Annotated in this window: 101 protein-coding genes, 1 tRNA gene, 1 pseudogene and 1 other annotated feature (1 of these 104 cut by a window edge); of the genes and pseudogenes, 58 read left to right on the plus strand and 45 right to left on the minus strand. The window is 49.6% G+C overall.

The features are described from left to right. The first annotated feature begins 6 nt into the window (after positions 1–6). Positions 7–2,403 (plus strand): DNA polymerase III subunit gamma/tau, encoded by a 2,397-nt coding sequence (locus H6F68_RS03160; RefSeq protein WP_190556386.1) that lies wholly within the window; start codon positions 7–9, stop codon positions 2,401–2,403. 81 nt (positions 2,404–2,484) lie between these two features. Here H6F68_RS03160 and H6F68_RS03165 read toward each other — a convergent pair whose 3' ends face one another. Further along, complete coding sequence (locus tag H6F68_RS03165) at positions 2,485–3,951, minus strand: glycosyltransferase family 2 protein (protein WP_190556388.1); 1,467 nt, start codon at positions 3,949–3,951, stop codon at positions 2,485–2,487. Continuing rightward, complete coding sequence (locus H6F68_RS03170; RefSeq protein ID WP_190431276.1) at positions 3,905–4,879, minus strand: radical SAM protein; 975 nt, start codon at positions 4,877–4,879, stop codon at positions 3,905–3,907. Before H6F68_RS03170 ends, H6F68_RS03165 begins: the two co-directional genes overlap by 47 nt. Before the next feature lie 367 nt (positions 4,880–5,246). Here H6F68_RS03170 and ebsA point away from each other — a divergent pair, with 367 nt between their 5' ends. Further along, positions 5,247–5,621: a type IV pilus biogenesis protein EbsA gene (ebsA, locus tag H6F68_RS03175; protein WP_190431275.1), complete on the plus strand. Its 375-nt coding sequence runs from the start codon at positions 5,247–5,249 to the stop codon at positions 5,619–5,621. 86 nt (positions 5,622–5,707) lie between these two features. Continuing rightward, entirely contained in the window at positions 5,708–6,799 is a 1,092-nt protein-coding gene (locus tag H6F68_RS03180) for a DRTGG domain-containing protein (RefSeq protein ID WP_190556390.1), read from the plus strand. 7 nt (positions 6,800–6,806) lie between these two features. Here H6F68_RS03180 and H6F68_RS03185 read toward each other — a convergent pair whose 3' ends face one another. Further along, complete coding sequence (locus H6F68_RS03185) at positions 6,807–8,267, minus strand: carotenoid oxygenase family protein (RefSeq protein WP_190556392.1); 1,461 nt, start codon at positions 8,265–8,267, stop codon at positions 6,807–6,809. A gap of 132 nt (positions 8,268–8,399) precedes the next feature. Between H6F68_RS03185 and H6F68_RS03190 the strand changes: the two genes are divergently transcribed. The 4 genes from H6F68_RS03190 to H6F68_RS03205 all read left to right on the plus strand — a co-directional run bounded on the left by H6F68_RS03190 (position 8,400) and on the right by H6F68_RS03205 (position 10,477). After that, positions 8,400–8,930: a PadR family transcriptional regulator gene (locus tag H6F68_RS03190; RefSeq protein WP_190556394.1), complete on the plus strand. Its 531-nt coding sequence runs from the start codon at positions 8,400–8,402 to the stop codon at positions 8,928–8,930. An 83-nt stretch (positions 8,931–9,013) separates the two neighbouring features. Then, positions 9,014–9,517 carry a DNA recombination-mediator protein A gene (locus H6F68_RS03195; RefSeq protein WP_190431271.1) on the plus strand — a complete coding sequence of 168 codons (504 nt, stop codon included), beginning with the start codon at positions 9,014–9,016 and terminating at the stop codon, positions 9,515–9,517. Between the two features lie 19 nt (positions 9,518–9,536). Continuing rightward, positions 9,537–9,950: an MAPEG family protein gene (locus tag H6F68_RS03200; RefSeq protein ID WP_190556396.1), complete on the plus strand. Its 414-nt coding sequence runs from the start codon at positions 9,537–9,539 to the stop codon at positions 9,948–9,950. A gap of 35 nt (positions 9,951–9,985) precedes the next feature. Further along, the gene (locus tag H6F68_RS03205; RefSeq protein WP_190556398.1) at positions 9,986–10,477 is read left to right on the plus strand and encodes a YajQ family cyclic di-GMP-binding protein; all 492 of its coding nucleotides are present in this window, start codon (positions 9,986–9,988) and stop codon (positions 10,475–10,477) included. Positions 10,478–10,601: 124 nt separating this feature from the next. On the opposite strand, the gene H6F68_RS03210 is transcribed toward H6F68_RS03205, so the two are convergent. Then, the gene (locus tag H6F68_RS03210; RefSeq protein WP_190556400.1) at positions 10,602–11,459 is read right to left on the minus strand and encodes a slipin family protein; all 858 of its coding nucleotides are present in this window, start codon (positions 11,457–11,459) and stop codon (positions 10,602–10,604) included. A 126-nt stretch (positions 11,460–11,585) separates the two neighbouring features. Here H6F68_RS03210 and H6F68_RS29730 point away from each other — a divergent pair, with 126 nt between their 5' ends. After that, the gene (locus tag H6F68_RS29730) at positions 11,586–11,714 is read left to right on the plus strand and encodes a VOC family protein (protein WP_399312666.1); all 129 of its coding nucleotides are present in this window, start codon (positions 11,586–11,588) and stop codon (positions 11,712–11,714) included. Continuing rightward, positions 11,704–11,844, plus strand: a complete 141-nt coding sequence (locus H6F68_RS28825) for a hypothetical protein (RefSeq protein ID WP_242065308.1) — start codon at positions 11,704–11,706, stop codon at positions 11,842–11,844. The genes H6F68_RS29730 and H6F68_RS28825 overlap by 11 nt, the downstream gene beginning before the upstream one ends. On the opposite strand, the gene H6F68_RS03220 is transcribed toward H6F68_RS28825, so the two are convergent. Further along, on the minus strand, positions 11,841–13,220 hold the full coding sequence (locus H6F68_RS03220; RefSeq protein WP_199299862.1) for an EcsC family protein: 1,380 nt from the start codon (positions 13,218–13,220) through the stop codon (positions 11,841–11,843). The genes H6F68_RS28825 and H6F68_RS03220 overlap by 4 nt on opposite strands. 230 nt (positions 13,221–13,450) lie before the next feature. Next, positions 13,451–14,269 (minus strand): hypothetical protein, encoded by an 819-nt coding sequence (locus H6F68_RS03225; RefSeq protein ID WP_190556402.1) that lies wholly within the window; start codon positions 14,267–14,269, stop codon positions 13,451–13,453. A 151-nt stretch (positions 14,270–14,420) separates the two neighbouring features. Between H6F68_RS03225 and H6F68_RS03230 the strand changes: the two genes are divergently transcribed. The 4 genes from H6F68_RS03230 (at position 14,421) to H6F68_RS03245 (ending at position 19,617) form a co-directional block, all read left to right on the plus strand. Then, a complete protein-coding gene (locus H6F68_RS03230; RefSeq protein WP_190554413.1) occupies positions 14,421–16,010 on the plus strand; it encodes a glycoside hydrolase family 57 protein in 1,590 nt (529 codons plus the stop codon). 235 nt (positions 16,011–16,245) lie between these two features. Further along, the gene (locus H6F68_RS03235; protein WP_190556404.1) at positions 16,246–17,523 is read left to right on the plus strand and encodes an ARC6/PARC6 family protein; all 1,278 of its coding nucleotides are present in this window, start codon (positions 16,246–16,248) and stop codon (positions 17,521–17,523) included. Between the two features lie 30 nt (positions 17,524–17,553). Then, entirely contained in the window at positions 17,554–17,979 is a 426-nt protein-coding gene (locus tag H6F68_RS03240) for a surface-adhesin E family protein (RefSeq protein ID WP_190556406.1), read from the plus strand. Positions 17,980–18,357: 378 nt separating this feature from the next. After that, positions 18,358–19,617 carry an S-layer homology domain-containing protein gene (locus H6F68_RS03245; protein WP_190556407.1) on the plus strand — a complete coding sequence of 420 codons (1,260 nt, stop codon included), beginning with the start codon at positions 18,358–18,360 and terminating at the stop codon, positions 19,615–19,617. A gap of 160 nt (positions 19,618–19,777) precedes the next feature. Here the strand turns inward: H6F68_RS03245 and H6F68_RS28830 are convergent, their stop codons facing one another. Continuing rightward, positions 19,778–21,280, minus strand: a complete 1,503-nt coding sequence (locus tag H6F68_RS28830; protein ID WP_190556409.1) for a GAF domain-containing sensor histidine kinase — start codon at positions 21,278–21,280, stop codon at positions 19,778–19,780. A gap of 352 nt (positions 21,281–21,632) precedes the next feature. On the opposite strand from H6F68_RS28830, the gene H6F68_RS03255 reads away from it, so the two are divergent. Then, positions 21,633–21,950, plus strand: a complete 318-nt coding sequence (locus H6F68_RS03255) for a DUF3155 domain-containing protein (protein ID WP_190431260.1) — start codon at positions 21,633–21,635, stop codon at positions 21,948–21,950. A 176-nt stretch (positions 21,951–22,126) separates the two neighbouring features. Here H6F68_RS03255 and H6F68_RS03260 read toward each other — a convergent pair whose 3' ends face one another. Together H6F68_RS03260 and H6F68_RS03265 are read right to left on the minus strand one after the other, a co-directional pair. Beyond that, positions 22,127–22,660 (minus strand): cofactor assembly of complex C subunit B, encoded by a 534-nt coding sequence (locus H6F68_RS03260; RefSeq protein WP_190556411.1) that lies wholly within the window; start codon positions 22,658–22,660, stop codon positions 22,127–22,129. Positions 22,661–22,828: 168 nt separating this feature from the next. Next, positions 22,829–23,191, minus strand: a complete 363-nt coding sequence (locus H6F68_RS03265) for a PadR family transcriptional regulator (RefSeq protein ID WP_190431957.1) — start codon at positions 23,189–23,191, stop codon at positions 22,829–22,831. Between the two features lie 681 nt (positions 23,192–23,872). Here H6F68_RS03265 and H6F68_RS03270 point away from each other — a divergent pair. Then, positions 23,873–24,457, plus strand: a complete 585-nt coding sequence (locus tag H6F68_RS03270) for a DUF3611 family protein (RefSeq protein ID WP_190431258.1) — start codon at positions 23,873–23,875, stop codon at positions 24,455–24,457. A gap of 28 nt (positions 24,458–24,485) precedes the next feature. Here H6F68_RS03270 and H6F68_RS03275 read toward each other — a convergent pair whose 3' ends face one another. After that, positions 24,486–25,391: a fructosamine kinase family protein gene (locus H6F68_RS03275; protein ID WP_190556413.1), complete on the minus strand. Its 906-nt coding sequence runs from the start codon at positions 25,389–25,391 to the stop codon at positions 24,486–24,488. A gap of 20 nt (positions 25,392–25,411) precedes the next feature. After that, the gene (locus tag H6F68_RS03280) at positions 25,412–26,719 is read right to left on the minus strand and encodes a pitrilysin family protein (protein ID WP_190556415.1); all 1,308 of its coding nucleotides are present in this window, start codon (positions 26,717–26,719) and stop codon (positions 25,412–25,414) included. A 527-nt stretch (positions 26,720–27,246) separates the two neighbouring features. On the opposite strand from H6F68_RS03280, the gene crtD reads away from it, so the two are divergent. The 4 genes from crtD (at position 27,247) to H6F68_RS28385 (ending at position 37,796) form a co-directional block, all read left to right on the plus strand. Further along, entirely contained in the window at positions 27,247–28,761 is a 1,515-nt protein-coding gene (gene crtD / locus H6F68_RS03285; RefSeq protein WP_190556417.1) for a C-3',4' desaturase CrtD, read from the plus strand. A gap of 35 nt (positions 28,762–28,796) precedes the next feature. Further along, entirely contained in the window at positions 28,797–31,124 is a 2,328-nt protein-coding gene (locus tag H6F68_RS03290) for a glycosyltransferase family 41 protein (protein ID WP_190556419.1), read from the plus strand. A 64-nt stretch (positions 31,125–31,188) separates the two neighbouring features. Then, on the plus strand, positions 31,189–33,438 hold the full coding sequence (locus H6F68_RS03295; RefSeq protein WP_190556421.1) for a tetratricopeptide repeat protein: 2,250 nt from the start codon (positions 31,189–31,191) through the stop codon (positions 33,436–33,438). Positions 33,439–33,455: 17 nt separating this feature from the next. After that, the gene (locus H6F68_RS28385; protein ID WP_199299863.1) at positions 33,456–37,796 is read left to right on the plus strand and encodes a glycosyltransferase; all 4,341 of its coding nucleotides are present in this window, start codon (positions 33,456–33,458) and stop codon (positions 37,794–37,796) included. Here the strand turns inward: H6F68_RS28385 and H6F68_RS03315 are convergent. Both H6F68_RS03315 and hslO read right to left on the minus strand, forming a co-directional pair. Beyond that, entirely contained in the window at positions 37,793–39,877 is a 2,085-nt protein-coding gene (locus H6F68_RS03315; RefSeq protein WP_190556423.1) for a chromosome segregation ATPase, read from the minus strand. The genes H6F68_RS28385 and H6F68_RS03315 overlap by 4 nt on opposite strands. Before the next feature lie 164 nt (positions 39,878–40,041). Further along, complete coding sequence (gene hslO, locus H6F68_RS03320; RefSeq protein ID WP_190556425.1) at positions 40,042–40,938, minus strand: Hsp33 family molecular chaperone HslO; 897 nt, start codon at positions 40,936–40,938, stop codon at positions 40,042–40,044. Positions 40,939–40,980: 42 nt separating this feature from the next. Here hslO and H6F68_RS29270 point away from each other — a divergent pair, with 42 nt between their 5' ends. The 3 genes from H6F68_RS29270 to H6F68_RS03330 all read left to right on the plus strand — a co-directional run bounded on the left by H6F68_RS29270 (position 40,981) and on the right by H6F68_RS03330 (position 42,196). Next, the gene (locus H6F68_RS29270) at positions 40,981–41,103 is read left to right on the plus strand and encodes a hypothetical protein (protein WP_277876000.1); all 123 of its coding nucleotides are present in this window, start codon (positions 40,981–40,983) and stop codon (positions 41,101–41,103) included. Positions 41,104–41,162: 59 nt separating this feature from the next. Continuing rightward, on the plus strand, positions 41,163–41,552 hold the full coding sequence (locus H6F68_RS03325) for a hypothetical protein (RefSeq protein WP_190556427.1): 390 nt from the start codon (positions 41,163–41,165) through the stop codon (positions 41,550–41,552). Between the two features lie 65 nt (positions 41,553–41,617). Beyond that, positions 41,618–42,196, plus strand: a complete 579-nt coding sequence (locus H6F68_RS03330) for a GNAT family N-acetyltransferase (protein WP_190556429.1) — start codon at positions 41,618–41,620, stop codon at positions 42,194–42,196. Between the two features lie 6 nt (positions 42,197–42,202). Here the strand turns inward: H6F68_RS03330 and H6F68_RS03335 are convergent, their stop codons facing one another. The 11 genes from H6F68_RS03335 to H6F68_RS03385 all read right to left on the minus strand — a co-directional run bounded on the left by H6F68_RS03335 (position 42,203) and on the right by H6F68_RS03385 (position 53,834). Beyond that, positions 42,203–42,871, minus strand: coding sequence for a DUF6882 domain-containing protein (locus H6F68_RS03335; protein ID WP_190556431.1), 669 nt, complete (start codon positions 42,869–42,871; stop codon positions 42,203–42,205). 17 nt (positions 42,872–42,888) lie between these two features. Further along, complete coding sequence (locus H6F68_RS03340) at positions 42,889–46,221, minus strand: PAS domain S-box protein (RefSeq protein ID WP_190556433.1); 3,333 nt, start codon at positions 46,219–46,221, stop codon at positions 42,889–42,891. Between the two features lie 253 nt (positions 46,222–46,474). Beyond that, positions 46,475–46,846: an S-adenosylmethionine decarboxylase family protein gene (locus H6F68_RS03345; protein WP_190556435.1), complete on the minus strand. Its 372-nt coding sequence runs from the start codon at positions 46,844–46,846 to the stop codon at positions 46,475–46,477. Between the two features lie 58 nt (positions 46,847–46,904). Continuing rightward, the gene (locus H6F68_RS03350) at positions 46,905–47,510 is read right to left on the minus strand and encodes a DUF4178 domain-containing protein (protein WP_190556436.1); all 606 of its coding nucleotides are present in this window, start codon (positions 47,508–47,510) and stop codon (positions 46,905–46,907) included. A 16-nt stretch (positions 47,511–47,526) separates the two neighbouring features. Next, positions 47,527–49,140: a polyamine aminopropyltransferase gene (locus H6F68_RS03355; RefSeq protein WP_190556438.1), complete on the minus strand. Its 1,614-nt coding sequence runs from the start codon at positions 49,138–49,140 to the stop codon at positions 47,527–47,529. A 1-nt stretch (position 49,141) separates the two neighbouring features. Next, complete coding sequence (locus H6F68_RS03360; RefSeq protein WP_199299864.1) at positions 49,142–49,369, minus strand: hypothetical protein; 228 nt, start codon at positions 49,367–49,369, stop codon at positions 49,142–49,144. A 53-nt stretch (positions 49,370–49,422) separates the two neighbouring features. Beyond that, positions 49,423–50,412 (minus strand): hypothetical protein, encoded by a 990-nt coding sequence (locus tag H6F68_RS03365; protein ID WP_190556440.1) that lies wholly within the window; start codon positions 50,410–50,412, stop codon positions 49,423–49,425. Positions 50,413–50,590: 178 nt separating this feature from the next. Further along, positions 50,591–51,334, minus strand: a complete 744-nt coding sequence (locus H6F68_RS03370) for a Crp/Fnr family transcriptional regulator (RefSeq protein ID WP_190556442.1) — start codon at positions 51,332–51,334, stop codon at positions 50,591–50,593. Positions 51,335–51,622: 288 nt separating this feature from the next. Further along, positions 51,623–52,054 carry a VOC family protein gene (locus H6F68_RS03375; RefSeq protein WP_313930007.1) on the minus strand — a complete coding sequence of 144 codons (432 nt, stop codon included), beginning with the start codon at positions 52,052–52,054 and terminating at the stop codon, positions 51,623–51,625. A gap of 137 nt (positions 52,055–52,191) precedes the next feature. Next, positions 52,192–52,668, minus strand: a complete 477-nt coding sequence (locus H6F68_RS03380; RefSeq protein ID WP_190556444.1) for a hemerythrin domain-containing protein — start codon at positions 52,666–52,668, stop codon at positions 52,192–52,194. Positions 52,669–52,790: 122 nt separating this feature from the next. Then, complete coding sequence (locus H6F68_RS03385; protein ID WP_190556446.1) at positions 52,791–53,834, minus strand: hemerythrin domain-containing protein; 1,044 nt, start codon at positions 53,832–53,834, stop codon at positions 52,791–52,793. A 654-nt stretch (positions 53,835–54,488) separates the two neighbouring features. On the opposite strand from H6F68_RS03385, the gene crtO reads away from it, so the two are divergent. From crtO to H6F68_RS03405, 4 genes are all read left to right on the plus strand, one after another. Continuing rightward, complete coding sequence (gene crtO, locus H6F68_RS03390) at positions 54,489–56,183, plus strand: beta-carotene ketolase CrtO (RefSeq protein ID WP_190556448.1); 1,695 nt, start codon at positions 54,489–54,491, stop codon at positions 56,181–56,183. A 123-nt stretch (positions 56,184–56,306) separates the two neighbouring features. After that, the gene (locus H6F68_RS03395) at positions 56,307–57,482 is read left to right on the plus strand and encodes a saccharopine dehydrogenase family protein (RefSeq protein ID WP_242065310.1); all 1,176 of its coding nucleotides are present in this window, start codon (positions 56,307–56,309) and stop codon (positions 57,480–57,482) included. A gap of 108 nt (positions 57,483–57,590) precedes the next feature. After that, complete coding sequence (locus H6F68_RS03400; RefSeq protein ID WP_190556450.1) at positions 57,591–57,962, plus strand: hypothetical protein; 372 nt, start codon at positions 57,591–57,593, stop codon at positions 57,960–57,962. 175 nt (positions 57,963–58,137) lie between these two features. After that, a complete protein-coding gene (locus H6F68_RS03405) occupies positions 58,138–58,434 on the plus strand; it encodes a hypothetical protein (protein ID WP_190431235.1) in 297 nt (98 codons plus the stop codon). Here H6F68_RS03405 and plsY read toward each other — a convergent pair. From plsY to H6F68_RS03425, 4 genes are read right to left on the minus strand one after another with little or no spacing between them, the layout of a single operon-like run. Beyond that, complete coding sequence (gene plsY, locus H6F68_RS03410) at positions 58,431–59,126, minus strand: glycerol-3-phosphate 1-O-acyltransferase PlsY (protein ID WP_190556452.1); 696 nt, start codon at positions 59,124–59,126, stop codon at positions 58,431–58,433. The two genes, H6F68_RS03405 and plsY, sit on opposite strands and share 4 nt — an antisense overlap. Before the next feature lie 44 nt (positions 59,127–59,170). After that, entirely contained in the window at positions 59,171–60,247 is a 1,077-nt protein-coding gene (locus H6F68_RS03415; protein WP_190431233.1) for a DUF3086 domain-containing protein, read from the minus strand. A gap of 25 nt (positions 60,248–60,272) precedes the next feature. Beyond that, the gene (locus H6F68_RS03420) at positions 60,273–60,671 is read right to left on the minus strand and encodes a DUF3119 family protein (RefSeq protein WP_190556454.1); all 399 of its coding nucleotides are present in this window, start codon (positions 60,669–60,671) and stop codon (positions 60,273–60,275) included. Positions 60,672–60,721: 50 nt separating this feature from the next. Next, on the minus strand, positions 60,722–61,519 hold the full coding sequence (locus tag H6F68_RS03425; protein ID WP_190431231.1) for an MlaE family lipid ABC transporter permease subunit: 798 nt from the start codon (positions 61,517–61,519) through the stop codon (positions 60,722–60,724). A gap of 322 nt (positions 61,520–61,841) precedes the next feature. Here H6F68_RS03425 and H6F68_RS03430 point away from each other — a divergent pair, with 322 nt between their 5' ends. Next, the gene (locus H6F68_RS03430) at positions 61,842–62,135 is read left to right on the plus strand and encodes a hypothetical protein (protein WP_190556456.1); all 294 of its coding nucleotides are present in this window, start codon (positions 61,842–61,844) and stop codon (positions 62,133–62,135) included. Positions 62,136–62,234: 99 nt separating this feature from the next. Here the strand turns inward: H6F68_RS03430 and H6F68_RS03435 are convergent, their stop codons facing one another. Beyond that, on the minus strand, positions 62,235–62,408 hold the full coding sequence (locus tag H6F68_RS03435) for a hypothetical protein (protein ID WP_190556458.1): 174 nt from the start codon (positions 62,406–62,408) through the stop codon (positions 62,235–62,237). Between H6F68_RS03435 and H6F68_RS03440 the strand changes: the two genes are divergently transcribed. Beyond that, positions 62,407–64,035, plus strand: coding sequence for an insulinase family protein (locus H6F68_RS03440; RefSeq protein ID WP_190556460.1), 1,629 nt, complete (start codon positions 62,407–62,409; stop codon positions 64,033–64,035). The genes H6F68_RS03435 and H6F68_RS03440 overlap by 2 nt on opposite strands. A gap of 66 nt (positions 64,036–64,101) precedes the next feature. Next, on the plus strand, positions 64,102–65,604 hold the full coding sequence (locus H6F68_RS03445) for a pitrilysin family protein (protein WP_313930009.1): 1,503 nt from the start codon (positions 64,102–64,104) through the stop codon (positions 65,602–65,604). Here H6F68_RS03445 and H6F68_RS03450 read toward each other — a convergent pair. Beyond that, entirely contained in the window at positions 65,601–65,771 is a 171-nt protein-coding gene (locus H6F68_RS03450; protein ID WP_190556462.1) for a hypothetical protein, read from the minus strand. The genes H6F68_RS03445 and H6F68_RS03450 overlap by 4 nt on opposite strands. 80 nt (positions 65,772–65,851) lie before the next feature. Beyond that, positions 65,852–66,982, minus strand: coding sequence for an EndoU domain-containing protein (locus H6F68_RS03455; RefSeq protein ID WP_190556464.1), 1,131 nt, complete (start codon positions 66,980–66,982; stop codon positions 65,852–65,854). Positions 66,983–67,329: 347 nt separating this feature from the next. Between H6F68_RS03455 and H6F68_RS03460 the strand changes: the two genes are divergently transcribed. Further along, complete coding sequence (locus H6F68_RS03460; protein WP_190556466.1) at positions 67,330–68,679, plus strand: efflux RND transporter periplasmic adaptor subunit; 1,350 nt, start codon at positions 67,330–67,332, stop codon at positions 68,677–68,679. A 24-nt stretch (positions 68,680–68,703) separates the two neighbouring features. Here the strand turns inward: H6F68_RS03460 and H6F68_RS03465 are convergent, their stop codons facing one another. Both H6F68_RS03465 and H6F68_RS03470 read right to left on the minus strand, forming a co-directional pair. Beyond that, positions 68,704–69,693 carry an AEC family transporter gene (locus H6F68_RS03465; protein ID WP_190556468.1) on the minus strand — a complete coding sequence of 330 codons (990 nt, stop codon included), beginning with the start codon at positions 69,691–69,693 and terminating at the stop codon, positions 68,704–68,706. 149 nt (positions 69,694–69,842) lie between these two features. After that, on the minus strand, positions 69,843–71,105 hold the full coding sequence (locus tag H6F68_RS03470) for an HhoA/HhoB/HtrA family serine endopeptidase (RefSeq protein WP_190556470.1): 1,263 nt from the start codon (positions 71,103–71,105) through the stop codon (positions 69,843–69,845). A gap of 368 nt (positions 71,106–71,473) precedes the next feature. Here H6F68_RS03470 and H6F68_RS03475 point away from each other — a divergent pair, with 368 nt between their 5' ends. After that, positions 71,474–72,238 carry an alternative oxidase gene (locus H6F68_RS03475; protein WP_190556472.1) on the plus strand — a complete coding sequence of 255 codons (765 nt, stop codon included), beginning with the start codon at positions 71,474–71,476 and terminating at the stop codon, positions 72,236–72,238. 1 nt (position 72,239) lies between these two features. On the opposite strand, the gene dusA is transcribed toward H6F68_RS03475, so the two are convergent. Further along, complete coding sequence (dusA, locus tag H6F68_RS03480) at positions 72,240–73,223, minus strand: tRNA dihydrouridine(20/20a) synthase DusA (protein WP_242065311.1); 984 nt, start codon at positions 73,221–73,223, stop codon at positions 72,240–72,242. On the opposite strand from dusA, the gene H6F68_RS03485 reads away from it, so the two are divergent. Next, complete coding sequence (locus H6F68_RS03485; RefSeq protein ID WP_190556829.1) at positions 73,222–73,443, plus strand: hypothetical protein; 222 nt, start codon at positions 73,222–73,224, stop codon at positions 73,441–73,443. The genes dusA and H6F68_RS03485 overlap by 2 nt on opposite strands. Before the next feature lie 97 nt (positions 73,444–73,540). Here the strand turns inward: H6F68_RS03485 and H6F68_RS03490 are convergent, their stop codons facing one another. Continuing rightward, on the minus strand, positions 73,541–74,023 hold the full coding sequence (locus H6F68_RS03490) for a hypothetical protein (RefSeq protein ID WP_190556475.1): 483 nt from the start codon (positions 74,021–74,023) through the stop codon (positions 73,541–73,543). 388 nt (positions 74,024–74,411) lie between these two features. On the opposite strand from H6F68_RS03490, the pseudogene H6F68_RS28835 reads away from it, so the two are divergent. Then, positions 74,412–74,505, plus strand: a pseudogene (locus H6F68_RS28835) (S-layer homology domain-containing protein); the annotation flags it as partial. Between the two features lie 286 nt (positions 74,506–74,791). Here H6F68_RS28835 and map read toward each other — a convergent pair. Together map and H6F68_RS03505 are read right to left on the minus strand one after the other, a co-directional pair. Then, positions 74,792–75,616: a type I methionyl aminopeptidase gene (map, locus tag H6F68_RS03500; protein WP_190556479.1), complete on the minus strand. Its 825-nt coding sequence runs from the start codon at positions 75,614–75,616 to the stop codon at positions 74,792–74,794. A 105-nt stretch (positions 75,617–75,721) separates the two neighbouring features. After that, entirely contained in the window at positions 75,722–78,556 is a 2,835-nt protein-coding gene (locus H6F68_RS03505) for a pitrilysin family protein (RefSeq protein WP_190556481.1), read from the minus strand. 417 nt (positions 78,557–78,973) lie between these two features. Between H6F68_RS03505 and H6F68_RS03510 the strand changes: the two genes are divergently transcribed. From H6F68_RS03510 to rplL, 11 genes are all read left to right on the plus strand, one after another. After that, on the plus strand, positions 78,974–80,044 hold the full coding sequence (locus H6F68_RS03510) for a metal ABC transporter substrate-binding protein (RefSeq protein ID WP_190556483.1): 1,071 nt from the start codon (positions 78,974–78,976) through the stop codon (positions 80,042–80,044). A 21-nt stretch (positions 80,045–80,065) separates the two neighbouring features. Next, on the plus strand, positions 80,066–80,902 hold the full coding sequence (locus tag H6F68_RS03515) for a metal ABC transporter ATP-binding protein (RefSeq protein WP_190431215.1): 837 nt from the start codon (positions 80,066–80,068) through the stop codon (positions 80,900–80,902). Positions 80,903–80,929: 27 nt separating this feature from the next. Then, positions 80,930–81,787, plus strand: a complete 858-nt coding sequence (locus tag H6F68_RS03520; protein ID WP_190431214.1) for a metal ABC transporter permease — start codon at positions 80,930–80,932, stop codon at positions 81,785–81,787. A gap of 83 nt (positions 81,788–81,870) precedes the next feature. Beyond that, complete coding sequence (gene rplS, locus H6F68_RS03525) at positions 81,871–82,233, plus strand: 50S ribosomal protein L19 (RefSeq protein ID WP_190431213.1); 363 nt, start codon at positions 81,871–81,873, stop codon at positions 82,231–82,233. 92 nt (positions 82,234–82,325) lie between these two features. Further along, positions 82,326–82,398 (plus strand) — tRNA-Trp (locus H6F68_RS03530). A 235-nt stretch (positions 82,399–82,633) separates the two neighbouring features. Beyond that, positions 82,634–82,855, plus strand: a complete 222-nt coding sequence (gene secE / locus H6F68_RS03535) for a preprotein translocase subunit SecE (RefSeq protein ID WP_190431212.1) — start codon at positions 82,634–82,636, stop codon at positions 82,853–82,855. A gap of 50 nt (positions 82,856–82,905) precedes the next feature. Further along, entirely contained in the window at positions 82,906–83,499 is a 594-nt protein-coding gene (gene nusG, locus H6F68_RS03540; protein ID WP_242016747.1) for a transcription termination/antitermination protein NusG, read from the plus strand. A gap of 7 nt (positions 83,500–83,506) precedes the next feature. Then, the gene (gene rplK, locus H6F68_RS03545) at positions 83,507–83,932 is read left to right on the plus strand and encodes a 50S ribosomal protein L11 (RefSeq protein WP_190431210.1); all 426 of its coding nucleotides are present in this window, start codon (positions 83,507–83,509) and stop codon (positions 83,930–83,932) included. Positions 83,933–84,000: 68 nt separating this feature from the next. Continuing rightward, positions 84,001–84,717, plus strand: coding sequence for a 50S ribosomal protein L1 (gene rplA, locus H6F68_RS03550; protein WP_190431209.1), 717 nt, complete (start codon positions 84,001–84,003; stop codon positions 84,715–84,717). Positions 84,718–84,781: 64 nt separating this feature from the next. Further along, positions 84,782–84,934, plus strand: a sequence feature (ribosomal protein L10 leader region). A gap of 69 nt (positions 84,935–85,003) precedes the next feature. Further along, on the plus strand, positions 85,004–85,540 hold the full coding sequence (gene rplJ / locus H6F68_RS03555; protein ID WP_190556485.1) for a 50S ribosomal protein L10: 537 nt from the start codon (positions 85,004–85,006) through the stop codon (positions 85,538–85,540). Between the two features lie 95 nt (positions 85,541–85,635). After that, positions 85,636–86,025, plus strand: a complete 390-nt coding sequence (rplL, locus tag H6F68_RS03560) for a 50S ribosomal protein L7/L12 (RefSeq protein ID WP_190431207.1) — start codon at positions 85,636–85,638, stop codon at positions 86,023–86,025. 128 nt (positions 86,026–86,153) lie between these two features. On the opposite strand, the gene H6F68_RS03565 is transcribed toward rplL, so the two are convergent. Both H6F68_RS03565 and H6F68_RS03570 read right to left on the minus strand, forming a co-directional pair. After that, positions 86,154–86,693 (minus strand): GIY-YIG nuclease family protein, encoded by a 540-nt coding sequence (locus H6F68_RS03565; protein ID WP_190556487.1) that lies wholly within the window; start codon positions 86,691–86,693, stop codon positions 86,154–86,156. A gap of 21 nt (positions 86,694–86,714) precedes the next feature. Next, positions 86,715–87,038: a hypothetical protein gene (locus tag H6F68_RS03570; protein WP_190556489.1), complete on the minus strand. Its 324-nt coding sequence runs from the start codon at positions 87,036–87,038 to the stop codon at positions 86,715–86,717. Positions 87,039–87,467: 429 nt separating this feature from the next. Between H6F68_RS03570 and H6F68_RS28840 the strand changes: the two genes are divergently transcribed. After that, complete coding sequence (locus tag H6F68_RS28840) at positions 87,468–88,460, plus strand: YsnF/AvaK domain-containing protein (protein ID WP_242065312.1); 993 nt, start codon at positions 87,468–87,470, stop codon at positions 88,458–88,460. Positions 88,461–88,548: 88 nt separating this feature from the next. Here H6F68_RS28840 and H6F68_RS03580 read toward each other — a convergent pair whose 3' ends face one another. Together H6F68_RS03580 and fabG are read right to left on the minus strand one after the other, a co-directional pair. Beyond that, positions 88,549–89,136 carry a rhomboid family intramembrane serine protease gene (locus H6F68_RS03580; protein WP_190431204.1) on the minus strand — a complete coding sequence of 196 codons (588 nt, stop codon included), beginning with the start codon at positions 89,134–89,136 and terminating at the stop codon, positions 88,549–88,551. 246 nt (positions 89,137–89,382) lie between these two features. Then, complete coding sequence (fabG, locus tag H6F68_RS03585) at positions 89,383–90,153, minus strand: 3-oxoacyl-[acyl-carrier-protein] reductase (RefSeq protein WP_190556491.1); 771 nt, start codon at positions 90,151–90,153, stop codon at positions 89,383–89,385. Positions 90,154–90,371: 218 nt separating this feature from the next. Here fabG and trxA point away from each other — a divergent pair, with 218 nt between their 5' ends. Continuing rightward, complete coding sequence (gene trxA, locus H6F68_RS03590; RefSeq protein ID WP_190431202.1) at positions 90,372–90,701, plus strand: thioredoxin; 330 nt, start codon at positions 90,372–90,374, stop codon at positions 90,699–90,701. Between the two features lie 54 nt (positions 90,702–90,755). Further along, the gene (locus tag H6F68_RS03595; RefSeq protein WP_190556493.1) at positions 90,756–91,367 is read left to right on the plus strand and encodes an adenylate/guanylate cyclase domain-containing protein; all 612 of its coding nucleotides are present in this window, start codon (positions 90,756–90,758) and stop codon (positions 91,365–91,367) included. Between the two features lie 10 nt (positions 91,368–91,377). Here the strand turns inward: H6F68_RS03595 and H6F68_RS03600 are convergent, their stop codons facing one another. The 4 genes from H6F68_RS03600 to H6F68_RS03615 all read right to left on the minus strand — a co-directional run bounded on the left by H6F68_RS03600 (position 91,378) and on the right by H6F68_RS03615 (position 97,988). Next, positions 91,378–93,162 carry a glycosyltransferase gene (locus H6F68_RS03600; protein ID WP_190556495.1) on the minus strand — a complete coding sequence of 595 codons (1,785 nt, stop codon included), beginning with the start codon at positions 93,160–93,162 and terminating at the stop codon, positions 91,378–91,380. A gap of 186 nt (positions 93,163–93,348) precedes the next feature. Next, positions 93,349–94,575, minus strand: a complete 1,227-nt coding sequence (locus H6F68_RS03605; protein WP_190431199.1) for a glycosyltransferase — start codon at positions 94,573–94,575, stop codon at positions 93,349–93,351. Between the two features lie 10 nt (positions 94,576–94,585). After that, a complete protein-coding gene (locus H6F68_RS03610; protein ID WP_190556497.1) occupies positions 94,586–96,352 on the minus strand; it encodes a glycosyltransferase family 39 protein in 1,767 nt (588 codons plus the stop codon). A 25-nt stretch (positions 96,353–96,377) separates the two neighbouring features. After that, positions 96,378–97,988: an LA_3751/LA_3752 family putative glycosyltransferase gene (locus H6F68_RS03615; RefSeq protein WP_190556499.1), complete on the minus strand. Its 1,611-nt coding sequence runs from the start codon at positions 97,986–97,988 to the stop codon at positions 96,378–96,380. A gap of 986 nt (positions 97,989–98,974) precedes the next feature. Here H6F68_RS03615 and H6F68_RS03620 point away from each other — a divergent pair. From H6F68_RS03620 to H6F68_RS03670, 11 genes are all read left to right on the plus strand, one after another. Beyond that, a complete protein-coding gene (locus H6F68_RS03620; protein ID WP_190556501.1) occupies positions 98,975–100,807 on the plus strand; it encodes a fatty acyl-AMP ligase in 1,833 nt (610 codons plus the stop codon). A gap of 61 nt (positions 100,808–100,868) precedes the next feature. Next, positions 100,869–102,677 (plus strand): acyl-CoA dehydrogenase family protein, encoded by a 1,809-nt coding sequence (locus tag H6F68_RS03625; RefSeq protein WP_190556503.1) that lies wholly within the window; start codon positions 100,869–100,871, stop codon positions 102,675–102,677. After that, the gene (locus tag H6F68_RS03630; RefSeq protein WP_190556505.1) at positions 102,646–103,077 is read left to right on the plus strand and encodes an acyl carrier protein; all 432 of its coding nucleotides are present in this window, start codon (positions 102,646–102,648) and stop codon (positions 103,075–103,077) included. The genes H6F68_RS03625 and H6F68_RS03630 overlap by 32 nt, the downstream gene beginning before the upstream one ends. Positions 103,078–103,221: 144 nt before the next feature. Then, the gene (locus H6F68_RS03635; protein WP_190556507.1) at positions 103,222–104,685 is read left to right on the plus strand and encodes an MBOAT family protein; all 1,464 of its coding nucleotides are present in this window, start codon (positions 103,222–103,224) and stop codon (positions 104,683–104,685) included. Next, entirely contained in the window at positions 104,685–105,647 is a 963-nt protein-coding gene (locus tag H6F68_RS03640) for a hypothetical protein (protein WP_190556509.1), read from the plus strand. The genes H6F68_RS03635 and H6F68_RS03640 overlap by 1 nt, the downstream gene beginning before the upstream one ends. An 83-nt stretch (positions 105,648–105,730) precedes the next feature. Further along, positions 105,731–107,074: an NAD(P)/FAD-dependent oxidoreductase gene (locus H6F68_RS03645; RefSeq protein WP_242065313.1), complete on the plus strand. Its 1,344-nt coding sequence runs from the start codon at positions 105,731–105,733 to the stop codon at positions 107,072–107,074. A 58-nt stretch (positions 107,075–107,132) separates the two neighbouring features. Then, positions 107,133–108,950 (plus strand): DCC1-like thiol-disulfide oxidoreductase family protein, encoded by a 1,818-nt coding sequence (locus tag H6F68_RS03650; RefSeq protein ID WP_190556511.1) that lies wholly within the window; start codon positions 107,133–107,135, stop codon positions 108,948–108,950. A 35-nt stretch (positions 108,951–108,985) separates the two neighbouring features. Continuing rightward, a complete protein-coding gene (locus tag H6F68_RS03655; RefSeq protein WP_190556513.1) occupies positions 108,986–109,972 on the plus strand; it encodes a glycosyltransferase family 2 protein in 987 nt (328 codons plus the stop codon). Between the two features lie 103 nt (positions 109,973–110,075). Then, on the plus strand, positions 110,076–111,725 hold the full coding sequence (locus H6F68_RS03660) for a hypothetical protein (protein WP_242065314.1): 1,650 nt from the start codon (positions 110,076–110,078) through the stop codon (positions 111,723–111,725). 68 nt (positions 111,726–111,793) lie between these two features. Further along, positions 111,794–113,380, plus strand: coding sequence for a hypothetical protein (locus H6F68_RS03665; protein WP_190556515.1), 1,587 nt, complete (start codon positions 111,794–111,796; stop codon positions 113,378–113,380). A gap of 60 nt (positions 113,381–113,440) precedes the next feature. Continuing rightward, on the plus strand, positions 113,441–115,343 hold the 5' portion of the coding sequence (locus H6F68_RS03670; RefSeq protein WP_190556517.1) for a GH116 family glycosyl hydrolase. Its footprint extends 527 nt past the window's final position; only the first 1,903 of its 2,430 coding nucleotides appear in the window; its start codon is at positions 113,441–113,443; its stop codon lies beyond the right edge, outside the window.

The following is a 115,343-nucleotide window of genomic DNA, read 5'->3' on the forward strand; positions in this document are numbered from 1 at the left end:
AAACCGATGCCCTACGAACCGCTACACCACAAATATCGGCCCCAAACCTTTGCAGAACTGGTGGGTCAAGAAGCGATCGCCACGACACTCACCAATGCTTTGCGGCAGCGGCGGATTGCTCCCGCTTATCTATTTACAGGAGCGAGGGGAACGGGTAAGACCTCCAGCGCCCGAATTTTGGCTAAATCACTCAATTGCCTGCAAAGTGACGCACCCACAGAAACCCCTTGCGGCAAATGTGAAGTGTGCCGAGCGATCGCCAACGGTTCTGCGCTAGACGTAATTGAAATCGACGCAGCCAGCAACACCGGGGTAGACAATATTCGGGAATTGATCGAGCGATCGCAATTCGCCCCGGTTCAGTGTCGCCACAAGGTTTATGTGGTCGATGAATGTCATATGCTTAGTACTGCCGCATTCAACGCGCTGCTGAAGACGTTGGAGGAGCCACCCGATCGCGTGGTGTTTGTATTGGCAACCACCGATCCACAGCGGGTACTGCCTACGATTATTTCGCGGTGCCAACGGTTTGACTTCCGGCGGATTCCGCTAGAGGCGATGGTGCATCATTTAAGCGCGATCGCCCACAATGAATCGATCAACATTGCTCCTGATGCGGTGCAACTGGTAGGTCAAATTGCCCAGGGTGGACTGCGGGATGCCGAGAGCTTATTAGATCAACTGAGCTTGCTAGAAGGACAAGTGACGGTTGAGCGAGTCTGGGATTTGGTTGGAGCGGTGCCAGAGCGAGACTTGTTGGCTTTGTTGCAAGCGATCGCCACCAACGACCCTGCTCAAGTTCTTGATGGGGCACGTCACTTGATGAATCGGGGTCGAGAACCCCTGATCGTCCTACAAAATCTAGCCAGTTTCTACCGCGATCTACTCATTGCCAGAACTGCGCCGAGTCGAGGAGATTTAGTCGCGATTACGCCACCGACTTGGGCGCAATTGTGTCAGTTTGCTCAGCAACTCCCGATCGCTCTAATTTTAGAGGGGCAAAAGTATCTCCGAGCTGCCGAGGTGCAAATTAAAAACACGACTCAGCCGCGTCTATGGCTGGAAGTCACGCTGTTAGGTTTGTTGCCTTCTGAGTTAGGAGTAGAAACGTCTGTCGTGAGTGCTGCTCCCGTTGCACCCCAATGGATTCCAGTTCCACCGACAATTCAACCTGTCCCAACATCTTCAGCTTCCTTACCTGTTAAACCAACAGCGGTCAGCTCGTCTAATGGCAAAACACCCAGTGTGGCTGGTCAGTTGGAGCAATTGTTGAGTCAGGTTGCCAGCAAATATCAGCTCTCTACTCCAGCGGCGGATTTGGAAGTCCTGGCAGGTGCGATCGCCCAAGCTCTCTTGCACGACCAGGAATTTCGCAGTGCCTTGAGTGCGTTAATTTCTGCCCCTCAGCCCACTATTGCATCGATTTCAGAAACGGTAGAAACCAGCAGTCATATTCAAGCGGCAGTTGTAACTGAAACTGTAGTCCATGAAACCGCTCAGAATGGCGCAGCTCATGTGGTTGAAACCACTCATATAGAAGTTGATGAAGCGATCGCCGCTGTAGAAACCACAGCAATCGAATTGACAGAGCCTGAACCTCTGATTACCTCCATTAGCGAACCCGATAATTGGCAAGAAGCGGCTGAACAAGAGCCAGCATTCGTTGATCCGATAGACAGAGGGATGCTAGCAACCGAAGCTACCCCATTGCTGAACTTAGAGCAGTTATGGCAAAAAGTTCTAGGTTGTATTGAGTTACGGGGTACACAAGCATTATTGGGTCAACAGTGCTACCTGCTAGGACTGGACAAACAACAAGCCAAAGTGGGAGTGCGATCGCAACCTTTGGTCAAGATTGCTCAGCGCAGTTTGCCAATAGTCGAGGAAGCGTTTCAGAAAGCCGTGGGATATCCCGTCAAAGTAGCTCTAGTCGTAGCCACTGCCGCTGAACCCGCGCCTGCCATCCAAACATCTCCTGAGAACAATGCTCAATCTTCTGGAGCGATCGCACCTCAGCCCCCTCGGCTGACCGAAAGACCACCACAAAGTAGTTCTCAACCTCCAACCCCAGGGCCACAAAACGCTAGTCGTCCTGTTGTTGCTCCTGAGTCGAACTATTCCCAGCCGACCCAAACTACATCTACCACCGCTGCTTCATCAGAACCCGTTGCCACAGCAGATGCGAGTGCCGCGATCGAGCCGCCATCACTGCAAAACATTCCTTGGCAAGAAGAAGACGAAGTCACACGCGCAGCCAAGCGGCTAGCAGAGTTTTTCGGAGGCAAGGTAGTTGATTTAGAAAGCGGTTGGACTTCTGACGGTAACGAGTTAGTGGTCGCGCCCCCGATTAGCGAGTGGGATGAAACCGACCCAGGCGCAGAAGCAGATGAAGTGCCGTTCTAAACAAAAACGGCTGGCTCAACACCAACCGTTTCCAGAAATTCTATTTACAGCGGTCTTAATCGCGATCGCCCTTTCGTCCGCTTAGGTTTGCTTTGGCAGATCCAACCAAACTTCATCTTCAGCGCCCTGATGGATGGTCTTGATCCATTTCAAGCGCTTCGGTCGCACTGAAATACGCGCCGTTGTGCTGGCTACAACCACCAACCAATGGAACATATAGACAGTTCCTTGCAAAGATTGCGACAGCCTCGTCCAGAAAGAAGTGTCTAAATCTGCCTGAGCCTCGACTGGAGTTGCCGCTAGTTTAGGTTGTTGGTAGCGGCGTAAACCAACAAACATGCCCATAAACGAGAGCATCAGCGTTAAGCTAGCCAGCGGGCTGAGGAGGGGAGAGCTATTGCGAGCGAGCGCCATCAGCAAATCAGGTACGGAAGCGGTCGGCAAAATGTACTGGATCAGCCAAAAAACGAATAAATCAAACGTCTTTCGAGGGCTAAGCCGACGATTGTGAGCCAGGAAACGCCAGTAATCTAAATACCGTTGATAACCTCCCTCTGCCCAACGATTGCGTTGATGCCAAAGGGCTACTGAGCGAGTCACCCCTTCTTCTTCAACCGCAGGCACCGCTAGAAAATCGATGTCCCACTGATCGAGGTGTAAGCGGAAAGTCAAGTCTAAATCATCCGTAATAGTTTCCTCATTCCAGCCGCCACAGCGCTCTAGAGCTGAGCGCCGAACAAACTGACCATTACCGCGCAGCTCACCAATTCCGCCAAGGGCAATACGTTGCTCTTGAAAAAAGGCATCCAGCGCCATTTCGATCGATTGCCCTTGGGTCAAGAAGTTAGTGCCAGCATTTGCGATCGCCTTTCGCACCTGCACCGCACCCACTTGAGGCCGTTGAAACAGAGGCAATACTCGCTGAAGCAAGTCCTGAGACACCTGAGCATCTGCATCAAAGACCGCCAAAATCTCCCCTTGAGTTAAGGGTAAAACTTGATTTAAAGCTCCTGATTTGCCACCACCTGCACCTGCCGCTCGGTGCAGAACCTTAAGCTGCGGGTACTCCCTGGCCAACTGATCAAGCAAAATTGGGGTGCGATCGGTGCTGCTGTCATCAATCACCCAAAGCTCGTAGCGATCGGCAGGATAATCCAGATTACACAGCGTCTTGACCAGCTTGCCAACCACTGCCTCTTCATTTTTGGCCGCAACCAGCAGAGAGACGTAAGGCCAATCTGCTTGATCCACTTCTGCCAAAGGTTCTGGAGTTGGTAAAGGTCGAGCCAGCATGATCCGCAGGGCGTGGATTCCCACAACCGTGGTTAAGCCAATCACCACCCAAATGCCCCAAGAAAATAAATGGAGGGCGATCGTACCACTCCAAATCATTGTGAGTGTAAAAGCAGCTTTGCGTCGCCGACCTCTAAAACCCTTATAAGAGGGAGTTTCTAAATCCTCTTCTACCTCCGATAAGTCAGTTAAAAGAGAGCCAAGGGACTCAAACTCGCTGAAGGAATCGTTTCCGGGCCAGGAATTCTCCCGCATAGGTTATTTGATTCAACCACCAATATTTATCTACACCCTTGAAGAAGCTGGGAATGAGATAGCACCAAACCGTACAGCCTTCACAGACAGATAGTTTGCCCTGCGACTGACGATATTCCTCTACCACCTCATTTTGGCGATAAAGTTCATACAGCCGTCCTTCAATCGGGACACCCGTTTGAGCAAAGTGATAGCAGGGTAGGAGCAATTTGTCGTCGGGTGAAATAGCGATCACAGCATCCACCGCTTTGCAGCGTGGATTTTTGGTGTCATTACCACCAGCCTCAATAAAAGCCAGGGCAGCCTTATTGTAACCAACATTGTTAAATTTCTTAGCAGCCGCTTCGATCGCGGCCACCATATCAGGCGTTGGGTTTTTCTTATCGTTGTAGTTGCTGTGAGCGGTGAAAGCAGGGTTGAGCCAAACGCGCGCCCCTAGCTGAAGACCCAGCTCACCCACTTCGCCAATACGCTCATAATTTTGAGCCGTCACTGTATGGTTAAGAACCGGGTGCTCTCCCAAGGAATGAGCGAGTTTAACCGATTCAACTAGGGTGTCAAAAATTCTCACGCCCCGCGACTGATCATGAGTCTCAGCGTCACCGCCATCCAGCGAGAAATTAAGAAAATCAACCAGACCTTGAATCTCTTTCGCCTTCTTGGGATAGAGAATCGTGTTCGTCGTCATGCTGGTCTGGAAGCCCTGCTGCTTTGCTTCCGTATAGATCTGCGCTACATCGGCTCGCAGCAGTGGTTCACCACCTGTAAAGTCTACATATTTAACTCCCAGCCGTCGTAGATCTTGTAGATTCTGCTTGATAGTCTCAAAGCTCGCTTCATGTGGCGGCTCCAATGCCCAGATGTCACAGAAGTGGCAGCGGGCGTTGCAGCGATAGGTCAAGTAGTAATTTGCAACCAGAGGTGCCATAACTTTAATTCTGAAGCAGGTGTTAAATATCAGAATAGGCAATCTGGCTCCAGATGCAGAAAAAAATTCAGCAGAGGCATCTGGAATCCGGGTCGTTTGCCTAACTCGAAACGTCTGGGTCGAAGTGCATGAGGTCAACTCAGAATACTACAGCAAAGCCATAATTAACTGCCAGCTCTGCCGTAATTAAGGAGCGTCTTAGTCGAGTTGCAGGCAAGCTCACCCAAGACCAAGTCGCTCAGGTGTTTAAATACTGAGAGGAATCGGGAATACTATCTACTGGCAGTCATCAACTTACCAAGAAAGTTTCTAGGTATCCTGCCTGTCACGGGGTTTGAATAAAGCCGAAATTAAGGAAAATTCGAGCATGTCCATCGAACAACTCCAGCCAGCTGCTAGCCGGGATGTCAACGTCTACATGCCCTACTATCAGGGCAACAAGCGAAATGTGCTGCCCCTTGCCATCAGCCTTTATCAGAAGGGAGCTTTGGAAGGACAGCGCAAAATTGAGGGCGGGGATGGGATTCCATTTATTGCTACTTGGAACGTATCCATGCTGCCCGCAGACTTAACTCGTTGCCGGATGCAGTTTGAAGGCAATGCGGAGCTGAGCTACGAATTAATGATGGCTAACTTTGAGTTTGTCGATTGCTTGATTGACTTGTTGATGACCTTCAAGCGCAGTCGCAATGCTGATTTCTCGCAAGCCTTCTACCGCAAGCTCTTGCGCTTAGAGGACTAAGTCAAATTCCGAGTCGAGCATTCTATCACCGTACAATAAAGGGGATAGCAAGCGAAGTTCAAAGCGGTTAATTCAGGAGTGAGGACGTGCCAAAGTCCCCGAAATATTTGTTAGTAGGATCAACGGAAGCTTACAGTGGTAAGTCAGCCATGATCTTGGGTGTGGCTTACCAGTTGAAAGAGCGAGGCCTAGACATTGCCTATGGTAAGCCTTTGGGCACCTGCTTAAGCGAATCTGGAACGGATGCGCTGGATGAAGATGTGCGGTTTTTCTCTCAAGTTCTAAATTTATCTGAAAATCGCTTGCAGCCAACGTTGCTCTCTTTGGATGAGCAGACGGTGCAAAATCGGATTCAAGGCTTGGACCACACCAATTACCGCCAGATCCTGACGCAATATTTGCAGATGCAGGGAGGAGACCTGGTGCTTTTAGAAGGACCAGGAACGCTGCAAGAGGGGAGTTTGTTTGATCTCTCGCTCCTCCAGGTAGCAGAAACGGTGGATGCGTCTGTGTTGTTGGTGGCGCGTTGTCACTCGTTGCTGCTGGTGGATGGGTTGCTGGCTGCCAAGCAGCAATTGGGCGATCGCTTGATTGGCGTGTTAATTAACGATATTCCCAAAGAGCAGTTAGAAACGGTGGACAAGGTGGTGCGGCCGTTTTTAGCGCAGCATGAAATTCCGGTGCTGGGGCTATTTCCCCGCAGTGATTTGCTGCGGAGTGTCAGTGTGCGCGAACTGGTTCATCAGCTCAATGCTGAAGTGCTCTGCCGAGGCGATCGCTTAGATCTGATGGTGGAAAGCCTGACGATCGGGGCGATGAATGTCAGTTCTGCTTTGAAATATTTCCAGAAAGCGCGGAATATGGCGGTGGTCACGGGAGGCGATCGCACAGATATTCAGCTTGCCGCCCTGGAAACCTCGACGCAGTGCCTAATTCTGACTGGGCATTTGCCGCCGACCCCTACCATTATTAGTCGGGCAGACGACCTAGAGATTCCCATTCTCTCTGTGGATCTCGATACGCTAACCACGGTAGAAATTATTGACCGTGCTTTTGGTCAGGTGCGCCTGCATGAGCCGATCAAGATGCAATACGTTCAGCAAATGGTAGCGGAGCATTTTGACATTGACCAGCTCATGGCAAAACTGAATCTAGAGCCAGCCGTCACCCGCCAGTAATCTAAACCTAGGCTGGTTTCCAGGTGCCGTGAAAGCCCAGGGGAATGATGCTGGGTAGTGCTAAGCGGCAAACCGGAGCATCATTCAGGCGATCTCTAGCAAAAATTTGGACTTCGCTGCGATCTGTTTTGCTATCAAACACCACTGTCAGAATCCAGCCTTGGTCAGGGTTCTCGCGATCAGGGGCATAAATGGGTTCTGCGGGATAGCAGCGATCGCCTAAATCTGCGGTCATTAGTTGCCCGGTTTGGTGATCAAAACGAGCGATCGCTCCAAACAGTTCTTGGCTGATATCCGTACCAGGACGATGAGTAGAAAGGTAGGTGAAGCGAGAGGCCTGCCCAACTTCTTGGGGATTCACCACAGGAAATTCGCAGCCGCGATCGAGCACTTCATTCATGGCGAGGATCTTGCCTGACTCAGGCTGGAGTTGGAGTTGCCATAAAGTGCCTTGAGCGAGCGTGTGGGTCTTTCCAGTTGCGACTTCCTGTAGATACTGATTTGTTTGGAAGTCTGCATAGCGAACTATATCTATGACAACTGCGCCATTGGCATCCACGTAGCCATTGCCAAAGTGCCACTGATACCAAGGATCTGCTTCGCCACGGCTCACTACAGCGAGAGTGTCCCGATCGACAACTAAAATTTGAGTGCCGAGTTCGGGCTTCCAGGTCAGGGCATCACTGTAGCTTTGCAGTTTTAGCAAGATGGGGAAAGGATTGAGCCGCACAGGGGGAATGCAGAACACCAGATATTGCCCTGCTAGGACAAAATCGTGAATTAAGGGAAAACCATCCAAGGCGATCGCGTTGTGCTGGCAAATTTGGCCTGTTTTGTCACTTCTGTAGACGTACAGCATGCCTGTTTTGCCATAACCCACGCCAAAGTTAAAAATCTCGCCAGTTTGCGGGTCGCGTTTGGGGTGAGCCGAATAGCGCTTTTCTCCACCCAGTTGGCCCAGACTTTCTATGCCCAACGTTTCTAGGGTTTGGAGATCTAGGGCGTGAGGCTGCCCTCCTTCCCACAGCGCTAAAAGTTTGTCCGACAGAGCCAGCACCGAGGTATTCGCGGCATTTTTTGTCCCTTTCGTCAGCCGATTCCATAGGGAGCCTGAAGGCATGGTGCCATAGCCGCCATAGAGCAAACGGCCTGCTTGGGCTTCTGTCTGGTAGTCTGCCGTTTGGACAAAGCGGTAGGCTCCAGTGGCACCACTATCGGTAAAATGCACGCCGAGAATTGCACCATCGCCATCAAACCAATGCTGGGCATCGTAGCCGCCTCGTTCTAACCGAGCAGGGCCATTGCGATAGAGCGAACCTCTTAATCCAGAAGGAATTGCGCCCGAAATTACGGTTAAGGGCGTGAGATGAAATTCTTTAACAGGTGGGGGGATAGCATTTGTACTGGTGGGGGGAATCGCCTTAGACCAGGCTGTTTGAGTTTGGGTGGGTTGAGCCGTACTAACCATAAAACAGTTACTCCGGGGTTGAAATGGCTGAAATTTGAGATTCAAGCTAGTCGAGATACATTGATATGCAATAAATTGAGTATGTCAACCAGTTTATATGCAATCTTTTGCATATGTCAATTATTAAGAACTATGTCTTTGGCTCACGCAATCTTAGTGCTTTTAACGGACTGTCCTCAAAGTGGCTATGACCTCGCAAAACAATTTGACGGCTCGGTGGGCTTTTTCTGGCAAGCCAGTCATCAGCAAATTTATCGGGAGTTAGGCAAGCTAGAGGCACAGCAATGGGTTGAGGTAGAAGCGATCGCTCAGGCTGGCCGACCAGATAAAAAGCTGTATCACGTCACCGAACTGGGTAAGCAGCAATTGATTAATTGGATGGGGCAAGCTAGTGACCCCAGCCCAACTAGAGAAGCCTTGTTAGTCAAAATGTTTTCAGGCAACTTAGTGCCCCGTGCCGTAATCTTGCAAGAACTAGAGCGACGTCGTGACTTACATGCCAAACAGTTAGCCTTCTATCGCAGCATTGAGGAGCAGCATTTTGCTAACCCTCAAGCGTTACCAATAGAAGCTCAGTTTCGCTACTTGACTCTCCGCAAAGGCATCGGCTATGAGGCAGATTGGCTAGCTTGGTGTGAGGAAGCAATGCAGCTACTCAGTTGAGTTATGTGCGACTTGAGCATACAGGCAGTTAAATCAAGGTTCTGTCTGGTAAAATAGCGAGGTTGTTCAGCCTGAGACTGGCTTTGAGTCAATCGATAGATCTGCCTAAAGTAGACGATTTCTTACAAGAGCTGGCGACCATTCAGCAAACAGGGTCTAAACGCATCGCCTTGCTGGGGTCACGTCACGTTCCAATTACTCATCAACACTTAATTGAAATGATGAGTTATGCCTTGGTGCTATCCGGTAATCGTCTCATTACCTCCGGGGCAACAGGAACCAATTCCGCAGCCATTCGGGGTGCCATGCGGGCTGACCCAAACTTGCTGACGGTAATTCTGCCTCAAAGTTTGGAGCGCCAACCCCGCGAATCTCGCGAACAATTGGCCCAGGTGATGCACCTGGTAGAGAACCCAGAGAATGACAGTTTAACTTTGGCTGAAGCAAGTGCGCTGTGCAACCTAGAGATTGTTTCTCGCTGCCAGCAGCTCATTTGTTTTGCCTTCCATGACAGTCAGACGTTACTCAAAACCTGTCAAGACGCTGAAGAGCAGCGCCGAATTATTACCCTGTTTTACTTTGACTAACTCTTTGTTGAGGTAAACAATGTCTCTGCCATTGCCAGTTGCAGCAGTTTTGCTTTACAGCATTGCTGGGGCTGCATTGCTTATCTATATTCCCTTTCTGGTTGTCGCCTATGGTCGGCTACAGGTTGGGTATGACTCCAGAGCGCCACGAGCGGTTTTTGAGAAGTTACCTCCTTACGCTCAGAGAGCAACTTGGGCACACCAAAACTCATTTGAATCGTTTATGTTGTTTGCGGCAGCAGCGTTGATGGCTTATGTGACGCAGCAAGATTCTATTTGGGTAGCGGGAGCGGCGATCGCGTATTTGGTAGCACGGTTGCTGTTTTCGCTTTTTTACATTCTGGATATTCCGCTGGGGCGATCGCTGATGTTTGGCATCGGTACTCTGTGTATTGCCACATTGATGGGTACGAGCTTGACTTCCCTGTATTAATCTAAATTTGAACGTTTAATATTCTTTGTGGTTATATGGCTGCTACTTCTTCATTTGATGTTGTGAGTGATTTCGATCGTCAAGAGTTGGTGAATGCGATCGATCAAACAATTCGTGAGATCAAAAGCCGCTTTGACCTAAAAGACACCAAGACGACGGTCGAGCTTGGTGAAGATGTCATTACAATTAATACAGATAGCGAGTTTACGCTGGATGCAGTTCATACGCTGCTACAAACGAAATCTGCAAAGCGTAATCTGTCGCTCAAAATCTTTGACTATGGCACCGTGGAGCCGGCGAGTGGCAACCGAGTTAGGCAGGAAATTAAGTTAAAGAAAGGAATCAGCAAAGAGATTGCAAAACAAATTTCTTTGCTGATTCGTGATGAGTTTAAGAAGGTGCAGGCATCGATTCAAGGGGATGCGGTGCGGGTGTCTGCAAAGGATAAGGATGATTTGCAGGCGGTGATTCAACGGCTAAAGCAGGAGGATTTGCCTGTGGCTTTGCAGTTTAATAATTATCGCTAGAATCAAATGCCTTGGGGGCGCTTGCCCCCAAACCCCCGCTGAGGGACGCAACCGTCCCTTAGGCTCCCTCCAAAAGGGTATGAATGGTTTGCTTACGGGCAGGGGGTAGAAGGTACAAGAGTTTTTAGGTGGAGCGATCGCTTTCTGAAGCATCTTGTAGGGGACGTTCTATTGGAGCGACAAAGGGAATAGCAGTGCCTTGGTAGGGGGTTGGTTCGGGCGTAGATCCGTTTGCGCCACCTTCGGCCCAACGCTTAGCGACTGCTACAAAGTCCGATGGCATCATGATGATGGTGGTGGTGTTATTCTCGGCCCCGATTTCTGTCAGCATTTGCAAGCGTCGCAGTTCTAGGGCAGATGGATTTTCGGTAATGTTTTTGGAGGCTTCGGCTAATTTAACGGAAGCTTCTTGTTCTGCGGCTGCTTTGATGATTCGCGCCCGTTTTTCTCGAATGGCTTCGGCTTCTTTGGCCATTGCTCGTTGCATATTGGGCGGAATTTCTACGTCTTTCATTTCTACCCGCTCGATTACTACGCCCCAAGGTTCAGTGATTTCATCCACGATTTCTTGAACTTTGAAGTTAATTTTGTCGCGGTTTTGTAGCACATCATCTAAAATGTTTTGTCCTACAACATTACGTAAAGTTGTGAGGGCAATTTGATAAACTGCCATCTCATAGTTTTCAACTTTATTGATGGCTTTAGCAGGATCGATAATTCGATAATACAAAACTGCATTGACTTTGATAGTGACACTATCAGCAGTGACAGTTTCTTGGGGTTCAATATTAACGGTTTTGGTCCGGATATCTAACTGAGATTTTTGGTCAACCCAAGGAATAATCCAATACATTCCTGGGCCTTTAACTCCCCTGATTCGGCCTAGGCGGAAAATTACCCCACGCTGGTATTCCCGGTCCATTTTCAGGCCCGAAGTGGTTAAGAAGAAAATAATACCTAAAACTAATAAGGTTTGTCCCATGATGGACTAATCCAAAGTTGGACACCTTTATTCTAAGCTGGCCTACTGAGAGACAATCCCGAGAAATTGCTTAAGGGTTGATATTGATTTTTGTTATGAAACGACTAAAGTAAGTGAGGTATTCCAATGCACATAAATGAAATTTCTTATGTGGCAATTATTTGTTCTGACTATGCAAGATTAAAGAAGTTTTATGTAGAGATTTTAGAGTTTCCAATTATCAAAGAAACGTTTCGGGCGGAGCGTGATTCTTAATAAGTTGGATTTGCGGGTCGGCGATCGCGACCAAATCGAGCTATTTTCGTTTCCTAAACCGCTGACCAGGAAACGGTTTACCTTTTTTCAAGACCCGGATGGCTTACCGCTTGAACTATATGAGCACTAACCAGCGTCCTCTTGAGAGGCTCCATGATCCGAGGATTCAATCTCAAATTTTTCGGCAATACTTTCCAAAATCTTAGCTTCTTGGGGTGTGACCTTGCCATTCTGACAGGCAATTTTTCGGCTCTGGGTTAATAGAGGTACGGCAAAATCGGGATTGAGTTGATTGAGCAGAAGATATAGAGGTTGGGGATTTTGCAAATTTTCGGCAATGGTCTTCAAAGATGAAGGATGCAAATTGAGCGTTTTCAGGGTCGGTAGAATCTCGTCCCAAGAGCGTTTGTCGGTCCCGGCTAAAATCATATGCACCAAAACTTGATCCATAATCGCTTGCTGAGCGATCGCCACTTGCAAATACTCTTGGCTCGCTTGCTGCACTTCAGAGAGTTTGGCGTCTGAGACATCTTCGTTGAGTTGGGCTTCGTAAAAGCGGCAAGCTGCGTAACCCAATGAGTACAGCATGGCGGCATTTGCACTCGCACCTACCAAGGCTCCGGCGATCGGCGTATTTCGCAGTAATCCTAGCCCCAGCTTGAGCGCACGGCCCCCACCCAAAGCCACCCCGAAAATAGCTAGAATCTCGCCTTTACGAGCTGGGTCACGCAGGTCTAAGCCATAAGCTGTGGCAATTTGGTAGACCATCTCGGCCTGCAAAGCCATGTTGGCTGCTAAGTCTACTGTCAGGAGCGCTGTGGCGACGCCCGGAATCATGCTGGTTGCCAGACCCACGCCCCCTGCATACACCGCTTTCTGCATCATGAGCGTATGGGCAATTTGGCTAGGGCTATGGTCGGGGTGCTGACGTCGCAAGTCCTGAACAGCAGTCTCAGCTTTCGCTAAATCAACCTGATTGGTAGCATCCAGCAACCAACCCCAATTAAGGCGAGTACCAACTTTGCGTAAAACTGGGTTATTGCCGACGAAGGCTGCGGCTTCTCCTGCCCCTTGAGTTGCCTGAGTCAAGAGTTGCTGAGTTTGCTTAGCTGTGATTTCCCCCAGTTCGACGGCAGCTTTACCCGCTTGAAGGCCAGCTTTTAAAGTCGTCTGGGCGATCGCACCTCCCACTCCTGTAGCTGTGTTTCGAGCTGCCTTCCCAACTTGATTGGCCCGATTACTGACCGTATCACTCAAATTGTGCAGATTGTGAGTTACGGCTGACCACAGCGAGGCGTGTTGTTTGGCAGGCAGCTCTGTGATTTCATCTTTTGCCTCTATCGGTGCATCCATCGGTCCATCTATCGGTAGCTGTGCCTCTGCGATCGCTTCTGGAGTATCTAGGGTAGATACAACGTCCGGAACAGCGGCTGCACTCTGACCAGTCACATTTGTGGGAGGCGTATTGAGGGGAGGAGTGGAAGAATTGACGGCATGATCAGTCATGATCAAGGGTGCTCCAGACGACTAAGTAGGCAAAACTGAGCATCGCTCTCACGACTGCTAGCTATATCGGCGACTCTCACAAATCTATTAAAGGCTGACCCAGACTACTTCTTCATCTCCTCTGAGTCAGAAAAAGTACGGATTTCCTATCACTTTTGATACTCTAACTTTTGCAGTCGAATCTATTAATTTAGACAGATCTATATCCGCTCTATTCAGAATTTATTGGTTTACTGGTCCAATACTACTTGCGGTACTTGGGTAGCTTTAGCAGCATCTAATACACGACTGTCTAGTTTTTGAGCAACTTGATCTACTGAAATCACGGGTTTATCGCCGTCAAGATACATAATCCAGAGAAACGCGCCGACTTGGTTTCGCCGGAAGACGACTAACTCGATTCGCATTGGAATAGTTTGAATGTTACTCGTAAAGCCGAAGCCTGCGATCGCATTACCAATACCATCTAAGTTCTTCAAAGCGCCTTTGTTGGAAATTTTAATACCAGCTGCACCCTGTTGAAATCCTTGGGCAAATTGCTCTAGAAAACCAGCTTGGCGTAGTTCTGAGTCAAAAGCAGCTTGTGCTTCTGGTGTCGATAGGGGGGTGGTGAAGCCGATGATGTATTCGAAATGTTCGGCTTCTTGGAACGCAAACAAGCTTTCAGTTTCATACCCGCCTGCCGACAAGCTTTGGCTCAGTTCTGTCAGCTCTGGTCCTGAAAGCGGCTGAAACCCAGGTGGCAAGTCTTGCAACATCAGGGTTGGTTTAGTTAGTTTGCTGTTTTGAGCTTGATCGCTCACAGCGCCATCAGCAACTAAGAGCGATCGCGGCTGAGTTTGGGCTGGCAGTGGCGTCTGCACTGGAGCTAGAAAAGCTTTGGAACTTTCAGCTTGAGCTGTTTGACTTGCCCACAGACTGCTCGTGACCACCCAAACAACAAAGAGAACAGACTTTTGCATATAAGAGAAACTTTCCGGCATTACAACAGGTGGGTGAACAATAAAAAACAGCGATCGCGCTGAGTTGCTAGACTGAGCCACTGCCATCAACCGCTAAGTTGCTTCTCAAGATACTTTTCTAGGTGTAGACAGCACAGCCTTTCCCGGTAATTTACTTGTTGTTGTAATTTCGCTTTACAATCTTTGCATCCTGTAAGTCCGAATTCCGAATCAAACAACGGTCTATCCTAGAATTTCTATGAGCATCGGATATCTTGCCCTCGTCCTGCACGCGCACCTACCTTTTGTCAGACACCCTGAAAGTGACTACGTTCTGGAAGAAGAGTGGTTGTATGAAGCAATTATTGAAACTTACGTGCCCTTGTTGCGGGTATTCGAAGGCTTAAAACGGGATGGGGTTGACTTCAAAATCACGATGAGTATGACGCCGCCCCTGGTGTCTATGCTGCGTGACCCACTATTACAGGAACGCTTTGATCACCATCTCGCTCAACTAGAAGAGTTATTAGAGAAGGAAATTGATCACAACGAGCACAACGGGCATATTCGCTACCTCGCTGAATACTACGCCAAAGAATTTAAGGAAGTTCGGCAAACCTGGGAGCACTACGATCGCGATTTAGTTAAAGGATTTAAACAGTTTCTAGATAGCAATAACTTAGAAATTATTACCTGCGGGGCAACTCACGGCTACTTCCCGCTCATGAAGATGTATCCGCAAGCCGTGTGGGCCCAAATTAAAGTCGCTTGCGAGCATTACGAAGAAAACTTCGGTCAACCGCCCAAAGGCATCTGGCTCCCAGAATGTGCTTACTACGAAGGAGTAGAGCGGATGCTGGCCGACGCAGGGCTGCGCTACTTCCTCACCGATGGCCACGGTATACTCTACGCTCGTCCTCGGCCTCGGTTTGGTACTTATGCCCCCATCTTTACTGAAACTGGGGTCGCTGCTTTTGGACGGGACCACGAGTCTTCGCAGCAGGTATGGTCCTCAGAAGTGGGCTATCCTGGTGCACCCGAATACCGCGAGTTCTACAAAGATTTGGGTTGGGAAGCCGATTACGACTACATCAAGCCCTATATCATGCCCAACGGTCAGCGCAAGAATGTAGGCATTAAGTACCACAAGATTACCGGGCGGGGTCTCGGCCTAGGTGATAAAGCCCTGTATGACCCCTATTGGGCGAAGGAAAAAGCGGCAGACCACGCCAGCAACTTTATGTTCAACCGTCAGCGTCAGGTGGAGCACTTGCATGGCATTATGCAGCGACCGCCAATCATTGTGTCCCCCTATGATGCTGAACTCTTTGGGCATTGGTGGTACGAAGGCCCCTGGTTTATCGATTACCTGTTCCGCAAGTCTTGGTACGACCAGCAAACCTACCAGATGACCCACTTAGCCGACTACCTGCGCCTAAACCCAACTCAGCAGGTTTGTAAGCCTTCGCAGTCAAGCTGGGGCTACAAAGGCTTCCACGAATACTGGCTCAATGAAACCAATGCTTGGATCTACCCGCATTTGCACAAAGCGGCGGAGCGGATGATTGAATTGGGCAAACGAGAGCCTGCCGATGAACTAGAGTGGCGTGCCCTCAACCAAGCCGCTCGCGAACTGCTGCTGGCTCAATCTTCTGACTGGGCCTTCATTATGCGGACTGGGACAATGGTGCCCTATGCGGTCCGCCGGACGCGATCGCACCTGATGCGCTTTAACAAACTCTACGACGACCTAAACCAGGGCAAAGTTGATTCAGGCTGGCTAGAAAAAGTTGAGGAGATTGACAACATCTTCCCCAGCATCAACTACCGCGCCTATCGACCGCTTTAATCAACTCGTGTAATGGCCCGAATGGATTTATCTATATCTTAATAGGGGTGGATTGAGCCATAGACCTCCAGAGTTCCAGGAGATCTGGGCATCAAATCCACCCTTTTTTTAGGATGGTACTCACCTGGAACTTACTAATCTCCCTCAGGGTCTGTCTGATGAGGGAAAGACAAATTTGTATAATTGCTTTAACTTCTACTATTGCGAGTTGCTTAGAGTTGGTACGAGGCAAGCTATGAAGTTATTTCTGGGTGGACTGATTGTCAGTTTGGGACTGTGGACTTTGCCAGCGCAAGCGCAAGTCTCTAGCGCTCAGGTAAACGCACTCGTAGAAGCAATTCGACAAGCCGCTCCGCAAACCGGGACCTCTCAGGATGGTTTGTACAGTGATTGGCAAGTGCAGCCGGGAAATATCCCTCGTTGGGCAAAATTTTGTACGGGTCGAGAAGTGACTCCAGAACAATTTGGCGCTAACGCTAATACGGCGCGGACTATCATCACCTGCATTATCAAAGATGCCCTACAAGATGAGTATTCTGCGAGTGGCAATAGTGAAGCGATCGCAGTGCAACGAGTCGCCGCTTGGTGGATGACGGGCGATTCAACCCGCTACACCAACGCCGCCACCAGTCCTTATACCAACAAAGTGCTTGGTCTTTATCAGAAACTGAAGTCACCCAACTCCGCCTCTAGACCTGCGGCTTCTTCCAGGAACGCGGCTTCTACCTCCTCTACTTCCGCCTCCGCTACGCCTGCTAATACGGCTTCCCCTGCTTCGCAAAACGAATATGAGCGCTACATGCAGGCTGGCTATGCCGCAACCAAAAAGGGAGACTACCCTTCAGCGCTGTTGAACTTTAAGCGAGCTGTAGATGAGCGCCCGAATGATACTTATGCTCAAAAGGCAGTTCAAAACGTGGAGGGATATCTAACACGGAGCCGTTCTGGCTCAGCCCCTACCAACCAAAACTCTGCTCAGCCACCAGCCACCCAACCTGCGAGGAACCAAAATGGCTCCTCCCCGAAAACCTCAGGAGTGGTAGTGCCCACTCAGACAGGCGCAGCCAATAACGCAGCTCTCTCACAGAATCAAGCGGTGGGGCTGATTACGGAATGGCTGGCAGCCAAGTCACGCATTTTCGCTCCCCCTTTCGATCGGCAACCTGTGCAGCAGTTCACCACGGGAGAACTGTATGGTTCCTTGGTTAGGGACGATGGCGCGATCGCCTGGCTCAAAGACAACCAAGCTTACTACCGCTTTGGCGTGCAAAAAGTAGAGTCGGTCGAGCGATTTGTGGCTGATCAAAACAAAGCTACGGTAGAGCTAAAAATCACTGAAGACCGCACCCTATACCGTGACGGCAAAGTTGATCCGAGCCAAACCGATTTTCAAACCAGATTGGTTCGCTATAGCTTGGAATCAATCGATGGAGCCTGGAAAATTGCCGATTATAAAACCGTGGATGGTTCAGTTTTAGAACGTGCGGTTGGCACCAACGCCCAGGACAATTAAACATAGCCGTTCCTGAAAGACTCAATGCTTATGCGACATTTGCTCAAATTAGCTGTGACTGCCGCTCTACTGGCTCACGCTCCCACAGCCTTAGCCGAAAAATGGGTCCAAGTCACCGTCAACTCAGTGGGCGATCGCTTTCTAGTCGATGCCAGTTCCATTGAGAATCGCAGCGGTAGCGTGTGGTATTGGGAGTACCGCGACTTCAAGCAGCCTAATAACGTGTTTCTAGATTCCCCAGTCAACCAACCTGTTTACGGCGCTGTAATTTACCGTTCTGTAGACTGTAAGGCAGGCACTACTCGGCTGCGACGGCTCACTGCATATGATAAGAGCCGCAAAGTGCTCCAGAAGTTTGACTATAGCGATCGCGGTAGACTCGCAAACCCTGCCATAGGCAGTAGTGCCAAAGCAGTTATTAATTACGTTTGCGCCAACGCGCCCCAAGCAGGGTAAGCACAAGATTTTATAGACGGATGGCGATCGCTGTCCTATCAATGGGTCCTAATCAATGGGGGTTGAACTTGCTTCAGCTCCCATTTTCGCTTTGGTGCCCGAATTTGGGTCAGAGCACTTGTATCCCTTTTACTAGCAACCCTAAAATTGGCCGCTTAAATTCTCCGTATTGAAGAAACTAATTGAGTTCTCCATACGTCCATAAGCTAAGAATGTCAAATGTCAACTTAGGCCAGAAATTGCGGAATTCCAGGTAATTTGTCAGCGAAATCACTGGATTTCTAACCCTAGATAGTTTTAGGAACAAATTACCTCCTATAAGGTCTAGTTGATTAAGATAACGGATTTGCTTCTTGTTTTTTGGAGAACGCCCTCAATATGTCTAGCTTCAACCGTTGGCAGTCTGGAACCGCTGCATTTTTAGCCCTGAGCACCATTGCCGGAGCATCTGCCCCAATGGTTATGATGATGCCTGCTCAAGCACAAACCACTAGCTTTTCTGACGTTTCTTCTAGCTATTGGGCCGCTAGTTTTATTCGTGAACTCTCTGAGCGAGATGTCATCGCTGGATTCCCTGATGGCACCTTCCGTCCCGACGAGCCTGTAACTCGCGCTCAGTTCGCAGCCATGATCCGCAAAGCCTTTAGTCGGTCTCAAGAGCGGTCTGCTGTAAACTTTGTGGACGTGTCTCAGAGCTATTGGGCATATAGCGCGATTCAGGAAGCCTATACAACTGGCTTCTTAGCTGGCTATCCTGGTAACGTCTTCCGACCCAACCAAAATATTCCTCGTGTTCAAGTTCTGGTTTCCTTGGCAAACGGCTTAGACTACTCCGTTAGCACTGAAGTAGAAACCGTCTTGCAACAGTACTACACTGATGCAGCTGAAGTTCCCAGCTACGCTCGGAGCAGCGTCGCGGCGGCCACAGACAAGCAGATTGTGGTTAACTACCCCAACATCAGACTGCTGAATCCTAACGAAGTCGCGACTAGAGCTGAAGTTGCAGCTTTTATTTACCAAGCTTTGGTTAGCTCTGGACAAGCAACGGCCATTACCTCTCCCTATGTTGTAGGCCAGCGTCCCCCTGTCCAAACGCCAACTCAAGTCAGAATTCCTTCTGGCACCACCATTCCGGTGAAATATGGCGAAGCTGAGAGAATTTTGGTCACACCCGATGAAACCGCGCCTTTGACTCTCACAGTCGCTCAAAACATCACCACTTCTCAAGGGACCGTACTCATTCCATCGGGAAGCCAAGTAGTCGGTGAGTTGCGCCCCGCTGAAGGTGGGTCTCAGTTTGTTGCCCGAGAACTCGTCTTGGCCAGTGGTCAGCGAATTCAACTGAATGCTAGATCTGAAGTAATCACCACGACCGAAGAGGTGCGTAAGGGCGCTAGCGCGGGCACCATCGTCAAGGATGCTGCTTTGGGTGCTGCTGCTGCCGCAGCGGTGGCTGCTGTGACTGGAGACCGAGCGATCGCCACTGAAGAAGTACTGGGTGGTGCTGGCATCGGTGGTCTAATCGGGCTCTTCCTAGGCCGCGATCGCGTTACCTTGATTCGAGTTGATCCCAACCAAGACCTGAATCTAACGCTGAACTCTGATTTGGTTCTCCCCACAGGTTCTACCAATCAGTAAGCTCAATTAGCGTCATAAGCGCCATAGTTAAACTGCAAACATTTCAGTTTGACTTAAGCACTCCAATTTAGATACGCAACTTTCCACTCAACCAAACAGCGATCGTGACCTTCGTAGTTGCGATCGTTTTTGTTTAGCAGATTTTTGTTTAGCAGCTTTTTTAGGCGGCTTTGGCCGTGGAAGCGAGCGGTAACCAAACGACAAAAGCGGTTCCTGGTCCCACCGTCAGGGGGAGAGGTCGCACAAAATGCACAACGCCGCTTTGCTGCGCGGGGCTAAACACTTGAATTTCGCCTTGCATTTGCTGCACCAAATCATGAGCGATCGCTAAGCCCAAGCCAGTCCCCGGAATCTCAGTCTGAGCTTGTACTCCTCGATAGTGCCGCTCAAACAAATGCGCCAGATCTTGAGGAGGAATCCCTGGTCCTGTATCCCAGATAGCGATGCCTAACCACTCAGCATGGCTGCGGGGTAGGGGCACAGACCAGCCTGTACTGACTTCCACATAGACTTGCCCTTGCGCGGGTGTATATTTCAGGGCATTGTCCAACAGGTTGCTTAATACTTCTCGGAGCGCCTTGGCATTGGCTTTCACCCAAGGCAAGTCAGATGGAATATGGGTATACAGCGCTAGCTCTCGTTCTTGGGCGATCGCGCTCGCCGAAGCAATCAGAGGCTCTAGGATACTAGCGAGCGCGCAAGGCTCTAGCTTGAGATTGGCACCTGTCAGAAATCCAGCCGCGGGCAGTAAAGGCACAGAAGGCACAGATCGAATACTACTCGCCCGATTGACACTTGACTCAGAGCGGTCAATGGCAAAGTCAACCGACGACTCAAACTGCGAACTGGCAGGCACAGCGCTATTGGGTGGTGTAGAACTATCTGTCTGAGCAGGAGCGAGTGTTAAAGGCGTTGAATCAGCTCTACCCAAATCAATGGCTTGATCGAACTGTTGTAACAACTCCTGTAAGCGATCGCTCTCCCGCACAATACTACTGGCCACATCCCGGTTTGGGTCTCCGGTGCCAAGGCGTCGCAGCAAGAGCTTGCCAAAGGTTCGCATCGCCGTTAAGGGATTGCGAAACTGATGTAACAAGGTGTCGAACAGGTTATATTGCTGAGCCTGGAGCCGCCGCTGTTGATGCTGTTCCCGTTCTAGCCATTGACTGCGTTGGTCTAAGACACAGCCCAACGCTAAGGTATGAGCTACTTGTTCAATTTGCGATCGCTCTTGTTCACTCCAAGCGCGATCGTCTCGCTCAGTTACAAGCAGTCCCATCACCATACCCTCATGCATTAAAGGCAGTACAACTTGGCGTTGATGCTGTAAAGCCTCGTTATGAAATTGCTCTGGATTGGGGCCAACTTCATCCTCTGCCAAGAACGGTGGGCTCAAAGCAGACTGAGTAGACGTAGGAGGGCTAGTATCTGCCGCTAGCAAGCGCGGCAGTGTTGCTTCTGCGGCAGGCAATAAAAAGTGCTCATCATCCCAAGCAGCAGCGCTCTCAGGATAAGCCACAACTGGAATTAGCTTGGCCTCCGTGCCATCCGCCATTTCTTCGGTCAGGTAAACCACGCTGAGAGAGGCTCCTAACCCCTGGGTCAACAGTTCTACCTGAGCGCGACAAAGCGCCACAAATTCTGAGCTAGTAGGTATCAGCATGCAGACAGCCGCAGATGGTTACCTCAAAACAAACCCTTCTACATTTCCTGAACTAACGCTCCGCTGTTGAGCATGTTTTGTCACCATATACATCTATCTATCGGCTCTTTATGAGTTTCTAGTCTAGTTTTGTGTTTTTAATATAAAGAATTTTAAAGTCTTATTAAGATTATCAGGAGTTCATCTGGTTAATAGAACCTTTCAAAAGGTCTATCTAGTCTTTATTGAAGCCAGTTGTAGAGTTTTGTATCAACGACTTAAAAGAAGTTGAAATTTTGAACTCAAGCCGATATACTTGCGACGGTTTTGTAACTATCACTACACCTGTCGGCAGAAAGAGGAGGTATCGAGATTGGCCAGGAGACGCAAGCGCAAAAGTCGTCGTCGCCTAGAAGGGCGCAGGATTCTGGAGTTAGTGCCTCAGTTTAGCATTGAAAGTGGCGAAGAAAAACCAGTTACAGCTGCTCGAAAATTCATTCAAGCACAAGCTATTCTTCCCCCAGCTTTGCTACTTGTAAGGCGGAACGAGCATACCACGGACCGGTACTTCTGGGCTGAAAAAGGGCTCTTCAGTGCGCAGTATGTCGAAGAGAACCATTTCTTGTTTCCCAGTTTGAGAGTATTGATTGGTGATACAGAAGATGCGCCTGTGGCTGTCACCAGTCACTAAAGCTCAATTGGTCGAGCTTGCAAATGAGTCTGTTGGGAACATTTAATACTTTGCTGACACGGGAAATCAGTTGGACTGATATAAACAAGGACCCCACTCAAACCACAACGTTTGAATGGGGTCATTTGATTTAGCTCTCAAGATTTCTCTAGATATTGGGGCGCAGGAGAAGCGAATTAATCACAAGCTCTTAAGTTAAGAGCTCGCTGCAATTCAGCCAACTCATCTCGATGAGCTGTGACTGTAACGCGGCTCCAAGATTGAGACTTTTCTGACTCAAGGGGTTCAATCTTGAGGGAAACTTGTTCTGGGCGCTTCGCTTTTTGCCAGTAAAAGAAGCCTGCTAAAGGTGCCAGAAGCACAGTTCCTAGCAAAATCTGGGTCAATTCAGGCAAAAGCATTGACAGTACTAGAGCCAAACACAAAATGCCTGCGGCAGCCAATACCGTTAAGAAGACGGCCAAAAACCAGCTAGGCCGTACCACGCCTTGAAATGTTACTTGGTTTTGGGCTGGATCGAGGGCTGCAACTTTGTAGGCGCGTTGGTCAAAGTATTGTTGCACTCGGTTAAGTAACGATTCCTCTGCCTGTTCTGCAATCAGTTGTACTGCTCGCGTTCTGTCTTTGACGGAAGCTCGAATGAAAAACATAAGACCCACCACCATCAGTAAGGTCATCACGAATATAGATGGCAGAATGGCAGCGTTCATAAAGATGGGGTAGGAACAACAAACGATATCCCTATACTTTACATAAGTATAGAAAGGTTTTAATCTGCTTCTAGTTGGTAGTAGGTGAGACCGCACAACCGTAGCTCTGTTTGGGACTAGCGCGATCGCAGCCTTACGACAGATTCTAGGAACTACGGCCCACCAAGCTTAGTTGTTGTCACCGGGTGGCAAGTTGCCAGTTGCATATCCTTGCCAGAGACGAGATAATTCTTGAGCCCGCTCAGACCACTCTGGACGAATTTGATACATCCGGCGTGGCCGTCCTCGTCCTTCTACCTTGCGCCAATAACCCTGGATGGCTCCTTCATCCTCCAGAAATTTGAGAGCGCTATAAAGGACTGTATCTGAGAGACGGTAGGTGCGATACTCGTTCTCTAAAAGTTGAATCAACTCGGTTCCATAAGAATCCCCTCGCTGCAATACTGACAGGACGTAACAAACGGCGAGTTCTTTATTGAGATAGATCGGTGGGGGATCTTGAAAAAACTGGTAGATATCTTCAAATCGCATGGTTAAACCCATAATTAATCAATCCACTTTAAAGCTAGGGTGTTGACGTTACAGTCTTAGACAACAGCAATAGCGCAAGAGTGCCAACCCATCTGATTAGTCCTCTGTTGCTATCTATTTGCCCTTAGTTGGTGTAAGCCTGTGGTGCCTAAACTCGTGGCTAGTTTCTAGAACAGTGAGCTTGGCATGACTTAAAGGAGAGTAGATGCATATTCTCGAAAAGCTCTAGATAGTGCCGTTAACTCTCACACTAGATTCAGAGAGTCATGTTGAATTTAGCTTGGTAATTACAGACTAGAGTGCCCGTCCTTCATCCCCTCTACTCAAGTAATTAGAGGGCGTAATATTAATTCTAGACATTTAATTCTGAGTTCGTCTGCCAGATTTTCATCAGATTTCACCTTTCATCCAAATGGATGATCTGCATGGATTAAAATCTGAGGAGCAACTAAGAGCACAGGCAAGCTTGAGGATAGCAATTAGGGTTGCAGAATAGAGAAATAGGCTGGATTAGAGCGATCGCTCTGTAGGCAATTCATCACTTTGCAACTCTTACCCAAGGTCGTTAAAACAATTCTTTTGACCTACGCCACAAATGGCTGAGCCTGATAACAAATAAAGTTATGCTTTAGTTACCTTGGATAGATGAACAGCCAGGTTATTACGCCCGTTTAGAGCATCATGTTGAATCAGCCAGACTCTTCTGCAATTCCGCCTGCAATTCGTCAAATTGCCACTAACTTCCGCTGGACTGGCTGGATTAGCCTCAGCATCCAAGCAGTCTTAGGGGTTGTTTCTACCGGGGTTTTAATTCTGGCTAGCTTTAGCGGTCGAGCTGGAGCAGCTTCCAATGCCACGCGAGCGGGTACTGGCTTTGGCATTTTCTTTGCTGTCTGTGGATTGGTGGCTTTAGGGATCAGTATCTACTGGTCATTTCGATATGTGCGGATCTCTCGTCAACTACGAGCGCCTAATACTAGCCTGCGCCCTAGTAAGGCAGATACGATTCAACTTTTGCAACTTGGCATTGTGCTCAATCTGGTCGGCATGTTGTTGACCATTGTAGGAGCGGAGGCCATCGTCGGTGGCTTGATTGCCCGAGCGATCGCCCAGCCTCAAAATTCTCCTCTTTTATATGGTGTAAATAATATTCCGACTATTCAGCCCCTCGACTTTTTTGTGGTGCAAGCTAACACAAATACGATCGCGGGTCACTTTGCGGGACTAGTTTCTTCTTTTTGGCTGCTAAATCGGGTTAATCGCTAGAAATTCTCAGAGTTAGGGGTGGCGGTACCTAGGCCAAGATTTGCTCAATCATGCGGTTGGCTTGTGATTCGTAGCTGCCGCCAAAAAGATTGAAGTGGTTCAAGACGTGGTAGAGGTTGTAGAGCGTTTTTCGCTGTTTGTAGCTTGCATCTAGAGGCCAAGCTTGGTTGTAGCCTTGGTAGAACTCCGGTGGAAAGCCCCCAAATAGTTCGGTCATGGCGATGTCTACCTCGCGATCGCCAAAATAGGTAGCAGGATCAAAAATCACAGGTTCGCCAGTTGCAGCCACCGCAGCGTTACCCGACCATAAGTCTCCATGCACGAGAGCAGGTTGCGGCTGGTGATTAGCTAGCAGTTCAGGAATAGCGGCTAGTAACCGATCCTGCTGAGGAAAGTGCCCTCCCCGTCGCTGAGCTAGTTTTAACTGATAACCAATGCGGTGTTGAGTAAAAAATTCTGCCCAATCTTTTGTCCAAGGATTGATTTGGGGCGTGGAACCAATGGTATTAGGGCGATCCCAACCGAAACCCGCTGGACTGGTTACTTGGTGCATGGCAGCTAACTGGCGGCCCATTGCTTCCCAAGACTGGCGATCGCCCCGTCCCAACTCAATCCACTCCAAGACTATATAAGCGGAGTTTTTTGCCACGCCCCAACAAATCGGTTCAGGAACCCGGATCGTCGGCTGGATTCGCATTTGTTGCAGCCCTAAAGCCTCGGCCTCAAACATAGCAACCTGGGCCGCTTGATTTAACTTGACAAAGTAAGTACAAGCAGTTGGCTCAGATGATTTGCCAGAGCTAGGTTTGCCCTTCAGATAACCCTGTAGAGCGTAGCCTTGGTTTATACAACCGCCCCCTACAGAGCGCTGATTGCTGACTTGGAATTCGTATCCTGTAGCTTGAGTGATCTGCGCAGCGATGGTCGTCCACATAACGCTGATTAGAGTCTGATTTAAGCAGCAGGTTTCAGTACCACTACTCCGTAAGCATCGGTGGATAGGTAGCGCTGGGCCGAGGCTTGCAAACTGACCGCATCCAACGCTTGAATGTGCGCAGGGTAGTTGAGGGCTGGAGCCAAATCTCCCACCATTGCTTGGTAATAGCCATACAAGCTGGCGCGATCGCTGGGGGTTTCGTTGCCAAAGATGAACCGATTCGCCACTTGAGTCCGAACGCGGGCAATTTCTGCTTCGGTGACGGGTTCAGTTTGAATTCGACGGATATGCTCGGCGATCGCGGCTTCTACGACTGGGATATTTTCCGCTGGCAGCTGGGCCGAGATGTAGAAGGCTCCCTGCATCTCAAAAGTGATGTTGCTGGCAGCAATGCTGGTAACCAGTCCTTTCTCTTCTCGCAAGTCGCGGATCAAGCGAGCCGTGCGGCCTTGACCCAAAATGGTTGCCAAGATATCTAGCGCGTAGGTTTCTTGGAGGTCTGCTAGTCCAGGGGCGCGCCAGGCCATTACCAAACGAGCTTGCTGCAAGCTGTCATCCACGGCTTCTTGCCGTACAACTCGGTCAAAGGCAGGCTCTAGGCTGTAGCTGGGCAAATCATGGAGAGAAGATTGAGCAGCGATCGCGGGCCGATGCGCTTGCACCTGGGCGAGGGATGTTTCCACAATCTGGATCAGTTCCTCTACAGGCAAATTGCCTACCACTGCCGCAGTCATCGAGTGGGGCTGATAATGCTGGGTGTGGAAGTCCCGCATTTGCTGGGGAGTTAGTTGCTCGATCACTGAACTAGGGCCAAGCACAGGACGGCGATAAGGTAACTTCTCGAATGCGACTTCCATCGCTTTGGCAAAGGTACGGCGACGCGGATTATCGTCTGAGCGACGAATTTCCTCTAAAATTACCGATCGCTCTCGCTCAAAGGCTTCATCTGCAATTTCTGCATTCAGCACCACATCCATTTGTAAAGGTGCTAGCTCGGCGAAGTCTTTGGGAGCCGTCGTGATGTAGTAGTGGGTGTAGTCTTGACTGGTGGCAGCGTTCGTCACTGCGCCCCGCTCCTCAATCAAGCGCTCAAATTCTCCACTCGCTAGCTGCGCGGTTCCCTTGAACACCATGTGCTCTAGAAAATGGGCCATGCCATTAATGGCATCAGTCTCAATCGCTGAGCCTACATTCAGCCAGAGGTTGAGGTTGACCGCTTCAATCGGTAGCTGCTCTGCAACGATCGTCAGGCCATTCGCTAAGCGACGAACCGTGGGTGCGTTCAGTCGGGGAGCCTGGGGCGATTTGATCAGGGTTGGGGTCATGAATCTTCCGAACAAGCTGAGTTCTTCATCTATCTTAGTAAGCGCAGGAGTGCTGTTAGTTAAATGATTACAAGTCCACAACAATTCGTGAAATTGCTAGTGGAGCTGTAGCGATCGCTAAGCAGAACAAAACCAACGCTAAAGAAACTGCATGAAATTCGACATGGCATCCGCCAAGCAGCAGCCAAAACCACGACGGTGAGAAGATGCAATGGCCGTCTGAGCGATTCGGTGTGAGTCTAACAAACCCTGAGTTTAATTGGGGTTCAATTTGGGCAACCATTTCTACCGCCACTATAGTCTGAGCACTGTCTGAGAACTGAGCCGTTTCTTCAAGATTCCATGTAGAAACGATTTGTATTTGTTGAAGTTGGTTTGTCCCAATGCCTCTAATGCGGTATCAGCAGGGCGATCGCTGGTTTCAATGTAAGTTCAAGACGGCAATTCAAGACCCCCTTTCGTCCCAGAAAAAACAGCACCTGCCTATAATTTATTAAGAAATATAAAGAAGTTAAGAATTTGCGTTTATGGGCAGCAAGGGCGATCGCGTGGTTGTGGTAGGAGCAGGCATTGGTGGTCTGACCACAGCCGCATTACTGGCTCATCGTGGTTATCAAGTTCTTGTTTTAGACCAAGCGTTAGTTCCGGGGGGCTGTGCTTCTACCTTTAAACGTCGCGGCTTTACCTTTGATGTGGGAGCAACTCAAGTTGCGGGGCTAGAACCAGGCGGCATTCATCATCGAATTTTTAGTGAGCTAGAAATTGAGCCTCCGGAGGCAACACCCTGCGACCCTGCCTGTGCCGTTTTGCTTCCGGGTGAAACTGAACCGATTCATGTTTGGCGCGATCCAGACCAGTGGCGAGCTGAGCGACAGCGACAATTTCCGGGCAGCAAACCGTTTTGGCAACTTTTAGCTGATTTGTTTCGCTACAGTTGGGCCTTCCAAGGGCGCGACCCAATTTTGCCGCCCCGCAATATTTGGGATTTTTGGCAGCTCACCAAAGCAGTACGGCCTGATACGCTTCTAACTTTGCCCCATACTTTTTCGACCGTGGGTGATGCGCTGCGTGGCTATCGCTTAGCTGATAACTTGCGCCTGCGAACTTTCTTAGATTTGCAACTGAAGCTTTACTCCCAAGTAGACGCGGAGAATACAGCTCTGCTTTACGCAGCTACAGCTTTGGGGGTCTCTCAAGCACCCCACGGGTTGTTTCACTTACAGGGCAGTATGCAGGTGCTCAGCGATCGCCTGGTGCAAGCTCTAGAGCGAGATGGGGGTCGTTTACTGATGCGCCACAGCGTCGAGCAGATTCACGTAGAAGCAGGGGTGGTGAAGGCAGTCACGATTCACAATCAGAAAACCAATGATGTTTGGACAGAACCTGCTGATCAGGTGGTGGCAAATGTCACGGTGCAAAACTTAGTGCCGCTGCTGGGCGAAGCCATTCCCTCTGGCTACCAACAACGAGTTGATAAATTACCTCAAGCGTCTGGAGCGTTTGTGATTTATCTCGGTGTAGACCAAAGCGCCATTCCCGAGGGCTGTCCACCCCACCTCCAGTTCCTCTACGACTACGATGGGCCAATTGGGGAAAATAACTCGTTGTTTGTCTCGGTGAGCCATCCCGGTGATGGCCGTGCCCCAGAAGGTCAGGCTACTATCGTGGCTTCTTCCTTTACCGATCCGACGCTGTGGTGGCAGTGCCCCAACTATGAAAGGTTGAAGCAGCAATATACCGAAACGGCGATCGCTCGGCTAGGTCAATTCTTCCATCTCACACCAGAAAATATTCTGCATCAAGAATCAGCCACGCCCCGAACTTTTGCTCACTACACTGGACGCGAGCAGGGCATTGTCGGTGGCATTGGGCAGCGAGTCAGTACCTTTGGCCCCTTCGGGTTTGCCAACCGCACGCCGATTCAGAAGCTTTGGTTAGTAGGTGACTCCACTCATCCAGGCGAGGGCACCGCAGGAGTTAGTTACTCAGCCCTGACAGTTGTTCGGCAAATTGAGGCAAACTCAGAGAAGGGCAGGCCGTGAGCTTGCCATGATTTCTCTGGCGATCGCGAATTCCTATGGAGTCAACTTGGGCAGCGCGGCATCGTGAAGCAGTTTCCCTCCAAGCGCAGGGACGCTTTCAAGCAGCAGAGCAGCAATATCAGGCCATTTTGCGAGTCCAGAGTCAAGCAGACGCAGTTTGGCACGATTTAGGCTGGCTTTATTACCAAATGGGGCAGTACCAATTAGCGGCTCAAGCGCTGCTGAAAGCTCTCGAACTCAATCGCCAGCAATCTAGCTATCACTACAAATTAGGCTTAGTTCTGGAGAAACTAGGCGATCGCGATCAAGCGGTCCAAGCCCACCGCAACGCTATTCAACTCGATGAAAAATTGAGTGATGCCTACAGCGAGCTAGGGCGATTGTTAGTGGCATCCAGCAAGCTTGATGAAGCGGAGGGGGTGTATCAGCAGGCGATCGCCGTTCATCCCCAGCAGGCTCAGAGCTATTTCCAGCTAGGTCAAGTGCTGGCGGCTAAAGCTCAATTTCCAGAAGCGATTAAAGCTTATGAAGTAGCGCATCAGCTCAATCCTGCCGACCCCCAGACTTTGCAAGAATTGGGTCAAGCTTTAGATCTGCAAGCTAGTCGCTATCAAGCCAGAGCCGCTTTTTTCTTGGGTTCCAGCTTCTACTGCCAAGAAAAGTATGCAGCAGCAGCAGAGCAATACCAGGAATTCATCCACATTCCTAACCCTGAAGCAGCCGCCCCAACAATGCAGCGGGCTTATAAGTACTTGGGAGAATGCTTACAAAAACTAGAGCAGTCTGCCGAGGCGATCGCCCTGTATTACCAAGGGATTCAACGCTATCCAGAAGCTAGTGAGTTTTATTACGAGTTGATAGCACTGCTGCAAAATTCTGGACGAACGAAGGAAGCGATCGCGGTTGCTACTCAAGGCTTACAGCACCTTCCCGACGATCTACATCTGCTGCGAGCACAGCAACTAATGCTCCCCATTCTGTATCAGAATGCAGCTGAGATTGAACAGTGGAGAGAGCATCTTATTTTAGGGTTAAATTACTTAGTAAAAACTATTGATTTAACAACACCTGAAGTAGCCCAAAAAGCGCTTTTAGGAATTGGCTACCAAACTAATTTTTATTTGCAATATCAAGGTCAAGATGATTTAGCGCTACAGGTTCAGTATGGGCAGCTAATGCATCAAATTATGGCCGCCAACTATCCTGATTGGGTCAAGCCGCTTCAGGTAAAACCTCGTTCTCTACAGCCTAATCAGCAGCGAAAGATCCGAATCGGTTATATTTCAAATTTTCTGTGGCAGCATACAGTTGGCAAACTCTTTGTTGGCTGGATTCGTCATCATAATTCAGACCAATTTGAGCTGTACTGCTATCACCTAGGGCCAGCAGTTGACCAGGTAACAGAGAAAATTCGTCAGCATAGTTATGAGTTCAATCATTTACCTTTGCAGGAAGTTCTAGAGGCAGATTTTCAAAATATTGGAAGCAAAATTCGGGCTGATCAACTCGATATTTTGGTGTTCCTAGACATTGGCATGCATCCTTTTGTGACCTCGCTTTCGGGATTGCGCCTTGCCCCAATCCAATGTGTCACTTGGGGACATCCGATCACCTCTGGTTCCCCCACAATCGATTATTTCCTTTCTAGTGACTTGATGGAGCCAGAAACCGCAGAAGCTCACTACTCAGAGAAGTTAGTGCGTCTGCCCAATATCGGTATTAGTTACACCAAACCACAACTGCCACCCCTCACTAAATCACGATCGAATTTTCAGATTCCGCAAGATGCGATCGCTTATTTGTGTTGCCAATCTTTATTCAAATATCTCCCTCAATACGATTACATTTTTCCGGCGATCGTTCAGCAGGTGCCGCAAGCTCAATTCATTTTTATTTCTGGTTTTGATCCAGGATTAACTCAGCAATTTGAACAACGTTTAGAAGCTGCTTTTGCTCAATATCATCTCAACTACCGATCGCACTGTATTATTTTGCCCAAGCAAAGCCAGACTGATTATTGGCAAATCAATCTACTGTCAGATATTTTCTTAGATACTTTTGCTTGGTCTGGCGGTAATACTACCTTGGAAGCGATCGCCTGTAACTTACCTATCGTCACTTGCCCCGGCGAGTTTATGCGAGGACGGCATTCTTACGCGATTTTGCAGAGATTGGGTGTAACTGCAACAATTGCTAAAGACGAAGCCGCATACATTGAAATAGCCGTTAAATTGGGTTTGGATTGTGATTGGCGAAGTCAAGTTGTGCAGCAAATGAGCGATCGCCAGTCATTTCTTTATGATGATTTAACTTGTGTCACAGCTTTAGAGGAATTCTACCAGCGCGTCATTGGGAATCACTAAAGCAATAAATTTTGGTCATTGTAACGACTTCTGATTTAGAGCTGCTTAGAGTTAAAAGAACAGCATGGAAAATTGGCAAACTTTATATCAAGAAGCGACAGCTCTAGAAAAGCAAAATTCTTTAACAGCCGCAGAACAGAAATATCAGCAATCCCTGCAATTGGAACCCAAGCAAGCAGAAATCTGGAGTGACTTAGGACATCTTTATTATCAAATGGGTCGTCATCAAGAGGCTTTTTCAACGCTATCACAAGCGTTAGAAATCAGCCGCTTCACGGCTCTGCATCATTACCGTTTAGGCATGGTATTTGAGCAACTTCAGCAAATCGAATCAGCGATTCAAGCTTATGAAAACACGATCAAGCTAGATGCCAATTTGGTAGAGGCTTACTTAGCTTTAGGACGAATCTTCGTTACTCAATCACAGTTTGACGCTGCTATTAGCAACTATTTAATCGCTCACGATCGCAATCCTCGTGATGTCAAAATTTTAAGTGATTTAGGGCAAGCCTATGAATTGCAAGCTAATGAATCAGAGTTGAGGTCTGATTTTTATCTAGGATTTAGCTATTACCGTCAAGGCAATTATGCAGCCGCGATCGCTCCCTACGAGAAGTTTCTCGCATCTCTAACACCAGCAATTGCCTCAGAGGCCATTGAGCGAGTATATCGCTATTTAGGCGACTGCCTGCAACATCTCAATCAATCCCAGAGAGCCGCCGAAATTTATCAAGCCGCAGTAAAACAGTATCCCCAAAAGCCTGACTTTCACATTAATCTGATTGCAGCTTTACGGAACAGCGGCCAAACGAGAAGTGCGATCGCCGCAGCCGCTACAGCCGCTCAACTCTTTCCAGAGATGGTGCTGTTTGAGCGCGATCGCCACCTAGTTTTGCCAATTCTGTACGAGTCAAGCACAGAGATCTCAACTTATCGACAGCAGTTTAACCAAGGTTTAGCTCAGCTGATTCAATATGTGCAGTCAAGAGCTGATGTTAATAATGCAGAAAGTCGCGCTGTTTTTTTGAAGAGCTTAGGGTCTCAAACTAATTTCTATTTGCACTACCAAGGCCAAAATGATCTGGAGCAGCAAGTTCAATTTGCTCAGTTACTTCATCAACTGATGGCTGCTCAACATCCAGAATTGAGCCAACCTTTAGCGATTAAAACCCCAAGCGCTAGGCAAAAAATTCGAATTGGTTATGCCTCTGCTTGTATGTGGAAGCAAACAGTTGGAGTCCTATTTTTAGGCTGGTTGCGGCATAGCGATCGTCAAAGTTTTGAGATTTACTCTTATCACTTGCATCCCCATTCCGATGAGCATACGGAAAAATTCCGAGCTTCTAGTGATGTTTTTCGTCATCTACCTGTTAAGGAAGCGATCGAATTGGATTACATCCAAGCAGTCGGTGAACAAATCAGAAAAGACGAGCTTGATATTTTAGTGTTTCTGGATGTAGGAATGCATCCTTATATGAGCTTATTTTCTAGTCTACGTCTGGCTCCAGTTCAATGCGTTACTTGGGGGCACCCAGTTACTACAGGCTCTCCCACCATCGACTATTTCTTATCAAGTGAATTGATGGAACCTGAAGATGGAGACAAACACTATTCAGAAGAACTAGTACGTTTACCTAATATTAGTATTGCCTACAGTCCACCGGATCTAAGTGAAGCCACAAAAACTCGCGCTGATTTTGGCTTGCGAGAAGATGCAGTTCTCTATTTATCCTGTCAAACCCTATTCAAATATCTCCCTCAATACGATTACATTTTTGCCGCGATCGCTCAACAAGTACCGCAAGCACAATTTGTTTTTATTTCGCACAAAAGTGCTGCGATTACTGAAAAGTTCTCTCAGCGTTTAGAGCGAGTTTTTGCTCAGTATGGCCTCAAAAGCCCTGACTACTGCGCGATTTTGCCTCGCCAAGGGCACAATAGCTACTTAAGCTTAAATGGCATTACTGATGTGTTTCTAGATACGTTTAGTTGGTCAGGAGGCAATACTGCCCTAGAGGCGATCGCTTGTCACTTACCTGTGGTGACTTGCCCTGGAAAAATGATGCGTAGCCGCCACTCCTACGCCGTGCTCAAACAATTAGGAATGACAGAGGCGATCGCTGCTAACGAGGCAGAATACATTCAAATTGCAGCTCGTTTAGGTTTAGATCCAAAGTGGCGTCATCAAATCTCCCAAAAAATCAAGGCTGCCCATTCCCGCCTTTATGACGATATTACCTGTGTCAAGGCATTAGAAAATTTCTATCAACAAGTCGTTCATCAACAAGCTTTTTTAGCCTCCAATTCAAGATAACTTTGAATTCAAAACCAATGATTAATCAATCCATTCAGCAAACAGCTAATCCTTTAAAACTATATTTGGGTTGTGGCCGAAAAATCAAACCAGGGTATATCAATGTAGACCAATACTTAGCTGGTCCCAATATCACCCAAATGGACGTCTTTAACCTGCCATTTCCTCCAAGTAGTGTGGATGAAATTTTTACTGAGCACATGTTGGAGCATCTGAGTAAGTATGAAGTGCCTCAAGTATTAAAAGAATGGGCTAGAGTTCTAAAGCCAGAAGGCCAACTGGTAATGAATTTGCCCAACCTAGAATGGTGCCTGCGGCAATGGCTTGACAAACCAGAATCAGAGCGTTGGGGCTGGCAGCTTGATACTATCTTTGGTCTTCAAAGCCATCCGGGTGAGTTTCACAAAACTGGTTTTACGGCTCCTCGATTACGTCAATTGCTAGCAAAAGCTGGCTTTCGTGACATTAGCATTGCAGATTGTTGGTCCCACGAACAGAGTTGTTTTTGGGTAGAAGCTAGTAAAGCGCCTAAGAATACAAATCCTTTAGATAAGGTGGCTTATTCCACGAGTATCGTTGTACCTTGGTGGGATCACGGTGAGTTATTAGAAATTTGGGAACGCAACTTAAAGCATTTATCTGATATTGAAATTATTTTTATTGACAACGGTAGTCAACCCCCTACCAGAGATGCTCTAAAGAGATTTTGTCAGACTCATAATATTAAGTTAATTCGTAATTCTGAAAACCGAGGTTTTGCCGCAGCAAATAATCAAGGAATTCAAGTTGCCAGCAACGAGTATATTTTATTTCTTAATAACGACATTGAGGTACTAACTGCTCCGGTCCCCTACCTATGTCAACTTGCTGGCGAAGGATTGGCAGGCCCAGGCCCTAAACAAACTGAAACTGGGGAAGTTTATTTAGAAGGCTGGGCTTTGTGTGTCAAAAAACAGGTGTTAGAAAGCTTTGGTGGTTGGTGTGAAGACTATGGGCCAGGATATTGGGATGATGTTGACTTCTGTCATCGCGCTAAATCCAGTGGGTATTCACTCACTCCAATTCCCGAAGAGATTAAGCATCAACTATTTACCCACAACCAAAACACAACAGGTCGAGATGGACGACTCAATCAATTGAAGTTGCATGTCCGTAATCGCGGCATTTTCATTCAAAAGTATTACCTGAATAAAATGCCTAAGATTGTCATTGATGGCATGTTCTTTCAGTTTTCTAATACTGGTATTGCTCGTGTTTGGTCAACCTTGTTAGCGGAATGGTCTAGAAGCAATTTTGCTGATCATCTTTTAGTGTTAGACCGTAATGGTTCTGCGCCGAGAGTTCCTGGGATTCGCTATCGCCTGATTCCACCCTATAGCTATAGCAACGCTGCTCTCGATCGCGCCATTCTCCAGCAAATTTGTGACGAGGAGCAGGCTAGCTTATTTATTTCCACTTATTACACCACTCCGATTTCAACGCCTTCGGTATTCATGGCCTATGACATGATTCCGGAGCAAATTGGCTGGGATGTAGACGAGTTTATGTGGCGGGTCAAGCACTATGCCATTCAGCATGCTGACCGTTACATCGCAATTTCTCAAAATACTGCGCGGGACTTAGCTAAACTCTTTCCTTACATTGCTCCGGAAGCGATCGCTGTTGCGCCTTGTGGGGTACAACCCAGTTTTGTCCCGGCTGGTGACGCAGAAGTGAATGAGTTTAAACAGAAGCACCAGATTACGCAACCCTATTTCTTGATGGTCGGCACGAGAAACGGCTACAAGAACACCATTTTGTTCTGCAAAGCTTTCGCCAAACTAGAGAACGCTGCCAACTTCAGTATTGTTTGCACAGGTGGAAACCCCACGCTGGAACCTGATCTGAGTGCTTGTTTACCCGCAGGCACCAGAGTTCATCTGCTGCAACTCAACGATGCCGAATTACGAATGGCCTACGCTGGAGCGATCGCGCTCGTATACCCTTCCCAGTACGAAGGCTTTGGGCTACCTATTTTAGAAGCAATGGCTTGTGGTTGTCCCGTCATTACTTGCCCCAATGGTTCCATCCCAGAGGTGGCGGGCCAAGCTGCCCTTTATGTCAAGGACTCAGATGTTGCAGGACTGACTGTCGCGCTGCAAAATGTGCAGAACCCAACTTTGCGCGACCCACTAATCAAAGCAGGTTTAGAGCAGGCTAAACAATTCTCTTGGCTCCAGATGGCAAAAACTGTAAGTGAAACGTTGATGACAGCAGCTCAGCAAGCGCCTCCATCAACGCCTTACAGCGCTCCAATGACGATCGCAGCGGTGGATAATCGGCGCTTGATTGCTTTAGATAGTAATCCTGACACCAGTTCGGGTCTTAGCCCTGCTGCTAACCCTGTTGCCAGTTCTGGTAGCCAAGCGGCTTTGCCACCTCAGCCTATAGCGCTCCCATTACCCACGCCACCCGCAAACCTCGAAACCTATGAGCAGTACCAGCAGATGGGCAGAAGCTTGATCGCAGAGCATCAGCTAGAAGATGCCATTCAAGCTCTGGAAAAAGCTCACCAATTGAGTCCTCGCGATCCGGTTGCGCTCCAGGATTTGGGTACTGCCTACAAAGCCAAGGCAGATGAGTCTCGTATGCAGGCTGACTTTTATCTAGGGTTTGCTTTATACCGTCAAGGCAAATACCAAGCGGCGATCGAGCGGTATCAGAAATTCCTCAGGTCCGAGAAAACAGGAGTCGCCCCGGAACTGATTCAGCGAGTTTATAAGTGCTTGGGCGATTGTTTTCAGCGCTTGGGCCAGTATGAAGCCGCCATTCAGCTTTACCGGGAAGCGGTGCAGGCTTATCCGACTGCCACGAAGCTTTACTTTGACCTAATTTCTGCCTTGCGAGATGACGGCCAAACTGAAGCCGCGATCGCCGCTGCGACCGAAGCTTTGAGTTTGTTACCGAATGATCTTTCTCTCAAGCTGGCCCAGCAGTTAACTTTGCCCATTTTGTACGCAACTACTGAGGAGATTGCAGTATCTCGGCAGCGGTTCAGTCAAGGCTTGGCCCGCATCGGGGCTGAACTCGACTTGTCTACACCGGAAGCCAGCAAAAACGCCCTCGAAGGCATTAGTCGTTACGCTAACTTCTACCTGGCTTACCAGGGTGAAAACGATCGCGCTCTACAACAACAATACGGGCTGTTGGTGCATCAGATTATGGCAACCAACTATCCCCAGTGGGTGCAGGATCGACCGATGCCACCTTTAAGCCCAAGTGGCAAAATTCGCATTGGCTACCTCTCCGACTGTTTACGGTTGCATACAGTAGGCAAGTTGTTTTTGGGCTGGCTGCGTCATTGCGATCGCGAAAAATTTGAAATTCATTGCTATTCCCTGAATCGAGAGCAGGACGCGATTACGCAGGGAATTCAACGTTACAGCGATGCCTTTCATCAGATTTCTGGCGATTTGACAGGCATGTGTCAGCAAATTCTAAACGATGAACTACACGTACTCACGTTCCTCGACATTGGCATGCACCCCAAAGCTAGCCAGATTGCCAGTCTGCGTTTGGCTCCGGTGCAATGTTTGACTTGGGGGCATCCGGTAACATCGGGCTTACCCACGGTTGACTATTTCCTCTCTAGCGACCTGATGGAACCGGAGAATGGTGAGGAACACTACTCCGAGCAATTAGTACGGCTACCCCAAATCGGTATTGCCTATGCCAAACCTGCTATTCCCGAGCTAACCAAAACTAGAGCTGATTTTGGATTGCGCCCCGATGCTGTGGTCTATTTGTCTTGTCAGTCGCTGTTCAAGTACTTGCCGCAGTACGACTTTGTGTTTGCCGCGATCGCGCAACAAGTGCCTCACGCCCAGTTTGCTTTTCTCGCTCACTTTAGTGCTGCTGTCACTGAAAAGTTTCGTCAGCGCTTACAACGGGCTTTCGCCGCGATGGGTTTAAACAGCGAGGACTATTGTGTGATTTTGCCTCGACAGAACCAAACGGGCTATTTGCAGCTCAATCTTTTGTCCGATATCTTTTTGGATACGTTTGACTGGTCTGGCGGCAATACCACCCTAGAGGCGATCGCATGCAACTTACCCGTCGTCACTTGCCCAGGCGAATTTATGCGGGGACGACATGCAGCAGGAATTTTGCAAGCCTTGAGCATCCCGGAGGCGATCGCGGCTACTCCAGAAGAATATGTGGCGATCGCCGTGAAGTTAGGGCTGGATTCTGCGTGGCGGCAGGAGATCGGGCAGCGCATTACCCAAGGCCATGCCCAGCTTTTTGATGACTCAAGTTGTGTGAAAGCGCTTGAGTCCTTTTATCAACAGGTGGCTCAAGGGAGTAGCTCCAAACTTTAGTTGATCGGGCGAATCTGTGGAGGAGTGGGTTCTACAAGAACTTTAGGAGGTTCAGGGGGTTGTAGAGCCTTCCTCCACTCGCCAATTTGGAGCTGGGCTTGAGCATAGGCTTCCGTACGAGCAGGAACCTTTTGGGCGATCGCGATCGCACTAGGCAAGTCATAGTTGGCTTGGTTTTGGGCCAACACTAAAATAGATTGGCTCCACTGATTGATGGCGGATTCAGCATCAATTCGTAGAGAGCTAGAGGCGGGAATTTGATCTGCTTTTTGGATGGCGGCTGCTAAGGCATCTGGGGTTGCGGCAGTCGCTAAGCTTTGAGCTTCTTGCCAATTTTGCTCTGCTTGAATCAAGCTGCGCCAAGAGCGGATTTCATCCTGCGCCTCATCATAGAGCGCCCGACCAGAGGTGATTTGGTCGGCGGTAGCGATCGCACTGGGCAAATCTCCACTGCTCGCAAAGGCTCTTGCTTGGTCTAGGTAGGGTTGGTCTTGCTGCCGCTGAATTTCCCTGGTCCACTGGCGGATCTTGTCTTGGGCCTCACCGTACAAAGCGCGACCCGGACCGACTTGGCTGGCCTCATTAATCGCGGATTGCAGCGAGTTAGCATCTCCCGCCAAGGCATATTCATCGGCGCGATCGAGGTAAGGCCGATCTTCCGTAGTTTCAATTTGGCCACGCCAGCGAGCAATCTCTTTCTGAGCTTCATCCCAGCGAGGATTGGAGCGATTAACCAAACTTGCTTCTGCGATCGCCGATCCTAAGGCATTTGGAGTCCCCCCTTGCGCTAATTGACGGGCCCGATCGAGATGGGCCACACCTTCAATTTCCCGCTGCCAGCGGGTAATCAACTGCTGCGCTCTAGCGTACATGGGACGCTTACGATCGAGCTTTTGCGCTTGAGCGATCGCGGCTTCTAAGTCTGCGACCGTCCCTTGCCAGGCTTGAGCTTGAGCATCAGCCAGATCAATAAAGTCTTGCGCTTCTTCCTCTAAGTTGGCACTATCAGGAATCTTACGGGCGATGGCGATCGCTTCTGTCGCGTTGCGTTCCTCTAGGGTCGCTTGGGCTAAGTTCAGCATTTTGCGACCAAACTTGGCGATCGCGGTTTGTGCCTCTTTGTAGATGTAACTGTTGGGGCTGATCGACTCCGCTAGCTTAATCGCCTTGAGCAAATTGTCGAGACCGCCAATGTCTGCCAGTTCTTCGGCTTTGGCTAACTTGTTGCCTTCTTCCTTAGCAACTCGAATGCGTTCGTTAAGTTCTTGATACTTCGTGGTTTCCCAATAGGTATTACCCACGTAAAGCAGGCGCACTGCCTCGGTAAACGCTTGATGCCACTTGCGCTCTCGCATGGCGGATTCTGATTTTTGATAAATTGCCTCTGCCTTCTCCCAAATCGATTGCCAGCGCTCGATCCGTTCATTCACGAGGGCATGAGCCGATGTGTTTTCTGGAATCTTGCGAGCTGTAGCGATCGCTTCGTCAAGCTTGCCTGCGTTGAAAGAAGTCTCAGCCAAGTTGAGGATATCTGATGACCACTGTTGAATCGAGCGGTCAATATCGGACCGCAAAGGGTGATCGAGAGGCAAGTTGTGAACTAGCGCGATCGCCTCTAGCAAATTCTTCACGGTCTGCTTGTTGGCTGCAACTTGAGCACAGTAGAGCCGCATGGAAGCAGATGCCATCGGCCAGAAGATCGAGGGGCAATTCGGCAACGCAGGTGATCGGACCAACAACGCCACCGAGACAACTGCCGCTCCTCCCGTAAGCAACAAGGTAGTCAAGCCCCAGAATCTTATGCTTGTGGGCAATCGTAACCGTCTGCGATCGCGGGGGCTGGGGGGCTGGGTCAGCGGCGGGGGAGCAGACCCCGGTACGGCATAAGCAGGTTGCTCCGTCTGACCGAGCGACGAAACCACAGGCCGAACTGGGTCTGGAGGCACAGCTCTGACCACAGGACGCGGAGTCGGATGGGTTGAGGGGCGAGGAGCAGGGGGGCGGTCGGGGTTGCTTGAATTCTTCATCCGGAGAGGCCGATCGGCTGGCCTACGGTCTGGAGTTCCGCGATCTCTGGTCATAGCCCACCTAACAACTCCCACCTAACAATTCGTAGTGCAACGGCTCTGGCTGCTCCAAAGCAAATGCAGTAGTTGTCATCCTACCCTCCTCAAGCCCCAAAAAGTCAAATCTTTAGGTTTAGATGACACTCTTCGTAGACTTTCTCTAGCCTCCCGGACTTCCGTTAAGATTCAGCTCGCAACTCGGAAATCAGTTGTGCGAGTTCATCACTGCTGGCTTGATAAACCTCATTACAGAAGTGACAGGTGGCTTCAGCGCCGTTGTCTTTTTCAATCATGTCTTGCAGTTCCGTTTCGCCCAAAATCTTGAGCGCCCCTAGCATGCGATCGAAGGAGCAACCACAGTGGAACCTGACCAACTGAGTTTCTGGAAAGATTTCTAATCCCATATCACCCAGCAGTTGCTCGAACATTTCTGGCAGCGTTTTGCCTGCTTGCAACAGCGGGGTAAACCCAGCCAATTGGCCAATGCGAGACTCTAGAGTTGCTACTAGTTCTTCATCGCGAGCCGCTTTAGGCAAGACTTGGATCAACAAGCCTCCTGAGGCGGTTACACCTTCCGCACCGACGAATACGCCCACCACCAAGGCTGAAGGAGTTTGCTCAGAAGTCACTAAATAGTTGGCGATGTCCTCACCAACCTCACCAGAGACGATCTCTACAGTGCTGGAGTAGGGATAGCCATAGCCCACATCCCGCACCACATAAACATAACCTTCGTGACCTACCGCACCACCGACATCCAATTTGCCTTTGTCATTGGGAGGTAGCTCAATTTCTGGATTATCGACATATCCGCGAACAGTTCCATCTAAGCCCGCATCAACTAAAATGCCGCCCAAAGGCCCATTACCCCGAATCCGGATATTGATACGCGATCCGGGCCGTTTCATACTGGAGGCCAACAGCAATCCGGAGGACATGGTACGACCCAGAGCTGCTGTTGCTACATAGGAGAGCTGATGCCGCTGTCTAGCTTCTTCGGTGAGGCGAGTTGTAATCACTCCTACCGCTCGAATGCCGCCATCAGCCGCAGTTGCCCGCATTAACTGATCCGCCATGAAAAAACCTTACATTTCTTAATTCACTATTTCTATTCTAAGTTGTGGGTTGATGGCCTTGGGAGCGATCGCCAGGATCTCGCCAAGGTCTTTCTGGTCCTGAAGCAAGCTAGAGACGCAGCCAAAGCGATCGCGTTGCTCACGGTTCGGCTAAGAACTGCCTGAACTTGGCATACTGAAAGAACTAGAGAACCAACTGATCTGCGGAGCCGCCATTCAAGCTTATGTGGGGTACTTTTCAACAAAGCAACTTGCGAATTGAGGTGAATGCCTCAGCCGCTATTATTCGGGATAGTTTGCTCCAACCCGCTCAACTGCAAAAGTGGTTGTGGCCAGAACGCTTATCCCCCGGATTGCCAGAACAGTTGCATGCTGGGTTATCATTCACCAGTTGGCTAGGTCCGATCGCAATTCAGCATCAAGTGGATGTGGCGGAACCGAATTGTCTGCGCTTGCTCTTGAGCCAAGGCGTTGATGGCTTCCATGAGTGGTGTTGGGGCGACGGCTGGCTGCAATCGCGGCTAGAAGGGGTTTCGCTCTTACCGCTAAATGCGGGGCAAACAGTGGCGCTTTTGAGTTTGCGGCAATTCTTAGCCAGACAGTCTGAGAGCTAATGCCTTTAAGTTTCAGGGTTATAGAGCGAGTAGCAGAACGGGTAGGCAGCGGAGTGTAGTGATTCATGCTGGCTAAAACTTCGCTGTCTGGAAGCCGAGTCCGATTAACGAGCTGGATGCCCCAAGATTTACCTGCTTTGGCGCATTGGTATCAACAATCTGACTTCTTGCGACTGTTGGACGCTCAGCCTGCTTACCCCTACTCTGAAGCGTTTTTAGGCCAATGGCTAGAAGAACGCCAAAAATCTAATCATGCTTTCATCTTTGCGGTGCGTGCTGTCAGCAGCAATGAGCCTGCGGTTACAGCCCCCAATGACATGCTATTGGGCTATGTAGAACTAGATGGAATCCTGTGGAATCACCAAGTGAGCTGGATCAGCATTGCCATTGGGGAGGAACACTGGGGCCACGGTTATGGCTTTGAAGCGATGCAACTGGCGCTGACCTTCGCTTTTGAGGAACTCAATCTGCACCGCATTCAACTCACTGTTTTTAGCTACAACGATCGCGCGATCGCTCTATACGAGAAACTTGGGTTTCAGCGCGAAGGCATCTATCGAGAGTTTGTCCATCGCAGCGGCGATCGCCACGATATGTACCTTTACGGTCTCCTCCGTCCCGAATGGAAAGCTAGGTTTGGTTAACTGGCCCTAATCTGATGCTGTCAATTCAATCAATCGCTGGTTTTGATCGAATTTTGCGGTAATCGCCCGATCGCCGTTAAATCGTCCCAGTACATAATTCTCTTGCTCTGAAACTTCTAAGTTGTAAAAGCCGAGGTAACAGGCAAAGGCTTGGCGGTGATTGCTGAGCGAAAAAGTTGAGATGAACTGTGGAAACACAAACGCAATTCGGGCGATCGGGTCATCAATCGGCCAACGATAATCGGCTTGCTTGAGTAAGACGAACAAAGCTCCACCTGCATAGGGAGCGCAGTAATAAGCATTAGCTTGGCAAAGCCCACTCGCAACCATTGATAAAGCATGGCCGTTGATTTCATCGCTAAGCGATAGTTGTGGTTGCTTAAGTTCAGCAATTGCAGCGCGATCGCCAAAAGCCGCTAACTCCAATGCATCTTGCAAGAACTGTTCAGGAATATGACTCTCGGCATTAGCCCAGCTCCACAACCAGGTTTGGCTACTATCTGACTCACTGCCTAGAATTTGCACTGGAAAGGTCAAAGTTTCATTAAACTCCAACGTGCCAGCTTCCATGTCAAACCACCAAGTATGCTCGCCGAGCAATTCACTCAAACACAACTGCTGATCAAAAGCTGCGGCTCCATGAGCCAACAAAAGTTCTGCAAATGTCGTTACCATTGCTAGCTCTGATAGTTTTAGTTAAGGTGAGCAGCTTGGTGCAACGGAATTGTAATGATAAATTCGGTGCCTTGACCCAGTTGGGAGGTGCAAGCCAGAGAGCCACTATGCTTTTCGGTGACGATTTGATAGCTGATTGACAGCCCCATGCCTGTGCCTTTGCCCACCGCTTTAGTTGTGAAGAAAGGATCAAAGAGTCGTTGCTGGATGGCGGCAGGAATGCCCAAACCATTATCTGAAATCCGAATGATTGCCTCTTGATGAGGAGTTAGTTCGGTTTTAATTTGAATCGTGGGGATAAACTGCTTACCCTGCTCTAGCGCCTCTTCTAGGGCATCAATGGCATTACTCAGGATATTCATAAACACCTGATTCAGTTGGCCGACGTAGCATTCTACCCGTGGCAAATCGCCGTAATGCTTAATCACTGGAATTTCGATGCGATCGCTCTTAGCTTTGAGGCGATGCTGCAAAATCATCACGGTGCTGTCGATGCCATCGTGTAGGTCTACTGCTTTCACCTCGGCCTCATCCATGCGCGAGAAAGTCCGCAGCGAAGTCACGATCTTCTGAATCCGCTCGGCTCCCACCTGCATCGAATCAAGCAGCTTCGGCAAATCCTCTAGCAGAAACTCTAGGTCGATGGCCTCCGCTTCAGCGGCGATCGCTGGAACTGGCGTGGTGTAGTGTTCCTGGTAAAGCTGCACCAAGCCCAACAGATCTTGCGTGTAGGTGCGAGCATGGCTGAGGTTGCCATAAATAAAGTTGACTGGGTTATTAATTTCATGGGCGACTCCTGCCACTAATTGCCCCAGGCTCGACATCTTTTCGCTTTGCACCATTTGGGCCTGGGTGCGCTGGAGTTCTTGCAGGGCCGCTGCCAGGTCTGTGGTTTGCTGTTGCAATTGCGCTTCTGCTTGTTTGCGCTCTTCTTCAACCAGCTTCCGTTCACTAATATCTGTCACGGTGCCTACATAACCTACCACTCCACCCTCAATGCCCTTTTCTGCCACCGCCTGACCAAAGACCCAGGAAATGGAGCCATCAGGACGCTGAAAGCGATACTCCAGGCGGAAGGCTTGTTTAGCCTGGATAGATTGTTGCCATACGAGCGAGACGCGATCGCTATCTTCAGGATGAATCGCCCCTGCCCAACCGCTACCCTTAGCTGTTGAGGGAGTCAGACCCGTAATTTGGCACCAGCGCTGATTTACATAGATACAGCCACCCTCGGCATCGGTCCGAAAGATGCCCACCGGAACTGTGGCAGCCAAAGTGGCATAGCGTTTCTGGCTCTGACGCAAAGCTTCTTCCGTCTGTTTGCGCTCGGTCGCATCCGTGCCCACCGACAGGATTTCTACCAGTTGATTTTGTTCATCCAAAATCGGTTTATTCGCCCAGGCAATCCACACCCGTCGTCCATCCTGGCAGCGATTTTCATTTTCGTTGTGGGCGTAGTCTTCGGGATGCTGATGAATGGCGATCATCAACATTTGCAGATCTCGGCCAGAGGTTTCGGTTTCAGGAACGATGGTGCCAACGACATTCTGACCAATCAGTTCGTCTGTGGCAAAGCCGAAAAAGCGGGCTCCGTAATCATTAATAAACCGAACTGTGCCAGTTGTATCCCAGCGGAGAATGATACAGTTAGCCGTCTGCACTAAGTCACGATACTGGGCTTCACTAGCTTTGAGCGCTTCTTCGGTTTGCTTGCGCTCGGTAATATCGCGAGCAGTGGCGTAGATCAGCCCTTCTTGGGCGTAGGGTGTGGAAGTCCAAGAGAGCCAACGGTAGGAGCCATCTTTGCAACAGTAGCGGTTCTCGAAAGAAATGCTGCCTTTACCACTGAGAAGTTTGGCCGCCTCGGCAGCGGTCGTCGATTGATCCTCAGGATGGACAAAATCGATGAATGGCTGAGCCGTCAACTCCTCAGTTGTGTAACCCAGTGCGTGCTCAAAGGCGGGGTTGATCCGCTTGAAATAGCCATCCACTCCAGCAATGCCCAACATATCGCCAGCCAGGGTAAAGAAGCGATCGCGTTCTGATTCCGCTTGCTGGCGTTCATCTTCGGCCCGCTTGCGTTCGGTAATGTCCTCCACCATCGCCACAAAGAATTGAAACTGCCCCCTGGCATCTCGAATGGTGGAAACGGTTAAGTTGGCCCAGACTAAGCTACCATCAGCACAAAGAAAGCGGCGTTCTCGCTGGAAGCTGTCTCTGGTGCCCGCAATGCAAGCCAGACACAAGGGTGCTTCGATCGCCCAATCTTCCGGCAAGGTCAGGTCTTGGGGGGTCATGGTGGGTAATTCTGCTTCACCGTAGCCCAGCAGTCGTTGCCAGCAAGAATTAGCTTGGCGAAACTTCAGGTCTGGCCCCACGACCGCAATTCCCATACCAGAGTTTTCAAAGATAGCTCGGAAGCGTTCTTCACTGGCTTCGCGATCGCCAATTTCCTGCTGGAGTCGAGCGACGAGTTGCTGCAACTTGGCGGTTCGGACTTCCACCCGACACTCTAATTCTTCGTTGGCTTGTTGCAGAGCCAATTCTGCCCGTTTGCGCTTGGTGATCACTTGGGTAAACATGATCAAGCCGCCCACTTCACCAGTGCGCTCGTACCAAGGCCGTACTTCCCACTTCAGCCAATCTGCCGTGCCATCTGCTCTGGCAAACACTTCTTCGTCACAGCATTCCACCGCTCCTGCCAAACAACGTTGGTGCACCTCCCGCCAGCGATCGGGAACTTCTGGAAAGAGGTCGTAGTGGCAGCAGCCTTGGATGTCGCGATCGCCTAAACCGTAGTCTTCTAGCCAGCGGCAGCTCACCATCAGGTAGCGCATCTCGCGATCGAGCATCGCCACTGCTGCAGGGGTATGTTCGATGAATAAGCGCACTTGCTCTTCACGCTGTTGTAGAGCTAGAGCTGATCGCTGGCGTTCTGCTTCGATTTGCTGGCGTTCGTTTTCGACACGCTTCGCTGCGCTGATGTCGCGAATGCTGCCAATCAGCAGAGTATTGCCTGTGTCATCCACAAAGACTGATTTTTTCGTGGCAATGACATAGGTTTCTCCACGGATATTGGTAAAGCTCTCCTCGTTTTCCTGAGGCCTGCCCGTCGTGAAGGTCAGCTCATCTTGCCGCCAAAAGACCTCTGATTGGTGCTGCGGAAAGAAATCATAATCTGATTTGCCTAGTAAAGTCTCGCGGCTGTGGCCTAAAAACTCGCAGAAAGCATCATTGAGAAACAGCCATCGGTGTTGACGATCCTTGATGAAAATGGGATCAGGCATCCCATTGAGCACTTTCATCAGAAAGCTTTGGGACAAGGTTAAATCGTTTACCGAAGTCTGCATAAGGATTAGTGAGGAGAAATCGCTAGGCGGATGCTATCTCCATAATTCCCTTGAACCCCAGATCGGCTTACACAAAACAAAAATAGGTAAAAAACGCTACAAGTTTGCCTTCCCCCGCATCCCATCCTGTGGAAACGCTAAGGGCGTACATCCCACCTCATCTGACCTCCGCGCTGGAGTCAAGGACCGCGTCGTTGGGGTATCCGTGTTGCGCAGCCACTAGCAACATCCCCCAGCGTTGTCTCCAACAGGATTAACTAGTAATCGACAAACAGTGCCAATGCTCTACACAACTCTCACCTGTAATTTGCAGACTCAGCAGTTGCGCCAATTGTTCAGCTTTGAGCTGGTTGCCTTGCTCAAAATCGCAGACATGAATGTCAATCGTGACCTTGGCTTTCTCTGGCCAGAAATGTAGAGCCACATGGGATTCCGCTAGCATAGCGATCGCAGAAACGCCGTGGGGCTGAAAGGTAAACGCCAACTCTCCCACTATCGTCAACCCGACTTGCCCAACCACGCTTTGCAGCAAGCTGAGAAAATCAGCTTCTGTCCAGTGATATACAGCGGCGGCAGCTGGAAGAATTGCAGAGAGATGGTGAGAGCTAAGTGTGGAGGTGGTCATGAGCGATCGCCAATCATCTATAAAAATCGGAAAAATCGAAGAAACCTAGAAGAGAAATCTAGACACCATAAACTCGGCGGCCATCTCCAGGTAGCAGAGTCAGAGCCGTAGGACGAATCCGAGTTCCGACTGTGACTTCTAAATCTCCTTCCCAATCTTCGACGGAGAGCACTTGGTCGTTAGAGGTGTCATCAGAGGCGGCGTAGTCAAAGTAGCGGCATTGTTCGGCTTGGCGGTTTAAGGTGGTGCCGGCACGAGTCATTCGCGCTGTGCCCGCTTCCACTTGCCGATAAGCCACACCGCCAAACGTGAGATGCGTGGGAGGCGTGCTAGGAATATCTAAACCTTGGGTTGGCTCCAAGAAATTGACTTCCACTCGGTCATCTTCTTCTACGGAAAGCCAACGGAGGCGATCGCCGTCTTGGAGCAAGTACTCTAGCCAGGTGTAGCCGTTGCTGTCGTAGGTAAGCTTGCCCTCTACGACCCAGTCGGTGCCCATATATTGCACAATATCTCCCACCTCTAAGCTGAAGATGGTACGAGCCCGGGAGGAGAGTTGAGCGCGATCGCCCTGGTTAGGTAGACGCCCCTGCGACTGGCGCACGACCAAAACCACACCAACTACCACCACTGCAATCACGCCCAGCCAAACTAATGTGATCATCCTCCACCTCTCCTTCTTAGTGATAAGCCGCCCAACGTGGATCAGCTTGATACTTCACCAGCACTGGGTTCGCTAAGCGATTGATTTCTACGTTGCCAAGTTGCACATCTTTAGGCAGTTGGAATAGTTGTTGCAGCAGTGGCTCAGTCAAAAACTTGGTGGCAACAGGTAACTTCAGCGTTGCCGCTTGCAAGGGGTTACGCATTGCCAAGACAAAGCCCCAAGGCCCGAAGCTGGGGACATCCGTGATGTAAGGATGCACCGATAAACCGACGGACTCCAGCGTCGCAGTAACACAAGCAAAGGCTCGTGGGGCAAAGAAGGGACTAGAAGCTTGCGTCACCAATACCCCAGCAGGGGCTAAGCGGGTTAACAATCGTTGGTAAAAGCCTTGGGCGTAGAGCTTGGCAAGTGTATCGCGGTCAGGATCGGGAAAGTCGGCGATGATCACATCAAAGGTTTCGGGCAGGGTCGGTACGGTTAGGAAAGCATCCGCCTGTCGGACTTCTACACGCGGATCATCCAAAGCGTGAGCATTGGCTTGCATGAGAAAAGGATGTCGTCGCGCCAAATCAATCACTGCTGCATCTAGGTCAACTAACAAGACCCGCTCCACTTCGGGCCATTTCAGCACTTCCCGCAATGCCAAACCATCGCCTGCACCCATGAGTAAGACCCGACGGCGATCGCGACTGGCACTCATGGCGGGATGCACCAAGGCTTCGTGGTAGCGGTACTCATCTAGAGTGGAGAACTGCAAATCGCCATCCAGAAATAAGCGCACGTCTCCCGCTTGGCGAGTCAGCACAATTCGCTGGTAAGGCGACTGAATGCGGCTGATCACTGGGGCGTTGTAAAGCGTGTTTTCTAAGCGATCGCCCAATGGCACCGTCAGCGGAGCCAAGGCAAAGAGGCCAAAACAAACTACTAGCCCCCAGCGCCGCCAACGTCGTAGTTGGGGGAAAGTCCGACCGAGGGCAAACACCATGAGAGCAGGTAACGCCCCAATCAACGCCGCCGACGGAAACATCCCTACTGTGGGTAACAAAACCACAGGCAGCGCCAACGACCCCACCAGTGCCCCCAAGTAATCCAGCGCTAAAACCCCAGAGAGAGCATCTCGTACTCCCGCCTCTTGCTCCAAGATTCGAGTCAGCAGCGGCACTTCCAAACCTGCCAGGGTGCCCAACAGCAACGTCACTAGAAACAACCCAATCCAGACGGGACCGTTGACCACAAATAAAATGAATAGCCCTAGTGGCAGCAGCGCACTCAGCGGCGCGATCGCAAGTTCAATCTGGGCAAAGGTGGTTAGGAGTTGCTGCTGCTCCTGTCGCAGGCGATCGCTCTCTGCCTGGACTCCTACTAGTTCATTGCTAGGGACTGCAATGAACCGGCTCAAATAAGACCCAACTCCCATCGCGGCCAAGAAACCACCCACAGCTATCCCATAAGCAAGCGCCTGATTGCCAACTAAGTAACTCGCCAAAGTGCCCAGGAGCAGTTCAATCGCTAATCCGCAACTCGAAGAGATCGCCGTTGCTGCTAACAACAAATGCCGCTGCCGCCGACTTAGACTGAGGTTTTCTGGCTCCCCAGCCTGCATAGTCGCTTGCCCTAGAGATGCCATTTTACTTACCTGCTCCGGGTCCACCCCCACGAAACTCCCCGTAACTGTTCCGCTCCGGGTTAGCCAGCCAAAGGCGGTTGTGGTAGCGACCCGATAAACTAGTGCCGTAGCGGGGCCAATACATCGGTTGCCGTTCTTCCCGCAGATGCAGTGAGGAACTTTGGGTATACCCAGCGGTGAGAGTAATGCCTGTAACCAGGAGAGCCGCGATCGCAAATGCAGAAGTCATGATCTCATTCCTAACTTATAGGGACCAACAAATAGGGACCAACAAACATTGAGTTAAATGGTTTTTAGGTGAATCACCTGAACAGGAATTAAAGTCTTGGCTCCATCCCGAACGACTAACTCGGTTTTGTCAATTGGACCGTCAGGAACCACTTCGACGTAGAATCCATAGGAACTGCGCGGCTCTAGTAGAAAGAACACGGTGAGTGTGCCAGTGCCTTCATCTACTTTGCCGTTTTCTTTAGACAAGCTGAGCTTGACCGGAAACGAATTGGTATAGATCTGCTCACCGTTCTGGTCTTTAACGAACAACTCGACTTCTAATGCTTTCGGAGAAGTTTCATCGGAGGTAATGTCTACTGTGACCCGCACCAAGCGATCGCTCCCACCCATTACCGCGCGATCGCCCACATCACTATCTGGGATGGTCTTTTCGATGACCTGAGCGCCTGTGAGCGGAACAGCGATTAGCGACAACAGGGCTAAGCTGGCAGTGCCGAGCAATCCAGCCCATAGATAGCGACCATCCACCACCCCATTCTGCACTGTGACTGTGATCGGCACAGGTTGATCAATTTCTTGCCCGGAAGTGCTGGTATAGTCCAAAACTTGAATGGCGATCGTAATCGGTTCGGATTGGTTAGGGCGGACATCCAAACCACCCGTTAAATCGGATTCTTGCCAAGTGCCCGATTCGCCTTCCTCACTCCAGGTGCCCGACTCATTCCAGGCTTGCTTAATCCCGCTAGCGAGTAGGTTGCCTTGGCGATCGCGCAGTTGAATTTCGTAGGTGACCCACTCGTTGTCTGGAATCGTAGCTTCGGTGTCGATTCGCAATGCGCCAATCGGTGTTTTTTCAACCTGAATGGGTTGGAGTTCTGTCGCTTCTTCAGGGTCTACATTCAGGCTCGTAGCGAGCAACGTCTTGCCTACAAAACCAGCATTGATTAACGCCAGCAACATTACTACCGCTGTAGCCAAGGTTAAGTAAGGCCAAGGGTCCATAAAGCGGCCCGATCGCTGGGTTTGCACTTGTACGGGCATAGGCTTCCCTCAACTTACGGTGATTCACAAGGCTACTAAAGCACTCCACGCTAAAGCACTCTAATAAAATTTAGAGTTCCCAGCCGGAATGCTTCCTGCTAATAATGCCAATACATTTGCAGCCGCCCTGTTTCCGCAGTGTTTTAGCGCGGAGATAGAGGACGCGGTTAGCAACTAGCTAACGTGGGCGATCGCTTGCCAAACTCAACAGGCGAGCGAATTCATTCTTAACCATTTGGTAGCACTCACAAGATGATGCCTCTAATCTTTTCCGATCTAGAATCCGGATCTTGCCGCGACCATAGGAAATCAACTGCTCCTGCTGTAGCTGTAGAGCTGCTTCTGTCACGCCAGAGCGTCTCACTCCTAGCATCGTTGCTAGAAACTCCTGAGTTAAAGCCAACTCCTCTGAACCTACCCCATCGCTACTCATCAGTAGCCAGCGACTGAGCCGCATTTTTATGGCGTGATGGCGGTTACAAGCAGCGGACTGCGACGCGACAACCAGGAGGGTGTGGATATAGCGGTGAATCAGGCTATAGAAGTCTCTCCGGCGATCGAAGGCAGCCTTGGCAATGTCTGACCTAACTCGGATGCCCTGCCCGGGAATCTGCACCATGTTCTGCATCGGAGTGATGCCAGCATCTAAGAAGACAGGCAAACCCACAACGCCTTCACAGCCAACCGAACCAGACTCTACAGTTGCTCCATCCTCCAACACCGTCACTAAAGAAGCGAGTGCCGTAGTCGGAAAGTAGATGTAGGGAATCGGCTCATAGGGCAGAATCAGGGGTTGACCATGAGTCAGCTCAACCTCTTCTAGATGCGGACGTAGAAGCTCTAGCTCTTCACTGGGTAATTTAGCCAGCAAGCGATTTTGAATTTGCTGGCCTTTTGGCAGACGAGTCGATGTTGAGTCCATCTTCTGTGTGAGGTTGTAGGGTGACAGGACGCCAAGGACAGCCAAGCTTAGAGCCTTGAATCATTTGAATTCAAGGTGTCATTCAAGCGATTAACTTTGATCGAAGTAAATGGCGTTGGTGAAGCACATAGTAATCACTCTTAATCTAACTATCACCGTAGCAAAACTGGCCCTAGTAATATTACTCTCTGTGTGATCGCCTATACAGTTCTATAGGGATTAACGGCCGCGATCGCCTATTACATCTGCCTTCGCTGAGCCTTATCTAGACTCGGTTTCATCTATTGTCTAAATAGTTTGATGCAAAATCAAACGATTCCCTTCCGGATCGTAAGCGTAGATTTCACGCCCATGAGTAGCCACAATGATTTGGCCTGAGGGAGGAGCAGCGATCGCTTCTAGATGACTGATCGCTGTATCTAAATCTTCCACCTCCAAACATAAACTCATGGCGCTATGTTCTGGAGCTTGAAACTCTGGTTGATGGCTAGTTTTCGGCTTAAAAATTCCTAACTTTAACCCCGGAAGCCGAAACTCAGCATAGGCATTTGGCAAGAGAAGCTGAGGATCTTGCTGCAAGAATTGGCGATAAAACTCCAGCAAGCGATCGAAATCAGTGGCGGCGATCGTGACCCAAGCAGTTTGGCAACGCATCATTTTCTTATCATCTACCCAACCTACTCGTTTTCTCAAAAAATTAAACCGCACGAGGCGTTGCACTCAACGCTTCATACGGCGATCGAACCCTATAAGGGGATATTATCAAACTGCTAAAATCTGTCTTTGCTGGAATTTTAGCTTGGATAGTCAACTCAATTGGCGGTTTAACTAGGCGATCGCCCAGTTGCCTCGCAGCTTTAGAGAGAAGCGGCTTCTACGACCTCATCTTCGAGTTTAGTTTTGGCTTCCTGAAACTCTTGGCCTAGCTGCTTGAGTTGCTGCTCATCCATGCCATCTCGCGCAGTCTCAAATACTTCTGATTCTTCTTCCTGCACGTGGTGCAGAATAGCTTTCTTCAGTTCAGCAATTTTTTCTTTGAACTCAGCTGAGTCAGGGCTAAGGGCTTTAATTTCTTCTAAAAGTGCCGCTGCCTCTTCATGCTCTGATTCTGCTTCGGCGAGCATTGCATCTGTATCTTCGTACTCCCTCAGCCCAGGGTAGAAAACAAGTTCTTCCGCCCGCGCATGCAAATTAACTTCCTTATAGAGCTGGTTGAAGTATCGATATAACTGCTCTAAATTAGACGCACTCTCAATTTGAGAAAAGATCTGCTCAACTTTGCGGTGGTCAGTAGCAATTAAATCCAGAATGTTTTGGTTCTTGTCTTTAGCCATCACTTGCAACTCCTTGGATGTTGCTACTTGCAAAACTTAGAAAATTCCCACCACTACAGTGGTGGGAACATTGAGGTTATTGAGGTTTGCTAAACAGATAATGATTCAAATGCAGTTAATAACTACTTCTTGGAAGCAGACATTTGATCTTGAAGTTGGCTCTTAGCAGCCTTAAACTGAGTTGCCAATTGCTCAGACTGATCGCTGCTGAGGTTGTTGCGAATTGCCGCAAACATGGTGCTCTCTTCTTGACGAATGTGGTCGCCCACAGCTTCCATCAACTGGCGCACTTTATCCTTAAACTCGGAAGAAGCAGGGCTGAGAGCCTTGATTTCTTCAAGCTTGCGCTTCATCTCAGCTTGCTCGTCGTATAGCTCCTGAGTGTCATTTTGACCGTAGAAGGGACGCACGGCAGGATAAACTACCTGCTCTTCTGCTTCAGCATGGACGCTCAAGTCTTTGTAAAGCTGACCAAAGTACTCTTGGATCTTTTGAGGATCGTTGGAGCCGAGGATTTCGGTAAACAGAGTGTTGGTCTTATTGTGGTCTAAACGGATCACATCTTGGATGTTCAGGTCAGACTTATCTGAGTTCTGAGTGATCACGCTGCCAGCTACACCAGAGAGAGCAGCAACGGCATCTTGTACCCGTGCCCACAGACCTTGGTCCGCTTCTTGCCCGGTGAGCTCACGCACACCTAGCACTTCTAGTACGCCCTTAAGTTGCTCTTGGTGCGCCCGGTTTTCAAAGTTGACGGTGTTGAGGGGAGTAATGGCGAGTTCAACGTCAGCACCGACTTTTTGAGCCGCTTTGTGAACGACCACTCCGCTCATCACTAGTTGATGCTTAAGTAGTTCATGCTGGAACACTTTCTCAAAAATGCTTAGCTCAGAACCGCCCATCAATTCTTGTAACTTGTCAACGAACTGACGGATGGTTTGCTTAGGCTCAGACTTGATACCGTACTGCACAATTACGGTTTCCAAGACGCCCATGTTCTTCTGGTCATCTTTGAGCATCTCTTGGAAACGATGACGAATATCTTGGTCATTGATTTCGCTGATGAATCTTTGCTCATTAGCGATGACCAGCTCTTGAAGAGCTTTAATATCAGCTAGCTTGGTACCAATCATCATCCGCTTTGTATCGTCAAGCGTTGTTACCATTTCTAAACTCTCCTGCTAGTAATCATTAGGATCGGAACTATCTCTGAGATTACTCAGGCGTTTAGCCAGGTTCATCCTTCTCCCGGCTGATAAAAAAGGCTGTTTCAGTAGGAAGAAACCTTTGATTTGGTGTTGCACAAAGGTTAGCAGATCTAGTTAGAATTGGAAGAATAACTAAAGTTATAAATTTTCAGGTCAGCAGCAATCTAAAGCTAGTTTTTATTAATATTCAAGAAACATTCAAAGATTTAATAAATCTAATTAGTTCCGTCATCCACCCAAAGGTATAGAATCACTTCGAAAAATCTATATTCTTTTGCTGATACTTCTTATCAGGCTAAAATTCATAAACTATAAAAAGTTATTTTTTGATTAACTTAATTAGTTTTCTCCTAACAGCTTCTTAGAGTCTGTTTAGATCGTGCACTTCCGTCTAAAGACGGCTGGTGCGGTTTGTGGCTTAGCTCTATGCGATTTTCGATTTGGTGCTGAGGCCAAAAGTTAGCAAAGGCTGATGGGCGAGACTAAACTAGCGCGATCGCCAAACCTAAGCCCAAAAGCTAGCCCAAAAGTTAGCCCAAGACTGAGTCTAAACCTGAGCTGTTATCCCACCTACTTGATTGATTTAGGATTACGCCTTCGGAGCTTCATTTCATGGAAACATACGACGTTGTCATTATTGGTGCAGGCCACAATGGTTTGGTCTGTGCTGCTTACCTACTCAAAGCGGGCTATAGCGTTCTCCTATTAGAAAAGCGGTCTGTGCCTGGTGGCGCAGCAACCACGGAAGAAGCTTTACCTAAAGAAGCTCCTGGTTTTCAGTTCAATCTCTGCGCGATCGACCATGAATTTATCCACTTAGGTCCGGTTGTAGAGGAACTGGAACTAGAAAAGCATGGCTTGGAGTACCTCTACTGCGATCCGGTCGTATTCTGTCCTCACCCTGACGGCAAGTACTTTTTAGGCCATCGCTCGGTCGAAAAGACTTGTGCAGAGATTGCTCGCTACAGTGAACGGGATGCCCAGAAGTATGCGGAGTACACAGATTTCTGGCAGCGGGTGATTGGCTCGATGGTACCGATTTTCAATGCGCCACCCAAATCCATCATTGATATCGTGGGCAACTACGACATCAAAAAGATGAAAGACCTATTTTCTGTCATTGGCTCTACCAATAAGACGCTGGACTTTATCCGCACGATGCTCACCAGCGCGGAAGACATTCTCAACGAGTGGTTTGATTCTGAGTTTTTGAAGGCTCCCTTGGCTCGATTAGCCGCCGAGTTGGGTACCCCTGTTTCTCAAAAGACTAATGCGGTAGGCGCGATCATGATGGCAATGCGCCATAACCCCGGTATGGCTCGGCCCAAAGGCGGCACTGGGGCCTTAGTCAAAGCTCTGTTGAATTTAGTGACTAGCTTGGGCGGTAAAGTCCTGACCGATCAGCATGTAGAAAAAGTCTTGATTGATGATGGGAAAGCGGTGGGCGTTCGGGTGGCGGGTGGTACCGAGTACAGAGCCACCAAAGGCGTGATTTCCAACATTGATGCGAAGCGGCTATTCCTGCAATGTATGGATCACTCGGATGTGGATAGTGCTGATCCGGAATTACGGGAGCGTCTGGAGCGGCGGATTGTCAACAACAACGAAACAATCCTCAAGATTGACCTCGCTCTCTCGGAGCCATTACGATTTGAGCGCTATAACCATCAAGATGAATACTCGATCGGTTCGATTTTGATTGCCGATTCCGTCAGGCATGTAGAAATGGCTCACAGTGAAGCGAGCGTGGGCAATATCCCCGATTCTGACCCATCCATGTATGTGGTCATGCCCTCAATGCTCGACCCCTCACTAGCTCCTGAAGGCAAACATACAGTCTGGATCGAGTTCTTTGCCCCTTACCAAATTCATGGTGCAGAAGGCACTGGGCTACGCGGTACGGGGTGGACGGATGAGTTGAAAAATAAGGTGGCCGATCGCTGTGTGGAAAAACTGGCAGACTACTCTCCCAATCTGAAACACTCTGTCATTGCCCGTCGGGTAGAAAGCCCTGCTGAATTAGGAGAGCGCTTAGGCTCTTACAAGGGCAACTACTACCACATCGACATGACCCTTGATCAAATGGTGTTCTTCCGCCCGCTTCCAGAGCTGGCAAACTACAAGACACCGATTGATGGGCTGTTCCTGACTGGAGCAGGGACGCATCCGGGTGGATCTATTTCTGGGATGCCTGGGCGTAACTGTGCCCGTGTCTTCATCCACGCTCAACAACCGTTCGCATCAGCTATCTCTGATGCGGGTAATTCTCTCAAGTCAGTCGCGAAATCAGTGTTTCGGATGTCTTAAGACCTCATCGCTCGCCCCTTCTCTCATAGGGAAGGGGAAATTCGATAGTTCAGTCTTTAAGTAGAGAAAAAGGTCGTTCCCACTACTGAGGTAGAAACTCAGTGAAGCTGGTGAACTATAAAGATGGGGCTGTGTCCCTTTGCTGAGTTGATTTGTGTTGGGTTGATGACGGAGCAAATTTTAATTCTCGGTGGCAGTGGGCGGATCGGCAGCAGTGTGGCAGCAGATATTGCAGCTCATACACAAGCTCAGATTACGATTACTGGGCGGGATGCGATCGCTGGACAAGCGGTTGGCGATCGCCTAGGTCCGCAGGTCCAGTTTCTAGCGCTTGACTTAGCAGAATTTGATAGAGTCCGAGAGGCGATCGGCCAATCCCAATTGGTCATCCACTGTGCAGGGCCTTTTCCCTATCGCGATGCCAGTGTGCTCAAAACCTGTATTGAGCTGGGCGTGGATTATCTCGATGTGAGTGATCATCGCTCCTTTACCTGCAAAGCGGTGGATTACAAGGCAGAAGCCGCAGCTGCAGGCGTGACCGCGATCGTGAATACTGGAATTTTTCCAGGCATCTCCAACAGCATGGTGCGCCGGGATGTCGAGCAGTTAGACCAACCAGAGCGCATCCACTTGAGCTATGTGGTGGGTGGATCGGGAGGTGCTGGCATTACGGTGATGCGAACCACGTTTTTAGGTTTGCGCCGTCCCTTTGAGGTGTGGAGAGATCAGCAATGGCAACAGATCAAGCCTTATAGCGATCGCGAAGCCATTCAGTTTCCAGCACCTTACGGGCGAACTGGGGTTTACTGGTTCGACATGCCCGAAGCCTTTACGCTGCCCGACACCTTTCCCGAAGTGAAAACTGTAGTGACGAAGTTTGGGACTGTCCCAGATTTTTATAACTATCTCACTTGGAGCGTTGCCCACTGGTGGCCTTCTAGCTGGCTGCGAAACTCTGCGGTGATTGAGTTTTTGTCTCAGGTCAGCCATCGTATGACCGATTTTACCGATCGCTTTAGTGGCATTGGTGTCGCTATTCGCTCTGAAGTCACGGGTCAAAAAGCAGGCGAGGCGGTGCGTTGTTGCTCTACTTTAGTTCACGAAAATACGGCGATCGCAGCAGGGTACGGCACAGGGACTTTGGCGGAGCTGATGTTGGCGGGCAAACTTAAGAAACCAGGCGTTTGGCCTGTAGAACAAGCCCTACCCACCGACTTATTTGAGCAGATCATGGAAAGTCGAGGTCTGAAGATTCACCAGTCCTGGGAACCTATCCAATCCAATAGCCCAAAAGCATAGGGCAAGATGCTTTGTGCAGCCAGAATGTTCCCTCTGACAGAAGGCAGTGCGATCGCTGGCTTGTAGGATGCCTTTCAGCCTGAGTTAATAGATTATGAGGGAATTTTAATGCCAGGAATTTTCTTGAAGTTAGGGAAAGCCCTACTGAAACAAGTCCTAGTTTTAGGATTGATTACGTTAATCAGTCTAGGTGGCTCACTAGCCTTTTTACAGCAACCTAGCTACGCTTCTGCCAGCACCAGCAACACTTTGACCCCTGAAGAGAAGATAGACCGGGCCTATAGTATCCGCGCTGGCACAGGCATCCGGGAGGAGGAATATCAACGCCGCCAACAAGAAGGCCAAGACCCAACCAAGATGAAAGATCCTTACACTAGGGAGATCAAGCCTGACCAAGAAGCCGTGCCCGAGACTAGTGGCTTAGAGAAGAAAATTGACCGCACTCGCAACCTGGTTAGCAAAGTAACGGGTCAAAAGTAATCGCGTTCATTTCTCTTTTCGGTGGTCATTTTTCGGTTATAGGATAGCGTTTTAAGTTTAGAAGAGGTACCTGCCAAAGGTGCCTCTTTTGCATTTTGGCTACTTTTTCTAGTTTCAGGATGGCCAGTGGTAGCTTAGATACACATATTTATCAGAAGTTACCAGAGAGGCTGGAATGGATATCTCTCGTTTGTTTGTACAACTTGTCATTGCAATGGTGTGTGCTGGCGTGGGTAACATGCTGATTCCTCGCCAAATCCCCGGCAAGATCTTCGGTTTGCTCATCATCGGGTTGGCAGGGGTATGGCTAGGTGAATGGACCACCAACCTCTTGAAGCGGCAATACAATCTCAGCTTCGGATTTTTAGAGTGGCGGATTGAAGGTGTGCCAATTATCCCTGCCATTATTGGCTCCGCGATCGTGCTCTATATCGTGACTGCCTTACTCAAATGGGGTCGTTACAATAACTAGTTGCTCTCCAAACCTTGCTCCGTTTCTGAAGCTAGTTTCTGCCCAATTCTAGGTTCGGTCCCTGCCAATAGTCGCTGAATATTAGCACGGTGCCGCAGCACTACATACAAGCCACCCGCGATCGCAAACAACTGGTAAGGCAAAGGTTGGCCGAGCAGCACCATAAACACCAACACCGCGATCGCTGCTGTAATGGAGCTGAGCGAAACAATTCGCGAAACCGCCATCACCACACCAAAAACGGCGAAGGTAGATAGGCCCACCTGCCAAGACAATGCCAGCAATACTCCTAAGCCAGTCGCTACTGATTTACCACCTGTGAACTTGAGCCAAATCGATTTGCTATGTCCCAGTAGCGCTGCCAGTCCTGCTAGCGTCACCATCCAATCCAAGGCTGAGCCACCTGGGACGCTGCCTGCTGCGGTTGCGAGTGCTTGGGTCAGTGTTAGGGAATAGCACCAACGCACCAAGGCGATCGCGAGGACTCCCTTCAAAATATCTATGAGTAGGACCGCAATCGCTGGCCCTTTACCCAACGTGCGTAAAACGTTAGTGGCTCCTGTAGAGCCAGAACCATGCTCCCGAATATCAATGCCTTTGAGCAAACGACCTGCTAAATACCCTGGTGGAATTGACCCCAAAAGATAAGCCACCCCTAACAGAATTGCGTTTACCGCTAGCCAAAGTGCCATGCCTCTTTCCCCTCACCCGTTCAGATTGCAAACTCATTCAGTCTCTAGAAAAATCTTGGCATTTGAGGGTCCGGTGCAAAAGCCAACCACAGGGAAAACTGCAATAGAGACAAGCTAATTTGGTCTTCTGTGTCATCCACAATGATCAGCGGCAATTGATTTTCTTGGACCAAGCGATCGGCTTTTTGGATCAGCGGCTCTGGCGCTTCAAATAGCACAATGCCTTGCTCTGGGCCAAAGTCAGCACGAGAGATGCCTAAACAATCTTGCAAACCACGTCGCCACTCGCCCAATCGTTCCGGTGTGTTAGCCAAGATCAGAGTGCGGACGCGGTTGCCGTACAGCCGACGCAAAATGGAAACAATGGCAGCAGAAACCAAAATATTTTGTAAGCGGCTGCCCATTGTCCGCAGTGCTCCACGGCCCCCTTGGGTAAAGAACCAGTTGGACACCCGCTCAGCATGGACCGGCTCAAAGGTGCGTCGCAACTGCCACGGTGGCCCATAGTAGTCGGGTGAGTTGCGATAGCGATCGAGTAAGCTACGAATTTGCTTGGTTTGGTCTTGAAAAGATTGCTCCGCGAACTGCGGATTGGGGGCAGCTTGGCGCTCTGCTGACTTTGTTTCCGTCACCACCGCTACTGGAGCTTCTTCTGCTTCAGGTACGAGCTCCAGTTCTTCGGCTGCATTGACTAAGTCTTGCAGGCTACCCACTAAATAATCTTTGAATCCTTGAACCCGAATTGCTAGGTCTTGAGACACGCCCGCAAAGGTGGTTCGCATTTCGGTCCGAACACGTTCTTGCCGTCGCTCCAACTGCTCTACAGCAATTTGTAGCGTCTGCTTGCGCTGCTCTAATTCCCGCAGCCCTTCTTGCACCAAGCGCCCCATTGTGGCCTGGGTTTCCGCTAGTTCGTCTTGTTGCTGCTTTAAGGTTGCTTGCAGAGCTTGGATCTCTTGTTGTAACGCTTGTTCTCGACGCTCCAACTCAGCCACTCTTTGGGCTGGGTCTGCGGTACCATTTGGCCCTATCTCGGCGATCGCGTCCCCAAAGTTCAACGGCTGCGGAGATAGCTTGACTTCAAAGGTGGGTTCTGGCGTTGGAAGTTCGTCTGAGTTCATAGGAAATTATCACAAACTATATTTCTTAGTTGGAATTCGCTTTGGGGCAATGTTGTTCTAAACAAGTTTGCAGCATTTTAGGGTCAAACAAGATGGGCAAAAAGTGAATACTCTGCACTTCCTTGAAGTAAAACAAAATGGGTACCTGGGGCCAAAAGATCTGCCAGTTTTGCCAATCTTGGTAAGCGAAACGGCGAATTAATGTTTCACCACGATAAATGTCTAAATCGGTAAAAGTGAAACGTAGGCGCAGTGTGACGGCTTGGAACAGCAAGAATAGGCCAAATAGCGCGATCGCCAAGCCAACCCAAACTTGAACTAGCAAAAGCGGCACCGCACTCAAAACCAGAACTACTGGCAAAACGTAGCTAGGCGATAGCTCCACGACAGAAGTGGATTGGCTGGAAGCAGGAGTGGCAGTCACAGGTGCTAACCCTCTTGTTGAGTGCACTACTATTCTAAGGGGTTGCGGCTTTACAACCCTTCCAGCACTGCACTACCTGTGCCCCGAAACAGCAGCCAAGACAGGAAAAAGTTAGAGATAAAGATCGCTAATAGCGCTGTCACCACTGCGGTAGTCGTAGATTGCCCTACCCCTTTAGCACCGCCTGTAGTAGTCAGGCCCCAACTCGTACCAATGACTGCAATCAGCGCCCCAAACACAACTGACTTAATCACAGAACTCAGTAAATCGCCCACATCTAGGAAATTCCGGGCTGAGTTGAGAAAGGTGGACTGCGAGAGGTCGTAGAGATTCGTCGCAATCAATAAGCCGCCTGCCATGCCAGTCACAAAAGACATGAGAGTCAAAATTGGCAGCATTAGGCAGCAGGCAATCACGCGCGGAATAACTAAGTAATCAATCGGGTCAGTTTTGAGGACGTAAAGCGCATCAATCTGCTCAGTCACCTGCATCGTCCCGATTTCCGCCGCAAACGCAGAACCCACTCGCCCTGCCAAGACCACCGCAGTCAGAACTGGTGCTAATTCGCGAGCGAGAGATAAGGCTAAGACGCCTCCGACAGCATTACTCGCTCCGAAGGTAATAAACTCACGCGCTACCTGAATCGTGAACACCATGCCAACAAAAGCGGCTGTAACGAGGGCGATCATCAGAGAATCTGGACCCGCCACTGCCATCTGATCGAGGGTGTTGCGACGGTGAATCTTACCGGCTAGGAGATGGATGAGAACTTGTCCACCTAGCAGAACCGCTGCCAGCAATCGCTGAGTCCATAAACCAAAATTGGAACCGGGTGTCGTTTCGCTCAATGGGAGGATGTAACAGGCAACAACCTTATCCAGAATAAGCCGATAGATCCTGATTCGGGTAGATCATGATTTGAGAACTACGGTCAGAACATGCCTGCTTGAAAGGTGAAACCCCACTCAATCTAATGAAGCACTGTTAAGTTTCTGAGCGATCGCCTCAATCAAATGGCGGGATCGGCCACAGTTCTTCAACAACCTTTTTAATGAAGATTTAAGATTTTTGAAATCTACTTTTAATTAGCGCGATCGCGATTATTGTAGAAACCAGTAAGTATGCTTACCCCATACTCATTGTCAGTCCCACCGGAGTATCCTTCCCTGCATGAGTATTTTAACCCCTTTTCTCCGTTCGCTACTGCTGACAAGCGTTTTGAGCTTCACTGCTCCTCTGATCTTAGTGGGAGCTATTTTAATCGGTCTCTCTTTACTAGGCTTCGTCCCCTTGTTAGAGTCGGTCGGGGCAACGGGAGTTAAGCAAGTTTTACAGTTTTTGGCTACATTCGGCAGTGGACAGCCATTTCAAGGTCTCGTGATTATTGGCTTCGTCTGCGGTATAGTTGGCGGCTTATTCGACACCTTTAACTTTTACCGCTACCAAAATCTCCGCAACCATTAAGCTCTGTGATGCTAGCCAGCAGAAAGCCCAACCAAATGGCTGGGCGGAACGTCACGCAAACCTAATTGCTATTTCTAGCTTCGCTTGATCTCGCTGAAGTTACGGGATTCGGCGTTGTAAGTTATCAAATCTTTTCACGGCGATCGCAACAGTATCAGTCAAAACATCAGTAAAAACCGAAACTGGGTTTTTGGGCCGAGATGCGGCGGAAACGAACGAGATGGCTGAGCAGTCTTTATCCTGTAGATCAGTGCTGTTCGCTTCAAAGTTCATGATTCAGTTCAATCAAATTTTTCGAGTTTTGACATCGCTCGTCAAACCACAGCCGATCCCACGGTTAGGACCGCGCCAGTGGCCACAAGCGATCGCGATCGGTTTGGCTAGCCTCCTGCTGAGCTGCGCCATGTTACCTAGTGGAGCCTTTGCGGCTACCCCGCAAACTGAGGCGAAGACTCCTGCACCTGCTCCCTCGATTCAGCCCTATCTGGATCGAGTCATGGATCGGGTGACTGAGTTTCGGCTTGACAATGGCTTGAAGTTTATCGTGCTGGAGCGGCACCAAGCCCCGGTGGTTTCGTTCCTCACCTATGCCGATGTAGGAGGAGCCGACGAACCAGATGGCAAAACTGGAGTCGCCCACTTTCTAGAACATTTGGCCTTCAAAGGTACACAACGCATTGGCAGCAAGAACTATCGGGCAGAAAAAGCAGTACTCGATCGCCTAGATACCTTAGCCAAACAAATCAAGGCTGCTGAAGTTGCAAAAAATTCAGCTAAAGTGGCGCAGCTCAAGCAAGCTTTTGAGAAGGCTGAGGCTGAAGCAGTCAGCTACGTTCAACAGAACGAGTATGGCCGTATTGTCGAGCAAGCCGGAGGAGTGGGCCTCAACGCCACTACCTCTTCAGATGCCACCCGCTACTTCTACAGTTTTCCAGCTAACAAGCTAGAACTGTGGATGTCGCTGGAGTCGGAGCGCTTTTTAGAACCCGTGTTTCGTGAGTTCTACAAAGAAAAAGACGTGATTTTGGAAGAGCGGCGGATGCGGGTGGACAACTCACCGATCGGCCAAATGATCGAAACTTTTCTAGATGCTGCCTACGACAAGCACCCCTACCGTCGGCCTGTCATCGGTTACCCGGAAGATCTGAAAAACCTGACGCGCCAAGATATTGCCCAATTTTTTGACACTTACTATGTCCCCAACAACCTAACCATTGCCGTGGTGGGGGATGTGAATCCGTCAGAAGTAAAACGCTTAGCCCAAACTTACTTTGGTCGTTACAAAGCTCGCTCTGCTCCACCTAAGCTAGCTGTCGTGGAGCCACCCCAAACCAAAACCAAAGAGGTGACGGTGCGCTTACTCTCACAGCCTTGGTATCTAGAGGGTTATCACCAACCCGCAATGAACCATCCCGATCATGTGGTTTATCAGATGATTGGTAGCATCTTGAGTGACGGACGCACTTCGAGGCTTTACAAGTCATTGGTAGAAAAGCAGCAGATTGCGCTCTCGGCTCAAGGATTTAGCGGTTTTCCCGGCGACAAATATCCCAGCTTGATGCTGTTTTATGCCCTGACTGCCCCCAACCATACTGTTGATGAGGTGGCAACCAGCTTGCGCTCAGAAATTGAACGGCTGAAAACAGAACCCGTCTCTGCGGAAGAACTCGATCGCGTCAAAACTCAGTCACGCGCTGGCTTACTGCGATCGCTCACCTCCAACTCTGGCATGGCCAGCCTACTGTTGGAATACGAAGTCAAAACGGGTAGTTGGCGGAATTTGTTTGAAGAATTGGATGCGATCGCGGCAGTCACGCCTGCTGATATTCAACGAGTGGCCCGGGAAACCTTCCGCCCCGAAAACCGCACCATCGGACGGCTATTACCTCAAACTTCATAACTACCTGATGGCCGTTCTTCGTCTTATGTTCAGTTTTATCCATAGCCACAGGAGGCTCGATTGATCGTGCGGCAGTTTCAGTTGCCTAAAGGCAGCCTTGGCAGAAAATTTGTGCGTCGTTTGGCCGTAGGGTTCGCTTTCCTCACGCTGCTCCTTCTAGCATTGAGGCCTGCGCCTGCCTCAGCCCTCACCGCCAAACACTACACCGAATTAAACTTTCCTCCCCTACCAGAAGTTCAAATTCCCCAGTACAGCCGCTTTCAACTCAAAAACGGCATCATTGTGTACTTGATGGAAGACCATGAGTTGCCCCTCGTCAGTGGGACGGCTTTATTTCGCACAGGCGATCGCCTAGAACCAAGCGATAAAGTAGGTTTAGCCGGATTGACCGGGACTGTCCTTCGCACTGGAGGCACTCAACAGCATCCCGCCGATGCCCTGAACCGACGCTTAGAACAACTGGCTGCTTCTGTAGAGACAGGCATCAGCGCCGCCTCAGGCAGTGCCAGTTTTGACGCCTTGGCAGAAGACTTGGGAGAAGTATTTGGTTTATTCACTGAGGTTCTGCGTCAGCCCACCTTTGCCCAAGACAAACTAGATCTCGCTAAAACTCAAACCAGAGGCGGAATTGCTCGACGCAATGATACTCCCGACGACATCGCGGGTCGAGAGTTTGAACAATTGCTGTATGGAGAAACTAGCCCCTACGCTCGGATTGTGGAATACGCCACCCTCGACAATATTTCGCGGGATGATGTGTTGAGCTTTTACCGAACTTACTTTCACCCCAACAACATGATTTTGGGCGTTGTCGGTGACTTTGACAGCAAACAAATGCGATCGCTAATTCAGGCCAAGTTTGGTGATTGGCAAGCTACGCAACCAATTAAGCCGACTTTACCAACAGTCACTCAGGCGAATCAGGGCGGGGTCTTCCTAGTTGATCAACCGCAATTGACCCAAAGTTATGTGCAAGTGGGGCACTTAGGCGGCCAACTCAATAGCCCCGACTATCCAGCCCTAACGGTGATGGATGGCGTGCTGAATGGCTTTGGTGGACGCTTGTTCAATCAGGTGCGATCGCGCCAGGGCTTGGCTTACTCGGTCTATTCAGCTTGGAGTGCTCGCTACGACTATCCAGGCGTATTCCTAGCAGGGGGACAAACGCGATCGGATGCCACCGTGCCCTTTATTCGGTCGGTTATGGCAGAAATTGAGCGCATTCGCACCACTCCTGTTTCCACCCAGGAACTCGCTTATGCCAAGGACTCAGTGCTCAACTCGTTTGTGTTCAACTTCCAAGACCCAGAACAAACTCTCTCGCGATTAATGCGCTATGAGTACTACGGCTACCCAGCAGACTTTATCTTCCGCTATCAGCGCGGGGTGGAAGCAACCACCAGTTCTGATGTGCAGCGAGTGGCTCAAAAATATCTCAAACCAGAGAATATTGTGACGCTAGTGGTGGGTAACGCCAAAGCGATCGCACCACCATTAACGAGCCTCGGCCCCAAGGTCAAAGTCACTCCCATAGACATCACTATCCCAGAACCCAAAGCTGCAAGCTAGCAGTAGCCTGTGATAGAGGTGTCGGTAGGGGTAAAGCATTCAGCCGTTGAGCTAGAAGCAAAGACTATCGAGCTAGAACTGAATGCTTTACCCAGCCCAAAGGAGTTGATGAGGCACTGTTGACTGCGATCGCCCTCAAAGGGTTTAGCATTTGGTTGGGCACTCATTCACGTTTCTGGCTCCCCAACTTGGGTCAAATGCTAAACCCTAAAAGCTTTATGACTTCTCCTCACCCTAAAGATGCACCTTAGCTACGGCAAGGTCTGCCGCTGGGTGTGGCATCGGGATAAAAGGTAACAATGGCATTGCGATCTTTGACGAACACGGCTTGGTAAGATTTGCCCGTGGGCTGGTCTTGAACTTGATATAAGCAGGCTCCCTGAGCGTTGCCCCGGGCTTTGAAGGCTTTCGTTGCGTCTAATAACATCTCTTGAGCATCGCTGATTAGCGGGTAGCCTTTGATCGTATCGGTCCAGGTTTGGTTGCCTCGCTTAACCACCACTCCTAAGGTATAAAGCACGCCGGGCTCTACTTCTTCGCGGTTGAGGTTGTTACCTAAGCGGCCCCCTATCTTCTCGTTTTGCAATTGTAGGTAGCGACCGACAAAGTGTAGCCCACCAATTTTCTGTGGGCCTTCTAGCTCCCCGCAAAAGATATGTTCGAACCCACCCCGATCTGACCAGGCTGCTGTGAGATCATCGAGAAATTCTGCTTGCGTGTTCCGTCCAGGCAGAAGTTCACCCCCCACAGCGGTTTGAATTTGACGCAGCACCTCAGGATGATTAGCCATTAGCTGCTTGAAGCGGTTGGCATTGACTGTACTGCCAATGGGGCCACAGGTTTGCAACACGGCTTGGTCAAAGGCGGTCAAGCTAGGTGCTGGTGGCGTAATATCGGCGGGGCGACCTGCGGGAAAGCGATGTACTTCTAAGTTGTTGGATTGATCAAAGAAGGGAAGCAGGGCTGTGCTGCTAGGATTGGAGGGACGAGTTCTCGTCTCACTAGTACTGCCATTTGGGGCATTGCTATTTGGGGTATTGCCGTTAGCAGCCGAACCTGCTTGGAAGGTGCCGCAGTTAGCACTAACCCAACGGCGCTCAGGATTAGCATTGGGGACTTTGATTAAGACAAATCGCCGCTCGGCGCTATTAAATCCAATTACTTGATAGCGTTGATTCTGCGCTACTTGGATATTGCCTGGGTTGGGGCCATTGATCGCTCTGGTGGCTGGGCAGGTCTGAGTGATGATTAGAGTTCCGGATTGCAGCACTTGAGCTTGGGCTGGAGCGATCGCTAGATTGCTGATAGCCAGACTCAACAAGACAGCTCCAAGCGCCAAACTAGCGGTAAAGGGAAGTTGATTGATCTGTCGTTTCATAAATAAATTTCAGTTAAGTAGACGAACACGCGCAAGAATTTTCTGCTCACCATTTTCTATCTCTCCGGTTCTTCCGTAAGCATGCTTAAACTAGCTCAAGAATTAGATGGGTTAACTCACCAGCTAGGGTGAGCAACAGGGCGATCGCTAGCCTGAGCCTGCGGCTTTACTCCCTTTAGTAGGATGAAGTAAGGCCCCATCAATGCCAGGCTAAGATATGTCACACTTTGTAATATTGCGCCCTAGCGTATGGCGATGTTGCACCTTTTTATTTCGTGCTTTCTCCATGCTGGGCGCGACCTTGTCTCTGTGGTTATTTTGAGCGGCTACTTCCTAGGAGCATTTCCATGCAACTGCCCATAATTGGCAAAGTTGAGAAACCGGCCCCCTGGATCATGGGGCTAATTGTGGCTGGAGTGCTAGGTGTTTCCGGAACTGCATTCCTCGTAAACCGAGCCGCAGCTCCCCGAGAAGATATTTCCGAGTTGACTGTGCCTGTGCAAGCTGAAAATTTGCGGGTCCGCATTACTGCTAACGGCACGCTAGTCCCCATCCAAAGCGTCAATCTCAGCCCCAAAGCAGCCGGGATTGTCAAAGAGCTTTATGTCGAGCAAGGCGATCGTGTGGAAGCAGATGAGGTGGTTGCCCGAATGGATAGCAGCACCTTCCAAGCAGAGCTAACTCAGGCGCAGGCAAATTTATCTCAAGCTCAAGCTAACCTAGCCAAGGCTCGCGTTGGCAATACGACTGCTGCGATTGGTCAGGTACAAGCCAGCGTGGCCCAAGCCGAAGCCCAAGTGCGTGAAGCTGAAGCTCGACTAGCTCTGGCCAGCGATCGCGTCCGCCGCAACGAAAGTTTAGCCGCAGAGGGAGCCATTTCTCGCGATCGCCTGGACGAAGTGATTAGTGAAGCCGACCGAGCCAGAGCTAGTGTCGAACAAGCCCAAGCAGGCGTGCGAGAAGCTAGAAGACGTCTAGAAGATTTGCAAAACGGCTCGCGTCCAGAAGATATTGCCGTGGCCGAGGCGCGAGTCCGGGAAGCGGAAGGCCGAGTTCAAGCGGTGCAAACTCAGATCGACGATACGGCTGTGCGTGCCCCTTTCGCCGGAATCATTACGCAGAAGTACGCCACAGAAGGAGCGTTTGTCACCCCCACCACTTCCGCTTCTACTAACTCTTCCGCCACTTCTACCTCAGTCGTCGCCCTCGCCAGTGGCTTAGAAGTGCTGGCTGAAGTGCCTGAAGTAGATATTAACCAAGTGTCAGAAGGTCAGGGTGTGGAGATTGTGGCCGATGCCTTTCCTGATCAAGTGTTTCAGGGCAAAGTCCGCTTGATTGCCCCTGCTGCGGTTAAGGAGCAAAATGTGACTTCTTTCCAAGTCCGGGTCGCTTTGGTGACGGGGAAAGATAAGCTGCGATCGGGCATGAATGTTGATCTCACCTTTTTAGGCAAACAGTTAGACCAAGCCTTGGTCGTTCCGACAGTCGCGATCGTGACTCAGGAAGGCCAAACTGGGGTCTTAGTGACCGATGCCAAGAATCAACCCATCTTTAAGCCTGTCACCATTGGCCCTACCATTGGCAACCAAACTCAGGTTTTGCAAGGGTTAGAAACAGGTGAAAAAGTGTTTGTCGAGTTACCAGAAAACAAGAAGCTAGAAGACTTCACCAAAACTAAAGGCGACCAGAAAAAATAACTAATAAGAAATAACTAACGGGTGCTAGCTAAACCAGGTCAGCCAGAGTGGTAGCACCAACAACAACCCGATAAAGCTGAGGGCAATACTACCTGTGAGCAACTCGCGATCGAGATTATAAACCTCCGCCAAAATCAGCACCGACAACCCTGTGGGTGTACCCGACATCAGCACCAAAACCAATCGAGGTACCCCTGTCACACCAAAGCATGTTGCCCCTAGTCCCACCAACCCAGGCACAATCAAAACTTTTAGCAGGGTAGGCAAGATAGCACGTTGGAGGCTGCGCCAGCCTTTAATAGAACCGAGACGTAGCCCGACAAGTAACAAAGCACTAGCCATCACGACCCACACTGCTTGATCCAAGCCAGTCGCGATCGCCTCTGGTAGCACAATTGAACGGGTGCTAAATCCTAAGAAAAAAGCCCAGGTACTCGGAACGGTTACTACATCCCGCAACTGAATCCACCAATGATTCTTGGTTGCGCTGTGGCCAAAGTAGCTAGCAATAAATACAGCAATGCCATAGTTGCCCGCCACGTTGCTAGTGACACTAAACAACACTGCCCAGCCTAAATCGTCGATGCCAAACAACACCTGGGCCAGAGCCAAGCCGACAAAACCCGTATTCCCCAACATCGCTGCCAAAATAAAGCTGCCGAGCGTCGCTCTGGGAGATACAGTGGCACTGATAGAGGTTGAGGTGATTGGACTCGGAGCTGAGTCAGCAGTAATTTCTATGGAGCTAGATTGCCTTTGTGCAGTCCACCAAAAAATTAAGGATAACCCCAAGCTCAGCAACAACACCCCAACTGCTACCGCTGGAATGAAGCCAACGCGATCGGACCACTCAGTTTGTCGTCCGAGCACCAGTAACTGTAAAGGCACCCCCACCCAATACAAGGCTTGCCCCAACAACTGAGGAAACCGCTCAGGCACGAACCGGAGGAGCAATAGCCCTAACCCTGGCCAAATCAGCAACGGAGTGTAAGCACGGAACAGGGTATCCAGCATAAAAAGGACTCGGTAGGGCTATTGAACCGTAGTTGGTTACCAGGCTGACCACTCCCAAAACCCCTCGCCGCTCCAGAGAGGAACTTTGAATTTCTCACCCCTTGTCAGCCAGGGAAGGGGTTGGGGCTTAAGTTTCAAGGTCATTTTATTTAGGAACGAGGCGCATCTTGCAAATCTCCCGGTCGGATGGATAGTTGCTGAGTTTGTTCACCCCGCTGTAATTGCAACTGTAAAGGCTGATTGACCCGACTTTTTTCGACCGATCGCTGCAATTGCTCAGCAGTTTTGACCGATTGGCCATCCACAGCAGTAATTACATCACCCCGGCGTAAACCTGCTGCTGCCGCTGGGCTATTGGGCATCACCTGCATCACTAAAACGCCATTCACTTCTGGAACTGTAAAAGGCGAGTTGGGGTTGCGGTTAGATTCCTGCGCCAGTGCTGGGGTAAGGGTGAGCAAGCGCACTCCAATGTAGGGATGGGGTACCTTGCCGCCGCGAATCAGCACATCTTTGATCGCTTTGGCTTTATCGATGGGAATGGCAAAACCAATGCCTTGAGCATCGGCGCGAATGGCGGTGTTAATTCCAATCACTTCGCCGCGATCGCTCAGCAGCGGTCCTCCAGAGTTTCCGGGGTTGATGGCTGTATCCGTTTGGATAAAGTCGAGGCGCTTATCGGGAATGCCCACTTGGGCGCTGGAACGGTTGAGGGTGCTGATGATGCCCAAGGTGACGGTGTTATCCAGCCCTAAGGGGTTGCCGACGGCGATCGCCCAATCCCCTACCTGTACATCGCTAGAGTTACCCAACGGAGCCACAGGCAGATTTTGGCCGTTGATTTTCACCACTGCTAAGTCAGAGGGTTCATCAATGCCGCGCACTTCTCCCTTGAAGGTCCGACCATCCTTTAGCGTCACGCTAACCGTATCTGCTCCACTCACAACATGGGCATTGGTCAAGAGAATGCCATTGCGATCGATGATGAAGCCAGAGCCTTGACCGCGTTGGTGATATTCCTGCGGGGCGCGGGAGTAGCCATCGCCAAAGAAGGGGCTAAAAAAAGGATCATCAAAATAGGGATCGGCGGGACGAGTGGTAATTGTGCGATCGGTGTCAATCCGCACCACGGCTGGCCCGACTTGATTCACAGCAGCAGCCACAAAATTCCGGCTGGTTTCTTGGCTAGGCGCGATATTAGGGGCGATATCGGGGGCGATCGCAGGAGCAGGAGCTTCCACGGTAGCAGGGTTGATCTGCGTGGCTTGATTGATCAGCGCTGAAACCTTGGGAAGCCAAGCTGAGGGAAAAGTCCACAGCACAGCCAAAGTCAAAGCAACGCTCAACACAATCACCAGGGCGTAGCTACTAATTTGACGAAGCGGAAAAAAGCGTTGCTCCGAGGACGACATCACAATTCCTCCAGGTTCTTCGATCGCTTATTAGAACTGCAAAAACAAAATCAAGATATGACAAAACACTCGGTGTGACCATGACACCCCTAACGCAGCAAACGCTGTTGCAGCCCCAACGTTAATTATGCTCTGGTAGCAGCATAATTTTTACCTATTTTGGGGCTAGGGATGATGACGGCAACGGCCAAGCATCTACCCTCGTATTCTAATTTTTCCACCCGTAAAACTTGAATATTTCACGGCCTATCAGCGCTCTGTATCCGGAAATACCAAAACTATTGCATGACAGCCTGAGTTCCTTCCTAATATTGATGCGAGTTACGGTTCCATCAGTTTCATAGAAGAAGCTGTAGAAATTTCGCTTTATGATTCGCCTGCTGGTCAACTTGCTGGTCGCTGTGTTGAATACCTTCTATAGAGAGGACGATGGCCCTGATTTATCAGTACAGGTCTACCGTCGCTTTTTCGTGCTGGAAACAGTAGCGCGGGTGCCCTATTTTGCTTATCTGTCAGTGCTGCATCTGTACGAAACGATGGGCTGGTGGCGCAAATCGGATTGGTTAAAAATTCACTTCGCTGAAGCTTGGAACGAGTTGCACCATCTCCTGATTGCGGAAGCACTGGGGGGCGATCGCTTTTGGCTCGATCGATTGCTGGCGCGAGCAGGGGCGTTTGTCTACTACTGGATTCTAGTGCCTGTCTATATGATTTCACCACGAACCGCTTATCACTTTATGCAGTTGGTGGAAGAACATGCCTACCAGACTTACGACACCTTTTTACAAAAACATGAGGCGGCTCTCAAGGCCGAGCCCGCACCTGAAGTTGCCACCAAGTACTACTTGGAAGGTGATATGTACCTGTTTGATGAGTTTCAAATGTCGCTGGGTTCGGAGCAGCGCCGTCCCCAAATTGAGACGCTCTATGATGTGTTTGTGGCAGTGCGAGATGATGAGCTAGAGCATGTCAAAACCATGATTGCTTGCCAGCAAACCGACGCTCAAGCAACCTTCCAAAGCCCGCACAGTGCTGAGAAGCTTGCTTTACCAGAAGCTACGCAGGTGGCGATCGCAGAAACGACACAGCAGCTCGTGAAAGAATCCCCGGCTGAACCTGTCGAGATTGGGTAGATCAATCACTACCTGAATGGCTTACCTCTGCAAGCATCCTAGCGGTTGCGCCTTTGGATACCAGTGCTAAAGCTTCACGGACGACTTCAGAGCCAGCACCTGTGAGACAAGAATTTTCTGTGAGATGTCGTTTCCAAATTCGGCTTCCTGGTTGCCCCGCAAACAGTTGCAGCATGTGACGGGTAATTTTGTGGAGTTTCAGACCTTGAGCCGTCCAAAAATCAATGTAGGGCAACATCGCTTCAGCCACTTCCTGAGGAGTGGGAGGGGTAGTTTCTTCGCCGTAGATGAGGCGATCGCTTTGGGCAAACAGATAAGGCTGATCGTAGGCGGCACGACCGATCATCACTGCATCCACCGATCGCAATTGTTCTTGCACCTGCGCCAGGTTAGTGAAGCCGCCGTTGATCTCAATGAATAGGTGAGGAAATTCTCGCTTCAGTCGATGCACGTCTGCGTAGCGGAGGGGGGGAATATCTCGGTTTTCTTTGGGACTGAGTCCTTGCAACCAAGCTTTGCGAGCATGGACGGTGAAGCGCTCACAACCTGCGGCAGCAACCGTTTGGACGAACTCCACCATATCTTCGTAGCGATCGCGATCATCAATGCCGATGCGGTGCTTGACGGAGACTGGAATGCTGGATGCATGCATCATCGCAGCGACACAATCAGCGACTCGTTCCGGTTGGGCCATCAGGCAAGCACCAAAGTTACCATTCTGGACACGATCGCTGGGGCAGCCCACGTTGAGGTTGATTTCGTCGTAGCCTAGGTCGGCGGCAATTTGGGCACAGATAGCAAGGTCTTTGGGGTTATCTCCGCCCACTTGCAGCGCTAAGGGTTTTTCTTCGGGGGAAAAGGCTAGTAATCGTTCGCGATCGCCGTGCAGGATTGCGGAACTCGTCACCATTTCGGTGTACAGCAGGGTTCGCTGGGTGATTTGCCGCATGAAGTAGCGGAAGTGGCGATCGGTACGATCCATCATGGGGGCGACGCTGAGGGGGTTGCCGATGGGGGCGCGATCGCGGTGGGGTGAGTTGGTTACGGGTGCTGTGCTGAAAGCGGTCATTGGTTTGAGGGATGTTTCCTCTGGTTTTTCATCTCTGCTGAAGAGCCGAACCCTTGGGGGCGCTTGCCCCCAAACCCCCGCTGAAGGACGGCTGCGTCCTCCAGACCTCCTCCAGAAAGGTAAGGCTTTGTTCTAGTTTCTGAATCCAGTCTCCCCTAATACTGAAGAAACCTGCTCAAAGTCCCCCAGTATTGGGGATTTAGGGGGAAAGATAGGGAGGTTTAGCGAGTTATTTAAGCTGTAGCAACGGCTTTGTCTGCTTCGCGGGCTCCTACGGCTAATACTAAGCATAGGGCGGCGATCGCGGTTTGCCATTCTTGGCGAACGCTGGTGTCTTCTACATCATCAAATAAGCTGACTAACCGTGGGATGGAGCGTTCCATTGCGGGACGGGGCACGGGTTGGTGCAGTTCGACTAAGCGGGTTAAGCTTTCTTGGTTGTTGAGGAAGTTAACCACCCAGCGAGTGGCATGGTCGGGGCTATCTGGCACCCGCTGCACATCTAGCTCTGTTTTCAACCAGATATAGAACGGGGGCAGGTTCTCTGCTAAGACTTGACCTGCGGTGGGTAAGGTTTGCCGTAGTAGCTCAACATTCAGGCTAGCTAGCTTTTGTTGAACTGCGGGGTTCGCCAACAACTGGGACAAGTTGCAGGCTAGCAAAGCTTCAACATCAGTAGTAGCAAGATTGAGGTGCTGGGCAAAAGTATTTAACATGATCAATTCTGACAGGAACTAAACTACGACTGACTCATGGAACTGCTGAGGCGCAAAGACGGCCTCGCGGCATCTACGTATCTTCAGCACTTAAGCACAAAGTACAACGAAAAAGGTCAGTATAAATGTGGGACTAGGGCCAGTGGTTTCCGACCACGACAAGATGATGGGAACTCTCGGCCTCCAATCAAATTCTGATGAGATAAGGTGGAATTAGTGGGAAGGAGCAGCAGCGATGTCTAGAGTTGCGTTTGTCGGTCAAGCAATCAGGTCTTCTTTGGGAATAGCGATCGCATTAGGAGTAACAGCGATCGCCTCCTTGCCCAGCCAAACTTTAGCTCAAACTGCGCCTGCGAATGCTCCTAGCAGCAATCCACAACCTCAATCTGGCTGCATTTCTGGATATCCGGATGGCACCTTTCGCGGCGATCGCCCGGTGACTCGCTACGAATTTGCGGCTGGCTTAAATGCTTGCCTGAATAATATCGAGCAGCAGATTCCGACAAACCGCGCTAACTTAGCGACTAAGGCCGACTTTAGAGCATTGATTGAACGGCAACGGGAGCTAAATGCTCAGGCCAAAGATTTATCGAGTCGCGTTGATGGTATTTCTACCAAGACCATGACTCGGCCTCGTCAACCACTGAGACACGGCCCCAAGCTATAGACTCATCAGGTTATAGAGCCATAAAAGAGCGATCGCCCTCCAGAAACCTAGTCGCAAGCGATCGCTTTCCTATTGGTTCGTCTAAAGATTCGTCTGAAGTTTTAGACTTTGGTGCGATCGGTGAGGATTTCGTAGCCGTCTTCAGTCACCAAAACGGTGTGCTCAAACTGGGCTGAGAGGGAGTTATCTACCGTCACCACGGTCCAGCGGTCTTGCAAGGTGCGGGTGACTTTGGAGCCAGCATTCAGAATCGGCTCGATCGCTAGGGTCATGCCTGCCCGCAGCTTTACATTGGGCATTTGGCGAGTGCGGAAGTTAAATACAGAAGGCTCTTCGTGCAGGTTACGACCTACACCATGCCCGGTGTAGTCTTCTACGATTACGAAACCGTTCGCCTCAACGTGGTCTTGCACCGCACCCGCCAAGTCCAGCAGGTATTTGCCCGCTTTGACCTGCTCAATGCCCTTGTAAAGTGCTTCTTCAGCTACTCGGATTAACTTAGCTGCGTCCGGGGTCACTTCTCCCACACCAATGGTGATGCAAGAGTCGCCGTGAAAGCCTTGAAAGTAAGCTCCGGTGTCAATCTTGACCACATCTCCAGTGCGAATCACCTTTTTGGCGTTGGGAATCCCATGCACCACTTCGTTGTTGATGCTGGAGCAAATGGAGGCAGGGAAGCCATGATAGCCCTTAAAGCTAGGAGTAGCTCCCATTTCTCGAATCCGCTTTTCTGCATGAGCATCCAAGTCAGCAGTTGTCATCCCCGGTTGAATAATTTGGGAGATTTCTTTCAACACGGTCGCGACAATTTTGGCTGACTCCCGCATAATCTCAATTTCGCGCGGAGACTTAATCTCGATTCCCCGACGTTGCTTAACACGGGGTGGCTGAGACGCTTGAGGAATCAAATTGCTGAGGATGTTCATGGAGATCGAGGAGTACTGATAGGAGCTGATCTTTAGATCTAAGTTAACCCAATTTGCTCTAGGACAGCAGAGCGATCACTGTCCTAATTCTGCTGTCCTAATTCTTTAGCGGGCTGCTGCGGCTGGTGCACCTGCGGTCACTACCACTAAGCGATCCGGTTGGAGCAATTCTTGGATGGCTTGGTTCACTTGTTCAACGCTCACGGCTTGAATCTTGTCGCTAAACTGCTGCAGCTCTTCCCGCTTGAGACCGTAAACCTCATTCAGCAGAATTTGCTCAGAGAGAATCTCAGGGTCAGCCAGTTCCACCGGATAGCCACTGGCTAAAGATTGCTTCGCGATCGCGACTTCAGAGGCACTGACTCCCTGCTCACGCATTTGGTTCAGCAAAGCCAACGTGCTATCGATCGCCTGTTGGGAGTCTTCAGGTGCAGTTTGCATGGAGATCAAGAATGGTCCTGCCGAGGTGCCAGCCTGGAAATAGCTATAAATGCCGTAGGTCAGTCCTTGGCGATCGCGAATTTCTGTTCCGAGTCGGCTAGAAAGCGTACTACCTCCCAAAATCTCATTTAGCACTAAAGCTGCGTAATAGCGGGGATCTTGGCGATCGATCCCTTGGTAGCCCAAGTAAGTGACTGATTGGGTTTTTCCGGGCAAAGGAGCCGCTGAATAAGTCGATTTTTGGGGAGCAGGCACGGTTGGGAAATTTAGCTTCGGAGCTTGCCCCGCCGCTTGCCAAGTTCCCAGTTGTTGCTTCAGGAGCGATCGCACCTGGGCGGGGTCAAAGTTCCCGACTAAAGCCAAAACGGTTTTGTCCGGTCGATAATGCGTGCGATAAAACTGCACTACATCCTCACGGGTAATTTGCCTCAGGCTTTCAGGGGTAGGGAAGCTGTGGAAGGGATGATTGGCTGGATAGATGGCTTGCTGAAATTGGCGACGACCCAGAGAGCGGGGATCATCTAATTGCTCTTGCAAGTCGCTCAGAGCTCGCTGCCGACTTAACGCCACCTCATCAGCAGGGAAGGAAGCATTTTGTACGACATCGGCCAAAGTTTGCACCAGCAAAGGCAGATCGGTTGCTAGGCTATCGCCATCAATCGTTACCCCTTCGCGATTGGTATCAAAGGCTAAGTCAGCTCCGCGATCTTCCAGCGTTTCAGCCAACGTCAAGGCATCTTTGGTTTTGGTGCCGTTCATCACGTTTTCGGCAGTGAGATCAGCCAATCCTGCTTTCTCGTTGGAGTCGTACTCAGTGCCAGCGGCAATATGACCACTCAGCGTAACCGTTGGCGTGCTGGTGTCTGGTAGCAAGAGGATGCGTAAGCCATTGTCCAGCGTCACTGCTTCTGGCAAGGCTTGGCTGTTCTTAGAGGTCGTTGTCTCTAAGGGGGGTAGATATCGCTCTAGTTCCGCCGGATCAACGGGTTTGCCCGCACCAAGATTTTCGGTCGTTTGGGTCGTCCCCGCTCCAGTCCCTCCAGTGTCTGCTTGCAGTTGAGTCGGTTCAAAGAAGCCAACGGTACGGCTAGCTGGCTGGAAATAAGTCTTGGCGACACGCTGCACATCCGCTGCACTGACTTGAGCGATCGCGGCCAACAACCGATCGCTATAACGGTAGTCTCCCGCGACGCTTTGGTCATCGGCCAACTGCATCGCCTGACTCGTGACATCACGGTTTTGCAGCAGTCGGGAAGCGCGTAGTTGGTTTTTAGCTCGCTGGAGTTCTGCCTTGCTCACGGGCTTATCTTGGAGATTGGCGAGCGATCGCTGCACAACTCGATCAATTTGGTTCAGCTTTTTGCCAGGGGCTGCGGTCACAGACAAGCTATACCAGCCAGAGCTGAGTAAGTTAGCAGCATAGCCACCCGCTTCACTGGCTAAACCGGACTCCACCAAAGCTTGGTACAGACGAGAGCTACGGCCTCCGGTCAAAATGTAATCCATGACCTGAAGCGCAGGCACATCCGGGTGGCTCAAATTAGGCAGCGGATAAACTGCTTGTAGCAGGGATGCACTTCCAGGCTCTCGCAGCATAATCGGTGCCTGAGGAGCGGCAGGTTTCGGAGTCGTTGGGGCGATCGCTGGTACGGGTTTTGCGGTCCCCAGCCTCTCCTGATTCGGAATTTGTCCAAACGCTGATTTAACAGCTTGCAAGGTGGGTTCAGTCTCAAAATCTCCCACAATCACGAGTGTGGCATTGCTAGGACTGTAGTATTTGCGGTAGTAGTCTCGCACCTGATCAACTGTAAAGCTCTCCACATCCGCTTTAGTGCCGCCAATCGTCAAACCATAAGCCTCTTGGGGAAATGCAGCTTTCCGCACCGCTCGCTCTAAACGGTAACCTGGTTCATTTTCATAGCCTTGCAACTCCGAGACCACCACTCGCTTTTCACTCTTGAGCTGTTCAGGATTAATCAGCGCATTCTTCATTCGGTCTGCTTCTAGAACTAGCAGCGCTTGCAGCTTGTCTCGCTCTACAGTGCCAAAATAGGCCGTCTGGTCATAGGAGGTAAACGCATTAGACTGACTGCCGAGCGCGCTAAACAAACGCCCAAACTGAATCGGGCGATTGTTGGTTCCTTTGAACATGAGGTGTTCCAGCAGATGGGAAATCCCATTGAGACCTGCTTGTTCATCCCGCGAACCAACCCGATACCACACTTGCACGCTGACCACAGGAGCGGTGTGCAGTTCTTTAGTTAAAACCGTTAAACCGTTACCTAGGACAGTTTTTCTTACCCCTTGAGTCAAGGAAGCAGCAGGCATGACACTAGAAGACGACTTCATATCAGGCTTAGTCTTAGCATTAGGAGTGGCAGAAACGGTGGGAAGTGCCAAGGTAGCGGCAGTTTCACTTGAAATCAATAAAACCGTAGTTAAGCAAAGGGCGAGTAAAGCAGGCCCGGTAGCGCGACGCACAAAAGCTGGCAATGACATGAGAAATCACGATGCAATAATTGCACTAATTACGAATCGCCTTAACTGAAAATTCAGCTAGGTAGGGCTGCGTGAGCCTGACATCTACTCTAGTTCACTTCTCCTACACTCAGCCTGAGGCAATCTAATCAGGCAATTGCGATCGCTTTTCCCCATCGCTGCGCTCTTCCTCGCCGCGCTTTTCCTCATAACTCAAACTAAGGGGAAGTCAGGCCATTGTGACTAACTTGACACGAAAAAATAACATTGCTTGGATCTCTTCACCTAAAGTCTTTCTTTAGAGAGATTTTAGGCAAAACAAAAGCAAATTTATTCTTAAAAAGCGAAAAATTAGCGCTCAGATGCCCCAGCGGGGCATTGCTTGTTTAAGCAAGCTAAAGCTCTAATTCTCTATGCCCCCCGTGAAGGAAAGTCAGGATGAAGCCCTTTGTCGTTCTGCCACTGCTGAGTTTGCTACTGCTAGGCTGCAACCCAACTCAGACTGCCACTTCTCCTAGTTCAGCCCCTGCCAACTCCTCTGCTCAATCTAGCCAGTCGAGCGATCGCCAGTCTCAAGATAAGCCAGTTGTGATCACCACGGTGGCTCCTTTGACGAACATCGTCAGCAATATTGCGGGCGATCGCGCTGATGTTAGAGGCATTGTTCCAGAAGGAACCAACTCTCATACCTTTGAACCTCGTCCCTCCGATGGTGAGTTGATCAAGCAAGCTGATTTAGTTATTGCGAATGGTTTACAGCTAGAAGTCCCTACCTTAGAGTTGGCTGAGGCTGCTAAGCCCAAAGAGACGAAAATCTACGAAGTGGGTACCAACACCATCACCCAAGACCAGTGGATCTTTGATGCCAGCTTCCCTAAAGCAGGCGGTAAGCCCAATCCGCACCTCTGGGTCAACCCCAAATATGCAGCGGCATATGCTCAGCAAGCTACTGATCAACTCACCGCTCTAGATCCCGCTGGAGCTGACTACTACGCCGCCAACCTGAAAAGCTATCTACAACGCTTAGACCAGCTCGACCAAGTCACCCGAAAAGTGGTCGCCAGCATTCCACCCGAAAATCGCAAACTCTTGACCTATCACGATTCTTGGGCGTACTGGGCCCGTGAATATGGGGTTTACATAATTGGTGCCATTCAACCCTCCGACTTCAACGAACCTTCCGCTCAGGATGTCGCTAAGTTGATCGATCAAATTCGAGCTACCCAAGTCCCTGCTATCTTTGGGTCGGAAGTATTTCCTAGCAAAGTGGAAGAGCAGATTGCCCGCGAAGCCAATGTCAAAACCGACAATACCAGTGATGATGACCTACCGGGTGAAGGCTCGGCCAATGCGATGGAAAATACCAATCCTGAACACACCTACATCGGCATGATGGTCGAAAACCTCCGTATCCTAGCGAAGAACTTAGGCGGTGATCCGAGCCTGGTAGATAGCCTGGAAACGGCCAACATTGTCGGACCAACCGCCACCGCTAAAGCCAAGCCATAAGCAAGCCATAAGGTAGAAAGCATGCAACCTTTGCTGGAAGTAAAACATCTTGCCTGTGGCTATCAAAGCCAAACCATTTTTACAGATGTCAGTTTCACTTTGTACCCAGGCCAGTTTTCAGGGTTAGTGGGGCCTTCAGGCAGTGGTAAAAGTACTTTACTCAAGACGATTGTGGGATTGCTGCGTCCTTGGTCAGGAGAAGTTTGGTATCGGGGACGCCGCTTAAAACCAGGAACTTCCCCCATCAAGGTAGGCTATGTTCCTCAGGTAGAGACAGTAGATTGGGGTTTCCCTGTCACCGCAGAAGAAGTGGTGATGATGGGGCGTTATCGACAACAAAAGATTTGGCCTTGGCCCTCTGCTTGCGATCGCGCCAAGGCCAGAGAACTACTCAGCCGAGTTGGCATTGAGCATGTAGCGCGTCAACCCATCGGTGAACTATCCGGCGGACAGCAGCAACGAGTGTTTCTAGCGCGAGCGCTCGTGGGCGATCCCGAAATCGTTTTACTCGATGAGCCAACCAGCAGTTCCGACTTGCATGTGCAGCACGAGCTACTACACTTGTTAGCCGAGTTGGGACAACAGGGCTTAGCCATCTTGATTTCTACCCACGACCTCAATTCGGTTGCCACGCACCTGCCTTGGGTGATCTGCTTCAACCACGGCCTGATCTGCCAAGGCCCACCCAAAGACGTTTTCACGCCCGAAAGCTTGGGGAGAACCTTCCGAGGTGAAATGGTGGTATTTCGACAAAATGATCGGATTTTGGTTGCCAGTGGAGCCACCTCCTTGCTGCACGAAATGCAAGCCAACCTGCCTCCCGCCCTCTACAAATCTCTACCTTCTAAATCTGTCTAATTTCTTGCCCCAACGTCTGGACTGACTATGGAGTTCCTGCTCAAACCTTTTCAATACGAGTTCTTTGGTCGAGCCATGTGGGTCGGGATGATGGCAGGGCTGTTGTGCGGTGTCATGGGAGTCTATATCACCACCCGACGCATGAGTTACATCGCCCACGGTTTATCTCACGCCATTTTGGGAGGTGCTGTAATTACTTATGTTCTAGGCTTCAACTTCTACATCGGCTCCGGAATCTGGGGGTTTGGCACTGCCCTGCTGATTCAATACCTCACGGGCCGCAAAATCTACTCTGATGCCGCGATCGGTATCGTCACCACCGCTAGCTTTGCCTTGGGCGTTGCCGTTATCAGCACCTATCGCAGCTTCACTCAGAGTTTTGAAGCCGCTCTTTTCGGCAACGTTTTGGGCATTACGCCTACAGACCTGTGGGTCGTGACAGCCGTGACGGTGCTCTTGCTCAGTCTAGTTTTCATCTTCTACCGACCCTTGCTGTTTTGGTGCTTTGACCGGGAAGTAGCGAAGGTGCATGGCGTACCAGTCTTTGCAATGGATACGCTGTTTGCCCTGATGATGGCAACGTTACTAGTGGCGACTTTACAAGTGTTGGGGGTAACTTTAATCATTTCAGCCGTCGTGATTCCTGCTTCGATCGCTCGCCTCTTAAGCAATCGCTTTGGCACCATGATGCTGCTCTCCGGCGGATTGGGAGCCGCGATCGCCTTTGTGGGTATCTACATTAGCTACTACTTTGACATTGCTTCTGGAGCCAGCGTCGTCTTGCTCTCCACCCTAGTTTTTAGCCTCGTTCTGGGGTGGACCCGTTACCAACAACGCCAAAAACGTTATTTGCCCTCACCGCTGCATGCGGAAAAATTGCAGTAAGCAAAGCAATTCTAAAAACAAAAAACTAGACCGAAAGCCCTTCTTCGAGTTACTATTGGAGACTGTGAGTTTTTTGAAAACCTATGAACGCGCAGGAAGTTATCCGCTCAATAGAAGCGGAGCAGTTAAAGACGAATCTCCCTGACATTTATGTGGGCGACACCGTTAAGGTGGGCGTCATCATTCAAGAGGGAGGAAAAGAGCGGACTCAGCCCTATGAAGGTGTAGTCATTGCCAAGCGCAATGGTGGCATCAACGAAACGATCACGGTGCGTCGCGTCTTCCAAGGCGTGGGTGTAGAGCGAGTGTTTCTAGTAAACTCTCCTCGCATTGATAGTATCAAGGTGATTCGTCGAGGCAAGGTGCGCCGCGCTAAGCTATACTACTTACGCGGTCGCGTTGGTAAGGCAACTCGCATTAAACAGCGCTTCGATCGCGCCCTCTAAATCAAGCTCAGCCGCCACCGCTCTAAGGTTGACGCAACGCAGCTTTAGAATTACAATGCAAAAGCTGAGCGTTGAGCCTGAGCTCAACTTGGGCGCTCTTAGTTCAGTTGGTAGAACGCAGGTCTCCAAAACCTGATGTCGGGGGTTCGAGTCCTCCAGGGCGCGCTGGATGATTACCATGACGGTTCTACTCGGAAGTATCTCCTTAACGGGTGAACGGGGGCTAAAACCACCTGCTTTCGGGTAGAATTGTTGTTTGGGCGATCCACCGAGCATTGTAATTGAGTTCCTACTTTGGGCGAAGCAACAGTGCATACTTGCTTGCAGATTTCTTGAGCAGGGTTGCCCAACTTTAAGCGGGAAACCGCTCATAGCTGCACTGATAGGGGAATAGGCAATTGTGGCCAAAAAAGACGAAGTAGAAACACAAGAGAAAAGTTCAGGATTTGATGCAGTTGGTTTCTTCAAAGAATCCAAAGAAGAGCTAGATAAGGTTGTTTGGCCAAGTCGTCAACAGCTCGTCAGTGAATCCTTAGCAGTACTGCTGATGGTGACCCTATCCGCAACCCTCATCTACTTGGTGGACAACTTCTTCGACTGGGTCGCAGGAAAGGTGTTTTGATGACTTCTGCATCGGATGAATCATACAACTCCATCGCACCAGAGGCGAATATGGAAACCAATGAAGAGTCATTTGATCCGAATGCTTCTCATTGGTATGCCGTTCAGGTCGCTTCTGGTTGTGAAAAGCGGGTAAAAACCAACCTGGAACAGCGAGTCCAAACGATGGATGTCGCCGAGCGAATTGTCCAGGTAGAGATTCCTCAAACTCCTGCTGTCAAGATTCGGAAAGATGGCAGTCGACAAAATTCGGAAGAAAAAGTTTTCCCTGGCTATGTGTTAATTCGCATGGTCATGGATGATGAAACTTGGCAGGTTGTCAAGAATACCCCGAATGTGATTAACTTTGTCGGCGCTGAACAAAAGCGTCGCTATGGACGCGGACGAGGCCACGTGAAGCCCATGCCACTGGGTGCGGCAGAAGTGGAACGCATTTTCAAGCGCGCGCAAGAGCAAAAGCCAGTCATCAAGATTGACATGGCAACCGGAGATAAAATTCTGGTGCTCTCAGGTCCTTTCAAAGACTTTGAAGGGGAAGTGATTGAAGTGAGTCCAGAGCGGAGCAAGCTCAAAGCCTTGCTTTCCATCTTTGGGCGGGACACTCCTGTCGAACTGGAGTTTAATCAGGTTCAAAAACAGAGCTAGAAGATAAATGGCAAAGAAAGTAGTTACGGTCATTAAGTTGGCCATTAACGCAGGCAAGGCGAACCCTGCACCCCCGATCGGCCCTGCGCTCGGTCAGCATGGTGTCAACATCATGATGTTCTGTAAGGAATATAACGCTAGAACTGCGGACCAGGCAGGCCTAGTGGTTCCTGTAGAAATCTCTGTTTACGAGGATCGCAGTTTTACCTTCATCCTCAAAACTCCTCCTGCTTCTGTGCTTATTCGCAAAGCCGCAGGTGTAGACCGGGGTTCTGGTCAACCCAATACTAAAAAAGTTGGTTCGATCACCCGCTCTCAATTGCGAGAGATTGCTCAAACGAAGCTGCCCGACTTAAATGCTAACGATGTTGATGCTGCCATGAGAATTGTGGAAGGCACTGCACGTAACATGGGTATTACGGTCGGCGACTAGAAATCGAGTATTAAACAATCAATTACGGGGGAGAAGCAGCGCTTCGTTAAATACCCCAGGAGAAGAAAATGGTAAGAAAGGTATCGCGTCGGCTCCAAGAGCTGAACAAAAAAGTAGAAGAAAGAGCGTATGAGCCGTTAGAAGCGCTCAACCTCTTGAAAGAGACAGCAACTGCGAAGTTTACAGAATCAGCAGAAGCACACATTCGTCTCGGTATTGATCCCAAATACACTGATCAGCAACTGAGAACCACTGTGGCTTTACCCAAAGGCACTGGACAAGCGGTTCGGGTTGCGGTCATTGCCCGTGGTGAAAAGGTAGCTGAAGCAAACAACTCTGGCGCTAATATCGCTGGCTCGGAAGAGTTGATTGACGAGATTCAAAAGGGCATGATGGACTTTGATGTCTTAATTGCAACGCCTGACATGATGCCTCAAGTGGCTAAATTAGGTCGCTTGCTTGGTCCTCGGGGTTTGATGCCTTCTCCTAAAGGTGGTACAGTTACCTTTGATTTAGGTCAGGCCATCGGAGAATTCAAAGCCGGGAAACTGGAATTCAGAGCTGACCGGACGGGAATTGTCCACGTTCTTTTTGGTAAGTCTGACTTTTCAACCGAAGATTTGCTGACTAACTTAAAAGCCCTGCAAGAGACGATTGACCGCAACCGTCCTTCTGGTGCCAAGGGTCGTTACTGGCGATCGGTCTTTGTTTCTGCAACGATGGGGCCTTCAATCGAAGTAGACATCAATGCTCTCCGAGACTTGAAGCTGACTGACGTAGCTTAAGGTTAGTCTTGCATCAAAACAAATTCTCCAGAGTGGAGGAGCAACAAGTTTTACCCAGAAGTTCCCAATTGAATCAACAAAGCCAGAGACAGCAGGCGCAAATTGCTTAATCTCCTGCCGAGGTTTTAACTCTACTAGTAATTGGTCAGTCTAGTTTTTGAAGACCAACCACTGTAGTGTTTAACCCGGCTCAACGTCCGGGTTTTTTTCTGGCTTACGTTTGTCTTGATGAGGGGACGGGTTAAAGTTTGGCATTCTGCGTTTTTTTAAGGAGGTGATATCAAGTATGGGTAGAACGCTAGAAGATAAGAAGGCAATTGTGGCGGAACTCAAACAACAGTTGAGCGAGGCCCAACTTGCGTTCGTGATCGACTATAAGGGCCTGAGTGTTGCTGAGATTACTGATCTACGGCGACGTTTACGTCCAAAAGGCGCGACATGCACAGTAACTAAGAATACGCTGATGCGGATTGCGGTTGACGGGGATGAAACCTGGCAACCGATGACTGAACTTGCATCTCAGTCTTCTGCCTTCTTGCTAGTGAAGGACGACATTGGCGGTGCCATCAAGGCCTACCAAGATTTCCAAAAAGCCACGAAGAAGACTGAGCTTCGCGGCGGTGTGATGGAAGGTCGTGTCCTCAGTGCTGAGGATGTCAGAGCGATCGGTGACTTACCGTCTAAAGAACAGCTTATTGCTCAGATTGCTGGGGCAATCAATGGTGTCGCTACCAAGCTGGCTGTCGGTATCAACGAAGTTCCTGGCTCTCTGGCTCGTGCCATCAAGGCTGTGTCTGAGAAAGACGACCAACAAGCTGCTTAATGCTTTTTGTTTCTGGATTTTAGATTTTGGATGTTTACCAAGTTCTAACTTTCCTAGCCCAACGGTTTACGCAAAAAATTTTTAGGAGTTAACTCATGTCTGCTACAACTGACCAAATTCTGGAACAACTAAAGTCTCTGACCTTGTTAGAAGCAGCTGACTTGGTGAAGCAAATCGAGGAAGCTTTCGGTGTTAGCGCTGCTGCTCCCGCTGGTGGCATGATGATGATGGCTGGCCCCGGCGCTGCTGCTGCGGAAGAAGTAGAGGAGCAAACCGAGTTCACTGTCAGTCTTGAAGAAGTTCCTGCTGACAAGAAGATTGCGGTTCTGAAAGTGGTCCGCTCTCTGACAGGCTTAGGCTTGAAAGAAGCGAAAGACCTCGTTGAAGCTGCACCTAAGCCCGTTAAAGAAAACGTGGCTAAGGCTGATGCTGAAGATGTGAAGAAGCAACTCGAAGAAGCTGGTGCTAAGGCAAGCATTAAGTAAGCAGTCATACTGCTATTTGAGTTGTCTCAATTAAAAAGGAGCCTAAATAAACTAGGCTCCTTTTTTTGGGATTTTCCTGATAAGGGGCGATCGCTACACCTTTAGCTTTCTTGAAAATTCGGATCTAATTATTTGAGATCTAATAAACCTGTTTCTTTTAATTTGGGGTTAAAGCGAATCTGCATTTGCACGCCTCTGCTTTGTAATTCTGCTAAGACTTGTTCTTCCACTCGTCTGGCTACACGCTTGAGTAGCTTTACTTGAGTTATTTCGTCAGCTTCCCGGTAATCAGTCTGTTCTTCCTCGGTCATAGTTAGCTTGGCATCAATTGGCTGATTCCAAAGATTTTGCTCCTCAGCATTACCAATAGGCGTAGTACCATTTTCTGCAATCCAGGCATCTCGGATGGCTTCTAGAACGGTACGGTTGGGGCGATCGCTCGTCTGAACTTTGAACCAGTAACACGATTGCGGACGACGCACTAAATGTTGCTGAAGACTGAGATAAATATCACGAGAATAACCAATAAACTGTAGGAGTTTCACTTGGTCAAAAATAGCATAGACGCCTACTTTACCTTGGTACTGGTCATTCACTTGACCCGCATCATCGATGTAGGCAATATATTCTAGGTCGGCGAGAACAGGGATATTAGTTGTGGAAGTCATACTCTGCTCAAGGAGATAGTTTTATTCAAGTTTGTGATAAACCGCACATAAGCGGGTAGGCCGAAAAATTTTAGCGTTAAACATAAAATTAGGAGGCACATTCACAATCACATAGTCATTAGACTCATGATACTTTTCAAATTCGTGGGGCATTCCTTTAGGAGTTGAAGTGCTATAAGGCACAGGTTGAAATAATAATTTCGTAAATTCTACTTGCTGGCACTGCGACTGTTGCGAAACTTGCTGCAAAAAAGTTTCATTTTGCAATAGGTTAAATAAACTCTCTTGAGCAGCTGGCTCTAGCTCAAAGCTGCCATCGAAATGTTCAAGAACTTTTAGACCCATGATTAACAAAGAATTAATAAACGTTTAACTACAGAATAAGCTGGCGATCGCCTCTTATCACTCTACAGAATTGAGGCTACTTCAGGGATAAAAAACCTAAGTTGTAAATTTGCTTGAGGCTATGAAATTCTGATATTGCTGTCGTCAAAGCCATCTAAACTCTCAAGATTAAAAATCGTAAAGTTTCTTTATCTATTCCCCTCTCAAATCACTCTGCTGGAAAGTACCTATAGCTGGAGATTTTCCGGCTCGATCGGGTTACATCGAGTGGATTTAGATCTGACTTAAGCCATAAAAATTTATCAAAATCCCCTAAGTCTTACTTGAGGTATAAAGCCCTGCCAAAACCACCGCCTAGGCTGGGAAGGTGGCAGTAAAACAGAATTTAGGTCTGTTGTTTGCCAACCATAAGAAAACAGGAGGAAAAATATGGCTGATTTAGACAAAAATAAAAACCATGATTTGAATCAAAAAAACGACACCCATGAGCCCGATGCAAATCGTGATCCGCTCTCTGGTCAACCTGGTGCTCACCCCGTAGGCACTGGCATTGGTGCCGCTGGAATTGGGACAGTAGGTGCAGTTGTGGGCGGTGTGATTGGTGGTCCAGTAGGTGCAGTTATCGGTAGTGCAGTTGGAGCAGTCGCTGGGGGTTTAGTTGGTAAGAGTGCAGCTGAATCCGTTGACCCTACTGTAGAAGACGACTACTGGCGCAACAATTACAACTCTCGGCCTTATGTGGAACCAGGCCACACGTATGACGATTACAAGCCAGCCTACCAGACTGGGTATGAAGGATATGGTCTGCATGCCAACACCGGGAGAAAGTTTGACGAGATTGAGCCAGACTTACGGAACCACTATGAAACGCGTCAGGGTAATGCAGGCTTAGGTTGGGATAAAGCCAAGCATGCCGCTCGTGATGCGTGGGACAAAGTTGAAAATAAAGTGAAGGGTTCTGACAGCGGTGATCGCGACATTTCTGGTAGCAATCTAACTGACCGGAATCTGTCTGCCCAAAACACTCAGCAAGTGAATCTGTACGAAGAAAGACTGATTGCTGACAAGACCCGCGTCAAAACTGGGGAAGTTAACGTGGGCAAGCGTGTAGAAACCGAAACTACCCGAGTTCAAGTTCCAGTTGAGAAAGAGCGGATCGTTGTAGAGCGTACGACTCCCACAAATGCAGGAACTGCTGTTCCCGCTGGAGAAGCTGATTTCCGCGAAGGAGAAGTAGCTCGAGTCGAGATCTACGAAGAGCAAGCTGACATCCATAAGGAAGCAGTGCTGCGGGAAGAAGTCAAGATCCGCAAAGAAGTAGAGCGTGATACCGTGCAGGCGGAAGAGCAAATTCGCCGCGAAGAACTCGATATTGACGACCAAGGTCGTGGAATTATCGATCGCTCCAATCCTCGCATCTAACTCAGCGCCTAGTGAAGGCTGCGTTGCAGCCAGGACAGTTTAGCTAATAGTAAAAAGGGTGAGTCTAATCCCTGGCTCACCCTTTTTATTAGATAGGTTTTTTGCGTCGCGCTAGAAGACGAGCCGCTAAGACTCCGCCGAGGAAACCAAATAAATGGCCCTCCCACGAAATGCCATTACTCACGGGCAAAACTCCCCAGATCAAGCTGCCGTAGAGAGTGCCCACTAGAAGTGAAAAGGCGATCCCTACCGCACTTCTTTCAAAGTAGCCCCGTAATAATAAAAAGCCAAAGTAGCCAAAAATTAAACCGCTAGCTCCAATATGAATTGAGTTAGGGGAGCCAAACAACCACACACCTAAGCCACTCGCCAGAATTGTAATCAGACTGACGATGAAGAAGTCGCTGACTTCTCGGAGCATCACGAACCATCCCAACACTAGAAAAGGGATGGTATTGGCCATTAAATGTCCTAAGCCGCCATGTAGAAACGGTGCAAATAGGATGCCACGCAAGCCACTAATACTTCGAGGGCGAATGCCAAAGACGTTAAGCGCATTGCCTAAAACAAACGAATCAACAATTTCTAGCAACCAAATACAGATAATAAAGCCGCCCAAAATCAGAGTATGGTTTCTGAGTTCACGGGCGATCGCCTTTCTGTCGTCATTCCTCATTGCTTTGCCTCAGCAGTGTCCCAATTGGGAAATTTGCGCCTTCTTAAACCATCATGGTCTTGTTCTACAGTTCTAGCTTGCTGAGACTAATTTTTTCTAGAGTCCGCTTCAGGATTTATCAAATAACTGCGATATTGCCTTTATGGAGGTGCAGGTGTTGATAAGTCACTTTGAGCTAATAGTGGGCCAATAGCCAATAGTGGATGGGCAACCCCAAGAGATTGCCCCTACAGTTTCCCGAGGCCCTTAAGCCATTACCATGCCACCATCGACATTCATCACTTGTCCGGTGATGTAGGCGGCGGCGGGGTCAGCGGCTAGAAACTTCACCAAGCCAGCGACTTCTTCTGGCTGTCCGTAGCGGCCTAGGGGGATAAACTTCAGAATTTCGTCTGTGTTGTTCAAGCCACTGGTCATATCGGTGGCAATGAAACCGGGAGCCACAGCATTAACTGTTACCCCTCGACTCGCTAATTCCTTGGCGACAGTCTTGGTAAAACCAATCACCCCAGCTTTAGCCGCACTGTAGTTTGCTTGGCCCGGATTGCCCATTTGTCCTGCCACGGACGTGATATTGACAATGCGGCCAGAGCGTTGCTTCAGCATAATTTTGCTGGCCGCTCTGGTGCAGAGAAACACACCAGTCAGGTTGAGATCAATCACCGCTTGCCAGTCTTCTGGCTTCATCCGCAACAGTAAGGTATCGCGTGTAATCCCAGCATTGTTGACCAGAACATCAATGCGGCCCCACTTTTCCATCACAGCGCTGAACAAGGCATCGACTTGATCCGCTTTGGAGACATCGGCTTGTAGCGCAATGGCGTTACTGCCCATCGCAGTAATATCAGCCACAACTTGGTCCGCCGCAGTACTAGAACTGGCGTAGTTGACTACAACATTGGCTCCTTCAGCCGCAAGCGCCAACGCAATAGAGCGACCAATGCCTCTAGATGCTCCAGTGACGATCGCGACTTGTCCTGACAATCGTTTCGATGCAGTCTCTTGCAACGCCTCCATACCTAATTCCTCTTTTCAAACTCAGTGGCCAATTGCTCAATCATCTTAGGCCATTTACGTCCCCACTCCGTTGCTTAACGAGTAGTCCTAAATTTGGTAATGATTCATTACCCGTGTACCACCACCCCTTAGCTGAGATACCCCTTAACCGAGGACAGATGAGCCACAAAAGATTTGCACTAGGATCAAAGCAATGATCAGCAACTGGGTTGTGTATTATGGCTACCAAAAAACAGTTCAGTAATTTTCAAGAATTGTTATCTGGTTCTGAGTTACCCACACTCGTAGATTTCTATGCGCCTTGGTGTGGTCCTTGCCAAGTCATGGGTCCGATTCTAGAGCAAGTGAATGCTCAGATGAAAGAGCAACTGCGCGTCGTAAAAATCAACACCGAAACCTACCCTGAATTAGCCTCGCAATACCAAATTCATGCGCTGCCCACACTGGTCTTATTTAAGGGTGGGCAACCGATCGATCGCATGGAAGGTGTGATGCAGGCGACACAGATTGTGCAACGTTTACAGCCATTAGTTTCCGGAAAGTCTTAGGCAGGATGCGAGGGTTGCTAAAGTAGTCGCGATCGACATATCTCTCCTGACTCTATGCACCCTCAAAATACCAAAGCTGAATTGCACCGCCTTCTTCAAGTTCGCAACGAGCATCCCGAAAAGGCAGCTGAAATTGATGCTCAAATTCACACCATTTTTGCCGAAACTCACGCAATTTTGGTACTGGATATGTCGGGCTTTTCTCGACTCACAATTCGGTATGGCATTACGCACTTCCTAGCCATGATCCATCGCTTGGGCGCGATCGCAAAGCCTCTAGTCGAACAGGACCGAGGGACTGTAATCAAACAAGAAGCTGATAACTTATTTGCGATTTTTCCGACTGTTGATGCTGCGGTGAGCGCTGCGGTGGATATCCTAAAAAGCCTAGCGGCTGTCAATTCTGGCCTACCAGATGCAATGGATTTGTACGCTAGCATTGGCATTGGCTACGGGGAAGCGTTGCTGGTAGCAGGAGCAGATCTGTACGGCAACGAGATGAACTTAGCTTCCAAGCTAGGGGAAGACCTGGCCCGAACTAATGAGATTTTACTCACGGAGTCGGCGTTTCAGCAGTTGCAATCCAGCACTTGGACTTGTGAAGCGATCAACCTTTCTGTGTCTGGGTTGGAGCTAATGGCCTATCAGGTGCAGTTCAGCAAGTGATCCCAATTCTCTAGCAACGATATAGACGGTACCGATAGCCATCGGTGCGATGTTTGTGTTGTGGGTCGGCCACACAGCGCTCTGCCGCCAGTAGGGAAGCCAAACTCGGTGTCTCGTCTGGATTAGGAAAGTTAAGCAACCATAGATCCAGCGGTCGAGGCAATTGGCTTAAAGTTTGCTGAAGTGCGATCGCACTGGATAACGGATTTTGATCTTGGTGGGCCAGCAAAAAGAGCGGATTGACTAATGCCCCAGTGTTCTGCTGGCGTTTCAGTTCCCAAGCCAGACCCATCAGCCTGCCTGTTTGTCCATGAGTCGCATGGGCGATCGCAATCAAGCCAGGAGATTGAGCTGCTTGCTGGAGATGCTGCACCACTACATCAGGCCGATGCGTTTTTTGATAACCCCATCCTGTCGCAACGGTTAGGCCACTCAGCAGACCAACCAGCCAAATAACGAGCACCACCATTTTACCGCTAGGTTGCCACCATTTCCAGAAATCACCCACTATTCTGGCTGTAGATGGCCTCGGTTGAGACCCGACAGACCCAGACCAAACAGCGGCGAGGCTCTCTCCCAACAAGGCAATGACGGCGGGAAAATAAACAAAGTTGAAACGAAAGGCGCTGTTAATCTCGGTTCCGAGACCGTATGCGATCGCAAAAAACAGGGCGATCGCACTCAGAACAAAGCCCCCCAATACTTGCAGCGCTAATCGGCTCTGGAACTGCTGCCCTTGCTGCTTTAACCCTCGACAAATTAAGGGCACTGACCAGACCACAAAGAGCAGCATACCCAGGCCAGAAACAATCACCACGATCGGATTCGGTGCTTGAACGGGTAAAAAGACCAACATGGTGATCCATCCCACCAAAGCCTGTAGCAGTGGATCGAACCAACCGAGTCCAGCCCGACTGCCGCTATAGATCCAATCAGTCAGCTGGTTGCCATAAACCCCTTGCCAAGCGGGCAGCCAAGCTACAATGCCAGCTATTGTGCCAGCGGCCACCGCATAAATTCGCCCCCAAAGTTTGAACGCTGGCCACTGAGACGTCTGCTCATGCTTTTTGAAGGGGTATGCCCAAGCAGTCAAAAGCCAAAACCCTAGTAATACCAAAGCCTCGGCTAATAAAGTTAGAACAAAGAAGTAATGGGTTGCCATCCCTAGAGCATTGACTGCAACCCAACCCAGCCCAATCAGGACAGGTAAAGGTTTATGCATCCGTAGCGATCGCACAGTGGCAACCAAGCAACTGAGTGAAGCAATCACCCACAACACAGCTAAGGTATAGTGACGCGCTTCTTGGGCTAGATAGATGCCATAAGGAGAAACAGCCATAGCAGCGGCTGCCAAGTGCCCAACCAAGCGAGACCCAAAAGCGAGCCAGCCTAAGCCAAACATCGCGGGGATCGAGAGCGCTCCCAAGATAGCAGGTAGCGATCGCGCCGCCCAAATAGACACCAAGCCTTCCTGGGACGGAAACCATTGCAGCCACCAATGAGCCAGCACAAAATAGAGCGGAGGATGGGTACTCTCCTGCATCAAATGCTCCAGTACCGCAGCGACTCCTGTTTGTGGTTCTAGCTGTAGAGGTTGCAGGAGCGTGTCTAAGGCGATCGCTTGATTTAGAGGAATCGTCCGAAAACTGTGCCCTAAGCTGAAAACCAAAGTGGCAAATTCATCAGTCCAGACCGACTTCAAGTCAAGGCAAAGGAAACGCAACCCTAGGCCAATCACTAGCCAAAACAACAGCAGTAGGAGATGCAGCCAGCGGCTGTGAAGCAAAGTTTTCAAGTGCTAGCACCCAAAGCAAGCGCTTTCCAGAATCAAAGGTCAGTCACCCAGATTATGAATTGCCACGCTCAATTTCGGCAACTCATCTGCGTACTCTCCTCCAAGTCGATCAGTCTCGCACAAATTTAGGTTGAGCGCCTGTTTACAAAACGCTTTTGCTGCCGCTGTCTATCTCTTATTTAACTTCTATTTAACTTCGGTGACTCGCCAGCTCAATTTCAGGTTAATCCAGAAGTTCCAGAACAGTACCACTGCGATCGCGATCAGTTTGGCAACGTATTGGTTCATGCCTAAGGCATTGAACAAAAAGTTGACAATAAGAGTATTGAGGATCAAACCCATCAAGCAAATCACATTAAACTTCAGCAAGCGCTTGGCACGTTGCCGCCATCCTTGTTGCCGACTAGAAATATCGCTAAAGGTCCAGGCATCATTCCAGAGAAAGTTATTAAGAATTGCCAACTCCACGGAAATGATGTTGCTTCTGGTTAGTCCTAGTTGTAAACCTTCCCGCAGCAAATAGAACACCGACATATCCACAAACAAGCCTGTTAGCCCCACAAAGCCAAAGCGGATAAAGCGACCAAAGGGAGACAAGGCTAAACGTAAACGAACTAGATGACGGAGATATTCGACATACTGCTTCCAAGTCACCTTGCTCTCACCGCTTTGGCGTTCCTGGAACACATAACCGACTTCCGCAACTCGGCCAATGTTGCCTCGGCCCAACACTTCAATCAAAATTTTGTAGCCTACAGGACTCAGCGTTTTTCCGGCGATCGCGCTCCGTCGCACCAAGAAGTAGCCGCTCATCGGGTCTGAAACTCGACCAATCACCCCTGGCAAAATGATCAATCCAATTAATTGAGCGCCACGCGATAGAAACCGCCGCACCACGCTCCAGCTACTCACGCCACCTCCTTCGACATGGCGGCTCGCTGTGGCCAAATCTGCCCCCTGCTGCGTCTCGGCGACCAACTGCAACAAAACTTCTGGGGGATGCTGGAGATCGCCATCGATGACCCCAAGCACTTCTCCTCTAGCCACTTGCCAGCCCCGAATCACAGCAGTGGAGAGTCCCCGTTCCTGCTGCCGTCGCATGACTCGGAGTTGCGGATATTGACTCACCATCTCCTGCGCAATTTTCCAGGTATAGTCTGGGCTATCGTCATCCACCACAATCAATTCGTAGTTACCTGGGAGCGCCTGATCCAGCAGCTTGCTCAGCAGCTCAATCATGGCTTCAATGTTCTCACTCTCATTGAAAGTGGGGATCACCAGGGATAAATAAACGCTAGAAGAAGGAGATGCTTCAGGAGCATCCAGTTGGAGGGCAGGATCAACCTTGGGTTCACTAATCGTTAAGGAGCCAGAAGGTGGAGCTAAAAGGGGACGGGATGGGTCAGTACTCATCTAAGAAGCCTCAGGTTGCAGGAGAACGGGTATAAAGACGGACAGTCAAATCATCCAAAAGCATCGTGCCAGTTAACCGCTGAGTTTGGACTGGGTTGTAGTGCTGATCCAGCACCTGTTGCACTTGCTGTTTTTCAGCTTCGGTGGTGCTAGGAGACCACACGGGTTTCGCACTCTCTAACCAGAACACGCGATCGTATGCAGTTAGAGTTAAAGCCGAACAGTTAGATGCTGAAAATTCCTTACAGCTTTTTTCGGAAATACTTTGTCCCTCCAGAACCTTTTCTAGGGATGGTGCTAAATCACTGCTCTCTCTCGCTAATAGCGTCACAGGTGCTTCAGGAGGAATGTAGTATGCCAAACGCATTACATGTCCCCAGGCCTGAGAGTTCATCACAACTAAAGTAGATGTCGGATTGCTAGTCCCTGCCTGAGATGTAGCGGTGATGATCTCTGATAACTCATGAAACATCGAGCGCGGTCTGAGGGTAAAGTCGCCAACATTAATGCCGATATACAACAGCAAAACAGATGCAGCTACCGATTGACGCCAGCTCACAGATGCCTGTTCTAAGCCCACTGCGAGCAACAGTAAACATCCGGGCAGGATGACAATCATACTCCTTCCCCAACCAAACCCCAAAGTAAACTTGCCTGTGACAACGTCCAAACCCAGGGCTAGCAGCAAGGGAAAAATTCCTAAAATCAAAGCGACTCCTAAGGTTCGCCTTTCACTCTGCTTCCAGAGCCTGGGCACTGCGACTAACAGCAGCCCGATTACGGCTACACCCGCAGTTGTAATGATGCTTTGCGGCAGGCTAGTCACCCAGTCTCCCAAGAGCAGATGCGTCCCTAGGGTATTAACAACATCTCCCAAATGGGCGATCGCGGCTCCTAAAAAGCCAGCTGGAGCATCAAAGCGCCCTAAGTCTGCGTTTCGGAGTTGCTGTCTAGTTCCCCACAGCACCCAAGGAACGGTCAACAACACACTTGATCCAAAACGCAGCCCATGATGCCACCAATGCCGCCAGTCTAAATAGAGCACCACGACCGCCAGAGCTACTACCCAGTAGGCAAAAAGGTAAAACGTCATCAGTCCAGCCGTTACGGAACCAATGAAGATGAGGCTCCAAAGAATTTCTTGGGTCTTCTGGCCTTTTTGTTGAACATCGTTGGCTTTCTGCTGCTTGAAACCAATGATTTCTAGCAGAGCCCAGGCACTTAGCACGGCCCAAAGCACTAGCGGCCCATACATCCGCACGTTGAGGGAGTGAAAGAGATAAAAGGGATTAGTTGCTAGGAGTGCTGCCAGGAGCAAGCCACCGCGATGTCCTAACAACACTCGTCCTAAACCATAGGAACTGGCGATCGCTCCCACGCTGAGTAAAGCCCCCAAGCTCCGCACTGCTGCCACTCCATTCCCAAAGAGACGGAGCCATACATGTTGAGCCAGGAAAAAGAGGGGGGGATGGGGCTCTCCGCCTGCAAGACCTTTCAGGAGGTTGACCACTGTTTTCACAACATCCTTGACTGTAGCTTCTGGTGGTAAGTCCAGTAAAGGAGTGTATTGGGCTAAGACAACAGGTAAATCCTTGGGTCCACGATAAGCAGTTTTTTGCCCAGTTGACAAAAGCAGGGACAAGACTTCGTCGTACCAAAACTCGCGGCTACCTAAGTTAATCAAGCGGAGCAAAACACCAATCGCGATCGCCAGGATCAGCAGAGTTTCTAGGGAAACAACAAACTTAAATCCAAGAACTTTAAAGTGCTTATACATAAGCTTGGGCTATCTATGCCTCATTTCAAACTTGGTTAGATGGAGCGTCTGCGTCGCTAGAACTCTGCATGATCGACACTTCATAGATGGGATACTTACCCAACTTACCCAAATCCGAGAACTGTAGCGTAAATCGCTGATTTGCTTGCGAAAACTTTAAATTATCAGGGCTAGTTTGAGGAGTATTGCAGTCACGATGGGGGTAGCAAACATACAAAAACTTTTTATATCCCTGAGTTAACAGCGTTCCACCCAGATGCTTCACCGCTTGGCTATCTTCAGTCAAGAAAAATGTTTTATCGGGTAAAGATGGAGCCAGGGCTTGAGCGACATACTCATGAGACATGGCAATCATCGGATCAGGTTGCGATCGCAACCCCTTAACCGCGGGCAAGATTACTTGGTAATTACGAGCTAAATCAACGGCTCCCAAATAACTGTTGATATACAGACCAGTGGTCAAAAATACAGCAAATAATCCTAATAATGCCAACTGTAGTTTTCGTTGATAAGTTTGCAAAAGTAGCTTGAGCTGCATTGCTGCTAGTAAAGAAACGAGTGGCACCGTGATTAATAAAAAACGCGGCCCCCATTGTTTGCCACCTGCGCCTGCGGGCACGATCAGAGGCACTGCCAAGACAAACAAAGTGCTAACTAGTAAAATTACCTGCATTTTGCCAGTCAGTTTTAATTTACCGCTGACTAAGGCTAAGCAGACGTAGATTAATGAAAAGAAAACAATTGGGAAGTAATAGGACAGGCTAAATAGTAATTGTTTGAAATTACTGAATGCCTCTGTTAGCCGTTCTTTTAGCGAGAACTCTTCGACAATTTGAACCGAATGGATTCCTAAAGGATGTTGGTAGATAAGCAAGTTAAGGCTGAAAAACAATGCCGTCATTAAAAGCATGCTTACGGCAAAAGCAGCAGCTTTGTCTGAGATGATTTTAAGATCTTGTAGCGCTTTGATCTGAGTTGCACATAACCAAAAAAATATGATGCCAACCAAACACAAAAATTCAGGCCGAAACCATACAGATAAACCAATTAGACTACCGCTAACAATTGCATCTCTAGTAGAGAGACCTTGATCAGGTGGAACTAATGCTATAGCCAAACCCTGAAAGGCTAAGGCAACTGCTAAAGTATGTTCCCAGTACATGCCGCTATATAAAGAAAGTGGTGCAGCAAAAATCAGAAGCACTAGAGCGATCGCCGTAATTGTTCTACCCAGTTTCAATCGCCGACAAGCTGAATAAAAGCTCAACCATAAAGCCCAGGTGGCCAGCAGAGGAATGACGTAAAGACCTCTAAACCCAAACAAAGCGTGAAAAGGCGCAGTAATCAGAGGAAATGTGAAAGGAAATGTAATAAAGTAACGGCTTTCTACGTTGTAGACAAAAGGAGGCCGAAAAGGATACAGCCCACCATCCCAAAGATTCTGTATCCAATTATTTGCTGGTAAGCGGAGATCAAAGTGGAGCTTTCCAGCGCTAAACTGCTGTGCCAATAAAGCTTTGAGTCCACCATCTCCGCTGTAAAAGACATCGTTGGGTACCAGAGCTTGCAGGCATAAAGAAAATAAAATACCGATAAAAATGATGGTGAGTGGGAGATTAAAGCGCAGGATTTTCATGGTTGCCTTATCTAAGGGGGCCTTAGCGTTAGGGTTCGGTTTGCTGGTAAATCAGAAAACTCATGTTTTGCGAAATAGAGCTGATCACACTGGGGTATCTATCGCTGGTAGACATAGCTAATCTCAGTTAGCAAGTTTGAGGTTCGTTAAAACTGCACCTTGACCGGAAAGGCAGGACTGGAATCACTTAGGCTGCTTTGCCGCTCAACATCTCTTTCCTCAGTCTTTATCGATGGATAGAGAACCTAGTGAATTTACGGCTGCTGTGCTAAGTACTTGTTTTATTGCTGGCTGGAAGTGCAATTTTGTTGTAGTGACAACAGCCGGAAAGGCGCGCTTCAGACAGGCTTCATGGTTCAGCCAAAAACCTAAGTACTTTTACTGCACCTTGAAAATTAAATAGAGATTTAGCCCCAGCCAGGTGAGCTAATTAGCCAATAAAAGCCGTATTACTAGCTAGAGCAGGGCTTTTCCCAAGCGATTTTAGGCTCAAGTGGGCGATCGCCAGGCTGAGAAGATACCCATCTCAGGCGATCGGCACTGTTTGATTAAGAAATGTTTACGTAATTACCGAGGATTCGTTATCTACTCTGAGCATGTATTTAGCAGAGCTAACTGTACTTTCGACCACAAAATCGGTAACTATACAGAAACTTTATATTTCTTTCAAGCAAAATTTGATTTCTAGTTGAACTCAGATTGCCCCAAAACCAGCATTTTGGGGGACTCACTGAGGCAATATCTCACTCTTTAGGAGTATGAAAAATTTTTTTTTGATAAATCTAATCTAAAAGACTGGCGATCGCTAGTTTTGGTATGCCAGTATCTGCACGTAAGTTCAGTATCTACTTAGAGAAGCAACTTAGGTCTTGTTCACTGTAAGGCTTAAGTAAATTCACATAATAAAAAGCTTAAAACTCCAACTTTGGCCAGAGCGTAACCGAGGAACTCCCTAGAGTTGGTTTCTATCCTTGCGGAGTCTAGAGATGACCCAATGTCTTTCTCAACCCATCGTTGAGTTTTCTACACTAATCGAGTTATTGCGTTGGCGATCGCAGCAGCAGCCCGAAGGCCACGCTTACACATTTTTGGTTGATGGCAAAACGGCAGGACCTACCCTCACCTATGCCGAACTGGATCGTCAAGCCCGTGCGATCGGAGCGTTGCTGCAACAATACCAAGCTCAAGGAGAACGAGCTTTACTGCTCTATCCTCAAGGCTTAGACGTGATCGCAGCTTTTTGTGGGTGTCTCTACGCTGGAGTGATTGCCATCCCTGTTCCTCCTCCGGACGGCAGCCGTCTGAAGCGGACATTGCCTCGGTTACGAGCGATCGTCAAAGATGCTCAAGCTTCGGTGGTGCTGACGACTAGTCGTATCTTCGATATCTTGGCCAACGCAGGGTTGGAGTTTCCTGAGTTTCAAAGTATGCGGTGGATCGACACCGAGCAGGTTGATATCACCTTGGCAGAGCAGTGGCGAGATCCCGAAGTTGAAAGCGACACACTCGCGTATCTGCAATATACTTCTGGCTCGACTTCTACACCCAAAGGGGTGATGATCAGCCACAAGAATCTCATGTTTCACTCGGCATATCTGCAAAGAGCTTGTGGATATACTCCAGAGAGCGTGACCGTCACTTGGATGCCTTACTTCCATGATTACGGTTTGGTAGAAGGGTTAACTCAGCCGCTCTACAACGGCACTCCTTGCTATGTGATGTCGCCCTTTGCCTTTATTAAACAGCCTGTCCGATGGTTGCAAGCCATCTCACGGTATGGAGCCACCCATAGCCAAGGCCCCAACTTTGCCTACGACCAATGTGTGCGGCGAGTCACTTCCACTCAACTAGAAACGCTAGACCTCAGCAGTTGGCAAGGAGCAGGCAACGCTGCCGAACCGATTAACCCGAGGGTCATGGAAAGCTTTTATGAAACATTTTCTCCCTGCGGTTTTCAGTGGCATGCGTTTGCGCCCGCTTACGGACTAGCCGAAGCCACATTGCTCGTTTCCACCAGTCCTGTTAAGACATCGCCTGTCATCTGTACGGTTGAGGCTGCCGCGATCGAGAAAAATCGCATCGTGCTGGCACCCCCTGCCCAAACAGAAGGAGTCCGGACGATCGCCAGTTGTGGGCGTTTAGTCTGTGAGACTCAAGTGGCGATCGCCAACCCTCAAACTCTAACTCGTTGTGCAGCGGACGAAGTCGGCGAAATCTGGGTCTCAGATCCCGGTGTTGCTCAAGGCTACTGGCAACGTCCCGACGAAACCAAAGCGACCTTCCAGGCTTACTTGCAAGACACCCGAGAAGGCCCCTTCCTCCGCACCGGCGACTTAGGGTTTATGCAAAATGGGGAGTTATTCATCACGGGTCGCATCAAAGACCTGATCATCATCCGAGGCACAAATCACTATCCCCAAGACATTGAGTGGACAGTGCAAGAAGTAAGCCCAGCTCTACGGCCTGACTACGGTGCAGCCTTCTCTGTCGAGCTTGAGGGAGAAGAACGACTCGTGGTGGTCCAAGAAGTTGAGCGGCAAGCTCAAAACCTGGATGCCGATGAAGTCATTGCTGAAATTCGGCAGGCGATCGCGGAGCAACATGAGCTGCAAGTTTATGGAGTTGTCCTCGTCAAACCAGGCAATATCCTCAAAACTTCCAGCGGCAAGATTCAACGCCAAGCTTGTCGGTCTAGCTTCTTAGCTGGAGAACTAGGAGTCTTAGCGGATTGGAGCGAGAATCCTCAGATTCGGTCTAACTTCCGCCATTTGCAAGGAGATGTCAACTCTCTCCTTCAACGCATCCAAACCACTCACTAACCCTTGACTACGGCTCTACTGTAGCCTCTGCTCACATTGCGATCGCTCCAAGGAGAATGTCATGCATTCACTCAAACAATACTGGGTCGCGGAAGCCCTAGAACGCGATCTCGGAGATCCTGGCAATCCAGATAGCGTGATGTCTTTTCAACAGGTGGTTGAGCTAGACGAGCGAGAAGAGTTTCCTGAAGCGCTGCTCAACTGGCTCTACAACTGGAAACTCAATCATTACTACATCCCTACCGAATGCGGAGGTGAGTTCACTTCTTTTGAGGAGTTTGTCGCCTTTGTTCGAGTTATGTCTCGGCGAGATCTGACGACGGCTATCAGCTTCACCACCTTGTTCTGGTCCTATCTGGTTTGGATGGCAGGTACCGAGGAACAGAAACAACGCTTAGCTAGCTTTATCAAAGACCACAATGGCGCGATGTGCCTTGCCTACTCGGAACGTGCCCACGGTAGCGACTTAGTTGGCAGCGATGTCCGTGCTACTAAAGTTCCAGGCGGTTATCTCCTGAATGGGGAGAAGTGGCCAATTAACCGAGCTACGATCTCTGGGGTCTCCTTTGTCCTGGCTAAAACCGATGAATCCGGTGGAGCGCGCAGCTTATCCCTATTCATGGTGGAGAAAAGCCAACTCGATCCCAACTCCTACTACAACCTGCCCAAGATCCTCACCCACGGCATTCGTGGTTCTGACATGAGCGGTATTGGTTTCAAGGACTGCTTTATCCCAGATTCCAGCCGCATCGGGGCCGAAGGTGCAGGTTTAGAATGGGCGCTGAAAGGATTTCAGGTGACTCGGGCTCTCTGTGCCGCTTTCTCCCAAGGAGCCGCAGATACTGCGCTGAGAACCACACTCAACTTCGCTCTGAACCGCCAGCTGTATGGCAAAACAGTTTTTGACATGCCGCAGCCTCGGCGAACTCTAGTGGATGCTTTTCTAGATATCTTGATCTGCGATTGCGCCACCATCGGTGCTGCTAGAGGCTTCCATGTGGTGCCTGAGCAGTTTAGTGTTTGGTCAGCCGTCGTGAAGTACTTCGTCACCACCCAGCTAGAGAGCATAGTGGCAGATATCTCAGTGGTGCTGGGGGCGCGCTACTACATGCGGGACGCCCATGATTGGGGCATCTTCCAAAAAGTTGTGCGAGACAACGCTATCATCAGCGTTTTTGATGGCAGTACGGTGGTGAACTTACATGCCCTACTGCTGCAATTACGCCAACTGGCAAAACAGCGATCGCGCCAACGCGGTAAAAATTCAGAAGCACTGCAATCTCGCCTAGCTGCCTGTTTCTCCTTAGAACAGTCAGTTCCCACCTTTGATGGTCGCAGATTGGAGCTATTTAGCCGTGGCGCAGATGATGTCTTGCAAGGTCTGGAGCTAGCGTTGGCACAACTGCAAGCCCTAGAGGAAGAGGCGGATCTTGAGCCAGCGGTATTAGAACAAATTGTGGGTTTCACCTATCTGCTGCTCGAAGAACTCAATGCTCTTGATCACAGCTTAGAACATTCCACCTTTGAATTTGGGCACGACCAATCGCCAGAACTGTTTGACCTGGCTAAGCAGTACTGCACCCTACATGCTGCTGCATCTTGCCTCTATATGTGGCTCCACAACCGGAGTCATCTCGGTGCCTTTTTTGCCCAGGGAGAATGGCTAGTGCTTTGCCTCAGACGGTTGGCGCTGAAGTTCCGTCCCGCTCACAGTCTTGCTTCTCGGATTAACGACGAAGCGATCGCTCAAGAGCTATTACGGCTCTACCAAGAAGACAAACTCTTCTCTATTGTTCCTTTTCAGTTAGCAACGTCAAAAATACAAGGGGATCAAACCAATGCAACTTCAGAACTCCAGCTACAAGCCTAGCGAAGTTTTGAGCCCAATTGATTTAGGCACCAGCCAGGCGATCGAGATTTCTCCGGTCGAAGCGATTCAACAGTGGCTAGTCAGCCAATTGGCCAAGCAGCTATCTCTTGATCCCAAAAACATTAAGGTGCAAGAGCCGCTTACTCGTTATGGTCTCGACTCTATTGATGCAGTAACTCTGGTAGGAGAGCTAGAAGACTGGCTTGAGCTAGAACTTCCTTCTACTCTCTTGTGGGATTACCCCACGGTTGAGAAGGCCGCAAACTTCTTAGTGCAAGAGTTTGACATTGCTGCCGCACTGAGCGGCGCTAAAGCTGAGCCAGCCCTCAATGCTCCCGCAGAGAAGGTGGAGAAAGCTTCTGGTTGGGGTGGCTTGTGGAACCGCATTAGTGGTAGCTAGTTGACAACTCGAGAGCCTAAATGTGTGGCTGATGTAAACCAAGCGGGATTTTTAAGGCTCTCTAAGATTCTACTGATCAATCTCTAAATCAAGCTTGGTCAAGGTTCGGAACGGATGAATTGCAGCTTGGGGAGGATGGGTTAATTGAACTTCTCAGAGTTCTCCTTCTGGTGGGTATTACTACTCTTTAGTATTCCTTTTTTCACGGTTCGCTGGATTGGCCAATACTTCAACCTCTGGCGAGGTTCTTTTGACAGTGTTGGCTTAGCGGCGATGTCATTGTTCCTGTTTGTCAATGCCTCGCGCTCTAGCTTTATCATCTTTGCCTGCGAACTTATTTTTAACTACATCCTGGTACGGCTGATGCTGCGTCGCCAAGGATGGGAAGCCAAGATGATTGCCACTAGCTTAGTCGCGATCGATATTGCCATCCTTGCTTACTTCAAGTACCTCAACTTCTTTGTGGAGGATGTCCTGGGGTTACTCTTGCCAGGGGTTGCTACTAGTTGGCAGGCGCAAGGTGGAATTCCAGGCATGGGAGCGATTCCACCGGGTCTCTCCTTCTATACCTTTCAGATGGTTGCCTTTGTGGTTGACTCTTTTACTAGCAAGAAGAAGCGCCCCATTGGAATCGTTGATTATGTCAACTTTGTCTCCTTCTTTCCCCAAGTTGTTGCAGGTCCGATTGAACGCCGAGCCGATTTCTTCCCCCAAATTGAAGCGTTTCGCTTTAAATTCACGCTGGATAACTTTGAGGCAGGTCTACGTTGGCTCTCCCTTGGCCTATTCATGAAATTTGTCCTTGCCGATAACATCTCTCCCTATATCGACCTAGAAGAGACAGGTAATGCTTGGCTAGTCTGGTTTTCGGCTTATCTCTTTACTTTAAGGATTTATTTTGACTTCGCTGGCTACAGCTTTATGGCCTTGGGTCTGGCCAAGTTTGTAGGAGTCAAGCTCACTACCAATTTCCTGGCTCCTTACACCTCCCAAAGCATTAACGAATTCTGGCGACGCTGGCATGTCACTCTTAGCACTTGGTTCCGAGATTATGTGTTTCTACCCCTGATGGGTTCTAGGAAACAGTGGGCACCTTTCTTTTTGTTTCTGACTTTTACTCTCTCGGGATTTTGGCACGGTGCCGCCTGGAACTTTATCCTTTGGGGTGCTTATCACGGTCTGCTGTTGTTAGTTCTGCGCTATGCGGGGCGGCCTTTTTACAGCTTTGTCGGTCAGCGGTTGTTCATGCCTCAGTTCATTTCCTGGATCTTGACCTTTGGCTCAGTCATCTTGGGATGTCTGTTTTTCATGGAGACCAATGTGCATCGTTTAGCCACCAAGTTACAAACTCTGGTCAGTCCAGGAGCGTACTCTTTTGCCAACATTGGCAGTGCTTTTAGTTCTTTCAGCGGTAATGAAGCCACCGTCTTGGCCTTAACCCTGGGACTCGCAACTTTAGTGTTGTTACTTGAACATATAGCGGTTTGGCAAAAACGTGAGTCTGAATATGACTTGCTCACTTCTCCTTGGGTCTCACGAACCTTACTCGCTTTGACAGTTCTACTGGCTGCCAATACTCCCTCGCAATTTATCTACTTTGAGTTCTAATGCGAAAACTTCTAACCCTCACCAGTTGGGTTGCGATCGCAGGTTTAGCCTGGACGGCTGGCTACATCTACAACGCCCGCTATGGCGGTGAACTGAGTTGGCTACGCATCATGTATGAGCAAAAGATGGCACTAGCTGATCAAGTTCAGGAATCCAAACGAGTCTTGATCTTAGGTGGCTCTGGGGCACACTACACGGTTGATGCAGGCGTGATGCAGCAAGAGTTAGGGAGACCTGTGCTGAACTTGGGCTTGGATGGCCCGATTGGTTTAGATGTGATTCTCCCCAGCGTCAAGGATAAGATTCGTCCCGGAGATGTAGTGCTGCTAATCCCAGAATACTTACTGCTACTAGATGAAGATGGCTTTGGCGATCGCTCTGGTCAGTTTGGCATCGCGATCGGCAAGCCTGGGCTAGGCGGAATTCCTACTCAACAACTGGCTCAAGACACGCTAATGGTGGGAGCCCCAACTTTGCGCGCTTTGACCAAATCCTCTTTAGATGTGGTGGAGAAAGGCAAGCTAACAGGTTACTACTCTGACCCGATTACCCAGAACGGCGACCCGACGGTGTTGAAGCAGCGCACCAAATCTAAGTGGTGGCAGATGAAAATCAAGGCTCCCATCTCTGACTACGCCTATCAGCGCATTGTGCAGTTTCGCCAAGAAGTAGAAGCCAAAGGAGCCACTTTAGTCTTGGGACTACCTTGGCTCTATGCCAGTGATGACCCACAGACGATTGAGAATGTGCAGAAAACCGCAACTAAACTAGCGGCGATCGCACCGCTGCTTCACGATCCAACTTCCTTCAATCTCAAAACAGACTCTAGCTTTTTTGCCGATACCCATTACCACCTCAATCAACCTGCTAGAAGAATACGCTCGGTCGAGCTAGCCCAACAATTTAAGCAAGTGATGGGAGATCAAATTGCATCATCACCGATCAATCAACCTTCGCAATAGCGATCGCCCTTTGCAACAGAGCTAAGAGTAATCCGTTCTTCTCCCTCAGGCTGTCAGCGCTGCTAACCCTATTGGTGGAAAAGATGATGTACTGCAAAAAAAATAGGCTTGCAGATCAACCTGGAACCCTTTCCGTTTTACGTCCGGGTCGAGGTCCGGTACAAATTTGTATTTTGGGAGGAGGATTTGGGGGACTCTATACAGCCTTATATTTGCAGCGCACCTTAGGATCGCAGTTAAAAAACTATCAAATCACTCTGGTTGAACCAAAAGATCATTTTCTATTTACGCCGCTGCTTTATGAATTGGTGACAGGTGAACTACAGGCTTGGGAAATTGCACCGACCTATCGACAACTGCTGGCACATAACAAGATTGAATTTTGCCAGGAAGCCGTTTCTAGCATTGATTTAACAGCTCGTTATGTTTATCTCTGTAATGGTGACTCTCTCACCTATGATTATCTAGTTTTGGCGGTAGGCGGAGAAACTTGCTTAGGTAGCATCCCTGGCGCTGTAGAACATGCTGCTCCCTTTCGCTCTTTGGCGGATGCTGTGCATTTAAGAGAGAGATTGCGGTTTCTGGAAGCATCCAGGCAACATCACATCCGAGTTACGGTGGTGGGAGGAGGGCCGAATGGCGTAGAACTCGCTTGTAAACTAGCCGATCGCCTCAAGACTAGAGGCCAGGTGCGGCTGATTGAGCGCGGCGATCGCATCCTCAAAACTTTTTCAGCCGCCAGTCGGGCAGCAGCTTACAAAGCCTTACGACAACGAGGGATACAGGTTGAGCTAAACACTGGCATTGAGGCGCTTGCCGCCAATCACATCACACTAGCTCACCAGGAACAAACTCGCACCATCGAGACAGATCTGGTGTTGTGGACCGCTGGCACCCAAACTCTAGACTGGGTCCGGAGTCTCCCTTGCCAACAAAATACCCAAGGGCAACTGTTGACGTTACCTACGCTGCAACTTGTAGAGCATCCAGAGGTATTTGCTCTAGGAGATTTAGCCGCGATTCAAGATGCGGGAAAACAACTGGTTCCGGCGACTGCTCAAGCCGCTTACCAACAAGCCAGTTGTGCTGCTCGTAATCTCCGCGCTGTAATCACAGAGAAGCCACTGCTTTCCTTTCGCTATCTGCATTTAGGAGAAATGTTAACTCTGGGTACCAACGCCGCTGTGGTCTGTAGCTTTGGTCTTACCCTACAAGGCGCGATCGCCTGTGTAATTCGCCATTGGATTTATCTCCAACGCATGCCAACGCTGCACCATCGTTTGCGAGTCATGGGACATTGGCTGGCGAGTGGTCTCCTGCGCTGGTTGCCCACCCCAACCCGACAGCCTGTGCGCCAAGCTTGGCAACGGTTAACCAGGCGATCGCGAAGAACGGTGGCTCACTATCCCCGACGTTTGCCCTACTAAAAATAACAACGAGATCTCTAAACGCGAACTTAACAAAAGATTTTTCTGAGGTTGAAGTATGGTGGCTGAGGCGCAAAAATCTAAATCTTTAATCAAAACTAGGAGCAAGCTAGAAGAACTGTTTGGCTTAGACCTGCGTTCCTTGGCTCTCTTTCGCATCGGCATCGCCCTACTGCTGCTCACAGATTTGTTCATTCGTTCGGGAGATCTAGTAGCTCACTACACCGATGCAGGTGTGTTGCCGCGATCGCTCTTAACAGAGGAATTGTGGAAACCAGGCTATTGGTCCATTCATGCCATCAGCGGTCAGCCCCTCGTCCAAGCCTTGATCTTCTTGCTGGCTGGCTGCATGGCTTTAGCTCTCTTGGTAGGCTACCAAACTCGCCTCGCTGCGATCGCCTCCTGGACCTTGGTTGTCTCTCTCCATAACCGCAATCCAGCGCTCATCTTCGCGGCTGATGATGTGTTGCGGGCGCTGCTATTTTGGTGCATGTTTCTCCCCTTAGGAGCCTACTATTCCATCGAGCGTGCCCTCAACACCTCTCCCAAGCCACTACCTAAACGCATCCTTTCGGGAGCCACCTTAGCGCTCACTCTGCAAATTTGCTTTGTCTACTGGTTTTCTGCCGCCTTTAAAACCACTAGCCCGATATGGTGGCCGCAAGGAGACGCCGTTTACTACGCCCTCAGCTTTGACCAATATGCAACTCATTTTGGGCAATTGCTGCTCAAGTTCCCACCTTTACTCACTTTTTTCACCTTAAGCACACTCTGGCTGGAGTGGATTGGGCCGTTATTTCTCTTCGTGCCGTTCCGCACGACTTGGTTCCGCTGCGCCACCATTCTCACGTTTATCTCGCTGCACATCGGTTTTGGTCTCAGTCTTCAGATCGGCATCTTTCCAGTTTTAAGTGTTTTTTGCTGGTTAGTGTTTATCCCCAGTGAGGTTTGGGATAGTTGGGGAAAACGCCTGTACACGCCGGAACGAGCAGGGCTGCGGATCTACTATGACACCGAGTGTGGCTTCTGCAAAAAAGTAGTCCATCTCCTCCGCACCTTTCTCCTGTTGCCCAATATCCCCTTACTGATGGCACAGGATGATCCCAGCATCTTTGCAGATATGCAAACCTACAATTCCTGGGTAGTTGTGGATTGGCAAGCACGCAGACATTACAAGTTTGAAGCGATCGCCTATATTTGCTCTCTATCTCCTGTATTCAAGTTCCTGACTCCGGTGCTGCGCTGGCGACCCGTGATGTCAGTTGGCACTAAATTCTACGAAACTGTTGCCTCCAATCGCCGCACGGCTGGGAAGTTTACCAAACCCCTCAAGTTCCGCCCGATAGAGGTGCGATCGCCTCGTCCCTTGAATCTAATTACGCTACTGCTGTTTGCCTATACCTTTATCTGGAATCTACGCAGCTTTGCTCCCGAAGTCTTTAACCGGAGAACGCTCAACTCTGTAGATTGGATTAGCCGCGTCACTCGTCTCGATCAATCGTGGAGTATCTTTGCGCCTTCTCCTCCTAGAGACGATGGTTGGTATGTGATTCCCGGTCAGCTTGCGGATGGCACACAAGTTGATTTGCTTAGGGATGGCAGCGCTGTTTCTTATGAAAAACCGGTTGTGCAGACGCGCAACGCCATCTATCACAACATGCAATGGCGTACCTATTTCATTAATCTGAATCGAGGTATCGGCAAGAAACTATATCCCTACTATGGCGAGTATCTCTGTCGTCACTGGAATGCCCGCCATCAAGGGCTGAAGCAACTAAAAAACTTTGAAATCCACTTTATAAACGAGAAAACCGTTCCTCCTGGTCAACCCCAACCAGTAGATCAAAAAACAACTTGGCAACAGTCCTGTTCGTAGCCCCACGAATCATTCACATTTAAGGACATCCGCTCATGCTGCAACAGTTTCCCACCATTCAGCCCACAGCTCGCCTGACATCTAGTGTGGCGGTCTTGGTTCCTTGTCATAACGAGGCATTGACGATCGCCCAAGTGGTTGCGGATTTCCAAACCGCAATGCCAGAAGCCAAAATCTACGTCTATGATAATCGCTCAGTAGATGATACAGCCGCGATCGCAGATACAGCAGGCGCGATCGTGCGCTATGAGCCGATTCCTGGCAAAGGCAATGTAGTGCGGCGAATGTTTGCCGACATTGAAGCCGATATCTATGTGATTGTAGATGGCGACAACACCTACGAGGCGGGTGCCGTCAGGCATCTCGTTGCTCGCTTACTGGAGCATCAATTAGATATGGTGGTAGGCATGCGCCGGAGTACCCCTAGCGAACTAGCCGCCTATCGGCGAGGTCATCGGGGTGGAAATCTGATGTTGACCTATTTTGTCCGGATGCTATTCGGTGCTCGATTTTCCGACATGCTTTCGGGATATCGGGTTTTCTCACGGCGGTTTGTCAAATCCTTTCCAGCCCTATCCAATGGCTTTGAAATTGAGACTGAATTCACCATTCATGCCCTAGAACTAAAAATGCCGTTTGCGGAAGAACCGACTTGGTACAAATCTCGGCCCCCCGGTTCTACCAGCAAGCTGAAAACTTTTAGTGATGGTTGGCGGATTGTCGGGACCGCTTTGCTGCTGTTTAAGGAGATACGACCGCTACTGTTTTTCAGTCTAATTTTTCTCCTTTTAGCCCTCACGTCGATCAGTTTGAGTATTCCAATTCTGTCCACCTTCTTAGCAACAGGATTAGTGCCGCGATTTCCGACAGCCATCCTCTCCGCCTCGGTTATGCTGCTGGCTTTCCTCAGCCTCACCTGTGGCATGGTTTTAGACTCCGTGGCACGAGGACGACGGGAAGCTAAACGGATGATTTATTTGTCCTATTCAGCCCCAGGCGCCTCTGAGTTGCTACATCAGTAAGTCAGTCATCCAATCTAGAACCGATTCATCCCACCATAGCTAGACTTCGACACCTTACTGCATCAAGGTATTAGCCCCCTGAGATCCACTGGAGCACACAATCATGCAACGGCTCAGCCCACTCGGCAAGCTCACTAAAGCCAAAGATACACCACCAAAATTGGCTAGAAAAACTGCCGTCAAGACCATCCTGACGATCGCGCTGATTGCTTGGCTCTGGGCGATCGCCGTCACCTCAGACACGATAGGGCTAGACACCGATTTGCGATTACAAATGGCTCATGCCTGGTGGACTGGCACAGAAGAAGTAATCATCACGCCTGATATGACTCCCAAGGTGCGAGGAGATATCCGATTTGGTGTCATGGGCGCAGGTGGAAAGCGGTATATCGCCTATGAAGTGGGGCAGTCAATGTTGATGTTGCCTGGAGACTGGGTGGGCACTCAACTGCATCGGCTGTTTCCTGCGATCGATTCCTTCCAGTGGCGCACCTTAGCTGTCAACTTTCTGATCTTTATTCCGCTCAATGTTGCCGCTGTTGTGGCGTGCTTCTGGCTTCTCCGCTTGTTTAACTTTGACGAGCAAGTGGCTGGGCTGACCAGTGCCACACTATTCCTCGCGACTACAGTGCTGCATTATGCTCAAATTCCGCAACATAACAATCAGTTATTGCTGTTGGTGACGCTCGGATACGCGACCGCTTTGGCTTATGTGCATCACAGACAACGTTATTTTGTGCTTCTGAGTGGTTTAGCTTTAGGTGCCGCTCTACTGATCCGCTCCACCAGCACCCTACACGTCATTACCGTACTACTCTTTTTAGCGAGTTGTGAGCTTTACCAAAGCCGTAATATTGCCAAGACTGCACAAGCCATCTTTCTCTGGTTTGTGGGCTTTTTACCCTTAGCGTTGCTGAGTCGCATCCTAGATTACTGGCGCTACGGCAACTTTTGGGCGGCTGGCAAGATTGTCGAGAAGCAACAGCTAACGACAGATCCAATGTGGAATGGTTTGCCTGATCTACCAGCCAACTATCCGTTCATTAATCATCCCTCGGTTGGTATCTTGGGGGCACTGTTCTCACCAGCCAAAAGCATTTTTCTCTATGACCCCCTCCTTATCCCCTGTCTAGTTCTAGGCGTGGTGCTTTGGCGAAAACTGCATCCATTTCTCAAGTTTTACTTAGTGGCTGGTGTGATTAACTTAGGGCTGCATCTCCTGACTTACAGTCGCTTTGTGTTTTGGCATGGAGATGCGGCTTGGGGAGCGAGATATCACGTCACCTCTGTCCATCTCTTGCTCATCCCTCTGTTCGCCCTGTTTATTCAACGGTTACTGCATAGCCGAAGACTTACAGCTTGGGTAATGCGGGGGTTGATTGCTCTGGCGATCGCGATCCAACTCACTTCAGTGGCAATGCCCAGACAAATGGAGGAAACCCAAACGCTAGTGGGCGCACCGGGCTCACGCCTCCAGTTTCGTTTGGGTCAACGGGCGATTAATATTGCCTGCTTAGCCAACAGCTCTATCTCCGATCGCTGTCCAAGCCAACTACCGCCAAAAATCAGTGATCACCTGAAGGAATATAACGTAATCAGCCTTCTGCCCTTTAGTTTCAGTCAGCAAGCCAATACTCAGCCCACGCTAGCACCGAGCGCTAGGGTTTTATGGGTGATATGGGGACTTGTGGTAGCGATCGCGATCGTTAGTACAGTCTTGTATCTTCGGCCTCTGTTCGTTCCAGTTGCTTAAATCATCTTCAGTTCACAGGGTTAACTTCTACATCAACACCTAAATCACTCATAACTTTTGAGCTAGCAATGAGACTTAAAAAACTGCTCCTCACGCACACAGCCAATCCAACCGAATTAGCTGGAAAAATTCTCGTTCTTCTAGCGATCGGTTTTGGCTTCTTTAGCCGAGTGGTGAGTGTGTTTCAGTACAACACTTTTGATGTAGGATTCTCTCCCGATCAAGTTCGAGATGCCAATATCTACATGCAAATGTGGCGAGGAGTTTGGCCAAGTTTAGGGCCAGCCTCTTCAATTGGCGGTTATAATACGTTGCCACTTTATTATTATTTGGTATTTCCGTTTACCATCTTTGGACCTGAGCCAGTTTTTCAAGCCTTACCTAATGCTTTATTTTCTTTTTTATCAATTCCACTTCTAATCTATTTGGTCTATCAACTTTTAGAAAATCTAACTCCGGCAAAACGATTGTTTTTGGCAGGCTTAGCAGGATTCTGGTATAGCAGCTTATTTGTTGACATTTACTTAAGCACCTATGAATGGAACCCTAGTCCAATTCCGTTCTTTTTAGTTTGTTTTGCACTACTCTACCAATTTCAGCTAGAAAATAACGCTTCTACGAAGCTTCAAATACTTTCCTGGGCAGCTTATGGCGTGGTTTTAGCGATTCTGGCTAGTCTTCACTCCAGCACCATGTTTGTGATGCCTGTCGTTTTCATTGCCAGCTCTATTTTATTTATTGCTAAAAATCGGAAGCGATCGCGGCAGTGCTTATTGCCCATTGTTTCCGTCATATCGGCAATCATTTGTTTGTTGCCTTATTGGAAAGGTGAAGTTAGCCGTGGCTGGGTAAATACCAAGGAAATCTTTCTCACTGTCTTTAATTCCAATCGAGAAGTCCAAGCTTATACACCCTGGGAGAAAATTGGTAGAATTCTGTTCAACTATGCAGAATTGGGCAGACAAGCTTATTTTCTAAATGCTTCTTGGCTCTTTACTATCATTGCCATTGTATTTTTATTTTTGGTTTTAATTTTAGGCAGCTTCAAGTTTAAGGGAAATAAAGCTATTTTTGCTTTTTTAGCTTTCACCTGGCTGGTCTATTTCTACGCCGCTTCTAACCATACAGGTGTGTATCCCATCCACTTTAAAATGCCGATTTTATTTAGTCCGATTATCTTTACTGTTCTCAGCCTTGCAGCATTTGGCACTAATTCCCAGTCAAAAACCCTGGTTGACAATATTACGATTTTCTCTTTGCTATTAGGCATCGTGGTTTCAATTGGCATCAATCTCAATATGGATTATGAGTATATGTCTGGCAAGTATGGAGCCAAGCGGGTCATTACCACTCAAGAAATGGTAGAAGTGCTGAATCAATTACCCGCTGGGTCTACAATTTGCGATCGCAACATCAGAGGATGGAGAAAAGTCAATCATCCATACCGTTATCTTGACAAATACATCACCAAGAAATCGTTTGCGATCGCCGCTGAGTGTCAACCAGGCAGTTACGCTCTACATTCCAAGTTTTACTACCAGTTTTTAGAAGATAATTTGTGGCCTGCGCTTAAGGTTGCGCCGACTAAACCCTTTTCAGGAAATGCAACGCTGCTTTGGGAAACACCCACAACTTCTGTGTATCGTTTTCAGTAAATTCTTCAGAATTTCAACTCCCAAATTTTCAAGTGGGGCAGCACCCTCTAAAATCGGGGGATGACGAATCAGAATCCTCTCTCAGCAATTCCTGCTTGTGCTTGGCAACGACCCATTGGCCTTGGTTGGGACAAGCCCTACACAGTTCGCTACGCTAGCAATTTAGACGACGGTCCCTGGCATGGCATGCCTTTAGGCGGCTTTGGGGCTGGATGTATCGGTCGTTCCTCACGGGGAGACTTTAATCTCTGGCACATCGACGGCGGAGAACATGTTTTTCAATCGATTCCAGCCTGCCAGTTCAGTGTGTTCGAGCAAGTTGGCACAGCCACCCCTCAAGCTTACGCCCTCTGCACCGAACGCCCTACAGACGGTAGCCTCAGCGAGTGGCAATGGTATCCCCAACAATCTGGCACCTATCACGCGCTCTATCCCAGAAGTTGGTTCGTCTACTCCGGTGTGTTTCAAGCTGAGTTGACCTGCCAGCAGTTTTCACCAATTTGGGCGCACAACTACCAGGAAGCCAGTTATCCGATCGCGGTTTTTGAATGGACTGCCCATAATCCCACCGACCAGCCCATCACTCTCAGCATCATGCTGACCTGGCAAAACATGGTGGGTTGGTTTACCAATGCCAACAAGTCGCCAGATATCCGAGTGCGGGATGATGGCAGTCCCGTGTATGAGTACCAGCCGCGCTTAAGCGAGAGCCAGGGCAACTTTAACCAATGGGTGGTGGATCGTCATCGGGTGGGATGCTTGTTAGACCGAGTCGGTCGAGACCCTAACGCCAATCCGCAGGAAGGAGAGGGGCAGTGGGCGATCGCTTCCTTAGCACCTCCTTACACCTCAGAAGTGTTTTACCACACCCGCTGGAACCCGGATGGGACTGGCGCTGAACTCTGGCAGACCTTTGCCCAAGATGGTTCTTTGGCAGACTGTAGCGACGAGATTCCAGCGGCGGCAGGAGAGCAGGTCGGTGCAGCGATCGCCATCCGGTTTACCCTCGCGCCTGGTGAGTCGCGCCAGATTCCCTTTGTGTTGGCCTGGGACTTCCCCGTTACTGAATTTGCCGCTGGGGTGGAGTACTACCGCCGCTATACCGATTTCTTTGGTCGCAGTGGGCAAAATGCTTGGTCCATGGCTCGGACAGCGCTCAAGCACTACGAAGACTGGAACGCCAAAATTCAAGCGTGGCAGCAACCGATTCTAGAGCGAGCCGATTTGCCCAACTGGTTCAAGATGGCGCTGTTTAATGAGCTGTACGATCTCACGGATGGCGGGGCGCTATGGAGTGCGGCAAGCGATCGCGACCCCATTGGCCAGTTTGCAGTTCTAGAGTGTATCGACTACCGCTGGTACGAAAGCTTAGATGTGCGGTTGTATGGCTCCTTCGGGCTGCTGATGCTGTGGCCAGAGCTAGAAAAATCGGTGATGCGAGCCTTTGCCCGCGCTATTCCTGCTGCTGACGATCGCACCAGAGTCATTGGCTACTACTACACCATTGGAGCAGAAAGCCCAACGGCATTGCGGAAAATTGCCAACGCCACTCCTCACGATTTAGGTGCGCCGAACGAGCATGTCTGGGAGAAAACCAACTACACCAGCTACCAAGACTGCAACCTCTGGAAAGATTTGCCCTCCGATTTTGTCCTGCAGGTTTACCGAGATTATCTGCTCACCGGAGCTAATGATGTTCAATTCTTGGAGGAGTGCTGGCCCTCAGTAGTCGCGGCACTGGCTTATCTCAAAACCTTTGATCTCGATGGCGATGGCATCCCGGAAAACTCTGGGGCTCCCGACCAAACCTTTGATGATTGGCGCTTGCAGGGAATTAGTGCTTACTGCGGTGCTTTGTGGATTGCTGCCCTGGAAGCCGCGATCGCGATTGGCCAGATTTTGATTAATCAACCCCTAGATACCTCTAATGCGGAGATTGAAGTGGCGATCGCAACTTATCAAA

The sequence above is a fragment of the Trichocoleus sp. FACHB-262 genome (assembly GCF_014696035.1).
In the GTDB taxonomy this organism is placed as follows: Bacteria; Cyanobacteriota; Cyanobacteriia; order FACHB-46; family FACHB-46; genus Trichocoleus.

Bases quoted from the DNA above. Each gene is read 5' to 3' on its own strand.
- H6F68_RS03615 (WP_190556499.1), bottom strand. From the start codon at position 97,988: ATGAAAATCCTGCGCTTTAATCTCCCACTCACCATCATTTTTATCGGT.
- H6F68_RS28830 (WP_190556409.1), bottom strand. From the start codon at position 21,280: ATGCTGATACCTACTAGCTCAGAATTTGTGGCGCTTTGTCGCGCTCAG.
- H6F68_RS03335 (WP_190556431.1), bottom strand. From the start codon at position 42,871: ATGGTAACGACATTTGCAGAACTTTTGTTGGCTCATGGAGCCGCAGCT.
- rplK (WP_190431210.1), top strand. From the start codon at position 83,507: ATGGCAAAGAAAGTAGTTACGGTCATTAAGTTGGCCATTAACGCAGGC.
- H6F68_RS03570 (WP_190556489.1), bottom strand. From the start codon at position 87,038: ATGGGTCTAAAAGTTCTTGAACATTTCGATGGCAGCTTTGAGCTAGAG.
- H6F68_RS03625 (WP_190556503.1), top strand. From the start codon at position 100,869: ATGCATTCACTCAAACAATACTGGGTCGCGGAAGCCCTAGAACGCGAT.
- H6F68_RS03220 (WP_199299862.1), bottom strand. From the start codon at position 13,220: ATGACTGATCATGCCGTCAATTCTTCCACTCCTCCCCTCAATACGCCT.
- H6F68_RS29730 (WP_399312666.1), top strand. From the start codon at position 11,586: ATGCACATAAATGAAATTTCTTATGTGGCAATTATTTGTTCTGACTAT.
- H6F68_RS03565 (WP_190556487.1), bottom strand. From the start codon at position 86,693: ATGACTTCCACAACTAATATCCCTGTTCTCGCCGACCTAGAATATATT.
- trxA (WP_190431202.1), top strand. From the start codon at position 90,372: ATGGCTACCAAAAAACAGTTCAGTAATTTTCAAGAATTGTTATCTGGT.
- H6F68_RS03245 (WP_190556407.1), top strand. From the start codon at position 18,358: ATGTCTAGCTTCAACCGTTGGCAGTCTGGAACCGCTGCATTTTTAGCC.
- H6F68_RS03370 (WP_190556442.1), bottom strand. From the start codon at position 51,334: ATGGACTCAACATCGACTCGTCTGCCAAAAGGCCAGCAAATTCAAAAT.
- H6F68_RS03210 (WP_190556400.1), bottom strand. From the start codon at position 11,459: ATGGGACAAACCTTATTAGTTTTAGGTATTATTTTCTTCTTAACCACT.
- H6F68_RS03515 (WP_190431215.1), top strand. From the start codon at position 80,066: ATGCAACCTTTGCTGGAAGTAAAACATCTTGCCTGTGGCTATCAAAGC.
- H6F68_RS03225 (WP_190556402.1), bottom strand. From the start codon at position 14,269: ATGGCAGTGGCTCAGTCTAGCAACTCAGCGCGATCGCTGTTTTTTATT.
- dusA (WP_242065311.1), bottom strand. From the start codon at position 73,223: ATGATGGATCGTACCGATCGCCACTTCCGCTACTTCATGCGGCAAATC.
- H6F68_RS03170 (WP_190431276.1), bottom strand. From the start codon at position 4,879: ATGGCACCTCTGGTTGCAAATTACTACTTGACCTATCGCTGCAACGCC.
- H6F68_RS03640 (WP_190556509.1), top strand. From the start codon at position 104,685: ATGCGAAAACTTCTAACCCTCACCAGTTGGGTTGCGATCGCAGGTTTA.
- H6F68_RS03355 (WP_190556438.1), bottom strand. From the start codon at position 49,140: ATGGCATCTCTAGGGCAAGCGACTATGCAGGCTGGGGAGCCAGAAAAC.
- H6F68_RS03230 (WP_190554413.1), top strand. From the start codon at position 14,421: ATGAGCATCGGATATCTTGCCCTCGTCCTGCACGCGCACCTACCTTTT.
- H6F68_RS03435 (WP_190556458.1), bottom strand. From the start codon at position 62,408: ATGAACTTTGAAGCGAACAGCACTGATCTACAGGATAAAGACTGCTCA.
- H6F68_RS03160 (WP_190556386.1), top strand. From the start codon at position 7: ATGCCCTACGAACCGCTACACCACAAATATCGGCCCCAAACCTTTGCA.
- H6F68_RS03315 (WP_190556423.1), bottom strand. From the start codon at position 39,877: ATGACCAGAGATCGCGGAACTCCAGACCGTAGGCCAGCCGATCGGCCT.
- crtO (WP_190556448.1), top strand. From the start codon at position 54,489: ATGGAAACATACGACGTTGTCATTATTGGTGCAGGCCACAATGGTTTG.
- H6F68_RS03510 (WP_190556483.1), top strand. From the start codon at position 78,974: ATGAAGCCCTTTGTCGTTCTGCCACTGCTGAGTTTGCTACTGCTAGGC.
- H6F68_RS03460 (WP_190556466.1), top strand. From the start codon at position 67,330: ATGCAACTGCCCATAATTGGCAAAGTTGAGAAACCGGCCCCCTGGATC.
- H6F68_RS03330 (WP_190556429.1), top strand. From the start codon at position 41,618: ATGCTGGCTAAAACTTCGCTGTCTGGAAGCCGAGTCCGATTAACGAGC.
- H6F68_RS03505 (WP_190556481.1), bottom strand. From the start codon at position 78,556: ATGTCATTGCCAGCTTTTGTGCGTCGCGCTACCGGGCCTGCTTTACTC.
- H6F68_RS03185 (WP_190556392.1), bottom strand. From the start codon at position 8,267: ATGGTTAGTACGGCTCAACCCACCCAAACTCAAACAGCCTGGTCTAAG.
- H6F68_RS03235 (WP_190556404.1), top strand. From the start codon at position 16,246: ATGAAGTTATTTCTGGGTGGACTGATTGTCAGTTTGGGACTGTGGACT.
- H6F68_RS03660 (WP_242065314.1), top strand. From the start codon at position 110,076: ATGCAACGGCTCAGCCCACTCGGCAAGCTCACTAAAGCCAAAGATACA.
- H6F68_RS03605 (WP_190431199.1), bottom strand. From the start codon at position 94,575: ATGAGTACTGACCCATCCCGTCCCCTTTTAGCTCCACCTTCTGGCTCC.
- H6F68_RS03340 (WP_190556433.1), bottom strand. From the start codon at position 46,221: ATGCAGACTTCGGTAAACGATTTAACCTTGTCCCAAAGCTTTCTGATG.
- H6F68_RS03580 (WP_190431204.1), bottom strand. From the start codon at position 89,136: ATGAGGAATGACGACAGAAAGGCGATCGCCCGTGAACTCAGAAACCAT.
- H6F68_RS03595 (WP_190556493.1), top strand. From the start codon at position 90,756: ATGCACCCTCAAAATACCAAAGCTGAATTGCACCGCCTTCTTCAAGTT.
- H6F68_RS03290 (WP_190556419.1), top strand. From the start codon at position 28,797: ATGGAGTCAACTTGGGCAGCGCGGCATCGTGAAGCAGTTTCCCTCCAA.
- H6F68_RS03415 (WP_190431233.1), bottom strand. From the start codon at position 60,247: ATGAACTCAGACGAACTTCCAACGCCAGAACCCACCTTTGAAGTCAAG.
- crtD (WP_190556417.1), top strand. From the start codon at position 27,247: ATGGGCAGCAAGGGCGATCGCGTGGTTGTGGTAGGAGCAGGCATTGGT.
- H6F68_RS03665 (WP_190556515.1), top strand. From the start codon at position 111,794: ATGAGACTTAAAAAACTGCTCCTCACGCACACAGCCAATCCAACCGAA.
- H6F68_RS03350 (WP_190556436.1), bottom strand. From the start codon at position 47,510: ATGATCACATTAGTTTGGCTGGGCGTGATTGCAGTGGTGGTAGTTGGT.
- rplL (WP_190431207.1), top strand. From the start codon at position 85,636: ATGTCTGCTACAACTGACCAAATTCTGGAACAACTAAAGTCTCTGACC.
- map (WP_190556479.1), bottom strand. From the start codon at position 75,616: ATGAACATCCTCAGCAATTTGATTCCTCAAGCGTCTCAGCCACCCCGT.
- H6F68_RS03295 (WP_190556421.1), top strand. From the start codon at position 31,189: ATGGAAAATTGGCAAACTTTATATCAAGAAGCGACAGCTCTAGAAAAG.
- H6F68_RS03490 (WP_190556475.1), bottom strand. From the start codon at position 74,023: ATGTTAAATACTTTTGCCCAGCACCTCAATCTTGCTACTACTGATGTT.
- plsY (WP_190556452.1), bottom strand. From the start codon at position 59,126: ATGGCACTTTGGCTAGCGGTAAACGCAATTCTGTTAGGGGTGGCTTAT.
- H6F68_RS03385 (WP_190556446.1), bottom strand. From the start codon at position 53,834: ATGGTAACAACGCTTGACGATACAAAGCGGATGATGATTGGTACCAAG.
- H6F68_RS03165 (WP_190556388.1), bottom strand. From the start codon at position 3,951: ATGCGGGAGAATTCCTGGCCCGGAAACGATTCCTTCAGCGAGTTTGAG.
- H6F68_RS28840 (WP_242065312.1), top strand. From the start codon at position 87,468: ATGGCTGATTTAGACAAAAATAAAAACCATGATTTGAATCAAAAAAAC.
- rplS (WP_190431213.1), top strand. From the start codon at position 81,871: ATGAACGCGCAGGAAGTTATCCGCTCAATAGAAGCGGAGCAGTTAAAG.
- H6F68_RS03485 (WP_190556829.1), top strand. From the start codon at position 73,222: ATGGGGGCGACGCTGAGGGGGTTGCCGATGGGGGCGCGATCGCGGTGG.
- H6F68_RS03380 (WP_190556444.1), bottom strand. From the start codon at position 52,668: ATGGCTAAAGACAAGAACCAAAACATTCTGGATTTAATTGCTACTGAC.
- H6F68_RS03200 (WP_190556396.1), top strand. From the start codon at position 9,537: ATGTCTCTGCCATTGCCAGTTGCAGCAGTTTTGCTTTACAGCATTGCT.
- H6F68_RS03475 (WP_190556472.1), top strand. From the start codon at position 71,474: ATGATTCGCCTGCTGGTCAACTTGCTGGTCGCTGTGTTGAATACCTTC.
- H6F68_RS03400 (WP_190556450.1), top strand. From the start codon at position 57,591: ATGCCAGGAATTTTCTTGAAGTTAGGGAAAGCCCTACTGAAACAAGTC.
- H6F68_RS03190 (WP_190556394.1), top strand. From the start codon at position 8,400: ATGTCTTTGGCTCACGCAATCTTAGTGCTTTTAACGGACTGTCCTCAA.
- H6F68_RS03260 (WP_190556411.1), bottom strand. From the start codon at position 22,660: ATGAACGCTGCCATTCTGCCATCTATATTCGTGATGACCTTACTGATG.
- H6F68_RS03360 (WP_199299864.1), bottom strand. From the start codon at position 49,369: ATGACTTCTGCATTTGCGATCGCGGCTCTCCTGGTTACAGGCATTACT.
- H6F68_RS03240 (WP_190556406.1), top strand. From the start codon at position 17,554: ATGCGACATTTGCTCAAATTAGCTGTGACTGCCGCTCTACTGGCTCAC.
- H6F68_RS03395 (WP_242065310.1), top strand. From the start codon at position 56,307: ATGGGGCTGTGTCCCTTTGCTGAGTTGATTTGTGTTGGGTTGATGACG.
- H6F68_RS03465 (WP_190556468.1), bottom strand. From the start codon at position 69,693: ATGCTGGATACCCTGTTCCGTGCTTACACTCCGTTGCTGATTTGGCCA.
- H6F68_RS03440 (WP_190556460.1), top strand. From the start codon at position 62,407: ATGATTCAGTTCAATCAAATTTTTCGAGTTTTGACATCGCTCGTCAAA.
- hslO (WP_190556425.1), bottom strand. From the start codon at position 40,938: ATGGCGGATCAGTTAATGCGGGCAACTGCGGCTGATGGCGGCATTCGA.
- H6F68_RS03450 (WP_190556462.1), bottom strand. From the start codon at position 65,771: ATGAGTGCCCAACCAAATGCTAAACCCTTTGAGGGCGATCGCAGTCAA.
- rplA (WP_190431209.1), top strand. From the start codon at position 84,001: ATGGTAAGAAAGGTATCGCGTCGGCTCCAAGAGCTGAACAAAAAAGTA.
- H6F68_RS03650 (WP_190556511.1), top strand. From the start codon at position 107,133: ATGGTGGCTGAGGCGCAAAAATCTAAATCTTTAATCAAAACTAGGAGC.
- H6F68_RS03455 (WP_190556464.1), bottom strand. From the start codon at position 66,982: ATGAAACGACAGATCAATCAACTTCCCTTTACCGCTAGTTTGGCGCTT.
- H6F68_RS03205 (WP_190556398.1), top strand. From the start codon at position 9,986: ATGGCTGCTACTTCTTCATTTGATGTTGTGAGTGATTTCGATCGTCAA.
- H6F68_RS03345 (WP_190556435.1), bottom strand. From the start codon at position 46,846: ATGACCACCTCCACACTTAGCTCTCACCATCTCTCTGCAATTCTTCCA.
- H6F68_RS03270 (WP_190431258.1), top strand. From the start codon at position 23,873: ATGTTGAATCAGCCAGACTCTTCTGCAATTCCGCCTGCAATTCGTCAA.
- H6F68_RS03280 (WP_190556415.1), bottom strand. From the start codon at position 26,719: ATGACCCCAACCCTGATCAAATCGCCCCAGGCTCCCCGACTGAACGCA.
- H6F68_RS03365 (WP_190556440.1), bottom strand. From the start codon at position 50,412: ATGCCCGTACAAGTGCAAACCCAGCGATCGGGCCGCTTTATGGACCCT.
- H6F68_RS03655 (WP_190556513.1), top strand. From the start codon at position 108,986: ATGCTGCAACAGTTTCCCACCATTCAGCCCACAGCTCGCCTGACATCT.
- H6F68_RS03630 (WP_190556505.1), top strand. From the start codon at position 102,646: ATGCAACTTCAGAACTCCAGCTACAAGCCTAGCGAAGTTTTGAGCCCA.
- H6F68_RS03430 (WP_190556456.1), top strand. From the start codon at position 61,842: ATGAGTATTTTAACCCCTTTTCTCCGTTCGCTACTGCTGACAAGCGTT.
- H6F68_RS03610 (WP_190556497.1), bottom strand. From the start codon at position 96,352: ATGTATAAGCACTTTAAAGTTCTTGGATTTAAGTTTGTTGTTTCCCTA.
- H6F68_RS03275 (WP_190556413.1), bottom strand. From the start codon at position 25,391: ATGTGGACGACCATCGCTGCGCAGATCACTCAAGCTACAGGATACGAA.
- ebsA (WP_190431275.1), top strand. From the start codon at position 5,247: ATGTCCATCGAACAACTCCAGCCAGCTGCTAGCCGGGATGTCAACGTC.
- H6F68_RS03325 (WP_190556427.1), top strand. From the start codon at position 41,163: ATGTGGGGTACTTTTCAACAAAGCAACTTGCGAATTGAGGTGAATGCC.
- rplJ (WP_190556485.1), top strand. From the start codon at position 85,004: ATGGGTAGAACGCTAGAAGATAAGAAGGCAATTGTGGCGGAACTCAAA.
- H6F68_RS03265 (WP_190431957.1), bottom strand. From the start codon at position 23,191: ATGCGATTTGAAGATATCTACCAGTTTTTTCAAGATCCCCCACCGATC.
- H6F68_RS03645 (WP_242065313.1), top strand. From the start codon at position 105,731: ATGATGTACTGCAAAAAAAATAGGCTTGCAGATCAACCTGGAACCCTT.
- H6F68_RS03520 (WP_190431214.1), top strand. From the start codon at position 80,930: ATGGAGTTCCTGCTCAAACCTTTTCAATACGAGTTCTTTGGTCGAGCC.
- H6F68_RS28385 (WP_199299863.1), top strand. From the start codon at position 33,456: ATGATTAATCAATCCATTCAGCAAACAGCTAATCCTTTAAAACTATAT.
- nusG (WP_242016747.1), top strand. From the start codon at position 82,906: ATGGAAACCAATGAAGAGTCATTTGATCCGAATGCTTCTCATTGGTAT.
- H6F68_RS03620 (WP_190556501.1), top strand. From the start codon at position 98,975: ATGACCCAATGTCTTTCTCAACCCATCGTTGAGTTTTCTACACTAATC.
- H6F68_RS03470 (WP_190556470.1), bottom strand. From the start codon at position 71,105: ATGTCGTCCTCGGAGCAACGCTTTTTTCCGCTTCGTCAAATTAGTAGC.
- H6F68_RS03405 (WP_190431235.1), top strand. From the start codon at position 58,138: ATGGATATCTCTCGTTTGTTTGTACAACTTGTCATTGCAATGGTGTGT.
- fabG (WP_190556491.1), bottom strand. From the start codon at position 90,153: ATGGAGGCGTTGCAAGAGACTGCATCGAAACGATTGTCAGGACAAGTC.